This window comes from uncultured Cocleimonas sp., from assembly GCF_947495625.1.
Classification (GTDB): Bacteria; Pseudomonadota; Gammaproteobacteria; order Thiotrichales; family Thiotrichaceae; genus Cocleimonas.
In genome coordinates, this window is the sequence record NZ_CANLZW010000009.1 from 1 (window position 1) to 115,343 (window position 115,343).

Consider the following 115,343-nt stretch of genomic DNA (forward strand, 5'->3'; position numbering starts at 1 on the left):
ATTGAATGTTAGAACACCGAATGAGGTATTCTACAAAGGAACGAATATTGCATTTAATAGTTGAATTCACCCCCCCCCTACTTTGGGGCGTTTTTTTCATAACAAATTAAACCCAGGATTTATGTCTGGGTCTAATTTATCTCAAGATTATTCTTCTTCAGAATAAAAGAAACTACCAATAACAAGAATAACTGCACCGATATTTATTGCGATATCAGCGACGTTAAACGTAGCAAAATGAGAAAAACCATCAGTCCACTTAGAAAGAAAAAACACCTCCCAGTCAGCATAGACATCGATAAAATCGATAACGCGACCATGCAACACACGATCAATCAGGTTATTCCCGACGGCTCCACCCAAAACAAGTGAGAGCCCAATGGCTGTCCATTTCTGATCTTCTTTTAACTTCTTTAGCCAGACCAGAATAACAATACTGACAACGATTGTTAGCCCAACAAAAAACCAGCGCTGCCAGCCACCCTGATCACCAAGAAAGCTAAACGCAGCACCATAATTATAAGCAAGTGTGAAGTTTAAATGAGGTATAACAGGGTAGCTCGCACCACCTAGCTCAAGACTGCTTTCAGCAGTCCATTTCGTTATCTGATCAATAAAAATAACAACAAAGCTAACCCATAACCATTTCAATGAGGTATTGGACAGAATAGAGCTTTCTTCAGTTAAGTCCGCAGCCTTTTTATTAGGCATATGAACGAGCCTCACCGTCACCAGCGACATTTTCTACACAACGTCCACAAAGTTCAGGGTGCTCAGGATCTACACCAACATCTGCCCTGTGATGCCAACAACGAACACACTTTTCAAGCGTCGAAGCATTCACTGAAAGCCATACACCATCAATATTGTCACCTTCGGCAGCAACACTATTTTCAGGCTGTTGTGCAGTCTCTCCAACTTTCGCATCTGAAGTTATCAAGACAAAACGTAACTCGTCTTTTAGTTTACTTAAAGCCACATAGGTATCACCCGATGCATATACCGTGACTTCCGCATTCAAAGAAGAACCAATCGAGCCATCTTTACGTAGCTGCTCTAGTTGCTTACTGACAGCGACGCGTACAGCAAAAACTTTATCCCATTCTTGCTCTGTTAATGCTTCGTTACTTCCTAGTTCAAAGAGTTCTTCGTACCATTGAGTTAACAAAACATAGTCTACTGGCTTCTTACCTTGCATAGCTTCATCTTGATACATCGAATCCCAGATTTCTTCCGAAGTAAAACTAAGGATTGGGTACATCCAGCGAACCAGAGCTTGCAAAATATGATAAGACGCAGTCTGCGCAGAGCGACGTGCCAATGAATTAGCAGGCATGGTGTACTGTCTATCTTTAGTTATATCTAAATAAAGACTTCCCATTTCAACCGAACAGAACTTAAGAATTTCCTGATAGACCAAATGGAATTGCATCTTTTCGTAAGCATCAACAATAATTGCCTGTGACTTATGCGCCTTCGCCATTGCCCAGCGATCCAGCGCCAACATGTCCTCAGGTGCTACAGTGTCTGTCGCAGGATTGAAATCATTGGTATTCGACAAAAGATATCTCGCGGTATTACGTATACGGCGATAAGCATCTGCAGAACGTTTCAGGATTTCATCAGACACCGTAATTTCACGAGAATAATCAGATGATGATACCCAAAGACGCAAAATATCTGCCCCAAGGTTTTTCATCACTTTATCTGGGTAGATAACATTACCTACCGACTTAGACATTTTCTTGCCTTCGGCATCCGTCACAAAGCCATGTGTCAGAACATTTTTATACGGAGGTCTGCCACGCATTGCCACAGACGTTAATAATGACGAATGGAACCAACCACGATGCTGATCCGACCCTTCCAAATACATATCTGCAGGAGAATTTCTTAAACGATCATCTCTGTCGAGCACAGAATAATGAGTTGTTCCAGAATCAAACCAAACATCTAGGGTATCAGTGGTTTTGTCGTAGTCACTGGCGTCACTGCCAATAAGCTCTTCAGATGAAGTTTTATGCCAATACTCAATGCCTTCTTTCTCCATACCTAGAGCCACTTTTTCCATGATCTCAAGTGTATTCGGATGCAGTTCCTGGGTATCTTTATGCACAAACAAAGTAATTGGTACACCCCAGAAACGCTGGCGTGATATACACCAATCTGGACGACCTTCAATCATTTTATAGATTCGGCTTTTACCCCAATCAGGAATCCACTTCACTTTATCGATACCCTTTAAGGCATCTTGACGTAAATTCTGTTTCTCCATGCTGATAAACCACTGTGGCGTTGCACGGAAAATAATAGGGGTTTTATGTCTCCAACAATGTGGGTAACTATGACGAATTTTTTCTTTGTGCAATAAACTGCCGTTCTCTTCAATCTTCTCAAGAACCGTTTTATTTCCACCGTATACAAATTGTCCACCAACTAACTCGGTATCCGCCAGGAAGTGACCGTCATTACCCAATGGATTGATGATTTCAAGGTTATATTTTTTAGCAACCACATAGTCATCCGCACCATGAGCGGCGGCAGTATGTACAGCACCAGTACCACCTTCAGCGGTAACGTGCTCACCCAAAATAACAGGGAGTTTTCTATCGTAAAAAGGATGCTTAAGAATTAAGCCTTCAAGATCAGCACCTTTGCATCGACCCAGAATACCTTTGTTTTCGAGCTCGTAGCGGGCTAAAGCAGCTTCATACAAGGTTTCTTCTAATACAAGATTACCTTTATCTGTAGCAACAAGTACATATTCAAAATCAGCATTCAACGTAACCGCCATACTCGCTGGCAGCGTCCATGGCGTTGTGGTCCAGATTACGACGTTGATATCCGTTGTGCCCGGAGCACCAAACTTTTCTGCGAAAGCGACTTGATCGACAGCCTGATATTTAACATCAATTGAATCAGAGGTTTTATCCTCATATTCAACTTCCGCTTCAGCCAGCGAAGAACCACAATCCAGACACCAGTTAACCGGCTTCTGCCCTTTTTCTAAATGGCCCTTGTCGATGATCATCGCCAATGAGCGAACGATATCGGCTTCCGTCTGGAAATTCATCGTCAGATAAGGCTTGTCCCAGTCACCTAAAACACCCATGCGGACAAAGTCAGCTTTCTGACCTTCTATTTGCTTGGTTGCGTATTCACGGCATAGCTTTCTAAATTCTGTTGCATCGACCTTTTGACCGACTTTGCCAACCTTTTTCTCAACCTGAGCTTCAATCGGAAGTCCATGACAATCCCAGCCCGGCACATAAGGTGCATCAAAACCAGCCAAGGTCTTACTTTTCAAGATCATATCTTTAAGGATTTTATTGACGGCGTGACCAATATGCAGATCACCATTCGCATACGGAGGACCATCATGCAAAATATAGGTAGGTCTTCCCTCAGCGTGTTTACGAAGCTGCGAATATAGATCTGACTCAATCCATCCTTTCAACATCGCAGGTTCACGATTTGCCAGATTACCCTTCATAGGGAAATTCGTTTTCGGTAGATTTAGTGTCTTTTTATAATCGATCGAATTATTTGTGTCGTTTGAATTGTCGCTCACGTTACTTCCTGAGGTTAAGAAACTTTAAAGCACGTAAGAATAGCAATAAATGGGGCGAAAACCGATAGTTTAAATGTTATTTTTCATCTGTTTCGATTATGTGCCAAGGAGACCTGTGACCGCGCGCTGCAGCGGCCTCATCCATTTTTTTTCGATACAAACCCAAGAAGTAATATTGTATTTGATTCGCAAATTTACCACCTATACCGGGAAAAGGTATAAATGGGTTAGTCCGACTATCCCCCCAAAGCGCTAAACGTGTACTTTTTTTACTATTTCCACGGCGATGAATACCAAACACATTTACAATAACCAGAGTATTCTTTTTTACAGTGAATGGCTTTGGTTCGGGCAACACAAGCTCCTTTAAGTCTCCCTCCAAATATCTTGTGGATCCTTTGGCGTGATAGCCATTTTTATCGTTACTGGCCTCCAGACTCATTCTGTATTGCCACTTAATACGCTTCCAGCTTAATTTATGGGACTCAGGAACAAACGTAAAAGGCCCTGTTTTAGGCGTCACATCATCAATAAATAACCAGCATTTCATTGATGGGTGAAAGGTATCATTATGAAACGTTTTTTGCGGGTCTTCGGCTCCAGAGCAATACTGGTTTTTTACTTCTTCCAAGTAATACAGAGGTTTCCTTAAATGGCCAGAAGTAAACTTGGTAAGTTTATTTAGATTGCGGTTATCGATTACGTCCTCTAAAACCTGCCTTCCTTCTAGTACCTCAGGAGATAATACTGCTCTATGAGTCAGTGTATTTCCCTGACGAGCCTCTCTAATTTCTCCATCGAAGGTTCTAGCCGCATTTTCCAGACTTTGAAACTCCTCATCAGTCAAAAAATTTTCTTTTACAATATAGCCTTTTTGAAAATAGGATTTTCTATCTTCAGCAGAAATCATTGGAGACAACAACAGCATTCTGCCACGCATCACAGCATGAGAAACCAGTAAACGAAAGACATGAAGTCCCATCTTATTAAGCACTGGAGAACCTATTATGGGATTACCCTGAAAAGATTTGGCTGTAGTAAAAACTTCGACTACCCAAATTGGTATATTTAATAAACGCTTCATTTTGACCATACATTACAATTACAGATAACTCATGCTGAGTTATCTGTAATCTCAATTTAACTCATTTTATCTGGTCAATATAATGACAGATAATCAGCGACAAAATCTGCATCTTTATCACCACGATCCGACAAGTTAACCAAAATGGTTTTATCTTTTGGCATTTCTTTAGCTATTTTCATCGCATGAGCAACAGCATGCGCACTCTCTAATGCCGGAATAATACCTTCTAGACGAGATAATTTCATGAATGCATCCAGACACTCTTTGTCATCAGCTGCGACATACTCAACACGTTTTATATCTTTTAAATAACAATGCTGCGGACCTACACCCGGATAATCTAGACCTGAAGCTATTGAATAAACCGGTAATGGATTTCCTTCTTTATCCTGTAAATTATAACATTCAAACCCGTGCAGCTGGCCTTTTATTCCTAGCGATAAGGTAGCTGCGTGATCTGGCGTATCCAGACCTTTACCTGCCGGTTCTACGCCTATCATCCTTACTTCATCATCTTCCAGAAATGCAGTAAATAATCCCATCGCATTTGAGCCACCGCCGACACAAGCGATTAATGTATCAGGTAGTTTATTCATTTTTGCCAAGAACTGTTCACGCGCTTCTTGCCCCACAATACTCTGAAAATCCCGAACCATTTTAGGAAAAGGATGCGGACCAACCACAGAACCAATCGCATAAAAGAAATTCACCGGGTCTTTCAGGTATTCTTCAAATGCACTATCAACGGCATCTTTCAAGGTCTTAGTACCGCGAGTAACCGGCACCAGTTTACAGCCCAGGATTTTCATCTTGGTAACGTTCGGATGTTCTTTGGCAATATCGATCTCACCCATGTGAATTTCGCATTCCATTCCCAAGAGCGCACATGCCGTAGCTAGCGCAACGCCGTGCTGACCTGCGCCAGTTTCTGCCAAAACTTTAGTTTTTCCCATGTGTTTAGCGAGTAACGCTTCACCAATACAGTGGTTTATTTTATGTGCACCAGTGTGATTCAAATCTTCCCGCTTCAGATAAATTTGGGCGCCACCCGCAGCTTCAGTCAAACGCTTCGCATGATAAATCGGGCTTGGGCGACCAACCTAATTAATTTGCAGATCATATAATTCGTCTTTAAATGCCTGAGTATTTCTCACTGTTTCGTAGGCATCATTAATTTCATTCATAATATCGACGAGTTCCGGCGGAATTATTTGTCCGCCATATTCACCAAAATAACCTTTGTCATCTGGCATTTCTAAGAATTCTTGTGTCATTTTTATTCCCTCAAATTGCTTGATTCTGATTATTAATGTTAATGCTTGATATCAATTTTAACAGCGGTATTTTAATAATAATTGAATCCTGGTTAGCAGACTTAAATCAGGTTCTATTCAAAATCTAAAGTCATTTTTTTGAATAACACATTATTTTTGTATAAGAAAACATTAGAATTTTGATTACCATTCAATGTTTCAAAGTAAATTCAAAAACTAGATTGCCGCCTCTTCTATAATACTTAGTTGTTCGGCAATTGCTTCTTCATCGTCCATGATTTGTGGTTCACTCAGCAGCCAGACTGAGAAAGTAGAACCCTCACCCACCTCAGATTCTGCGGTTATATTTCCGCCATATCGGCGCACTAATCCATAGCTTATAGACAATCCTAAACCTGTACCCTCTCCCTGTTGCTTGGTACTGAAGAATGGATTAAAAATCTGTTCAAGATGTTCTTTATCAATCCCTTTGCCATTATCGGAAACACTGATAACAACACCTTTGTCTTTCCAGTTTCGTGATTTCAGGTTGATTTCTGCATCATTCCTATCTAAAGCGTGAATGGCATTTACCAGCAGATTGACTAGCACTTGTTGTAGCTCTTGTGGATTAATTTCTACGACTTCTGTCGCCCTTAAATCCATTTTGAATTCAATTGATTTACCCTGACTGAGATGATTGACTAGTTTCAAGGTATCTTTTATCAATGAATTAACCTCAACCATATTAATATAGCCGGAATACTCCTCTGGATGAGCGTACTGCAATAAACGATTGATAATGTCTTTAATGCGGTAAATTTGATCAATAACCAGATCAATTTCTTTTTGTACCGGTGCTGCATTATCACCTAACTCGGCAACCATAATATCCAGATTACCCAACATCACCGCGGTGGGATTATTAATTTCGTGTGCTACCCCAGCGGTTAATTCACCCAATGCTGCGAGCTTTTCTGCGACCACCAACTGCTGGCGAGTTTTACGCAATAACTGAATGCTATTTTCCAGGTCTTGATTCTTTTGCTTTAATTCGGCGGTACGACTTTCTACCTTGTCTTCAAGTGAATCTGCCCATTCTTGAATTTCCTGATTGCGTAATTGTAATTGATCGAGCATATCGTCAAATTCACGGGAGAGAGTCCCCAACTCGTCCTTGGAAGCAATTAATCCAACTCGAGTAGCGCCTCCTTCCTGAGTTGCATGAACTACAGCACTCATTTTCTCGATGGGTTTGAATATTCGCCGTGCTCCACGAATGGCTGCCCAAGCAGAAACTAACATCAAGGTGAGGAACATTAAAACCAAGGCAAGTAAGGCATTCCAGAGTTCATCACGAAAAGGTTTTTCGAGGAAACCTGCGTACAGCATGCCAACTCTATTTCCATCGACATCAATAATGGGTTCGTAAGAAGATACATACCAATCATTTACTACGAATGCGCGATCAATCCATGTGGAGCCGTTGTCTAAAACTTTGGTTCTCACTTCATTAGATACGCGAGTGCCTAGCGCACGCTCACCTTTTTTTAACGGGACATTGGTTGAGATGCGCACGTCATCTATGAATACCGTAACCGTCCCTATACTTCCCTCAGGGAGGCTGTCAGGACCGTAAGCAAGATCACGAATAGCATCGACAAATTCGAAATTCCCATTCAATAGGACTCCTCCATCTAATAATGCAACTACTTCACCTCGCGAGTCCTTTACAGGGTACAGCGCACGAATCACCATTGCCCGACCCTCATGGGTCCGATTGCTTGGTCTTGCCCTTGGCGTTTGAAGGATGGGAAGCTGGACGCGCTTATGAAGTTCTGCGTCCTCAACTAAAAGTTCTTCTGGTGAATATATCTCCACCCCCACACTTTCATGACCTTTTAAGGCGTTTAATAATGTAGAAGAATTTCTTCTGCTGGCTAGAATATTGTGCTGATCATTTTCTGTGGAAATGACTTTGAGGAAGGAGAACTTCAGCTTATTTTTTAGATTATTCACCTGTTCTATAACTGATGAATTATTCCCAGATTCCAAAGCAGTCCGAAATTGGTGAGATTCTGCCAGGCTAGTTAAATGATTTAAATAATCGTCTTGAATACGATTGAATGCATCATGAGAAACGGCAAGGTCAGTATTGACCTTGAGAAATAATTGTTCATATGTGAAATTTTTACCCCAATAAATCGCTAAACCTAATGCGACAGGCATTATCAGCAATATGGGAAACAAAACCAGCAGCAATAATTTATAACGTACCTTATGCCTTACAGCCCTTCGCATATTACCAATAAAACTCATTAAGGAATCTCTGATTAAGTTAGTTATACTTAGGCTTGATTAGAATTTTTTAATCACATTTCATTCCAGGTCTTTACTTTGCGTTCCAGTGTTTTTCTTGAAACACCAAGTATTCTGGCCGCAGCAGACTTATTACCATCTTCGCTTTCTAGCACTTTAAGAATATGATTCTTCTCTACATCTTCCAACAACGAACTATCTGTTACCTGACTTGCTGATGATGCCTCGCTCACTTGACCAGTTATACACTGACCGGGAGTCTGATTTAGCAGAAGGCAACGCTCGATGACATTTCTAAGCTCACGGATATTCCCAGGCCAATGATAATCGCGCATCTGGAATAAATCCTCACCCGAAATTGCCTGAGCTTCTACCCCCAAATCAGATGATAAAGTTTGGAAAAAGTGCTGAACCAAGGCAGGCAAATCATCCATTCTTTCTCGTAGTGGAGGCATTCTGACATTAACCACATTTAATCGATAAAATAGATCTTGTCGAAAATTACCTTTCTCTACCTCTTCTTCCAAATCACGATTACTTGCAGCGATAATACGGACATAAACAGGAATTTGACGATTAGAACCCACAGGGCGAATCACTCTTTCTTCCAAGACTCTTAATAGATGGACCTGCATCGACATTGGCATTTCACCAATTTCATCTAAGAATAAAGTGCCATTATTAGCGTAAGTAAATAATCCTTCACGGGTTTTTTGTGCCCCGGTAAATGCTCCTTTAGTGTGGCCGAAAAATTCGCTTTCCATTAACTCTTCTGTAATCGCTCCACAGTTTACAGGGACAAAACTACCCTTGCGCCCACTCCAGCGATGCAAAGCTCTAGCAGCAAGCTCTTTACCCGTGCCTGATTCACCACTAACTAAAACGGTGGTTGGCATGGGGGCAATTCTTTTAATCACCTCGCACACGCTTTTCATGGTATCGCACTCACCAATCATACCGCTATCGTAGAGTTGATCGACTTGACGTTGGAGCACAATGTTCTCTCGCTTAATTTGTTGATGCGCCATACAACCTTCGATTGAAGCCATCATTTGATCCATCCGAAACGGCTTTAAGATAAAGTCACTGGCACCCACCCGTAATGCCGCAATCGCAGTTTCCAAACTTGCGTGTGCGGTGATAAAGATGACCGAAGTAGTACTGCCTTGTTCACGAATTTCAGTCACCCAATCAACACCCGATTTTCCCGGCAGGCGAATGTCTGAAATAATCAAATCGAAATTACAACGTTGCCTTAATGCTTCTGCCTCTTCAACATCTTCTGCCACCTCTACTAAGCCAAAAACCTTTTCCAGGCCTTTTTGTAAAAAGTTACGAATGCCTAGCTCATCATCCAATATCAATACTGAATTTCGCTTAAAACTTATCGGCTTATCGTTATTATCTTTTAGCTGATCTTCTCGATCGTTAATTACTTCTAATGTAGAACTCATTATTTCCTCAGATTTATACGCCCAAATATTCCACTTATAAAATCAATATGGGACATTTTTTACCGATTTTAATATACCTCTTGGAATATATACGGTGTATTTATCAGTATTCTTCGAAATCCATACTGTAAAAGTCTTTACATATCCTATATTTAGCCTATTTAGTGATTATTTTCAGCACATCTTCAAAATTTGGCATTGAATTTGCAAAATGGCTAAAAGGATGTGAGGAATTTTAACATCCAATTCCCTTTCAATTAACCAGGTAAATTTAATAATGTTTTTTACGAAACTAATGAAAACACTCACTCGATTTTTATTGTTATCAGCGGTAATTTTTTCAGCATTAACTTTCTCATCTGCCGCCTACTCTAAGACAGAGGGAGACTCAAAGCTTATTCGTTTAGCCACAACGACGAGTACTGAAAATTCCGGACTACTTCGTTATTTACTTCCTGAATTTGAAAAAGATACGGGCTACAAAGTTCATGTAATCTCTGTAGGAACAGGTAAAGCATTAAGAATGGGACGAGATGGCGATGTTGATATCCTTTTAGTACATGCATTAAATGCGGAGCAAAAATTTGTTAAAGAGGGTTACGGCGTAAAACGTTATCCAGTGATGTATAACGACTTCGTTATTATTGGCCCTGCAAAAGACCAGAAATTATATAAAGACGCAAAGAACGTAGGCGATGTACTTAACAATGTTGCCAGTAAAAAAATGCGCTTTGTTTCTCGCGGAGATGATTCTGGAACGAACAAAAAAGAATTATCCCTATGGAAAGGAAGTAAATACCAACCAAACTCTAAAACTGATACCTGGTATGTAGAAGCAGGTCAAGGCATGGGAAAAGTATTGCAAATGGCTGATGAAATGGGCGCATATACAATGACTGACCGCGGAACCTGGCTGGCATACAAAGATAAGCTTGCTTCAAAAATTGTATTTGAAGGCGACGAGACTTTATTTAACCCTTACGGCATTATTGCAATTAACCCTGAAAAATACCCTGATGTAAATATCGCGGGCGACGATGCTCTGATAAAATGGATCACTTCAGAGAAAGGACAAAAGCTTATTGGTGATTTTAAAGTAGCCGACGAGGTTCTGTTTGTACCAAATGCAGATACCATGGCAAAAAATGAAACCGTTAAAAAATAAAATCACATGCAATCACTAGCAAGTACCACAGTTGATGCTGTAAAACTCTTGCTATCTGGAGATGCCGATATTTGGAATATTATCGGCATCTCCTTTCAAATATCCACCATAGCGATACTTATATCAATGGTGCCAGCAATTCTGATCGGATTTATACTGGCTTACTATAATTTTCCTGGTCGGCGACTTTTAGTCTCAATATTCAACACTATGCTGGCAGTGCCTGCGGTTGTCGTAGGACTCACTCTATATATACTTTTATCACGCCAAGGCCCGTTAGGAGAGTGGCGATTACTCTTTACTCAAACTGCCATGGTTTTAGGCCAGATTGCTTTATGCTTTCCAATTTTAGTTGCGATGAGCCATAGTGCATTTCAATCGATTGAAAAACGCGCATGGGATACGGCAAAAACACTCGCCGCAAATCCCTTCAAAGCATTTTTTATTGTAATGCGAGAAGTACGCTTCGCTTTATTTGGGGCTTTACTGGCGGGCTATGGCAGAATTATTGCTGAGGTAGGAGCTTCAATGATGCTTGGTGGAAACATACTGCACTATACCCGTAATATACCCACGGCCATTGCACTTGAAACCAGTAAAGGTGAATTTGCACAAGGCATCGCTTTAGGCATTATCTTAATCTCACTCGCTTTTATCTTAACGATCGGTTTGCACTATATGCAAGGCAAAGGAAGTGTCGTCCGTGACTAAAACCTCAATAAACAAGAATGCCAATGAATAAAATTTCTCGACCTGTTCGTCTTGAATATACGAATATCGTAAAAAAATACGGTAAAGGTAAAAAAGCAAAAGCCATTCTAAACGACATAAATTTAAAGTTAGAAGGTGGCGAGTGCACGCTGATTACCGGTAAAAATGGCTGTGGAAAATCCACTCTATTGCGTATTATGGGCGGCTTACTAAAACCTGATTCCGGCATGATTAACACCGGCCTACACACACTAAACTGGAATAAGTACCGTAAAGCTGTTGGTAATGATGTGATGTATCTTTATCAAGAGCCCTATATGTTTGATGGTACCGTAAGAGAAAATCTAGGCTATGCCTTAGATAATAAACAAAATACGCAGATCATTGATAAAGCACTAAAGTGGGCTGAACTAGAACACCGTAGCGACACCCAGGCCAAGTGCTTATCCGGCGGAGAAAGACAACGGGTAGCATTGGCGCAAGCATGGATTAAACAACCCGCAGTTTTACTACTCGACGAACCAACAGCCAATATGGATACAGAACACAGACTTAGAACAGAATCATTTCTTTCGACCTTTATTGATTCTGGCACTGCACTTTATATTGCAAGCCATGACCCAAACCACTTCCATCGAATAATGAATCACCGATTAGTGATAAAGGATGGCTACATCTCTGACTTTAACGAATCGGATTTAAATGAATCAGAACATACAGGATCAAACAATGATCAAGATGTTGGTGTTTTAACAGGCGAATCTCTACTACAATCAAACAAGAACGTAACTTTATTCCCTCAAAATAAGACCCTAAACTTCTCATCACAAGATAATAAACAATGACGATAGACAAAAACCAGATCACCGCTGTTATTCTGGCCGGTGGCAAAGGAAGCCGCTTAGGAGGACAAGATAAAGGATTAGTAAACTATCTAGATAAACAGCTAATCCAACATGTCCTAGACAAAATAGAACCACAAGTTGGACATATCATCATCAATGCAAATCGCAATCAAGATGACTATGCGAAATTCAATTACCCTGTTATCTCCGATGAGCTCAGTGATTTCCAAGGTCCTTTAGCTGGCTTTTTAACGGGAATGAAAACAAGCAAGACTGATTACATACTCACTCTCCCCTGCGATGGCCCAGATTTACCTGACGATTTAGTTTCGAGATTAGTTAAGGAACTTGAGGACAAAAAAGCAAATAATAATATTGTGGTCGCCCATGATGGAAAGAGATTACAGCCCGTTCATGCATTAATACCTACTTCTTTAATTGAGAGCCTTGAAGACTTTCTTACCAATGGAGACCGTAAAATAGACTTGTGGTATTCACAACACCCAATGGCAACCGCGGACTTCTCGGATAAACCTGATGTATTTTTCAATATAAATACTGAAGAGCAGCGTAATCAACACCAAGGTAATTCATAAAATGGTCGAGTTTCATTTACCTATGCTTGGCTTTGCTGCCTTTAGCGGAACCGGAAAGACCACTTTGCTCAGCAAACTAATACCATTACTAAGAGAAAAAGGTCATCGCATTGGCGTAATTAAACACACGCATCACAATATAGACATTGATAAACCAGGCAAAGATAGCTATGTACTTCGCAAGTCTGGTGCTGATCAAATGATATTAGCATCAAGATATCGCACCGCTTTGATTATCGAAAAAGCAGACTCTACCAGAGAACCTGAATTACAAGATGTGCTAGACAATCTGCAAACCGACTCTTTGGACTTGGTATTGGTAGAAGGCTTCAAATTAGCCAAAATCAATAAAATAGAATTACATAGAAAAGCATTGGGCAAACCTTATCTATACCCAGATGACCCCAATATTATTGCTATTGCCGTGGAAGACAAAGGATCCAAAGACTATCTTATTGATAGTTTAGATTTGAATGACCCGCAACAAATAGCAGACTATATTGAAGCAAAGCTTCTCAGTTAGTACTATCTAGTTAATACTTTTAGTTAACACCGTATAGTTAAAACTACCTAGTGAGCCACACTATATCCCGTTAAAACCAGACCCAAAAGATATGAAAAATAATAGACCAGCCAGTTGTTTAGATCCCTTTGAAGCTGATGCCATTAGTGTTGATGAAGCACGACAAATTATTGCAGATAACATTACCCCTATTAGTGTGAGTGAAACAGTAGCGGTAAGAGAAAGTTTAAAGCGCTACTTAGCTACAGACATCATCTCCCCTATCAACGTCCCGCCCCATACTAATTCAGCTATGGATGGTTACGCATTGGCTGGAAATGATTTACCGACAAATAAACCAGTAGATTATAAAGTTTCTGGCGCTTCATTTGCGGGTGTACCGAGCACTCAAACTTATCAACCTGGAACCGTAGTGCGCATTATGACAGGTGGTGTAATGCCCGCTGGAACTGATACCGTTATTCCCCAGGAATTAGTCGAAAAACTAGATGATCAGACAATTCGATTAGAAGCTGAACACACAGCAGGACAAAATGTACGTCATCCCGGTGAAGACCTTGCGCTGGGTAAAAAAATATTTGATAAAGGCCGAAAACTTAGCGCAGCTGATATTGGTATTTTGGCATCATTAGGTTTTGGTGAAATAGAAGTATTAGTCCGACCTAAAATCGCTTTTTTCTCAACTGGCGATGAATTACGCTCAATTGGTGACGAACTAAAAGAAGGTGAAATCTACGATAGTAATCGTTATACCTTATTTGCGATGTTAAAAAACATTGATGCCGAAATCATCGATTTAGGTGTGATCCCTGATACTGAAGAAGACATTCAAGACGCATTTAAAAGAGCTTCGGAAGAATCCGATATCTTTATTAGTACTGGCGGTGTATCAGTCGGTGAAGCCGATTATATTAAACCAACACTAAAACTACTGGGTGAAACGCATTTCTGGAAACTGGCAATGAAACCCGGTCGCCCATTAACTTATGGCACAGTTAAACATGGTAAAGGACAAGCTAAGTTTTTCGGTCTCCCTGGTAACCCAGTTGCCGTAATGGTGACCTTCTTACAATTTGTTCAGCCGGCGATTAATTATCTAGCTAGTGGAAAACAGGTAAAGCCAATCTTCTTAAAAGCTACCTCTGAAGAAAATATCAAGAAACGCCCTGGTCGTACGGAATATATTCGTGGAGTTTTTGAACAAACTCCTGACGGCGGATTTATCGTTAAACGTACCGGCAAGCAAGGTTCAGGAATTTTAATGTCAATGAGTCTGGCTAATTGCTTTATACACTTTGATGCTGATTCTAGTGGAGTAAATCAGGGTGATAACGTTGAAATATTACCGTTTGAAGGCGTGGTTTAAATAAGATGATTTAAATAGCGCTATTTAGCATATCTAATCAGAACTATTTAACACCCCCCTACTTTGGGGCACTTTTTTATCTTAAGCCCATTAACTTTCACTGGAATAATCGTGCTTATTAAAAGCTAAACCAGCGAGTATTTACCTTCTGGAATATCGATGCGTGCAGCAATTGCAGCCGTGGCAATAACAGTAACGGTTTCCTGAACGTGATCTTCGATATTTAAACCACCCTTAATAGTATTAACCTTGACGCTTCCAAAAGGTATTTGCGCCGCAACCTCATCCGTATTAACCAAATCCGGCTTTTGCGTGCCAATTGTGACTTCTACCTGCATCTCATCTCGGTCAAAATCCATCGACCGAAACAATGTAATAGAACTATGATGAAGCGCATCTTGTACCGCTCTTATAGCCGCTTTGGTGTAATCCTCACCATATAAGTCATTACCTGTACCCATCTCTAAAATAATACGCTGAAGGCTCATGCCACATCCTCCGCAAAATCTAAATACACAACGACTCCAGCATTGGCGATTACCGTTGTTTTAGTTTTACAATCACTCAGAATATCCAAACCGCCTTCAACAACTTCAACCGAAGCTTGACCGTAAGGTAAAACCGCTTTCACTACATCTTTATCAACCTCATCTGGCTTGGCCACGCCAATAGAAACTTCAATAATCATTTTCTCACGATCAAAACCAAACGCAGGAGCAATCGTCAAAGAGTTATGCCATAACGCATCCTTTAGAGCGCGCACCGCGGCTTTTGTGTAATCCTGCCCTTGCAGATCAGTACCCATACCCATCTCTACAACCATTCGCTTTTTCGCCATGCCAACTCCTAAACAACATAATACCTAATTAAGGTTTCTGTGATTGATTAACTGATTAATAGATTGATAGTAGTACACCCCCCTACTTTAAAGGCATTTTTTTAAAACAAAGATTGGGACAGGCATTTATTTTAGGCAAAAAAAAGCCCGCTAATACATAGCGGGCTTTTTAGAATATGGTGGGGCGTGAGCGATTCGAACGCTCGACCAATTGATTAAAAGTCAACTGCTCTACCAAAAACAGCATTGTTTCTAATAATACAGAATTTAAACGCAGAGTTTTTAACCGTCTATCTTCTTTTCTCTTCCATGCTTTTTTTAGACAAAAAAAAGCCCCGACCGTCACTTATCTATTTGGTAGTAGAAAACGGTCGAGGCTAGGAGTGTCACAGAGGAGTACCCGCAACATTCCTTTAATCCCTGATAGAAATATTTTAATTCAGGAGTTAACAACATGGAAGCTAAAACGGAAGATAAGCGTAATAACATTGTAATCACAATTTGCTCAACGAAAGGTGGAGTCGGAAAAACTACGCTAACGGCCAATATAGGCGGTCTACTTGCCGACTTAAATTATAAAGTTCTACTCATCGATGGTGACACCCAAGGAAGCCTGTCATCTCATTTCAATATTGTTGAAAAAGCAGATGGAGGACTTACTAATCTAGTCAGAAATGACGGTGATCCACTTGATGCAATTTCAAAAACTGATATAGCAAATCTTGATATCGCTATATCAAATGATCCAGATAAGGAATTAGAGACCTGGATCGCTGCTCGTCCCGCAGGTAGAACAACACTAAAGAACTACACCTTACAAAGTCTCAGACCCCATTATGATTTCATCTTGATGGATTCTATTGGTACGGACTCACCCTTACAACACACTACAGTTCTTGCAGCAGATTTACTCATCTCCCCTATCCCACCAGATGTTCTCTCAGCGAGAGAGTTTAAGCGTGGCACTTTAGGCATGATCGAGATGATAGAAGCATTAGCGCCGATCGGACAGCTTTATGGTTTGGTGTATCGAATGGAAAACACTAAAGACTCGAAAATTTTTGCCAATGAATTAACCTCTGAAACCTTTGCAGAGTCTAAATCAAGAATTCGTATTATTGATACCGTAATTCCAGACTTGGTCGTTTATAAAAATGCTGCCACACAAAAACAACCGGTTCATCGACTAGATAAACGTGCCACTCGTGACATGTGTACGCTAATCAGCGAAATCCTTCCGCATCTAGCCTCTCAATGTGACACATTCATGGAGGGTAAATAATATGACTAAGTCTAAAACAGATATCAGCAAAGAGCTGGAAGGTGAAAACAAACGCACCAAGAACCTGTTGCAAACATATAAAACAGGCTCACTACTCACCTTAAATATCGATCAAGTCGATTTCTACGATAAAAATCCTCGTATTACTAAAAATGCAAAATATGATGAGGTTTATGTATCAATTAAAGCCAAAGGCTTAGAGGGATCATTATCAGTTTCTCAACGACCAGATAACGACGATCCACAGAAATTTCTACTCTTCAGAGGTGGTAATACTCGTCTTGCCGTACTCAAAGCACTCTATGAAGAAACCAAAGATAAAAAGTACTTTGAAGTTAATGCTTTATTCCATGAGTGGATATCCGAATCAGATACACTCATTGGCCATCTCACAGAGAATGATTCTCGTGGTGATTATGTATTCATAGATCGTGCTTTAGGTGTTCGTGAAAGTAAGCTTGAGTTAGAAAAAGAAACAGGCGATAAAATATCTGATAAAGGCCTTATTAATCGCTTAGAACAGCAAGGATATAAAATTAGTACGCGTGATTTACGACGTATGAACTATGCCGTGGATATCATGTATCCACACTGCCCCAAACTACTTGCTTCTGGAATCGGCCCTAGACAACTAGATGCGATCAAAAAACTCAATGTCAAAGCAGCAGAACTCTGCTTAGAAATTGACCCTGATAAAAAACCTGAGTTTTTTACTCAGCAATTTAGTGGTGCTTTGGCTAAGTTGGAAGAGGATTATGTCCATCACAATGAGGCAAACCCATACAACTATCAAATACTCTATGATGCCGTATTAAAAATACTCTCTAACGAGGAACGCATTGCCGCCAATCGACTAGAATTTTTCTTAGATAATCGTATCAATGCAAAAGCCGATCAGCAGCAAGCCTTTGATCCTGATTTTGTAGAAGAAGATGATCAATCGATTTGGGCTGATAATACAAAACAAAGTTCTCAACAGGGTACTGAAAAACAACAAAGCACTGATACTGTAGATGATGCAAATGAGGTTAGTGAAGATAATTTAGTTAGCGCTACTAACGATCAAATTCTCCCGCCTAGTGATGTCAGCAAAGAGAATGATGTGACTGATTTCTCACATTCTATTGATAATATTTCTCCAACTTTATCCAACAATGTATCAGCTATCGAGAAAGCAGCTTCACTTCATCCTGTGAACTTAGACTATTCAGTCTCACTAACTTCTGATAATCACCTCAAACCAATCCCCTGGGACCGCGAAAAAGACTTTGATCCTGGCTTTACCTATCTAGATAATTTACCCATCTCTTGCGGAGACAGAAGAGAACTCGCGCCATTACCCGACGATATCTCTTCACTCAGACACATCATGTCTCAAAAAGCGATTCTTTTTCAACAATACCTCTATATTCCTGGTGACATCATTCCAATGGATGATGGTATTGGCTATACCTTAAAAGATATTCCTCCGCTTGAAGAGTGGATAGGTATATCGGACGAATTTCTGAATGATAGTCCTCGTAACAAAAACCCACTTGTAGGTTTCATGGATAAGCCTCTTCATGGCTGGTGGATCTTGCTAGGTTTTTCTAACCTAATGGTATTAGCGCATATTAATATCGATTTTGCTAAGTCAGTTATCCCTGCTGGTAGCTTATATGACTATATTTCAGAGCATCATAAAATCACTCAACATGAAAAGTTGGTGTATGAACATAAGGTCCAATTGGGTAAAACCCATGATTTGATCAACCTCTTCTTGACTCGTGCTGAGCCTAAAGAGCTACAACTGTTTATAGAACTTCAACTGATTAATAACAAAATCTTCAAGGTAATGAAAGGTGATATCTGGGGGTTAAATGTATGAACAGCAAACCAGGAATCGAACTAATCAACAATACGGTAATGGGTGTATTGCAATATAGTGTTGCTAATGGCGACACGCGAACTTTACGTTCGCTGGGAGTTAGTGAGCAAACCATAGAACACCTACTCAAGAGTAATATTTCTTTTTTAGGTAGAGGTATTGCTCCCATTGTTCAACTGGATAATAAATCCGCACAATTACATCTTCGTGCCAGCAACAATCAATACCGTGAGCAGTTATTAATCAAACAATTGATTCAACGCGATGCGCCCTACTCTGTACTTAAAACAAATTACGGTATGGACCGTAAAGAGTACAGCAAGTTACGCATAGAACTGAACATGATAAAACCTATCATCGGTCGGCCAGCTGATCCAGATCCTAGTGAATTACCCAATACGCTGATTCAAGCATTAGAGGAGTATATTTTAAACTCTGACAATCCTCCGTTGGTTGAGAGTCCTGATTTATTACTCCTTCATTCATTTATTCATAAATTAGGCATACGCGTCATTCTAGGGCTAGAAAGCGTGATAAGAAAAGAGCTAATTTAGGGGGACATCATGACTATCGATACTAAAAGGCCATATTCAATATTACGGGATAGATTTGAAAATCAATCTCGTGATGTTGGTGAGAAATTATTAAATGAACAACATAAGGGGCCACGAAACTTATTAGCAACAACGCATATAGGTAATGAGCATATATCAATACCAGGTTTCTTAATTGCGGATCCCATTTTAGAACCTGTCGATAAAGCAGTTTACAACGCTATTCGCTTAGTGACACCCAAACAGATATCAGGAGAACAAGCAGCTTATCCAAACTATAAGGATATCTGCCGTGTAGCAAACATCTCATCAGATGCCACAGTCTCTCGTGCACTAATTATTTTGCGCATGATGCGATGGGTATCTCAACGTACATTAAGTGCATCTAGTGGCGTTATGGGAAATGTGTACATGACTCATGACCACCCACTAGACTTTGAAATGTTCATTGAGATAAACAGCAATTACGATGAGCTACTGAGATCATCTTTACATCATAACCATGCTCGTGTTCGTGCCGTTGCTGAGGTTGTCATTGAAAGTTATGAAAATGACCTTGTGAAAACTGATGCGCCTTTACATACCTTAGAACAAGTGACTGTGTCATCTGATTATCTTCAGGGCGAGAAAGACTGTGACTATTTCTCAATATCATCAAAGAGCATAGATAACTTAAACAGCTCTTCAAAATTTAAAGAGCCCTACATAGCAAGCTCTTTAAATATTAAAGAGCCCAAAATCAGTACCCCTTTAAATATTAAAGAGCACTCCACTTTAAATATTAAAGAGCCAGCAAAATCACCCTCTTTAAATATTAAAGAGGGTGATTTACTAGGCACTTTAAATATTGAAGAGCCTAGTAGTAGTGGTAGTAGGAATATAATAACTACAACAACAAGAGCGGGAAATCTGCACTTATCAAAACAACCAGATATTAAACTCATGAATGAGATATCTGAAATGTTTAGCAACATGAAAACAGATCAACATCGACAGATTGGTCGGTTAGTCATGCGCTGTGAGTTAGAAGAAGATCGATACTTAGCGGTCTATGAATTATCTAATCGTCTCAAATATGGGGAAAAACCCATACATAATCCGATTGGCTATCTGGGGAAACTTATTGGAATGCTCAACGCAGGTGAGTATCCATTTTCATCCTACGCTCAAAAGAATTTCAACAATACTCAAACTGAAAAACCACAGCAAAAAACAAAAACGGTTGAGCAAGAACTCAGTGAGATTCGTTTTGAGTTAAACAATGTGATTAACGAGATCAGAGCGCTTGAGAGGATGCAAAACCAAACGCCAAACGAGTTGTTTGAAAAACAGTTAACTCAATTCAAACAACAGGCAAAAGAGTTATCAGAGAAGAAAACGTTGCTTGAAGAGGAAAAGCAAACACAGCGTTTTAGAAATTAATGTTAGGGGGGGGCACAGTGCCCCCCTAAATAAGAAAAATCTAATATAGATGGTGAGTAATATGAGTGATGAGAGCACTAAGCAAACGCCAAAGAAAAATAAAATTCCTACTGTGGATCTGGGGTTTGGAGAAACTGAAATGTTTGTTCCAAAGAATCAACCTCCACGAGTCAATTTGGCTGCAAAAAGAATGGCAGAGAGAGCCAATGAAAATGATGAGGATATCATCTCAGATGCGCCGTTAGATGGTAGTGATATTTTTGAGACGCCTGGGGCATTGCGTGGCACAAGCCAATTAGTTTTGGAGACACGCAAAGCACAATTGGTTTTTGAAGGTAGGAAACCCGATAAGCAAAAAAACAAACCATTCATTATCGGCCTTAACAGTTTTGCTGGACAGCTACGAGTTATTTACGATGCCTCTGGAGACGGGGACCCGTATGCAGATTATTGGTTGATTCAAGTGGAACGTGCTCTGGCAGAAAAATCAGAGATGTTTGATGCAAGCATTGATGAGTACACAAAGTTATTGGGTCAGTACGAAAATATCAACCATGAGGTGGCGCATTCGATTAAGCCCATCACTAAAAGCTTAAGATTCTCGATTGCATACTCATACCAAGGCGCAACGATGCTGATGAAGTTGGACCAATTGATCAGGACCATACTCACTGCAAATCATGTCGGCTTATTGGATTCTGATAAGGCCAACAGACATATTCGTAGAGCAGCCAGAATTTCACGAGGCGCACTTGAATCAGTTGTAGGTTATCGCTTTTGTGATATCAACCGAGACGATGTGGCAGCAAACAATCCTAAAGCTCAAAGAGCACAGGAGCTTATGGGAGGGTGTCCAAGTGCAATACTAGAGGATCAAATTGCGCCAAAGTTCGTCTCATCGAAAGCAATGTATTTGAAAAGTGAGCGCTTAAAAAAGAGTGCTGAGGTGCTTGGATAAAATATGGAGGTCTTTCTTAAAATTTACTTGCAGGCCTTTCCATTGGTGGTGCAGAAATCAACCAAAGGGAAAACCCTTTAAGGGTAAGGGGGGGAATGAAGTGATTCGGCAAATGGATAAATTCGAAATGAGCTTGAAGAAAAATTGGTTAGTGAAAATGAGTCAGTTGAATATGCAGAGTGTTGGCTTTGCGGTGAAGCAGATTTTGTATGTCGATCAACGTGCAGTTGCCATATTAATGATATGACGAGGTTAAAACTGGTGAGTTATATGTCAAGTGTTCAGTTCGTTAATAAGTAGTAGTTTATAAGAATATTAATTTAATCAAGGAGTAAATAATGAGTAATGGTACATCTCAAATCGTGATTATCACTGGCAACATTGGTCAAGATCATGAATTAAAATATATGACGAATCAAAATGCAGTTCTTAATTTTTCATTAGCTACAAGTGAGTCATGGAAAGATTCTGCATCGGGTGAACTCAAGAGTGAAACTGAGTGGCATCGATGCGTAGTGTTTGATAGAAAGGCAGAAAATACAGCTCAATACACCCGTAAAGGTTCAAAGGTACAAGTAACTGGAAAATTAAAAACGCGCAAGTGGACCGACAACAAGGACGTAGTTCGATACATTACGGAAGTGATGGTCCGCGATATTCAATTTTTGGATAGGAAGCCTTCGGACAAGACGGCTAATGAGAAAACTAAAGAATCAAGCAGCTCTGATTTGGATGTTCCACCCAATACAAATTATCAAGTACCTGAGTTTGATGACGATTTACCATTCAATTAAGCTGATGAGAAAACATGTTAAATTAGTATGAATTGTCTTGTTGAAACATCATCGAGAAAATGGAGATCTCACATTGGGTTTCCATTTTCTACATCCGAACAAACTACGGTTCATTTAGTTCAATTATGCCAACAAAGAGATCATTTGAAAAAAGTAGCTTCTGCTTTGATAGAACAATGGAATGAGCAATTTCCTAGATCTACGGTTCCTGTTTATTTAACCAGGGTATCCGATAAGTCATACAGTACACTTCGATGGAGACTCAGTGCAACACATTCAAAAAAAGCATCTCAAATAAGCTTCAGTGAGGAACTGTTAGATTATTTTCATATAGCGAAAGATCGTAAAATAGTCTGTCTTTTTGAAAGTCGCCGTCAAGATTTAGATCTACAACTATCCTTGGTTTTGTACGAAATATTACGTCTCGAATCTTATCTGAAAAACATCACTGTACTTTCTGACATTAAAAAATGTACTGCTTAAAATATCACTAATTTATTAGTTTATATTATTAAAAGACAGTATTTTGGTGTACAAGACATCAGACCATAAAAGGTTAAAATTACCATATGCTATTAACTAATAAAGACATTGGAAATCTCATACTAAATAGAAGGCCAGGTTTTGCGGTACAGATCGGTAATGAAATTTTGATCACGTATTTGGGGCAAGATGAGAACGATGCTGCGAGACTACGAATTAGTGCGCCAAGAGGTCTGAATATCTCACGTGTTCGCTATGAGGATGGGGAATTAATTAAACAATAAAAGAATGAATATGAATAATAAGACTAAGAAAGATTCTATTAATTTGAATGAATTAATCAGTTTCAATTTCTACTCTGGCTGGCGAGAGATAGAGCAGTTATTTAGAGAAATTGTTGGAAGCGATATGTCTCTGCAACAATCGTTTATTTTATCATTTTTACATGATTCCTATCGAACCATGAAGGAAGTCTCTGAGCATCTTAATTTAGATCCATCTGCAGTTTCTACAATTGTTGACCGGATGTTTAAAAAGGGATTAATCCACAGAGTTAGAGACCCACGTGATAGACGCGTGATGTTAGTTAGTCTCACTGATGAAGGCATTTTACTTAAATTAAAACTGGATGAAAAAGTGAAGGTATTTTCTAATGTTTTGGATGAAGGAATATCTTCTGAAGATAAGCTAGTTCTTCGTAGAATCATCTCACAGATTCAGGCTAATAGAATTAGAAATTCAGTGAGTGAAGTTGAGTGAAAATATAAATGCAGTTATACCTATGTGAAAAGCCATCCCAAGGGCGTGACATTGCCCGAAATATGAATGCAAATACACGTGGTGATGGTTGTTTAAAAAAAGGTAATGAATTAGTCGTTACATGGGCTATTGGTCATTTAGTAGAGATGGCAAACCCAGATATTTACGACCCAGAATTGAAAAAATGGTCATTTAATACATTACCTATCCATCCAGATCATTGGAAGAATGTTGTCAAAACAAAGACCAAAAAACAATACAACATCATTCTCAAACTTATCAAACAAGCAGATCATGTAGTGATCGCTACCGATGCGGATCGTGAAGGTGAAGTCATTGCACGAGAATTACTTGATGCTGCTAAGTTTTCAGGCAAGATATCTCGTTTGTGGCTATCTGCACTTGATGACACATCCATTCAAAGAGCATTGAATCAAATAAGACCTGGTAGCGATACGGCAGATCTTTATGCAGCTGGATTGGCAAGATCACGGTGTGATTGGCTGGTGGGTATGAACCTGACCAGACTCTATACCTTGAAAGCCAAAAATGCGGGTTATGATGGGGTGTTATCTGTAGGGCGGGTACAGACACCGACCCTGCGAATGGTGGTTGATAGAGACTTGATTATCGAGAATTTTGTGGCCACAGATTTTTGGGATGTTTTTGCGATTCTCAGTTACTCCGACCATAACAATTCAAGTCAAAGCTTCAAGGCAAAGTGGCTACCCGGTGAATCTGTCAGTGATACAGAAGGCCGTTGTATCCAGCAACAATCGGCCATCAACCTGCACCAACAAATCAAGGGTGCAGCTGGCAATGTGATTTCTTTTCAAAAACAGCGCAGAAAACAGAACTCACCGCTGCCTTTTTCTTTATCAACACTTACACAATTTTGTGATCAGTCATTTAATTTAGGTGCCAAACAGGTACTGGATATTGCCCAAAACCTGTATGAAACACACAAGGTAACTACCTACCCTCGTTCTGATTGTCAGTACCTACCAGAGTCACAGATTGATGATATTGACACTATCTTCAAGCATCTGAGACAACAAAGCGAACTGAAAAAGTGGGTTGATAGTGCTGATCCGAAACGGCGTTCCAAAGTATGGAATGACAAAAAAATCACCGCCCACCATGCAATTATTCCAACAACGGTTACCGCCGACTTATCCAGAATGTCCGGGATTGAACGCAAAGTCTATAACGCGATTTGCCGTTACTATCTGGCACAGTTTTATTCCATCCATGAATATGATCAAACGACCATTCTCCTGGATATCACAGGTGAGACATTCAAGGCTACGGGTAGAGTAACCGTTGTTGATGGTTTTAAATCCCTGCTTGCCAAGCCCTCTGAAGAGAAAAAAGCCGGTGTAGATCATGCTGATACCGCAAATTTAAAAACCGAGAGTTCAGAACAATCGTTACCACATGTCGCCAAAGGCGACCTCATCCCGGTCATAGATACTGAAATACAGCAAAAGAAAACCAAACCACCCGCTCGTTACACAGAAGGTACGCTCTCAAAAGCGATGGAAAATGTAGCGCGAGAAGTAACCGATCCAAAGCTTAAAAAGATTTTAAAAGAAACCACCGGAATCGGTACAGTCGCGACACGGCCCAACATCTTTGAAGTGCTTCTAAAACGTGCATTACTAATCAAGCAAGGTAAATATCTGCACTCATCTGAAGCCGGACGTAGCTTGATTAGTGCGTTACCAGAAGCCGTAAAGTCTCCAGGGACAACTGCAATGTGGGAACAGTCCCTTGAATCCATTGCAACAGGTAAAGTCTCCATGGATGATTTTATTGCCTCTCAGAAAAACTTCCTGCAACGTCTAGTAAAGTTTGAAATTGACAATACGAGTAGCATGAACATCAAGGCAACTGCCAAACACCTTTGCCCGACATGTAACCAGGCGCTTCGACGAATCAAAGGGAAGAAAGGCTTTTTTTGGGCGTGTAGTGAGAATGACTGTAAATACACAACACCTGATAATCGTGGCAAGCCAGGGAAAAAACGCAAGGTTGTAGCATCGAATATTCCGTGCCCGGAATGTGGTAAACCACTGAGGCAAATAACGGGTAAGAAAGGTAAATTTTGGGGTTGTTCTGGTTACAGTGATGGTTGTAAATTTTCAGCGGAGGATAAGACTGGTAAACCTGTTTTATAAGTCTCCCAAACTCTCTAGAGCTTTACCTAGGTAAGCAAGCATATTTGATTTATAACCTTGTTTCGCAAAATCATAAAAACAAGAAGCATCTAATTTTATTAGGTCATCACTATCAAGTCGTAAATCATTCTCTAAATAATTCATCATGGCACTTGAGGATTGAATGCGTAACTTGCGTGTAGAGACCAGTAGATCAGCCAACGCTTTTTCAGGTGTAGCCATCATAAATGCTATTTTATCTTGCTGGATGCTATCTATTCCAACTGAGTAGTAGGAAGCTGGAATAGCCTGATAGTGAAAACTACCACGAGCCGTTTCTGATTGGCGAGAGCGTCCAATACACATGGAAGTAACGACTGATACTTGCTCTGTTAACAGACCATAATAACTCAAAGCCCAATGCCTTGAGACATAGCTAGGACCATGCAAGTGATTGGCAATCAACTCCAGTGAGGGCTGTTGAGAGTCCGCAATAAGATACAAACCACGCTTTAAAGGCACAAGTTGATGTTTGGCGATGAGTTCACTAATCTTATCATTGGGTCGTGCATAACTACCCAAAACCGATACAAGGGTTGCATGGTTAATGACAGGGTTAGCTAATGACTCCAAATGATTCATATCACAAAATTTAGCATATTTTGTTAAGTTAAACGTAAAAATACCGATTAACTAAACAATATTTACTTATGTTGACAAAATATACTTTCCTGTTCCGTAAGTGTTCTTATGGTAATAAATGATTTCAAGTTTAGAAGACAGTGATGATCTATACGCAATGAAATCCTGACATTAATTGATTATTTAAACAAAAAAACTCTAAATTTAAGCATCGCACTAGTGGATCTTGGTGCAGCGTTTTTTAAAACGTGATCACATCATTAATTCTTCATAACCACTTAATGGAATGGGAGTAACACCGCAAAATTTTCAACGATAATACTCGTATTATTTATCAATATATCTCGTATTATGATACGATTTATCTCGTATTATTAAACAGACATAATCATGTATAGTCGCTTTAGCAAAAACCTTCTAAAAGAATTACTCAATGAGTTTCGTATCCTGTATCTAACCGGCCCAAGGCAAGCAGGTAAAACAACACTCGCACAACAAATAGCTAAAGATTTAGAAATGCGTTATATCTCCCTTGATGAACAGACAGCTTTAGCCTCTGCTCAGTCTGACCCACATGGCTTTATTGATAGCTTCGCTGGACAGCCTATAGTTCTTGATGAATTTCAATATGCTCCTGAGCTTATATCTGCTATTAAACTAATATCAGATCAACTAAAACCCAGTGAACGAGGTCGATTTTTTCTTACAGGATCTGCTGATATTTTCAGTTCAGCTAAAACTCAAGAAGCTTTGCCAGGCCATATGGCTAGAGTGGAGCTATACCCTCTTTCTATCACAGAAATCATGGGCGGAAAATTTAATTTAATTGATTTTTTACTGGCTGAGAAATTATCAGTACCAGAAAACTTGCCCTCACTAAATCGTGAACAACTCGCACAAACATTAATTGATGGTGGTTATCCCGAACTACAGAATAAAAGCCCTCGTGCCAGACAAATCTGGCTACAGTCTTATCTTCAAGGTCGTCTATTTAAAGACTTTGAAAGTGTTTATCAAGCCAAAGGAGATTATCATACCAAGCTAGAAAGTCTCATACCCTATCTAGCGGATTTAAGTGGCAATCTATTAAAGTATGCAAGTATCGCCAATGATCTTTCTCAAAACGACAAAGTCGTTAAATCGTATATCGAAGCGTTAGAATGGATGTTTATCATTAAGCGTATACATCCCTTTGTTAAGAACAGCGCTAAACGACAAACAATAGGAATGCCAAAGCTGCAAATGGTCGATACAGGGCTGGCTTGTTATTTACTAGGCATAAAGAAACCACAACAACTATTAGATTCATCATTTTATGGTGGCTTATTGGAAAGCTTTGTTGTTATGGAATGCTACAAGCATATGGCATGGTCACAAGAAAGTATGAAGCTCTATCATTACCGAGATAAACAAAAGAATGAGGTAGATATTATTCTAGAACAATCTGATGGTTCTTTAATTGGTATAGAAGTTAAAGCATCAAGTACGGTTCGTGAAAGTGACTTTAAAGGAATCAGTAAATTTGCAGAGCTTGTGGGTGAGCAACTCAAACTTGGAATTATATTGTATGCAGGCTCAAGGTTTTTGCCTTTTAGTAACAAAGGCAAAATATACTATGCCGTTCCGCTAGCGTTATTGTGGTCATAAATGATCTCATACTTAGGAGGCGTGAAAATCAATACCCAATGAAATCTATTCATTAATTGATTATTTAAACAAAAAACTCTATATTTAAGTCATCGCACTCTGCGGATCTTCGTGCAGCGTTTATTAAAACGTGATCCACATCATTCAACTCGTAATACGTTTTTCATAGTCCAGAATACTGGCTCTTCTGTTTGTCTTTTCAAGATTTATCTGGGAAGTAAATTAGGCATATTCGACTACACAATTCCAATATTTTTTTGAAAGTGATCACTCACTCGCATTATTTTTAGTGTTATTGCGTGATTATTTTTAAGTTTTACCGTGCTGTTGCGTACTCAACAGAAACTAAAAACCATCATTCCTCGCTCAAATATGATGGTATCAGATATTTTATCTGATAGAGCATTTTACAAACGTCGGCTATTCAATAGCCATTTCTGATCAAGGAGATAAAACATATCTCCTTCAGGAGTCGTGTTTGCCTCCTTTGTTTTTTGAACATTCTAGGAGATTAAATCATGACAACTCAAACAAGCGAAAACACATACTTTGACCTACACACCTCTGGCATCGGTTACTTAAATCGTGCACGAGTAGTAAAGCCAAGTTCTGGCAAGAGGTTTAAACCCTTCACTGCCGTATCTATTAGCGCTTTATTTGGTAGCTCAGAGGATATTCAATATTCAAGATACGATGTTACCTGTGTAACTGACGATACCGCTACTCTCATCCAGCAGTATCGAGATGAAATCAATAACGAATCGAGCAAAGTAATTTGTCAATTCGTGATCTCTGATAGTTATGCAGAGCCATTTAAAACGAAAGAGGATGAACTTAGATCGGTTAATAAAGGTCGTCTGTTATCAATTCGTTTTATTAAAATAGATGGAGCAATTGTTTATCAGGAAGAGAAAAAGATAGTTGAAAACGTAGCTGAATCAAACAGTAAGAAACTACCCGTTCAGATAATTGAATCTGATCAATCTGTAGACTCAATCGTTAAAACTATTGCAGCAGCTCAACCTAGTATAAACAATACTCAAAGTACTTCCGTAGGAACGTCTGACGCTGCAACATGAAAAGCAGCAAAGCGTAACCGCCTTATTAAGAAGGTCGTTTCAAAATCATTTACGGTTGTTGGAACACTATTATCTTATTAATTAACGAGTCTACTAGTGTCTACCTCCATCGGTAGACACTATGTGGCTTTTCTCATTAAGAAATAAGAATTCCCTATTGGTGTCACTAACTTAATTTTGATAACCTATATCCTAGATTTCACAGTGTTTGCTCGTCACTTATAGCGAGCTACTAAAGAGCTGCTTCCGCGCTATCCAATCAGCAGACAGGTGTTTCACTTCCATGTACACCCGATAGCACACTGTATTGACCGATCCCTGATAGAATCACCACAATACAGAACAATACAAACTGAGAATGTGAAAACCTTAGTTTATTCTCTACGTTGTAAGTCCAGGTAAGCATGCTTACCTGGCAGCATTAAAACTCTTAGTAAATATATCAAAAGTGCTTTATGAGGCATTTTTGAGATATCTATATGGATATCTAACAAGCAGCAGTGACTCGTAACTGCCATTAAATGCGAGGCCCTTTGTACGTAAATTCGTGCCTTAGAAAATGAATCACCTTCCCTGTAAATACGATTCGAGAATGATGCCAACGTTGTTTGACGAGAACTGATGGCATGTTTTAGCAGGAAACCCCCTACTCCATCTGCAAAATGCACTATCTCTTTTTCAGGTAATTCTCAATGTCGCGTTCGTATATCGAGCGCATACCATCTTATAAACGACCACTCGTGATGAGTGGTCGTTTAAACAAGACTGACTGAAATAAATGTGTAAGTGCTGATTTAGCTTTTACGCAAGATTTTACAAATAATGTATGGCAATTTCCCTTCTGTCTATTTGGGAAATTACATTATGCAAATCACACCATCTTGGTTGATTTTGTTACTACTGGTAACGACTTCAATTTCAGCAAAAACACCCTCTTTACCCCATCAAAATGAAAGCGTCTTATCAGTCTCTCGATATGTAGATGTCCTGCCTGGGCCCACCAATGCGCAAAAGAACCCAATGAACTTGGTGCTGCCTCATATCAGTTTTAAAAATGATATTAAGTCCGTAGGGCAAGCCATTAATTACCTGTTGAGTGACACAGGCTACAAATTAACGCGTTATCACCCAGATAAACGTGTTCATAGTTTGTTTCGTTTACGATTGCCAAAGATCCACAGAAACATGGGGCCACTGACACTAGCACAAGCCTTAACAGTACTCGCAGGTGAGCCTTGGAGCTTATCCGTTGATCCAATCAATCGATTAGTGAGTTTTCAGTTACCCGGTCATTTTAAAGATGCACGTCATAAGGTTGAAACTAAGCAAGTAAAGGCGAATAAGACGACCAATATTTCAAAGCAACAAATTAGTATTACTCAGAAACAATATCAACGTGCTCTTGAGTCTAAAAGACGTGCTCTTCAAGATAGAAAAAACAAAGCAAGGCTTGTTAAAGCGAATTCAAAGAAACACAGAGCGCTAAAAAATAATAGTACTCATTCTAACTATCAAATCAATTGGTCTGATCTTCCTAAAGAATTGAGATAGGACGATTGATTATGACCAATACAAAAACCTGCATAGTCTCTTTCATATCAATTTCCCTTGTCACCATAGCAATGGTTGGATGCGGCTCTGTCATTGATTTAAAGAAAGTCAGTTCACAATTAACACCCACCCAACAAGTCACAAAGACTAAGGTCGTTAAAGTGACGAAGAAAAAAGCAGTACCTAGAAAAATTAACAGTGACTGCAATTACATTATACGGGATCTATCTGTTCAGAATGCCAAAGACGTATGGTGTATCCCAAGGGCATTGCAATGAGACAGGAATCACTCTGTCGATCGTTAACGTCGGGGCAATTACTGTTGTGTGTGTTTTGCTTTTTACTCTCGGTGAATGCTTATAGTGATAGTGAGACCTATACCGTTGAACGTGAGTCTTTAAATAAAGAATTGCTAATGACTCAGTTTAACAAGAAAGGTGTCAATGCCTGGGGCCTTAACTTTAAAGAACTTCAAGAATATCAACGCGTGATTCAAGGAAACCGTAAATTCTGGTCTCCTAATCTACATCCTCTGGCAGCTTTAGGAATGCGTGAGGGGGTAACAGCTTCAGAAAGAGATGCGCTTGCAGAGAAGCTTGTTCATATAGAACGAAAACGTGTAGATCGTGAAATTGCTTTTGAGGAAGCTTTCCAAGCGGCAAATAGAAGGCTCTATTCACATGTGCCGCTATTTAAAGCAGACCCTCCATATTCGAATAACAGTGAGGGTACACCTTCATTAGATTCGATGTATTTGAATTATTACGTTCGTCTACCCTGTCCTGAATGTAAGAAGCCGATTCAACAATGGCTAAAGCAAGATAAGCAGATTGATCTTTATATCGCTTCTACATCTGATAAAGCCATTCGATCATTTGCTAAAGAGATGGGGATTTCTCCACTCTTAGTACCTTCCAAAGTACGTCTCAATAAAACGTCAGCAGAGGCACTAAGAAAAGCTGGGATTACGCAATTACCTCAAGTAGATGTGAGGAGATAAGCGTGTATTTTCATCAACATACTTCTATATCAAAAAGCCTGACACTCTCTATCTTTGTCATATTGTTCTGCTTCAGCAGCACAACTTATGGCAAGAGTAAGGATGCTTGGGTGTTTGATTCAATAATCCTAAAAAAAGCAGTGAAGTACGGTGTAGACCCAGCGCTTGTACATGCCGTTATTAAAGCTGAATCCAACTACAACCATTTGGCTGTATCTCATGCTAAAGCGGAAGGACTGATGCAATTAATTCCTGCGACTGCTGCGCGTTTTAATGTCAAAAATAGTTTTGATCCTGAACAGAATATCACCGGCGGAACTAAATACCTTCGTTGGCTGTTCAAACGTTTTAACGGTGATATACGTCTCACATTAGCCGGTTATAACGCGGGAGAAGGAGCGGTTGATAAATACAAAGGGATTCCTCCATATCAAGAAACTCAAAAGTATGTAAAGAAAGTGATGCGATTTTATCGGCAATATAAAGGCTTACCCTCCTTACAAAATCGTGAATTAAGACCCAGTAAGAAAAACACTCGTCAACTTGCGGTTAACAAAAAGAACTCGATCAAAAGTGCTAGACAACCTCTAAAAGCTATAAATATATTGGTGCTACATCGAAGCGATAAACCAAAAAACAAAGCAGTGTTAGCACCCAAATTCTTACGTACTAATGAGAATGTTAGCACCAGCGGTCCGGTGTATCGTGTGACGTCATTAACACTCATTACTAAAGAACGTCCATTAACAGGTTACTCAAGAATAACCGCATCTAGGACAGTTCAATGAGTACTAAATACTTAGTTGAGAATTTGCTGCGACCGCCTGTTGAGATGAACTCAGCAGTCGTGGCTATTCTTTTTTCTGTCATTTTATTTGTTGCGCCTGGTGTAATTATGCTTACACCTTCAGTGACCTATTTTGCCTCGTTCTTATTGTTTGTTTTAGCGATTGTCCGATACCGGCAAGCCCGGAGGATAAAGAAGTATCAACGTGGTTTAAAAAAGCTACCGTATTACGAAATGTCTTCAAAGCAGGTTCCTGTCTCTACAAAGAAATTATTCTTAGGTAAAGGTTTTCGATGGCGATCAAAGCATACGCAACGGCTCAAAGATATTCATAGGAACAACCCTGATAAGTACCTTGAACCATCAATGAGCTATCGCTTTGCTCGATGGTTAGAGGATACCTTTGAAACAAACCCTGTGATTAAACCTATCACTAAATTAACCAGTTCTAAATCTCGAATGAATCCTTTGAAACCGCTACCTGATGTAGGTGGCTCGCCTGAGATCCACGCAGTGGGTATGTGGGAAGGTGAAAAGGATATCTACTCAAAGCTTGGGGAACGTGTTGGCCATACTCTAGTCTTAGGTACTACACGCGTTGGAAAAACACGTTTAGCTGAATTGTTAATCACACAAGACATTAAACGCGGTGATGTGACGATAGTTTTTGATCCCAAAGGTGATGCCGCTTTGATGCGACGCGTTTACGGTGAAGCGATAAGCGCAGGACGTAAATGCTATATCTTTCATTTGGGCTACCCAGATATCTCTGCACGTTATAACCCTGTGGGTGAGTTTTCGCGCATCACTGAGGTTGCCGGTCGTATTGCCGATCAGCTTCCTTCTGAGGGAAATTCAGCTGCATTTAAAATGTTTGGCTGGCGCTTTGTGAATATCATAGCTCAAGCCCTAGTACGTTTAGGTGAACGTCCAGATTACCATAAGATTTCACGTCATATTCTCTCCATCGATAACTTGTTTATACGTTATGCCAAGCATGTTTTTAATGAGAGAAAAATTAAGGATTGGGCAACTGCCACTCAGGTGATTCAGGACAACCTGGATGAGAAGACACTACCGTTTGCGTTAAAAGGTCGTGACTTTGAAGGGATTGCCATTATGAAATACCTGGAAACCTCAGAAGTTTATGATTCTGTTCTCGATGGTTTGATGGGCGCATTTCGTTATGACAAAACCTATTTTGACAAAATAGTTTCTTCGTTAGCACCGCTATTGGAACAACTCACATCAGGTCGAACTGCAGAGCTCTTAGCACCTGAGTATTCTGATGTGAACGATAATCGTCCAATTTTTGACTGGAAATCCGTGATTCAACAAAAAGCAGTTGTCTATGTTGGTTTGGATTGCCTGTCTGATTCAGTCGTAGGTGGGGCAATCGGTGCATCTATGTTCGCTGATTTAACATCAGTCGCCGGTCATTTATATAAAAACGGTCTAGATCATGGCCTTGCTGATGGTCTTAAAGCCACTGAAATGCCCAAAATATCCTTACATGCTGATGAGTTTAATGAGCTTGTAGGCGACCAATTTATTCCCATGCTCAACAAAGCTGGTGGCGCAGGATTCCAGGTCACCGCTTATACACAAACGATCTCTGACATTGTCGCAGGTATCGGCGATGTCGCTAAAGCAGGACAGATCGAAGGTAATTTTAATACAACCATTATGATGCGGGTGCTTAACAAAGAGACCGCACAGTTCTTTACGGACAAATTACCTGAGGTTGAAATTAACTCTCTGACTGCAATCACCAGTGCTTCTGATTCATCAGATACCTCAAGCGATACACAATTTGACTCCAGAAACGAAGACAGAATTACAGAAAAAGACGTCAAGTTAGTGAGTGAAGACGTAATGATGGCTCTACCAAAAGGTCAAGCGTTTGCCATGTTAGAAGGCGGGCAATTATACAAACTCAGATTGCCGATGCCAAACGAGGCACAAGATAGAAAAGATAAGATTCTGCCTGATAATTTAGCCGCTATTGCGGATGATATGGAACGCGGTTATCTGCCGATCACCTCTGAAGATTGGTATTCATCTAATGATTTTGGTTGGTTCAACGCTGGGGAATTAAACCGTGGCTGAAGACAGAGATTTACCCAAAAAGAAAACAAACATAATAGGAAATATTATTCGGTTCTTTTTCTATCTCCTAGTGTGGACAGTGATTGCCCTATTCATCAATATTTTGATTGAAATATTGGGTATTCTTTTTGCTTGGTGGGAGCTTCCTGGTTCAGCACATTCTCTGCAGATGTTAAGAGTAGAGCTTGGTTGGCTCAATCGTGATTTTCATGGGGTCCTGGGCTCACCCACGGATAATGCGGTGCGCTTTTCATCGTATATGTACAACCTCTTCTTCGTCTGGTTTGGCTACGATATTGCACAGTCTATTGTCGATTCCAGTGCCAATACAGGCTATGTCGGATACATCAAAGCATCGCTAAATATCACCCAGTTGTTCTTTGTGCGGGTCTTTGTATTGACTTTCTCACTACCTATCTTCCTGCTCTTTGCAGCGATGGCATTAGTCGATGGTTTGATGAAACGTGAGCTAAGGCGCTTTGGTGGTGATAGAGAATCAGGCTGGATTTGGCATCGGGCTTTTCAATCGATTAAACCCCTATCCATTGCACCCTTTGTTCTTTATTTAGCCTCTCCCTGGTCTATTCATCCAACGATAGTGATTCTTCCTTTTGTGTTGATGATCTCCTACGCAATCTGGTTATCCACCTTGAAATTTAAAAAGTACGCATAAGGATTCTACTGACTATGACTCTATATAAACACATGAGCTTCACATCCCCATTGATAGTAACGATTACGTTCATCTTTTTATCGGTGATGGCTGTCACTGAGGCACGTCCAACACTTGTCGTGGAAGAACAATCGACATTACAACGCATCCTCTATGAGATGAATGCTTCGAATGAGCTATTGCAAGAAGCTCAACGCAATGCGGACAATCAAGACCGTTTTCGTTTTTCATATCATTGCCTGGTGATGGATATCAACCTCGTTAAGAAAGGTCTCTATACAGCTATCAATGGAACGCAGAACCATGCCTTTCAAAATCAGGAATTGTGTATTGAGTATGGGTTTTCAGGACAGTTCGGAAATGAGAACGCCCTGCTGCAACAATATATCCATGAACTACAGAGCATCCTGCCTATCGCCCAGGAAGCGTCTAGGTACGCCAATAAGCAAAACAGAGCCAGGTTCAACTACCAGATCCTAATCAGTGATATTAAAACCATCATTAGTGGCATCGAGCGCGCCTTAATTGGCTCAGGTGATCAGATTCGCCAATTTCCAGTACTGCGAGGTAAGTACGCTCAATGAAGTATTCACTTCTCAAATCTGTCTCCTTCATTTTACTGCTAATGCTTCAGTCGGTCGTGTTTGCTGCGGATGAAGATAAATGGGATGAATATATCGGCCAGGCAGCTGCTGCAACCAGTGTGGACCGTGATTTTATTAAGGCAATTATCAAACAGGAGTCTGCCTTTCGTGATGATATCGGTAATGGCACAACACTCTCAAGTGCAGGTGCCATTGGTGCCATGCAAGTCATGCCAGCTACCGGCGCTGATTTAGGTTATAGCGTCGAAGATCTCAAAGATCCTAAGACAAATATTATGGCAGGGGCTGAGTACCTGAAATGGTTATCGGGTCTCTCCTACATCGATGGCGATCCATTATTAATGGCTGCTGCCTACAACGCAGGTCCTGGTGCAGTTCAACAATATGGTGGAGTTCCCCCCTACTCTGAAACCGTTCCCTATGTGCAGAAAGTTGCCCAGAACTACGCCGGTTATTCAGGAAATACCATCAACACAGATAGCGTACCTGCGCCAACCATAGAAGGGGGTAGTCCTGGCATATCCATTGATTTAGCTTACCCAACTGTGTTGGCTGATATATCAGATGCTATCGATGTTTTTGAAGCTTATACCAATACCAGCGTATCAATGATGCAGAAGTTTTTTAAAGGACTGCTCGTGTTCTTGATGATGCTCCTTGCTGGTGTACAAATTTTGTTTTTTTGGAAAGAAGGTGTGAGCCAGGATGATGAGGAAGTATTTGCTGGCACATTCATTTTTTCCATGAGGGCACTGCTCCTCATGTCATTTTTATTCATTTTTATCACTGCCCTTTAAGGAGGGAAAAACTATGTATCTTGCTCAAACTATTAAATCTCCATCTTTTGTAAAACAAGGATTATTTGCCCTGCTTCTTCTGAGTATTGTCATGTTATTTCCAAACATTGCCTCAGCTGCCGATGAAACCGGTGCAGAGGTCACTACTGCCATTCTGGAAAATATTGTTAAGTACGCTAAATGGATCGCTTTTGTCATCATCGGAATTGCATTCATGATGGTGGGCTGGTTCTGCCTTAGAGCTTACGGTTCGTGGGCTGATGATGACAATAAGCAAGGCACTATGCCACGACTAGTCCTGACTATCTTTCTTGGTATTTTGGTATTAGCTGTCGTTACCATTTTTGTGACTAAAGGCGTTACGTACTTAGAAACAAATATCGTAACCACTTCGATCAGCCCAGCTTATGAAACGACTATTGCCTAACAATGGCTGATTTCGTTCCCAATAGGATCGACCGTGACCCCGTGATAATGAAGGGGGTCACAAATCCTGAATTTAAAATGATTACCGTCATCGCATCCGTAATAAGTATTGGTGCTTTCATTTTATTTTTATTTGTCATTAGTGCCGTGTTTTCAATGCTTGCCAGTGCCTTTGTCCTGGTGATTAGTTTATTCGCGGGGGTGTACATGCTTGCTGCCTATAAGCGCAATAAACCACGTAATTACGTTACCCACATGAAGCATGTATACATCGAGCGTTATTTCAAAGTTCCAGCACCTTTTATTCATAAAACCACACATTTTAAATCCACTCGAAAAAGAAGATTGACGAGGAAAAGACATGGCTTATCAAAAAAATAGAGATAACTTACTGGCGGTTATACGAACCCTTTCTGTCGCGCTGATTTTGATGACACTATTTTCAGGATATCTACTCGTTTCAGCAAAGAATCAACTGAAGCGCTCATTTGTCGATATCCCCTCCTATACCCTGGGCGGTAAAGCCGAATCAGTGGCTTTAAATACCATGCACAAAACCACCGTGTATAGCTTTGCACAGCTCGTATTTCAGCGTCTCAACCACTGGTCTTACGATGGTGAAAAAGAATACGAGAAAAATATCCGTGCGAATGAACACATGCTGACACCTGAATACATGGCGTTTTTAAGACGTGATGTAGAAAGACGTAAGGGCAACAAAGTCAGTTCAGAACTTAAGCATCGGAGCCGATCCATTCGTCCCATTGCTTCGGGCTGGGATGAAGACCGGGTGAAAGTCGTATCAACCAAAGATGGAAAACCCTCTGCCTGGGTGGTGCTACTGGATGTTGAGTTAACAGAAATGATTAAGGGAGAGACCATTAAACACCTCTACTTACGTTACCCCCTTCGAGTCGCACTGTACGATATTGATCGCGATAGAAACCCCTGGCTATTGGCACTCGATGGATATCAGGATGAACCCACAAAGATATCCAAAGAATTAGATAAAAAAGAAATGGTTAAAACTGAGGACTCACTGTTATGAAAATGTTTACCCGGCTAATAGTCATAGTAACGCTCGTGTTTACACAATCTGGAACACAAACAGCGTTTGCACAAAGCGCAAAACGGATGATTTATAGGGGTGATGCTTTGAAAATCACGCTAGGTGTGGGTAATGAGCGCCGTTTAACGTTTCCCGATATCAAGCTGGTGTGGGCCGATGTTAAAGATAAGTTAAAGCCAGACCTGGACGTGCAAATCGTTGGTAAGAATGTCTATTTCAAAGCCAAGAAACCGTTTAAATCGACCCGCATTATTGTTGGTGAAGATGGTGGCAATAAAGTGTACTTACTGGATGTTATGGCCACTAAAAAAAAGGTGGGCAATCAACGCCTCGTGATAGTCGTGGGTGAGGACCGCTTTGCGGTGGCCGATAAAGATAAAAAAGTCATAGCAGAGTCTGTAATTGCGCCTTTAAAACGAAGGTCATCACCAGGGGCCGGGTTTAAAACCTTACTGCAATATGCTGCACGTGAAGTCTATGCACCTGAAAGACTTCGCGTTAAGACCGTGGGTATGCACCGTGAGTTTATTAATAAACGTCGCACCTATCATTTGTATAGAGGTAATGAAATCAATACACAGCCTGTCGTTGCCTGGCGCTCAGGTGGACTCCATGTCTCAGCGATTAAAGTGCAAAACCGAACCAATAAGTACTTGGCTTTAGACCCCAGGTTACTCAGAGGTAAATGGAAAGCTTCCTTATTTTATCATACGCAGCTTGCTCCAAACGGAAGTCCGGATGACACAAGTACCCTCTTTCTTATTTCAGAGGATGCCTATGTAGATGCGATTCGATCAAACCCAATGATAAAAATAGGGGGGAGATAAATAATGGCTTCTTCCAAATCAAGCAAGATGCTTCCCATTATTACACTACTGATTGTGGCAGTAGTCGGAGCGGGTCTCTATGTGAATTTCTTTCTCTTTGATAAAGATGGTACACGCAGAGCCAACCTTGGCTTTAACTCAAGCAGAATGAAGAGTGTACAGGTCGATGCAGATCTTCCTGTCGATACTTTGAACACCCTGGCTGAAAAGTCAGCGACTTTTGAGAGTCAAGTGAAAGGTGTGAGAGAAGCAACGTCAAAGTCCTCACAAGAGATTCTTGAAATGAGAAAGATGATGAAGCAAATGGTTGAGAGTAATAGTTTGTTACAGCAGAAGTTAGATCAACAGAACCGTGAAATGACTGCCGTAAAATCAGCGGTATCAAGCAATAACAATAAAACACTGGATTTTGAAGCGATCAAAGAGAATCTGGTCGAAGCGGTCACAGGAAACATTGCAGCGATGTTACCCAATGAAGCACAAACCGAGTACCCCATTTCAACGGGGGGACTTACCAATGAACCTACGGTCGTGCCAGAAACCACTTCACGTGTTAGAGCCTATGGCGCACCGATAGATAAAAATGGGCAAGTCCCTAAAAACTATCTGGATCAACTCGATCAATCATCAAACGATGATCATAGTAAAGACGCTGTCTCAGCAGTCGATCAGCAACCTGAAGTGGTCGTAGACCCTCGTTACACTATTCCTGCAGATGCGGTATTAAACGATTCGATAACGATAACTGCCTTGATAGGGCGAATTCCTAAAAGTGGCAACATAGGCGACCCTGCACCTTTTAAAGTGGCTATTGGTCGGGAAAACCTGGCAGCGAATGGATTCTCTATTTCTGGTCTGGATGGAATGATCATGTCAGGGGTGGTCTACGGTGATTCAGTTAGAAGTTGTGTCATCACCAAAATCAGACGCGCTACGTATATTTTTGAAGATGGGAGAATCCTCACCCTGCCCCGCTCAAAAACAGCAAGATCAGGAAGTGCTAAGACATCCAGCATAAGCGCTGGTAATACCATCGGTTATTTAACAGATCCATACGGTGACCCTTGTATCAAAGGTCGTCTCTACTCCAATGGTAATGCCCAACTGAGAAAATCAATCCTGGCGAACATGGCCGCAGGTGCCGCTAATGCCTATGCACAAACACAAGTCACCACGCTCACTGATGCCAGTAATATCGCCTCCGCAGTGACAGGTAATGATACAAAGTTTGTAACAGGATCTGCTATCGCGGAAGGGGCACAAAGTGTCGCTGATATTTTAAAAAACCAAGAGTTTGATAGTTGGGACCAGGTGGTTGTGCCAGTGGGTACGCCTGTGACCATTAACATCGATCAACAACTTGAAATTGATAATGCCACCTATTTAAGGAAACTGGTTTATGGACAAGAAAATAACGTTAACGGCCTTACTGATTAGCAGCATTGCTATCAGCGGATGTAGCTCATCGAGTCAGATGAATACTGCTAACTCAGCGTCAAAAAAGCCTCGTGCAACTGTCGCAGACATTATGAAACGTCAAGGCTCAGAGACTGATATTAAGTCATACAGGCGTTCTGTATCAGAGTCAGCGCATCAGCCTGTCCCTGTATCAATGTTCAATAGGGTGAGAGGACAGTCAAGACATGTCCCATTAATGCACTACACACGTTCAGAGGCTAAGGAACTCAAGGGGATTTTTCCGCGCCTTCCTAATCCTGATTTGTGCATGTATGTATACCCACACCTATCGTTAGAAGAGGCAACAATACCGGGTTATAGCAGTTGCTTTTCCCTTTATGACAAAAACCATTATGCCTTGCCAGGTGAAATGCCAGCAACTCTGCAAGCGAACTACTAAGAGATTACCTTTATGAGCGTTAAACCACCCACTGAAGGACTGACACCAAACACCTCTGACGGAGTGGTCAAATATGGCAATGTACGCCGTAAGAAACTAAAAGATACCTGGTGGAATAAGATAAGGCGAGGAACCTATTATCCGTTGTCCGGTGATGTGCCACTAGAGGAAAAAGACCGAAAAAAGCCGATTACTAAAACAGGAACCATTGCTGAAGAGTCATTTTTAGATCATGTACCCTTTTCTCATTACGATACGATCAATAAACAGATTGTTTCAGATGATGAACCAGGACGTGAAAAACGTGCGGTATTTCTGGATATCCTACCTGCCGATGTGGAAGGCATGAATGAGGAAAATATCGAAGAAATAGCGGATAAAATCGCGATTGCCTTTAGCGCGATTACCGGTGAAACCATTCCCTGGATTGTTCAGATTTATATTAATGATGAACCAGTTAGAGCACTCACCCATGAAATTAAATCCTATGCTGAAAGCTATGACAAAGACAAACTTGAGGGTGAATTACCCCCCAAAGAATATAGAGAAATGTGGGGTAATGTCTTAGACGAACACTTAAACAATATATCGTCACGCTCAGGTGTCTTTGAAGAATCTCGCACCGGTTTATCCTGGCGAGCTCGATTTCGTCGAGTCAAAATGGTTCTGTACAAAAACAGCCGTGATGTAGATCCATTACACCTCAATGATCAGGTTTTGCGCGTCTCTGAAGCACTCAGGGAAGCAGGTATTCAGACAAAACGTATGGACGGTGAATCGGTCTACAAGTGGTTGATGCCTTGGTACTCAGGTGAACAGGAAGATGCCTATGAACACATGGAAAGAATGCCGTATCCGCGTGAAGAGGAAAACAATGGCGAACTTCCCGCTGCCTTTGATTTGGGCGAGATGTGTATTCGTAACAGTCCAATTAGCTGTGATCATGAGAATAAATGTTGGCGCTTAGGTAAGCGTTTTAATCGTTTTATTACGTTAGAGCCTTATCAATATAAACCCAAGCCTGGGCATTGGGTACTTCAAAGTAAGAATGGGACAACACCTTTTGACCGGATGCCTGACGGATCCATTTTAATGTACACACTGATCATTCATGCTCAAGATAAAGTAGAAGGCAAAGTGACTGGGACAAAATCACGTGCAATCGGTGATGGTATGGATGCTGAGCTTACTCGCCAAGAATGTGATGCCACCTTGCTCGCAATGGCCAAAGGTGATCGCTTGATTACCTCAGTCGCTGGAATCTACATTGACGCACAATCACTAGAGGAGCTAGAGACAAGAACTACAACCTGTATGGCTGCAGTGAAAGGTGCAGGGTTCGATGTCATTGAACCTGTGGGTGAGAATGGTGATGTACTGATTCTCGATACCTTTACGCGCGGATTGCCCATGAATTTTGATGTGGAACTGGACGATAAAGAGTTTGGACGTGCCAGAAAAATATTTGATGATCATTCTGCACGACTCATACCCTTCTTAACCCGTGGTCGGGGTACCAATCATCATGGTATCAACTTTAATGCGACCGGTGGAGAACCGATATCTTTTGATCCTTTGAATAACCTGGACCGTGCAAAAAATGCACATTTATTCATGATTGGTTCAACAGGATCAGGTAAAACCGCAACGACGATTAATATGTTGCTACAGCTGCTCTATGTCCACAACCCTAGACTCTACCTTATTACAGCACTTCCCACCTTCGGACTATTTGGTGATTTCCTTGATTTTCATGGCTATAAGGTCAATCGAATTCAAGTGACTAAACACAGCCAACCTTCTTTACCTCCTTTCGCCGATATTCCATTAATTGAAACAGGTAGTGATGGAGATCCGAATAACACGGTTATCAATGATTCGGGTGATCGTAATATTCTTGGTGAGGCTGAAATTGTAGCAAAGCTAATGCTCACAGGTGGTAGAGAAAAAGAACTTGATAAATACGATTCACATGCTGAAGCACTAGTCTCAGAAGCCATCCAATTCGCTGCTAAAACAGTTGTAGAAGATGGTCGCAGAGAAGCACTGACAGAAGATGTGGTTAAGGCGTTAAAAGCATTATCTGCCGATGAGGAAAGATTCCCAGAACGCAACGAACGTCAAATGTTGGCTAAGTTTGCAACGATCATGCAACGCTTCACCAATGGCTTCAAAGGACAATTATTTAATCGTCCAAGAGATGAAGTTAAAAATGCCGATATCACGATCTTAGAATTAGGTGAATTGGCGAAAGATGGCAATGAAATTGACCTAGCCATTGCTATGACAGGTCAACTACAGACGATTAATCATATCGTGGAAAATGATCGGGAAAATCTACGAAATACGATTACGGTTATTGATGAAGCGCATACCCTGGTTAAAAACCCACTGATTGCTCCCTATTTGAAAAAAATCACCGCCATGTGGCGAACTTATGCGGGTTGGTTGTGGATTATCACCCAATCACTGGAGCAGATGCCTGATACCACCAAAGAGATCTTGGCTCAACCAGAATGGTGGTTTGCTTTGAATATGGAAATAGATGAGCTTGAGCGTATCAAGAAGTTTAAGGACCTTAACGAACATCAAGGCAACTTATTAACCGGGACGAAGAAAGAATACCAAAAGTTCACGGAAGGCGGTGTGATCTCATCGAACGTGAATACAATCTTTAGAGCTGTTCCTCCGGCGATTGTATTAGCACTGACAGGTACTGAGAATGCTGAGATTGCGAAACGACATCGCTTGATGAAGAAGCTCAATATTAATGAGGCTGAGGCAGCCTTTAAAGTGGCCGAAGAGATTCTCCATAAAAGAGAACGCTTTGGTAAACAGATCAATGGTTAAAAAAGTTATTAAAAACAACACGGATAAAGTCATCAATATTTGGTGTGCTACTTGCGGTGACACAACCATTAATTGCCCCGAAATACGCTGGAAAATTAAAGATGAAGCACGAGGCATCGGGATCTGTTGTCACTGCGCTGAAGTGTTAGATGAAGAGTATTTGGTATTACCCAATAAGAATGAGGATGGTTATGCAGCATTTGATTAAATTAAGCCGATTAACGACAAAAACTTGTGCGTCTATCACGTTATTACTACTGCTCTCACAGGCTGTTTTCGCCAGTGAAATTAAAATTTTCCTGAATAAGGAACATGCTGATCAGGTCACAGGAATTGCTGAAGCCAAAGCATATGGTTTCACCGTCAATTATATCTATGTAGACCGTATTGATGAAGTCCAGGATCAGATCTCACAGCGAGTAACTGAAAAGTATCAACCAGCAATCGATGCGGTTGTTGCCAATATAGGCCTGGAGGCGTTAATGGCAATGGGTGATATCGAGCGTACCGAATTCTTTATGCAAGAGTTTGCGAAGATGAAGGTTAAGCCGGTTACACCATCGACTATCTTACCCAGCGAATTAGATGACGTGAAATACGCTATCAGTGATGTTAATCAAGCTGAAGAACAGGGCATTACGCCTGAGATGTTGCCAGCAGTGATTCTCAACGGTCAACTTTACCAACAGCAATACGACCTCTTGACGCTGATCAAGGAGAATCAAAAATGAGGAAAAACAATAAACTGCTTGCCTTCATTATCTATATTGCACTGATCAATCCCTTTGTGAATGTCAATGTACAAGCCGAAACGTTTAGCGGCATTGATGTCATTGCCGATGCACACACCTTTGAGTGTCTTGACTATGAAATCATTATGCCAATATGTATTTATCTGCTGATTATAGTTACACCATTTGGTGTTTATTTTAAGTGGTATTTCCGCGATAGGATTAATCACAATTTGCCTGATCTTGTTGTGACCTCTTTTAAAACACCTGGGCAAACGCCTTTCACCGATATTCGCAGCACCGAAAGCAAAGCGGCCATGGAGATTTTCAACTCAAGTTCAATGCGTTCAGCATTCGATGACCATGCATTAGGTGGAGGTGAGGTTTTAAATGGTCACGTAGGAAGGCAATCTTCAAACACAGTAAAGAACAATCGGATGTTCGAAGCCAATGTGATCGGCTCACCCGCGCCTAAAGTAATTAGAAAAACCATGAAATATGGTGTTCCAGCAATTTTAGGCAAACAGTTTATCTGTAAGTCTAATGTAAAACGCTATAAGCCCTATTTTATGTCTGAAGCAGACGCAATAGCCTGGCGTAGAGGCGAACTAAACCCCCATGCCTCGATCTATATCACAGGTGCACGAGAAATTGGAAGTCTCAGCGTCAGTAATCCAACCGGTAATACCTGGGGCAAAGTACACCCAAGAATAGGATTTGTTCTTCAAACAGAACCTGCCAAAGCTGCAGCTGTTATTGCACAACGCTCAATCGATATCGTTACACAGAAAAACCAGGTTCCTCATGTGTATCAGTCCTATGGGACAAGTGAAGGTGAAGTTAATTATATCCCGACAGAAGTGGATGAGAGTAACTGTGAAAATGGAGGCTTTGGGGAGTATTCACAGGATCCTAACTGCGTGGCTGAGTACAATAATGATACGAGTGAATACTCAGACTCTTATGACACACTCGAAGAGGCGTGTCCTACAACCTGTTATGGCGCTTCAGCCTCTGCAACTCAGATGCCAGCCGGTGATGAAAAAAGAAAAGCCTGGCAAATGCTAGTACCTGAACCCTCCGATCAATGCGAAGCGTTTGGCACCGATGATAAAGACTGGCCAAAAAATAAAAACAATGAAGAAGGCGAGTATGGCTGGAACTACTGGCGAGAGTATGAATGCTGCAAACCTGCTCCTGGTATTTTATTAAACCCCTAATATTAAGAATCAATAAATATGAAAAACACCATGAAACGTATTTTAGTGGGCTTTATTTTAGCCTGCGCATCCCAAACGGCAATCGCTGAGAATATACCAAACTTACCATTGCCTAGTGATGAAGTGTTCTTTTACGAGATTGGGGCAGGTACTAATTTTAGGGTCATCGGAGGAAAGGATGTGCCTAAAGAACTTCAGATGATTCGTGATTTTGGTTTATTGATGGGTGATGGAGAATTTGATCCACTTGAAACCATTAAAGCGACACTAAAAGGTTTACTGCAGAGCTATGTGAATGCTTGGACTAAAAAAGTAAAAGGTATGATGAATATTAGCCAGTACACATCATCTTTAATACAACTTCCTGGTTACACACAATGTATCGCCAACCCTACTTCGTGTCAGATAACCGAAAACTATACGGTCCGATCTGAAGAACGTGAACGCTACCAGCGTGAATTCTTAAATAAGCTGGAAGGTGAATTAGGCAATGTCAGGGGCCAATTGGACGGTTGGCTTCAAGCGGGTAAGGCGAACCATTTGATTAAAGTGATGAATGAGGCAAAAGCATCGGGTGAACAAGATATCGAAAAAGTCACGGGTAAAATCCGAGATTACACCGGCAAAGAGGGGCTTAAATGGATCGGAGGAGAAATGGCCGGTGGAGATGGCCAGCCCCCTATTCGTCCCATTGCCGATGCCGCGAAAGCGGGATTTAATATGTTACTTGGACGTGATGCCACGAATGGTTCAAAAGCTACTGGTGATGATCCGCTGCTTGATTATTGGGATACCCCTGAAGAACTTGGAAAATGGTTAACAGAAGTAGTCGGGGAATATCGTCCGGACCTTAATAATACACACAGTCAGTCCACTATATCAGGCGATAAAATAGGCTCCGATGATGGTGATCTAGGCAGAGGTGGAGAAGATGTTTCAGTAACCAGTGCCTATATGTCCAGTGATATGTCTACTCCATCGATGGGACTCTCACCCAAGGTACGCAAAGAAGCAACTCTCATTCGTGAGTCGATTCAGGCAATGGTGGATTCATCAACAGAACCTACCACCGAAGAGTTGACCCAAATTATGGGTAAGTCCAGCTCGATAGTGCTGACTCCACAACTTATCAATATCTTGAAGAATTCGCCGTTAGAAACCGTTTTGATTAAACAACTCAGTGATGATGCAGCACTCGCGAATACGATAAAGGTAGCGATTGAAGCAAGACGGGCTCTGTTAGCTGGAAGAAATGAAAATCATATAGCCTCTTATGAGATGGCTAAAAATGACATCGATGACCGGGCTAAAATGCTGACACAGTATATTGATGACTTATTGTACGAGCGTAGAATTTCTAGTGAACTTTTAACAGGAAGGATAAGCAGTGTTTACCAACATGCTGAAAGCTTAAAGCGTCATTATGGTAATGCCACCTTTAAAACACCGACAGATACGCTCTCAGAAGGTGGTAAGTCAAGTTCAGGTGGGAGCGAGTAATGGACGTTGGTAGCTCGTTTCGGGTATATGGTGATTATTTTGGTTGGTATGTATTCGATCAGCTTTATGCCTTCCTGATCGTCACAGGCTTGTGGACCATCCCCTTTTTGTTTTATTTTTATCAAGCTTTTTTTGGTAATCGAGGGGGTGGTGAAGGCTACGCCTTTAAACCGTTTGCCTCATTAAAAACATTCGAAATGTTGTTATATCCTGGCATTGTTATCTTTTTCTTGTTCATGTATCCCCTGGTACCGGCAAGCAATGCCTCGTTTGTTTATAACGATGGTGTCAATGAGCAAACTAATGGATCAACTGGAACCACATATGATCAACTGGCAGCAACTATGCCCAGTGAAATGGTCAAAATTCCTGCAGGTTGGTATGCGATTATATGGCTAACCAGTGGGGTGAATCAGCTGGTGAAAGTCATTCTACCCACCGGAGCTGATATTCGAGGCCTAATGTATCAGCAGCAGCAAATGTCTATCGATGACGCTGAAGTAAGAAAAGAGTTTTCAGCCTTTGAAAGTCACTGCCTGATACCCGCCCATATTCGTTACAACATCATCAAACAGAAATATCCAACTTCACAAATGAATGCTCAATTTGTGGCATTACAAGCATCAACCTCCGAAGAGGATGCTTATAAAGTGGCACCGACCTACCCTGGCAATCTGTTTTATATGGATTATTTATATAATAATAATGTGTGCTCTGCTGCTGATGTCAGTGGTTTAGACAGCCTATGTATTCCTAAGACAGGAGGCATATTAAGCCCGCAAAATGCGGGATATGGCCAAACAAGCTGTGCAATATGGTGGGACAGCAGTCTTAAGGATAAAGTAGCGAATGATTTTGCGGGTAATAACCTGTCTATCGCAGGTGGAACCTGGGCTACGGTATTTTCCACCGACAATATGGTTAATCGTTTGATCTTTGGGAAACTGGGTCAATCAAATGCCAACGTATCAGAAAGCGGCCTGGGTGACAGCAATGGGGGTGATTGGGGCTGGGGCTGGTTCAAAGAGAAGGTTGCTGCGGTCGCAGTCGCTATAGGTGGTTTTTTTATGCAGTTTCCAACAACGGTGATTAAGTTTATGTTGCCGATCATCTTAGCTGCATCGATCATGATTTTAATCATAGTTATGCCTATTTTTATTGTGTTTGCACTTTACCGTCCTGAAAAACTGATGACCCTGGTTGTGTTATTTTTTGGTATCAGCTTTATCCCGGCGATATGGTACATCGCTTCCTGGATTGATATTGTGGTACTCAAAGTAATATGGGGTGACCGCACATTTATCGAAGGCGTGTTTTCTTTAGGCCACGGCGTTTGGAATATATTTTCACTGGTGATCTATTTCTACTTTACGAAATGGTGGTTACAGTATTTAAGTACAATTGGTGGAAAGGCAGCGTTAGGAGTAAGTGGAATGATGAACGATGGAGCATCGTCAAGTAATAATGCTATGAAAGAAGGCGCTGATAAAGGCAAACAAGCTGCACAAAAAGGAAAATGACTAGCGACTTAATAAAAGACATTAGTCATTGTGTAAATTCATCGGATTTGTGAGAGCACTAGAAGAGGTAGAAGTTAAATCATTATAATCTTCTTCGTCTATTTCAAATAGCCCTTCACTCTCATTAGCGCTATTAGAACTTCCCAAAAGCTTTAGGAAGAAAAACAACGCACCAAAGGCCAATGTAATAAGAGCCCCCAGGAATTTGAAGAAATCTTTAGAGGTCGCGTTCTCTGTAATGTGTTCTGGATTATTCATTAGATGCCTCCTTAGATAGCAGTGAATATGATTTATAATGCGTCTTTTATACAAGACATTATAACATCAAACAAGTTCCTTAAGCGGAGACTATAACAGATGACTCAACTGACCTTTACTTATGATGAGCTGCTACAAGCGTTAACCGCATATGAACTGAAGCCATTGAATTGTACTCGCACAGGAAAAAACTGATTTAGATGACCGTATTGGGGATAAAGAATTTTATGAAAACGAAGCATACGGCTTCCTTCAGGGATGATCAAAAGCAGTCGAGTCTTCCTGGTTTACTGCAAGTTCCTATGAGCCTGGTGAATGGATCCTTAAACTCTAACACCACTATTGATACTTTAGAGGTAACTCCCCTACCCTCAATACCTGCAGAGCTATCGTATGAGATTAGTTACTTTTCTAAAAATAAAGAATCTTATACTCAATTTATCAAGACTCATTCATTAGCCATCGCCGAGAATATCGCCAGTGAGAACTGTGATGTATTAGCTGGTGAATTGTCCACCGTTCGCTGTCTAAATATACCTAAGCGGTCTTTGCCACCGATTCAAAAAAAGCTAAGCTTTAAATAGTGGCTGCTGTTTGCCAGCATCGATGATTACCAGGCTTAGTTCTTCTCAACAAGTATTACTGCAGTGGATTGCTTTACTGGTAATGACACTCGATCATTACATTTTGATCTTCCATGATAGTAGCCACTGGATTCATTACTTAAGCCGCTTCGTGTATCCTGTTTTTGCGTATCTAGTGGTTTATAACTACATATTTAGAACGAGTAATAAATCAAGGTACCTGGGGCGGCTCCTGTTATGGGCGTGTATCTCGCAATCCATCTATAGTTGGGCCCTTGATTTGGATATCTATAAGCTCAATATCCTTTTTACCTTGTTTTTTGGACTCGCTTTTATACATTGCCATAACTATTTAAAGCATCAGTTATCCACACATCATGAACTTGCTTTGACTGGTTACTTCGGTTTGTTCCTGGTCTTTTTAGTTCTAGGAATTATTGCCAGCTATTACTGGTTCGGATTGGCCTTACTTGCAACCTTTGCACTTTATTTTCGGTATCCCTCATCAAGCAGTTTAGTGTCTGTAGCCATCAATATTGTGTTGTTGAATGTGGTTACTGGGAACCTGGTTCAGGGCTTTTATGGTTTGTCGTTTTTCTTGATTGTTATTGCGTCAGAGAAGGTTACTGAAGGCGTAATAATAAGTAAACTTTCTGGTTGGTTTTTTTATGCTTACTACCCCGCCCATCTTGCAGTTTTAGGAGTATTTAGTTATGTACTTTAAATATATCTTTGTCTTACTGTACTGCTGGATTCTCAAAAGAAACTAAAGTCTCTTCGCAATCTGTATCAGAGTCGCAAATCAACGTTTTTGGTTTTGTATATATAAATTTGATGCCTAATAGAGGTTTAGTCTTCAATTCGGGAATTAAGTCTCCAGTTACCATCTATGGAGATTCACTTCATTGACCTATTAGGCGAAATATTATGGTGGAGTTAATGAGGTACGAATAACACATTGTAAAGCTTGCTCTTATTTTTAACCAAAACGCGCAATCAATCCTTCTAGCGATGAATTTGATAAAATCTCATTATGCGGAATCAACAGGTATTTCCACTGTTTTCCGCCTATTTGTCTAGCATGTTCATTTGCGTAACTACACCAACGTTCCGCAGCCCGCTTTTTCGCTTGGACAATTTCATCATTCACCTCATCACTACGTTTAGGCTCAATAAGCAAACAAATATTTTTTGTTTCTACAACAAAATCAGGTTCGTACTTCTCTCCACTCTGGTATTCAATTTTAAATTTTCCAGATGCAGGTTTCATCCATTTAAGGACGCTATCATCATTCTCCAAAATTTGGGCCATTGCCAATTCACCTTCAACAGAGTCAAATTTCTGGAAAGGATAACAACAACGCTGAAAGCCAGTAAATAACATTTTTTTAACTGAATTTTTGTTTTTAACTGGGGCACGAAAATCACGCGGTTCTTCATCAGCTGCTATGGTATATACATTAGGTTCCAATACTTCAAAGCCTTTAATCAACTTTCCCTGATAATCCGTAGGACTTGACCATAGATTTTGTTGCATTTGCGCCCAGATAAAATCACGCAATTGGCACTGATAGTAGATCAAAACATTTTCAATTTTATCCCTATCCTCCCATTTACTTTGTAAGTGTGAAACCAACTGTCCAGCCAATTTATATAACAGTTCAGCATGTGAGTCATAGTCAATCTCATTTAAATCCATCAAATTTCGTACAATATAATCTTCCAATCGAGTTTCCTGAGCTTGCTCATCACCAAAATGAATAAAATCACGCTCCTGGTCACCCTCCAGATGTTGCAACAAAATTTTCTGTGATACAGGTTGATAGTTAATCTGCTCAAGACTCTGTAAATCGAAGTCAGAAAATCCATAATTGACCTCACGCGTGGGCAGGATAACAATCTGCGGGATATCAATAGTCAGCTTGATAATATTTTCACTCACCGTTTTTACTACTTCTGCTATAGCTTGCTGGCTATTATCATCAGACCCAATCCCCGGCAGATCATTTTGAGTCGGCAAAATACGGTGCTTAACTTTTCGTGCAATATCCTCTTGAACTTGAGGAGTATTTAACTCCTTACTGGAAGACAACTTACGAGTTTCTTCCCGGATAACCTGAAATGTGATTTCAGCAATTTTTCGTTCTTGTTTGGTTTTGATGGCGGATTCTGCTTGATAGTCTCCCGGCTCATCCTGTATATCTTGTCCATCCTGTGTCGCCTTTTTACCTGTCGTCACCATATCCAGTACTGAAGGCGTTTCTATTAGCTTTGGTTTTTTATTGGGCACATCCGAATCATCTCCACCAATATAAATCGTTTTACGAATAATCGACTCTTCATCTTTAGCACGATCAAGAATTTCCTGAAAACGATCATGGGCAATAATCGTCAAACGGTCTATTGCATCCACTCCAGTTCGATTCCCAAAAGGAAGACGCAAGCCTCGTCCTATGGTCTGTTCTGTTAAAATTTCAGAGGTTGAAGCACGTAACGGTACGATGGTATACAAATTCGTAACATCCCAACCTTCCTTTAGCTTGTTAACATGGATAACAATTTCAGTATCTTCATCATGCTCCACTGCCAACAAACGCGCCATTGCTTCATCAGATTCTTCACCAGTTTGTTTCGAATGGACTTCAATTACTTTATCTTTGTATCTCCCTCCAAAAAAATCATCTGACTGAATTAAAGTTTTTAGATTACCCGCATGGATAGTGTCCTGGGCTACAACAAGCATAAAAGGCTTTACCGCTTTTCCTCCTGTACTATGAGCATGGGTTTGTAATTCAACTGTCACGTATTCATGATGATGAATGCCATCCTCAAGCTTGATGGCTTCTAACTGTTCTGATGAATATTGTTTAGGGTTAAAGTCTTTGCGAGTTGCTACTGCAGGGATTTTTACATAACCGTCCTGCAACGCCATGGATAGGGGATAATGATAAATAATATTACTGAATTCACGCGGCTTTGTTCCTACCGTTTTGGGTGTAGCCGTTAACTCAATACCTAAAATTGGTTTTAGCTCATTAATCGCTTTTGCGCCTGCACTGGCATAATAACGATGTGCTTCATCCATTAGAACAACCAAATCTGGCAGCTCTGCAAGATGATTAAAGTAAGAATCACCAATATATTCCTGCAAGCGGCGCATTTTAGCTACACCAGATTTTTTCGCCCCTTTCTTGTTTTCACGCGCATTAATTTTGGAAATATTAAAGATATTAATATGTGCCTCTGTTTCAGAACCAAATAAATCGCCTGACCGACTCATGGGTACAGACATTTCGAGCCTCACACCTCGTCCATCAGCATAATCCTCTCCCGTAATAATGGTTGGAGGAGTCTGAGCAAATTCAGCGATACCCTTGAAGACATACTTGGTATTACCAAGGGTAAAGTCCTGCTTTAATTTTTCGTAAATAGTTAAATTAGGTGCAAGTATAAAGAAATTACGACTACGTCCAGTCAGAAACAACCAGGAAATCATCGCTCCCATTAGCCGAGTTTTACCCACCCCTGTTGCTATCGCAAAACATAATGATGGGAATTCACGTTCGAATGCTTTAACTGTTGGGTATTGCGATTGAATGATTTCTAGCCAATGCTGTAAATCTGGTTCTTTACTTAAACCCAACTGCGACAAAACATCTGATAAAACTTGTAAAGATTCTCGTTGCGGTTTTCGTAGAGATAACTGGTTACTAATAAAATTGACCGTACGTTGATCATCCATATTTTGCCCCTAATACTTGCATTTTAATCAACATCAATTTCGACTTTGCTTTCTTCTTCCTCATCATCAGGCAATACATTGATATGGAAGCTGTAATCATCGTGATCCCACTCGCATTTGTGTAATATGGCTTGAGGAATCTTCTTCAAAGAAAGATTATCAAATTCATTGGTTTTTGCGATAAAGCCCTTACAGCAAATTAACAGGCTGCCTTCAGAACCCACTTCGCTACTGATCAGTTTAAGCTGCTCATTGCTTAGCGTGCCGGTAGTAATGTAGATATAATTGTTTTCAGTAGAATGTCCGTGTTGCCAGAAAATATCCTGACTGGGCTCATATATATAACCCATATGTTTGCACATTGCTTCTGACAGCATTTCAGCATTGTACTCAGGGTTGATCACCCAATTATTCCAAGCATCTTTTTTAAGCAAGGAATCAGCCATGCGGTAATAGTGGAGACCGCCTCCGCCTTGCCAATCTACAACTTTGCTGATGCCGTCTTGGTCAGTACCGTCAATAACTCTTTTTAGCCTTGGTAAAATATGAGTTTCACATTGATCCCCTAGTTCTACTGTAATCCAACGTCTTTTCATTTTATGAGCAACAGCAGCAGTAGTTCCTGAGCCTCCAAATGAATCTAATATTATATCGCCTTCATCTGAAGTCATATCAATTAGCCTTCTTAAAAGTGCTTCTGGTTTTTTCCCAGATGGAAAACTAACCCCTCCCTCTTTAGGTAAGTTATTTGTCGGTATATCATTCCAAATTGTTGTTATTGGTAGAATAGCCCCTTTACTACCATCAATTTCACCAACACTCTTGCTTAGAAAATAAATCTGACGTCCCTTAAGCAGATAAAGGTCTTCATGATTATCCCGTGGAACATGGATTGGATAATCTAAGGTTTTTGACTTTAAAATTAATTTATTCAGATATGGAGATGGCTTCTGAAGAGTTTTAGTCTCAAAAACTAAGTGGGCATTATCAATAGCAAACTCATTCGCCCTTTGTTCAACCAACAGCGGCGCAAAATCACCAAAGTCTTTTTTTATTTTTATCCACTTTGCTTGAATTGACCCTTCTTTATAGCCTAAAGTCTCTAAAATATAGTCATTAATACTACGAAAGAGCCACTCTTTGCACGAATCTTCAGGGTTTGTAATAAATCTAGAAAAATGTTGTAAATCAACTTTATTTTTTAACGTATACTGCTGCTTGTAATTGAAAAGTTTTTTTTCTTTGGCATAAAAGAGGAGATATTGAGTTACATCTACTGGACCTGTATTTACTGTTTTGAAGCTAGATCCAGTTGCAGCTTGAACAACGATGGTTGTTACATAGTTTTGACGTCCGAAAACCTCATCCATAATAATCTTGCAATAAGCCATTTCTGAGTCATCAAGGTTCACAACAATCGCGCCATCATTACTCAATAAGACCTTAATTGCTTCAAGTCTTTGTGACATTAAACTAAGCCAAATCGAATGCTCTAGTCCATCATCATAATGCTGAAATGCCCCTCCAGTATTAAATGGAGGATCTATATAAATACATTTCACCTTTCCCGCATATTTGTGTTCAAGCGCTTTCAAAGCCAGCAAATTATCACCGTGAATTAAAATATTATCATTCAAGGGTTTAGGCTGCTCACTGCCTTGATCCTCAAATAGTTCCTGAGTAATCTCTGTTTTTGATGGCTCTGCAGAATACGAGAGGCTTTTATCTTCCACTAAAATACGCGGCTCCAGCCTTGGGCGTTTTTCTTTACCAATCCATGTCAATTCGAGTTTTTGTTTTTTCTTGCTCATGTAGCCCTTTAACCCTTATTTTTCTTCAAACTGTTCAACCAAGCCATTCATGTCGCGACTTGCGGCATAGATTGTCAGTTTTAATTCCGCTTGTACTTCATCCGCCTGTTCATATAAGGGTCGTCGTGTAGATAGCTGTTCACTTGCACGCATAATTTTTGGCACACCTTCTCCCCGTCGTTCAATAATATTTTGTCTTTGACTGACTGGATCAGCTTGATAATAACGGCTTAACAGATTTACCAATGTTTCATTACGGGTGATGCTATTGCTATCGATGGTATCTACCGTCAAACTGTTGGGTAGTCCACCCGGCGTCATGATTTCCAATCGATCACTGAATAGGTGTAAACGAATTTTTGAACCATAAACAGCATAATCTCTGTGGGCAACAGCATTCACAATAGCCTCATAGATCGCACCTAAATCATACTGTGGTATATCGATTCTACCCGGTCGCTTTACAGCTTCCACTCGCATATTGCGTTTTACGAACTGGATAGCACAATGAATTTGTTGGTCAATGGATTCACGGCACTCCTGAGCATCTTGCTGGAACTCTGCATTACGTTCTGTTCCACTATACGCCACACACTGGATCCATGCTGATTGTAAATAATCACTGGGTTGAGTCGTTAGTAACAAAACTCCAGAAACAGTCAAATATTCCTGTTTTTCGTCATCTTCACCTACTAAATAGAGCTTTTTGAGTTGGGACTTTTCAGTTAATTCATTGTCTCTTACAAAACGTTCTTTGAGATCAACATCAATAGCTTCTAATGGTGCACTGGGTACAACTTGCTCATCAAAACGAATAAGACGTGCCATGCTACGTTGTTGGAAAAGTCGCGCAAGTAAATCAGGTTGCATTTTGCGTTTACTTGAACCAACTCGCTGGAAATAACCATTAGGGCTTTCGTGGATAAACAGGCTTTTTGGAACCCGTACCCAGATAACAGCTTTTTGTTCGCCACTACGATCAGGTATTTCTAATAAACGTGTTTCAATTAGTGGTGGAGGTGAAATTTTATCATTTACAAGACTGGTTAGCCAAAGTCCGACCGTATCAAGTTGTTCACGCTCGATACCTTCTACTTCAAGTTTTTTGTCTTCTACCCCCAGTACGATTATACCTCCTGAAGTATTGGCAAAAGCGGCTATCTCATTGGCAATGCTATCTCTGTGAGGGGATTTCACCTTATTATTAACACACGTTACAGCTTTAAATTCATAAGCGGAATCTTCACCTAACCTTATCTGATACACAAGTTCACGCACTAGTTCAGTTGTATCAATCATGCTTCCTCCTTGAGTGTCCAACGTACACAAAATAGTTGTTCACTATAGGTTTTCATTTCTAAAGCTGCGGCTACTTCTTCTAATAGTTCATCTTCTTTAGCTTCTATTTTTTTCTTTTCTTCGTGGTAGTTCAGCATTGTTCTATCTCTTTTGCGCTCTAGTTTTTTTAGAATGCGTTTGGCATCCATTTTTTCTTTAAGACTAGGCAACATTCTTGCACTTCGACGACCGTCTGCAATTTCTTTATCAAGTTGTTTTATACGAATATCAAGCGCCACGCGACGATCCTCACTCCAGTTTTCCAGCTTTTCAGTTTCTTCTTCATAGTATTTTTCATTGTCACGTTCTGCATTAGCAAAGTGTTTTGTTTGCTGAGTCTCTATACCTTTGTGCAAAATATTTTGTCGTTGCAAATTACCAAACACATTAGCTTTGGCTTTTCCGGGTACGAGTAGTAAGCGTCGGGCTGTTTTTGCTTCGAGCATTGTACCCGACTCGTTGCAGGCAGAGACTAGAAGGTATTCTTGTTTTTGCTTGGTGGTTTCAATTGTATATTTTTCTACACATAATTCACCACTTTGGCCAATATAGTTCCGTACATCGGCTCTTTGGCTTTCTAGTAGAGAATAGTTCAAGTCTAATTGTACGGTTGTGGATGTGTTATGTGCTTTTGCCTGTGCAAGAATTTTTTTTCCCAAGCCTTCGTGTGGACGAAAGAATTGTGCATCATTAGCCTCGGCTTGAGGCCAGTTCAGGTCATACCAGGTATCCTGATAAAGAAATCTATCTTTAATGAAACGTGCATCAGGCAGCTCAGCTTTTGCAAGTCGCATCATCATGTGCTGGTATTCACCTATTTTCTGCGCCGTGGTTTCACGTTGCATATTTAGACGTTTAACGACATCGGCATCAAAATATTCGAGTATGGAACGAGAAGTTTCCTTAACACTGCTTTCTAACTCAAGTTTCAGTTCTTTCTGTAAGGCGTTGAACTCATTTTCAATATCTTCATCACTACGGCATTTCTGATATATATCATTGATACGTCGTTCAATATCAACTCCTGACTCAATAGAGCCAAGTATTTCATCCGACGCACCAAATACGCCCTCAAATAACTGAAATTTCTCACTCAGAAGTTCAAATACTCGTTCATCTGCACGGTTACCCTTGTTTATAAAGTTAACCACCACGACATCGTGTTTTTGCCCATAGCGATGTACTCGTCCAATACGTTGCTCGACTCGTTGTGGGTTCCAAGGCAAATCGTAGTTAATCAGTAGAGAACAAAATTGTAGGTTTATACCTTCCGCCCCCGCTTCCGTGCTAATCATTATGGTTGCATCTTCACGGAATTTATCTACCAAAGCAGCCTTCATGTCTGCTGATTTGGAACCGGAAATGCGAACAGAACCTTTATGTTTTTGCATCCACTCAGTGTAGATAAGTCTTGATTCAGCATCATTATTACTGCCATTGAGTAATACAACTTTATCCTGAAAGCCATTCTTACTCAGTAAGTCAAACAACCATGACTGAGTTCGTATAGATTCTGTAAAAATAACGGCTTTACGAACACCTCCTAACCGTTGCGTCATTTCAAAGGCTCGTGATAATACACGTTGCAAAGCTTCTGCTTTAGCATTTAGAGAAATACCCTGAGCTAAGGTTTTGAAATGAACTAATTGATCAATTTCTTCCTTTAAGGCTAAGGGGTCAATATTATCGACAACATCAATATTATCGTTATCCGCCATATCATGCATGGCCTCAAAGTCAGCTTGCAAGCCATCCATTAGAGGCATTTTATCTTGCAAGCGTTGAATCATGGTTTCCAACGTTCCTTGAATTGCATAAGATGATGAAGCAAGTATTTTACGAATGACCAAGGTAACCAGATGTCTGGCTTCTGCTTTGATTGCTAGTAAATCGTTGCGTCGAAGGTAGTCAGAAATTTGATCATATAGTTCCAGCTCTTGTATGGATGGCCGAAAATCTTCCGTCATTGAATAACGGCGAGTAAAGTTAAAACTGCCCGTTTCTTGTACCTGCTTGCGCAAAGTACGATTGACAATACTACTCAGGCGTTTACGTAATAGGTTTAGCTCAGAGGGTTCAACATTTGGACGAGCATATCGGGCTTTGAAAGAGGCAAGATCACCAAAAAAATAAGGGTCAATAACCGATACTAGACCATAGAGTTCTAACAAACTATTTTGCAATGGTGTTGCTGTCATTAATATTTTAGGACGGTTTAACAACGCAGAATCCAGTGCCTTTGCAGTTTTTGCACCCTCTTTTTTATAAATATTACGTAGCTTGTGCGCTTCGTCAAAAACAACCATATCCCAAGGAAGTCTTGCCAACAGTGTATCTCTCCGAGCAGCAAATTCATAAGATACAATGGTTATCGCCGCATCTTGCCAGCTTTGAATATCAAAAGGATTTTCTACTCCTGATTTAATTGCTTGATTAAAGTTTTTTGCTTCAAGAATAACTGAAGGCAGCTCAAATTTATCCTGCAGTTCCTGACTCCATTGCTTACGAAGTGTCGCAGGCACAATTAGCAACAATCTACGTCGTTGCTCTGCCCATTTCTGAGCAAGAACTAAACTTGCTTCTATGGTTTTACCTAAGCCGACTTCATCAGCCAAAATAACGCCTTTTGACATGGGTGAACGCAAGGCAAACAAAGCCGCTTGTATCTGGTGTGGATTCATATCCACTTTAGCGCTTGCAATGGTTTTGGTTAGGGATTCCTCGTAATTCCCATCAAGGGATAACCAATGGGCAAAGTAGCTACTTTGTTGGGGCGAAAACATTATCTATCGCCTTGAGCAGTTTCTTTTGTCAACGGATTATAATTTTGCGAATCATCAATTTTATCCAGAAAATCACCCACCGCCTGTCTCACTAACCATGCAACAGAAAGGCTATTTTTCTCGGCTAAATCTTGTAGTTGTTCGTGTTGTTCTTCAGGTAGAGAAGCGGTAACTCTGACAGATTTCATTGCTTAATCCCTTAAGTGCATCACATTGCATCAGTATACAGCACAAATAAGCTCAACTAAACAACAACACTTCATTATTCACCATTGCCTTAAGGCATAATCAATAAACGCAGGACACTTTTCCCCAATACTGGCGCATTATTCAAGTTACGAACGTCAAAGATTCGTAGTTATGCTCAGCGATACGAAATGGAATACAACGCTACCGTGAAATATTTATTAGATGAGAACAACCATTTTTATCTATATTATTGTATTGGATGTTCTCTGTATCTAAAATCCAATCTTTAGCTTTGTTCCAAGCTTTTAAACTACTTCGTTCTCTTGCAATTTCAAGTCCATCAGGAAGTTCAACCATAAACCTTTGATACCCACCTTTGTACACCTTTTGACATAAACGTCCAACTAAACTGCTTAACTTTCTCCAACTAGCCCCTTTAATTTCAAACTAAAGCACTTAATTTCATGTCCAAGAAAATACTAGATATTTTTTATATCCTAAAAGTAAAAAACATTGTAGAAATTTAGAGTTAGCCTATAAAAAATCAACAGAAAAATAGGCCATTTGTATTGGACTTTGTTATAAAAATCTTATGGGGTAATTGCTTGGTGGACGGATAATATCAGTAGTTTTAATTGTATTGGCAACCTGTCTCGTACCACCACTAGATGTAATTATTTCTAATTCTTTTTCTTGAAATAACTTAAAAATAACTTCTTGGTACATTCCCCAATGTGCAGGTGTAAAGTTACAAGTTGTAGCAAAAAAGGTTTCAAGAGTCAGGCCATGATCATTTTGATAAATAATTTCAGGTATTTGTTCTGTCATCACTCTCGTGCTTTCTTTTATATTATTGTTATCAAATAAATGTCCCTTAAATTGTTCTTTTGACTCATGAACAAGACAGTTGAACATATCTAAACCAGGTCCTAGAAAATTTATGAAGTTATCATGTTCAGCCCAGTGGATTTGTGTCATGACATCACTAGCACGATAATGTTTTGAGAAATGAAGCAATAAATAGTTACCATAACCACTACCAGATCGTATAAAGAATGGTCGATAAAATGGTACTGATGCTTCTTGCACTAGATTTTGAACCCAAGCTGATTGAATGAATAAATTTGATTCAACTTTGCCAAGACTTTTAATTTGCTCGATTGTTTTTCCTTTAAAAGGATCTGGCAAATTGTATCTGCTAAGGGTGTTTCTAGACTGATCATCTTTATCTGTCATATATTTAGAAAAAGATTCAACGTTAATTGTGCAAACTATCTCAGAATTCTTTAGTTCTCTTAAAATTTTATTTATTGTCACTATAGAGACGTCTTTATATGCATATTGATCTAATATAAATAAAGATCTGTGTGCTCTACCCTTCTTCTGTATAAATTCAATAATTTCATCAACTCTTTCATCAAACGAAGACTGGTACACTTTTGTTTTATCGTCATCAAACCCTTTATCTTTTAACACTTTGTTCAAGCAGTTTATTGCTTCTGACTTTTTATCTATATAGAAATAATCAGCGTCTACTACAAAAGGTTTTATCCTATTCAAATTAATTGTTTTTTCAGCTTTTTCAACTGCTTCTCTAGCTATAATTGGGGAACCAAAAGCTATTTCACCCGTATCCGGGGTTTTATAAATTCCTCCACCACAAAACCCATCAACTATAGTAAGTCTCAACACATCTTGTCTAGGGGTTGTATTGAGGGTATCCACATACCTTTCAGTGTATTTTTGAATAATTCTTAATTTAGCATCTGTGTGTGGCTCAAGTATATCTGGATCGTTATAATCCCATTTATATTCCTTATTACTTGCCATGAAAAATGTTTCCTAGTCGTGTATTTCACCATTATATTGTGATGGATTAGGCATGTCATCCCAAGTCATACCATTAAACTTACGACCGTTTGCTTTTTTACTTCTTGCTACGCCATCAGCACCGTAGCGACCCCATTGCTTAAAAAAGAATCTGACATCATATGATTGACAATCATCTTTAATAGACTCGACCCATTCACCTTTCATAGGACGCGCATTTGCTCCTGATTCACCTCCAACTATTACCCAATTTATTCCAGATAAATTTAAAGGTGAAACATTTTCTAATAACGGCTCAATAGATAAAAAACGTATATGAGCTTTTACTTGTCGTAATAGATCTATTCTAGGTTTACCTTCCTTTTCATTCTCAACAGTCACCCCTAACCATGCATTTTTGGGAATTATCCTATTTTCAAAAAAAGAAACCATACGTTCTGGTCTTTTAGTTAATATTTGATATGTATGTTGCGGAGTTCTAGATATCACTTCGATAATCATTTCAATGTAGTCATCTGGAACACCTTCATGAAATAAATCACTCATAGAGTTTACAAAGTAAATTGTTGGAGAGCGTCTATTTAATGGTTCACTCAGTCTTTCAGGCATAAGAGATAATTCAAAGCCATTCTCATATCCATTTGTACCCATTGCCTTTAAACGATGTGCCATACTTTCTGCATAACAATACTTGCACCCTGCAGAAATTTTTGTACAGCCAGTTACAGGATTCCAGGTACGTTCTGTCCATTCTATTTTACTTGTTCCACTCATATAAGCCCCTCTATCAGTTGATTGAAATAAATAATTTAAAGTCTGTTATTCACAACAATTATTTTTATTTGTTTAATATATTACACTCCGAACAAAGTTGTCCCACATTTCTTTACTATCTAATTCTTTTCCTTTATATATTCCTATTGATTATTTAAGACTAGATAGTATTTTATAGACAGTTGATCTTCCAATATTAAGTTCTTTTGAAATTTGCGAAGCCCCTATTCCTCTAGCTTTATATTCTTTAACCTTATCTCGATCAATTGTACGTTTTCTACCAAATTTTACACCCTTAGATTTAGCTTCTATACGTCCTTCATTTGTTCTTTCTAAAATACGCTCTCTTTCTGCTTGAGCAACAGCTGACAATATTGTGACAACCATTTTTCCCATAGAACCCTCAGTGGAGATTCCATCACTTAAAAACTTTATTGCAACCCCCATATTATCAAACTCTTTTATGAGTTTAATCATATCTGCTGTATCTCTTCCAAGTCGATCCAGTTTGGTAACAATTACAACATCACCCTCTTCTACTTTTACTTTAAGTAAATCTAAGCCTTTTCTATCTAATTTACTTCCTGTCGATTTATCACTAAATATTCGAGATGCTTTTATACCTTCTTCTTTAAGACGTTTAATTTGAATATCTAGTGATTGTTGACTCGTTGATACACGAGCGTATCCAAACTGGCGCATAAAAGTGTCTATTAAGTCGATTAGTAGATTTACAGTCTACTAAGTAAGAAAAAAGGATTTAATAGACAGGTTAGCGCCCTATTTCTACAGTGTCTATTAATTTATAAGTTAATAGACACTACTGTTGTGATTTTATTTCAAGTTACCATTTGATCTTTTATTAGCACCCCCAGAGTTAACACTAATTCTTTCTACTTAAAATACTGGAGGTATTTGACTAGTAAGTCACGTCCTCAATATTAGCTTCTTTTAAGTGTCCTATTAATATAGGTTCCCCGCTTGGTTCTCTAATATTGGTTTTATCTTTACGCTCAACGCTAATAGCAAGTATCCCAACATCTTTCATATTCTGCCATTCGTTCTGGCTAATTTTAATTTCAGTTCTACCTGTACTAAAGACTGTACCCATTTTCATTGGCATTCCACCCCGTTTAGGGTGACACCAGAGTACTAGTTCCATATCATATGAAACCAGAACAGGTTTGATGAGTTCAATGGATAGCTTCATGTCAGATTTTTTGATTTTGGTAATGGCTATTAGCTCATTTGAATCAGACTCAAGCACAGCATTATAAGCGCTTACCGTTGGTGTTCTGCTCATTGGATTAAACAGTAAAACTGTGGTGACAATCAATGTCATTGTAGCCAGACCTAAGCCTCGTTTAAAATAGCCTGTATTCCACCACGGAAGTTTTTTATTAATTGCCTGAGTTTTGGGGGAAGATTTTATATGTGTTTCAATATTATTCCACACTTCAATGGAAGGGTGTTCTTCTGGTAATAGCTCAACCAGGTATGCAAATATATTCTCGTAAGCCTCTACAACAGCACGCAAATAGAAGTGTGTTTCCATTAAGATTTCAAATCGTCTTCTGGATCGACCATGCAGTGATCCAAGGGCGTACTCTATGGCGAGTTGTTCGAATAACTCAGGGTTTTGATATCGTTTTAAATTAGACATGTTCTTATATCCTCCTGTTTAAAACTCGTTATGTCTTGGTTAATAAGTCCCCTTTTGTTATAAGTTAAAATTCATTGTCTTATGCTTTCATACGTTATGGTTTTGTTTTAGATGCGGTTAAATATTTATAAAATATAAAAGGATGATATAAGTCATAAAACCACGCGTTTTCAGATTATAGGGACCTAAAGAAAGCTGTTCCTCAGTATTAAATCTTGGTTGTATCTTTTTACTACAACAGATTTAAAGGATGAATCTATGATTGATTTTGAAAGAAATTATAATATTCACATTGTATTTATTTTATCGTTATTTTGAATTAGAAATAGCAGGAAGATAAAAAGATGGCTAAAAGGTGGGGAGGTATTTTTTATCTGAACCAAAGCCTTTCACGAAGCTCTAAGCTTTCATATGACTTTGTTGCATCTGAAGCTTACAAATCTGTCGTATATCCTTACGACCTTGACAGTTTCTTTTATTTGAAGGTATGCTTGATTTATGTTTCTTCGTATTTTAATCCTGATTTTTGCATTTAATGCCTTTATACCATCTGCGGTTGCGATGGGAATGACGGGTAATTGTATGCAAATGGAAGATGCTAATACTGAGATGGTGATGTCACATACTGATTCTAAATCAAAGATGAGCATGAACTGCGAAATGTCTGATATGGATAAAAGTTGCAGTGACATACTCTGCGCTAGTGGTTGCTTAGCAAGCACTACATCCTATCTATTTTCTGATGTGAGCTCGATCTACCATTCAACCGATATTGAGCAGCCAAAATCTGATTTGGCTTATTTCTATAAAATATATCTGGTAATTAACACCCCCCCACCCCTCGTTTAATTTTTCTTATAAATCGCTGATCTAAAGCGATTGCGCACACTTGCGTTTAAAATTTAGAAAAATAATAAATTTAAGCTTCAGCTTCTTTGATGCTGGCTTTATACAAAACCAAAACGAGACACTACTAATGAAAAAATTAATTATATCTGGCGTTGCAATGAGCGCCGTAATCTCTACTGTATCTTTGTCATATGTGTTTGCGGAAGGCAAACATGCAGGTGGGCATGGTCAAGATGCTGGAAGTGGGCAAGGTGGGGCGCATTGGGCGTCACCGAAAAAAGCTGCAGCAAGAGTGAATCCTATCAAAAGTGATCAAGCTTCACTTGATCGTGGTAAACAAGTGTTTATGACAAATTGTACTTCATGTCATGGCGCAACCGCTAAAGGCGATGGTCCTGTTGGCGCAAACCTAAATCCTAAACCTACAGACTTAACCATTATGGCGGGAAATCATCCTGATGGGGATTTTGAGTGGAAAATCGCAAATGGTAGAGGTGCTATGCCAGCTTGGAAATCTTCCCTTAATCAGACTCAAAGATGGGATGTGGTGAACTACATTCAAACCCTCGAAAACCCAAACGGCAAAGGAAATATGGCTGGTATGGATCATTCCAAAATGAATAAAGCAAGTATGGCCGATATGGATCACTCGAACATGAGTGAAGCAGACATGAAGGCAATGATGGGGCAAAGTTCCTCATTACATTCTAACGAGGATGATCATCACAAAACCAACAAAACAGATGGTCATAACGACAAAAAAAACAGTCACTCTGATTAATTTAATAGGGATAAATAATGAAAAACGAAAATAAAAATATCCTCGACTTAAATCGTAGACGCTTTGTACAAGGGCTAAGCTCTGGTGGAGTACTCGCTAGTCTAGGTTTGATGTCAAGTAGCGTGCTTGCATCCAAGCAAGTGATGCAAGAAGTTCCAGTACTCGATGGGCCTGTCTTCGATATGACAATTGAAGAGGTGATGGTTAACTTTACAGGTCAAACCAGAGTTGCAACAGCCATTAATGGCTCAATCCCCGCGCCCACTTTACGAATGCGTGAAGGTGATGATATTACGATTAGGGTTACCAATAAAATGGCTGTCAGCTCTTCTATCCATTGGCATGGCTTGATCTTGCCATATACGATGGATGGCGTCCCGGGCCTTAGTTTTGATGGTATAGCGCCTGGCGAAACTTATATTTATAAGTTTAAGGCAATACAAAACGGTACTTACTGGTATCACAGTCACTCTGGCTTTCAAGAACAAACAGGTATGTATGGTTCGATCGTTATCGAACCAAGAAATAATGATGTAGTAAGTTTTGATCGCGACTATGTAGTGTTGCTATCAGATTGGACTGACGAAAAACCTGATGCTGTTTATGCCAAGCTTAAGAAAATGAGCCACTACTACAATACGCGCGAAAGAACTTTGTCTGATTTCACTAAAGAAGTGAAACAAATGGGTTTAAGTAAGGCGAAGAAAAGTAGAGATATGTGGAATCAGATGCGCATGAGTGACCGCGACTTATCTGATGTCACAGGCATGACTTATACCTTTTTGACCAATGGAAAAACACCCAATGAAGGTTGGATGGGTAGCTTCAAACCCGGTGAACGCGTGCGCCTACGTTTTATTAATGGCTCTGCAATGACCTTCTTTGATATACGCATTCCTGGTGTAAAAATGGAAGTCATCGCCTCTGACGGACAATATGTTAAGCCCGTAAAAGGTATAGATGAATTCCGTATAGGTGTAGCAGAAACCTATGATGTCATAGTCCAACCTACTCAAGGATCTCATGCCATATTTGCGCAAACAATCGATCGTTCTGGCTATGCTTTTGGCACCTTAACGAGTAATGGGCAAAAAGCCAAAGCACCTGCTATGGATGTCGGGCCAATTTTAACTCATACCGATATGGGCATGGATATGGGCGGCATGGATATGAGTGATCCCGCTATGGCAGGAATGGATCATAGTGCTATGGATATGGGTAGTATGGCGGCTGCCAAACCACGTGTAGATGTTAAACGTGGCGTACAGACCGACATGATGGCTTCTGGGCCGAAAGTACGATTGGATGACCCCGGCGTTGGTCTTCGTAACAACGGACGGCGAGTGTTAACTTACGCTGATCTTCGTAACTATTATCCAACTCAAGATAAACGCGGACCAAACCGGGAAATTGAATTACATATGACAGGAAATATGAGTCGTTATATGTGGTCTATCAACGGAGTTGCATATAAGGATGCAAAACCAATAGGTTTGAAGTTTGGTGAACGCGTGAGATTTACTTTGATTAACGACACGATGATGAATCATCCAGTACATCTTCACGGAATGTGGAGTGAGCTTGAAAGTGGTGACGATAATTATCTACCAAAAAAGCACACAATCGTTAATCAACCAGGCGCCAAAGTGAGTTATTTGGTAACAGCTGACGCCAGGGGACAGTGGGCTTATCACTGCCACATGCTATATCACATGAAAAGTATGTTCCGCCGCGTAGTCGTTTCATAAAGGGAATAAACATGAATACAAAAACAAACATTAAAGTCAGTAGCCTAATTTTAGGTGTATTGGGATCACCAGTTGCGTTAGCGGCAATGGATTGTTCAGACCCAATGCATGCGCAAATGGCAGCGTGTAAATCTAAAGCTATGGATCACTCTAAGATGGTTATGCCTGCGAAGAAAATGGACCACTCTAAAATGGATCATTCTAAGATGGCTATGCCTGCAAAGAAGATGGACCACTCCAAAATGGATCATTCTAAGATGGCTATGCCTGCAAAGAAGATGAACCACTCTAAAATGGATCATTCGAAGATGGCTATGCCTGCTGGAGAAATGGATCACTCTAAGATGGCGATGCCTGGCATGAAGATGGACCACAGCAAAATGAACAAACCATCAATACCAGTTAGTGATGGCTCTGCGGCTACGGATATTCCTTATCTATTTAAGAAGCCTAAGATGGAAGACGATCCTATTCTCACTAAATTTAACCTAGAATTGTTAGAAGTTCACGATGCTGATGATAGTAACCCAGTCACTTGGGAAGCAGAAGCATGGGTTGGCAAAGATATAAATAAATTCTGGTTTAAAACAGAGGGTGAGCGCGTTAATGGTGAAACTGAGGAGTTTGAATTACAAGCCCTATATAGCCGAGCTGTAGATCCATACTGGGATTTCCAAGTAGGTTTGCGCAAAGATTTCAAACCTGAAAGTCGTAATTGGGCAGTCGCAGGTTTCAAAGGACTAGCACCTTATTATTTTGAAACAGATGCCGCTTTATTTATTGGAGAGAATGGTAGGTCGGCTTTCCGATTACAAAGTGAATACGAAATGATGCTGACGCAAAAACTAGTATTAGCACCTGAGTTAGAGTTGAACCTATACGGTAAAGATGACCCAGAACTTGGAATTGGCTCAGGCTTATCAGATGGTAGCTTAGGCTTACGTCTCCGTTATGAATTTACCCGTCAATTCGCGCCTTATGTTGGCGTTGAGTATTCGAGTAAATTTGGTAAGACTGCTGATATTGCTAGAGATGAAGGTGAGGATGTTTCAGATACACAGTTAGTTCTCGGTATCAAAGCTTGGTTCTAATCTTAATTTTAGACTGGCTTAACATTTTGGAGCCAGTCTATTTAAAAAAGGAAAAACAGTTATGAAAAAACTATTTAAACATAAAGTATTGAGTGAAACTTTGACCATTAGCCTACTTTCAATAGTTGCAGTTATTGTTTTATTTAATCCAAGTCAAATTAATGCAAATACTGCATTACCAATGCTAACGGTTTATAAAAGTCCCACTTGTGGTTGTTGCAGTAAATGGGTCAAGCATCTCGAAAGTAATGGCTTTGTCGTAGAAGCCAAAAACCTTAATAACCTTGATTCTATAAAGAGAGAATACGGAATTGAACCGCAATTCCAATCCTGCCATACCGCAAAAATTGGCAATTATGTCGTTGAAGGTCACGTACCCGCTGAAGATATCAAAAAAATGTTAGCTGAAAAGCCTGATATCCATGGTTTAGCTGTTCCCGGAATGCCAATGGGATCACCCGGTATGGAAGGTCCTCGAAAAGATAACTACAACGTACTGGCAATAAAAAAAGGCGCTAACCCTACTGTTTATAACAGTCACTAGTGAAAGTCCATGATCATTAGATTAGTTAGTAAATACTTAAACTTTTAAAGGCATAACCATGAGTAAGTCAATTACAAAAATAACACGAAGAAATTTTGTTAAGGCCGCCGCGACAGCAGGTTTACTAATACCCTTTAGCCCATCACTAATGGCTAAATCCATTGTCAATAAAGGCAATGCCTTTGTAGTGCCTCCAATGGATACAGGCACTCGTGAAGGCAATCAGGTGACATTTAATCTATCGATTAATGCTGGGCAAACCATGTTCTTTAATGGAGTCAATACGCCTACATTGGGAATCAATCAAAACTACCTGGGTCCGGTACTTCGAGCTAAACGAGGTGATACAGTAAAAATAAATGTAACCAATAAAATAAATGAAGTTACGACCTTGCACTGGCATGGCATGACTTTGCCAGCGAACATGGATGGCGGCCCGCACCAGTTCATCAAACTGGGGCAAACATGGAGTCCACAATTTAAGATTCGTCAAGAAGCCAGCACACTTTGGTATCACTCTCATGCACTGCATAAAACTGGCCCACAGGTTTATCATGGCCTTGCGGGACTATTTATTGTTGACGATGAAAGTAGTGATCTGCTCGGCTTGCCAAGTGAGTATGGTGTTGATGACATACCATGTACCATTCAGGATCGTCGTTTTAATCGCGATGGCTCATTGAGTTATTTGACTGCTATGCCAGATCGTATGATGGGTATGCAGGGATCAACAATTTTAGTCAACGGTGTTGTTACACCTACACTTAAGGCAAAGAGTACTCTTTTAAGGCTGAGGTTACATAATGGCTCTAATGCCAGAACGTATCGACTGGCTTTTAGTGATGCAAGACTATTTCATATAATCGCCAGTGATTGTGGATTTTTACCTAGGCCCTTTCAAACCAATGAAGTCAGGCTAGCTGCTGCAGAGAGGGTAGAAATCCTAGTGGATGTTTCTGATAAAAAACAAATTATGTTAAAAAGCCTGGCAACGTCAGGTGGCGGCATGATGCCAATGATGCGCATGATGAATAGCAGTCCGGAAATGAATATCATGCTGATTGATGCCAGTCAGGCGAAACAATCACCCCGAAAAATACCCATAGAATTACGTAACAATACTTTAGCTTTAAACCCCAAATCAGCAGTTACGAGACGAAAGTTTGATCTACAAATGGGAATGATGGGGGGTGGCATGGGGATGATGGGTAACATGGCTGGGGCTGGCAACAGCGGCACAAGCATGTTTCAGATTAATAGTAAATCGATGGATATCAAGCGTATAGATTTTCAGACAAAACGCAATACTACTGAGATTTGGGAAATTGGAAATAGCTCCCCAATGGCCCATCCATTTCATGTTCACAATGTGCAATTTCGTATTTTAGATAGGAATGGAAAAAGACCACATCCAAGTGAATCAGGGTTAAAGGATGTCGTCCTCGTTCAAAGCAATGAGAAAGTTAGAATAATCATGAAATTCCCTGAATATTCTGATTCCCAAACACCTTATATGTATCACTGTCATATTTTAGAGCACGAAGACCAAGGCATGATGGGACAGTTTGTTGTTGTGTAACTAAAGCTATGCCTTAGGTAAAAACATCGTTTTTCAGGAGCACCATCAATTCTTAGAGAAAAGGGGTACTTATTGAGGAATATGTTCCACACAATCAGTTACTTAAGAGATTTTATTTATAAATAAATAGCCACTAAAAGGAAAAAACAATGTTAAACAAATTTCTAGTAATCACAGCGGTGTCTTTGATGTCTCTAATAATAGTTTCCTGCGACAGAGATAGCGCTTCAGAAGCTAAAAAAGTCACGAAAAAAAAAGAAACGGAAATTGTCCAGAACAACAGCAAACGCTGGTATACATCATCACAGTCAATGCGTGGTAGACAAGTTTTCAAGGATAACTGTGCAACTTGCCACGGAGACAAAGGCCAGGGCCTGGCTGAGGATTGGCGTAAACCATTAGCAAATGACACTTATCCTGCACCACCCCTAAACGGAACTGCGCATACATGGCATCACTCCAAGGAAGCTTTATTACGGACGATCAATAACGGAGGGATTCCTCTAGGAGGGACTATGCCTCAATTTAAAGATAGTCTAACAGATAAGCAAAAAGAAGAGGTTCTTGCCTATGTTATGAGTTTGTGGCCTAACAATATTTATATGGCTTGGAAAGAACGTAACCCAAGTTAAGTTTGAAAATAATTAATAATTTTTGGTCTTCCTATGTGTTAGCTAAGTTTGAGGTTTTATTATTAATTTAACGCAAAACGAAACGCGTCAAATAATTAAATTAAACTAAACAAGGATACAAACATGAAACACTTAAATAAAACTATTTTCACAGCAGCATTACTTACTTCATTCTTTTTAGGCCAGCCTGTCCTAGCTGGTGACCAAGCTGAACACGATAAGTATTCAAATCACTCAGCAACATCGTTTGGCTCTAATACGACTACTCAGAAAATGAAGCATAAGCATGAAGCACAAGCTGGACTTTATGATAACACTGGTATCAGAAAATCTAACATGAAAGTGAATTATATGAAGCATGGACATGAAGAAGCTTATTCTGAAGAGCTTTTTCCTAGTGGAAGAAGATAAAAAGTTTATTAAGTAACTATAAAAGAGCTCCTCTCGAAAAGGGGCTCTTTCATGTTTTTTTTAATCAGCATTAATCTTATAGAAAAAAAGGACTATTAATCTATGCGTATCTTGTTGGTTGAAGATGATGAAGCTATAGGTCAAGCAGTTAAAGACACTCTTAATAAGACTTCTTCAGCTGTTGATTGGGTACAAGATGGTGAGCTAGCACTTGCATCATTAATGGCTGAAGACTATTCATTAGTACTACTGGATTTAGGCTTACCAAAGAAAAGTGGTCTAGAAGTTCTTGAATCATTACGCAGCAGTAACAAGAGCATACCTGTAATTGTAATAACAGCCAGGGATTCCATTGAGGACAGGATAATAGGGTTAGACAATGGTGCTGATGATTATTTAGTTAAGCCATTTTCTATTGCTGAATTACATGCTCGAATTCGAGCGGTAGTGCGTCGCAACAACGGGATTGCAAACCCTATCATTAGTAATTCTTTCCTTGAACTCAACCCATCAACTTGCGAAGTGAGCCGTGACAATCAAATACATGCTCTCTCTGCTAGAGAGTTTGCTTTACTCCATACATTAATGTTGCGCCCAGGCACTATTTTTAGACGAGCCAACCTTGAACAAGCTGTTTACGGCTGGAATGAAGAAGTATCTAGCGATGCTATAGGATACATTATTCATGCATTGCGAGCTAAAATAGGTAAAGACGCCATTAAAAATATCCGAGGCATAGGATGGATGGTTATTAAATGATTAAACAGAATTCATTACAACATGAATTGAATCATTGGATCATATTGACTGCGGTTACATTTATTTTTCTCGGAGGAATTATTTCAGGAGGATTAGCGTTTTATCATTTAAGAGAATTACAAGACCAAACACTAATTCAAATCGCCACATTGATAAGCCAAGGAAAACTTAATGATTCCTCTACACTTCATCATGATGTTAATAAAGACACTATTATCCTTAATGAATTAGGTAAGAAGCAACATATTCCCATTATCCCATTAGATATAACAGATGGGCTCCATTCGCTAGAACTTGATAATGAAAACTGGAGAGTATTAGTAGTCACACAACCCATATCGCATCGCCGCTTTTCTATTTCGCAACAGACTCAACTGCGAGACAACATTGCAATTAATACTATTCTAAGTGTGTTTTTACCGATAGCTTTATTAGCAAGTTTAATGTTGTTTATTATTAATCGAATTCTCAGACGGCAATTTCGTTCGCTAGGTAAGTTGACTAAATTAATGGATCGACAAGATGGCGTAAATCTTGAAAAACTCTCAGAGAATAATATACCAATAGAAATTTCACCATTCGTGCATTCAATTAATACTTTATTAGAAAGAATTGAAGGGACAATTAATAAGCAGCAGCGTTTTATAGCAGATGCAGCCCACGAATTACGTACACCCCTTACAGCTTTATCTTTGCAGGTAGAAACGCTATCTCAAGCAAATGAAACTAACCTGGGACAAGAAAGTCTAAAACAGTTACAAAAAAGCTTGGAACGTCTTCGTAGATTAGTAACCCAGCTGCTTGATCTTGCTCGTTTACAAAATGAAGGTGAGTACGTTGTACAGAAAGTATCATTTAACCAAATTGTTGAGGATGCTATGGCAGACCTTTACCTTATGGCAGAAGCATCTGACATAGATCTTGGCATGGTACGATATGATGAGAACATAAGTGTAAATGATCAGCAAGGGCGTTTAAGTCAATTGGTGTATAACGCTATTGATAATGCAATTCACTATTCTTCACCTGGAGGCAAGGTGGATATCAGCCTTTATCTAGAAAAAAACAAAGCGGTTTTTTTAGTTGAAGATAATGGTATTGGGATACCAGAAGTAGAGTTGGAACAAGTCATGCAGGCTTTTTATCGGGTGAATGAAAGTAATAAGCCAGGTAACGGACTAGGTCTGTCCATTAGCCATGAAATATCAAAGCTGTTAGGCGGTGAAATTCATTTAGAAAACCGTACAAGCGGGGGCTTACGCTTTCGTTATATGCAATTAGCTAAACCACAAAGTGATATAGCTGTAATAAGTTAACATAAAAAGGCACCCCCCACCTTTTAAGCACTTTTTTATGATTTAGGGATTTTACTTTATTAATCCCATATATTTTCAGAATTCTTTTAAATCTATCTAAGAACTGATTCTATGATGTGTTAAACAACCGTTGACCTGTGTGTAACACATAGGTACTAAACTTAACTTACATTAATAGTTAATAGACAACGATTAAAAAGATAGTAATTAATTAACCGCAATTTTATTTACAGAGGAAACAACCATGTATAGCTTTTCAACAAATTTAAAAGGAAACATGAGCACCGTAGAGCAACAAGTTATCGATGCACTCAAAGTAGAAGGCTTCGGTGTACTTACAGAAATCGATGTACAAGCTACGTTAAAAGAGAAGCTTGATATTGACCAACGCCCATACAAAATTTTAGGAGCATGTAATCCTTCTCTCGCACATCAGGCTTTAGAAGCAGAACCCGATATTGGTTTATTGCTTCCTTGCAATGTAGTTGTGCGCGAAGAGGAAGATGCATCGATTACCGTAGCTTTCATGGACCCAGAAGCAGTTTTAACTCTGGTCAATCGGGATGATATAAGACAATTAGCCAAGGAAGTTAAAAGTAGACTTGAACATGTAAAACAGGAGTTAGAGATAACAAATAATTAGTCCTTGACCTGTGTGTTAAACACAGATTTAAGATTTATCATATTCCGAGATGCAATTAAAAGAGGTGAGATAATATTATGTATGGTGGACAACATTGGTTCGGAGGTGGATTTATGTGGATATTCTGGATAGCGCTAATTGTCGCCATTTTCTGGGGCGCAAAAGTAATGTCATCTAATGGAAAAAACACATCCAACAATCAGAAAACTGCACTCGATATTGTTAAGGATCGTTATGCAAAAGGTGAAATTGATAAAGAAGAGTTCGAACAAAAAAGAAAAGATTTGAGTGTTTAAGCTAGATTAGAATTTTTAAGATGAGATTAAACCTAACAACTTGTTGGAGTAGCTAAATTTTAAAACAGAGGGAGAAATCATGATGACAGTAGCAGTATTAGCAAAGCTAAGCGGAGTAACTCCAGATGCTGTTCGTTATTACACTCGTATGGGCTTGCTTTCACCAACCCGTAATCCAGAAAATGGATATCGACAGTACAAATCCAGTGAAGTAAGTTGGTTGCGATTTATTCGTCAGGCAAAAGCACTAGGTTTTTCCCTGCATGAAATACAAGAAATTATGCATGATAGGGATGAAGGTAAGTCTCCTTGCCCAAGAGTTAGAGAGTTATTACAACACCGAATAGTAGAAAATAGACATCACTTGGAAGAGCTTCTTGAGTTACAGGATCGTATGGAAGCAGCACTCGAACAGTGGTCTGACATGCCTGATTCTAAATCAGAGGGTCTTTCTGTTTGTCACCTTATCGAGTCTTTTGTTTCGCCCGATACAGAAACAGAAAAGAAGCATCAGAAACTATCATAGTGACTTAATTTACGGGAGATTCGTATGCAATCACAAAACTCTGAAAATCTAAAAGATCCAGTTTGTGGAATGGATGTCACTGAGAACAGTAAACATCATCATCAGCATGCACATAAAGATTACTTTTTTTGCAGTGAACACTGTTTAATCAAATTCAAGGGCGACCCAGAGCATTATCTCCAAGAGAGATCACCTGAGCCTGTAAAAGATAACGATAATTCAAGTATTTATACTTGTCCGATGCATCCCGAAATTCGTCAAAAAGGTATGGGAAGTTGCCCCAAATGTGGCATGGGTCTGGAGCCTGAAACGATTTCTCTGGCGGCTACCAAAACACAATATACCTGTCCCATGCATCCTGAAATCATTCAGGACCATCCTGGCTCATGTCCAAAATGTGGGATGGCTTTAGAGCCAATGACAATTACTGTAGAAGAAAAGAATGAAGAACTCGAAGATATGACTCGTCGTTTTCGCTACAGCATGGTTCCAGCTTTTATCGTATTTGTACTGGCAATGGTTGCAGATATGGCTCCACAGTGGTTACCTCAAAGTTTACCGATGAAATTGGTGCAATGGCTAGAATTTATTTTAGCTACACCTATAGTTTTATGGGCTGGATGGCCGTTCTTTGTTCGCGCATGGCAGTCAGTTAAAACATGGAATCTAAATATGTTTACACTGATAGGTATGGGCGTTTCTGTCGCCTGGGGTTACAGTGTTATTGCATTATTATTTCCAGGTATTTTTCCACTAACGATGCAGCATGCAGATGGAACGGTCCCTGTCTATTTTGAGGCAGCTGCGGTAATTACCGTGTTAGTACTGATGGGTCAAGTGCTAGAACTCAGAGCGCGTAGTAGTACCAATGCGGCTATCAAAGCCTTATTGGAACTAGCTCCTAAAACGGTGCGTCGTATCAATAGTGATGGACAAGAAGAAGACGTTCCGCTGGAAAATGTACAGACAGGAGATATTCTACGAGTACGACCCGGAGAAAAAATCCCGGTCGATGGGAGTGTCACCGAAGGTGAAAGTAATGTTGATGAATCAATGATCACTGGCGAGCCAATTCCTGTTGCTAAACAAATAGGTGATAGCGTAATTGGTGCAACGGTCAACGGCACAGGCAGTATTTTAGTCATAGCAGAAAAGGTTGGTGCAGATACATTGCTTTCACAAATTGTCAAAATGGTTTCAGAAGCACAACGCTCACGTGCTCCTATTCAAAAACTTGCTGACACTGTTGCTGGTTACTTTGTACCAGCTGTAGTTGGGGCGGCGATAATCACTTTTATTGTCTGGTGGCTATTTGGCCCAACACCTGCATTGGCTTATGCCGTTATTAATGCCGTTGCAGTACTGATTATTGCCTGCCCCTGTGCCTTAGGCCTGGCAACGCCAATGTCGATCATGGTAGGTACCGGTAAAGGTGCATCAGCTGGCGTACTAATCAAAAATGCTGAATCCCTGGAAATTCTGGAGAAAGTCGATACTTTGGTGGTGGATAAAACAGGGACTCTGACAGAGGGCAAACCGCGTTTATCTGGCATCTACCCACAAGGAAACCATGATGAAGCAGAGCTATTAGGAGCTATTGCTAGTCTGGAGCAGGCTAGTGAGCACCCATTGGCTGAAGCCATAGTAGCAGCAGCAAAAGACAAAGGTTTGCCTTTTACCAAAGTAAGTGATTTTGAGTCGCTAACCGGGCGTGGCGTTAAAGGAATGATTAATAAACAGCTAGTCGCTATCGGTAATCAAAAATTGTGTGAGGAGCTTGATGTTGATACAGGCAAACTTCCCGAACAAGCCAACCAATTGCGTAAAGATGGCGAAACGGTAATGTATATTATTATTGATAAAGAAGCCGCTGGTTTGATTAGTGTCGCAGACCAAATCAAAGAAACCACCGCTGATGCAATTGATGCGCTGCATAAAGAAGGCCTTACTATTGTGATGCTAACTGGTGATAACCAAAAGACGGCAGAGGCAGTTGCAAGAAAATTAGGTATCGATCGGGTAGAAGCTGATGTATTGCCAGAGAAAAAAGCACAGGTGGTGAAACAATTACAGGAGAATGGGCATATCGTTGCAATGGCAGGAGATGGCATCAATGATGCACCAGCGCTCGCTCAAGCTCATGTTGGTATTGCGATGGGAACAGGAACAGATGTTGCCATGGAAAGTGCCGGTGTGACTCTGGTTAAAGGCGACCTTCAAGGCATAGTTCGTGCCAGACATCTAAGCCGTGCAGTGATGAAAAACATCCGACAAAACCTGTTCTTTGCTTTTATTTACAACTCACTCGGTGTACCAATCGCCGCTGGAATACTCTACCCCTTGTTTGGCTTATTGTTATCGCCGATGATTGCCGCTGCCGCAATGAGTTTTAGTTCGGTATCAGTGATAGGGAATGCGCTTAGACTAAAAAGTACCAAGTTATAAAAACGCATGCTGCGCCGACTCAAATACTCAATTACTATGTGTCTTTGTCATGACATTGAGTCATTTTGTGTGCTCCCAGAAGATTATCTTAACGGTATTAAGAAATGTAATAACTTCTGCTCTAATTAGTCGGTATTTAGAACCAGTTATAGGTAAAGTCTTTAAGATATGTTTTCTTTAATGCCATTGATGATGCCATTTATCATCAATGGTCACGATATATTCAAACGAAAATGGAAAAAGAGCAAAAAAAGATAAAGGCAAATGGCTAAAGGGATTTAATAATGGAATGGTTCTGTAATGGCAAGGGACTTGCCAAAAAGGGCTTTTTATAAAAAGGTTTTGACGAGAGAGAAAAAGGGAAACCAAAAAAACAACACATCAAACTGCAGCTACAATAACATTCAAACAATACCTTGGTGCAAAACGTTTATCAAATCGACTCTTGACCCAATAGATAAATCAGCTACAATAAAATCTGAAATTGATGCTTAGCATCGACTCTAAGAGACCCACGAACCACATCACGTCTCAAAGTATTTATTAAATACTGGTTCATTTTCTACCCCGCAGGGAATTCCTCCCTGATGGTGGTTTTTCCTGTTTTTCAACTTACAGGAGAACTACATGGATAAATCCAACTACACAATTGCTAAATAGCCCTCGGAGTTATCATAGGACTACTAGCTGTTTATTTTTTAGTGCTTAGCTACTTAATAGCTACTGGCAATTAAATTGTAATTTCAACTTACTTCTACCCCATAGGGAACAGTTTCCCTGTGGGATACGTGTTCCCTATCAATTCTAAATAGGTGACACAATGGAACTTTTCACACGTACGCAATTTGCAATACTTCTTCAAAACGGTCAAAAGTATAACGATGACCCAGGTTTCAACCCTAAACCCGTTGTAAAACTCTTTAATCCTGTTGGTGCAGCCACTTGGCTCATTGCCTCCGTCGATCCAGATTATCCAGATCTAGCATTTGGATTGTGTGATCTTGGAATGCAATGCCCAGAACTTGGAAGTGTCAGCATTGAAGAATTAAGCAATTACAAAGGCCCACTAAGTATAGGTATCGAAAGAGACTTACACTGGGAGGCCAATAAAACACTAAGTGAATACGCTGATGAAGCAAGACAACATCAACAAATAGTCGCTTAAGTTTTCATAAACGCACGATACCTCGCAGGGAATACAATGCCCTGTAAAGGACAGTGTATCCCCTGCTCTATTAACAATTAAGGAGATACACATGCATACCTCAACAAACCCAATATTCAAGGGCATTTTAGCCATTCGGGAAATTAACGGCCGTAACGGCCCTTTTAAAGTTGGAACTCTCAACCTTTCTATCGGTGAATTTGCTGTTAAAGATTCACTACTGGATCAGTTTGATCCGGGGACTTATGAAGGTGAGTTTCAGCTTGAACGCATTTTCCAAGGCCACTACATCGCTGGCGGTCGTAGCGTAACCGAGATTCGGATAAAACTTGCTGACATGTTATTAGTTGATATTGTTGCAGTCACACCTGATCCAGTAGAAGCTGAACCCGATCCGATTGATACCGAGAAAGCTGAACCAGTAACAGGCAAATCAACGCCTGATACAGAGACAGAAACTCATATCGACAATGATGATGACAATACTCTATTTGGATTGCTTATGCCGTTAGGTGCAAGCGTCAAACTTGATCCGTCTGTGGATCGTAAAGTGCTTCGAGCACAAACGATTCGGTTGAAGGAAATAGGTTATGCGTTTGATGCGAAAAGCCAGACCTGGAAGAAAGCATCCATTCATTAACACCAAACTAAAAGGATCATCCCCATACCTTTCCTTTGAGTTTTTAAAGTCGATCTACAACAAGGTCTCACGAGACGAGACTCACTTCACACAATATTTTCAACCCACCAGGGAACCAGCTTCCCTGACGGGTTGATGGTTTTCCCTTGTAATTTAACTGAGGAAAATCACTATGCAACACCCTACTCCCTTCGTTCTACACGAAGACACTGGCTGTTATCAGGCCACACGTGAACTTTTACCTGCTGAAATTCTTGATATGGCTTCGTTCATCGCCATGCAAACTTTCATACCAGGCTCCGCCATTAGCAATGTCGCTGATTCTATCTCAACCATCTGGCACTGGATTGGAAACCGCAAAAATGAGGTTTTCATCGCCCTGTTTCTTGACAACAAGCACCGCGTTATCCGCGTTGAAGAGTTGTTTTACGGAACCATTGATGGCGCTTCAGTTCATCCCCGTGTGGTTGTTCAAAAAGCACTTGAATACAATGCAGCTGCGGTTATTTTTGGACACAACCACCCTTCTGGTGTCACCGACGCCAGTCAGTCAGACATGAACATTACAAATAAGCTCAAACAAGCCTTAATCCTGGTTGATATACGTGTATTGGATCATGTCGTTGTTGGACCTGATGAGAATTCACATACGTCTTTTGCAGAAAAGGGCCTGATTTAAACGATATCATTAACTTTTAACCCACTGGGGATTCGCCTCCCCTTATGGGTTGGAGTTTCTCCATTAATTACACTCAGGAGAAATATCCATGAACTCTCAATAAAATATCCCTTACCTTGTCTGGGATACCCATGAAATTCTAACCACTCATACTAAACACCTTGTTGAAATAGGTGAAACCGAGCATGATGATGAAGGGTTTACACCCGCTTGTGCTAAATTTTTTTAATTATATAGAAGGCTATTTTGATTCGTACGGTCACAATTGATGATGCAGCAGAAATTTGCGATATTTATATATGGGTTACAGGCAGAAGATGCTATAGCGACTATAAATATTACTCATTTATCAATTTACGAATGACTTTCACTGCACGACCAACTTCAACAGCGTGCGGCAGATACTCTCTAATTTTTCCCTTTTTATCTAATACGAATATATACGCAGTGTGGTCGACTAAGTAACTTGCTTCTGTAGTTCCTTCGGCTTTTCGGTATTTAACGTCGTAGCGTTTGGCGATTTCATCTATTGTTTCTTTGGTACCAGTGATACCAACAATTTGTGGGTGAAAGAATTTGGTGTAATCAGCTAATTTTTGTAGTGTATCTCGTTCTGGGTCTACACTTACCAATATTCCTTGAACACTCTTCAGTTCTTCTATATCTAGTTTTTTAAATGCAGCACCTACTCGAGACAAAGATGTTGGGCAGACATCAGGACAGAATGTATAACCAAAATAAATTAAAGTCACTTTTCCTGCAAAGTCACTTAAACTCACATCGCCATTTATACTTTGTAAGGTAAAGTCCCCACCGGGCGGATCTATGTACTCTCCTGACTTTTTTTGAGGTGGCTTGAAGAAACTATTTCCTATCACTAAACCTAGCACTAGTGCCATGATAGAAAGGAAAATAAGGGCTTTTGACATAATTAAATTGATCTATCTCTCGGTTATTCTGTTAGGTTACATTCTTAATGTGTAGCTATAAATCAGAAGACATACATTGAGTGTGCAACTAGTGCACTTCAATTTTCTTAACTTCCGTTTTTACGGTTTTACTCGAGCCATCTTTAAAGGTGAGTTTCATATCAACCATATCACCTTGTGCTAAGTCTTTCTTCAGCCCGATTAGCATTATATGGAAACCACCAGGTTGTAATGCAGCAGAACTTTTTGCATTCACAGATATTTTTTCAACTTGACCCATCTGCATCATGCCATCAACCATTTTATGTTGATGTATCTCCGCATGTTCGCTCGCAGCTGATTCTACAGATACTAACTCTTGCATGGTTGCCGATGTATTGTCCATGGTCATAAACATGGCTGTGACTTTTTGTCCGGGAGGCATGGCTCTTATGTACGGGTCAATAATCGTTATCGAATCTGCGGCGTTTGTATTTGGAGTGCTTTCCTGTTTTTTATTATCACAGGCAGTAACAAACACTGAGAATAGGAGAAATAGTGTACATTGATAAATTCTAGTCATAAGTTGTTAGCGTAATTCATAAAATAGTGCGTAGTATATAGTTGGAATATACAATTTCCATCTATTACTCTATTGAAGCTGTTTATATTTTTTCCCAGGTGATAAGAAAGCATTTCATTAAGTAGTACGTAATTACTCAAGGTATTGTTGCCTCTCGAAATTTTACAATTGCAATCATTATGACGATAATTATCAGAACAACTAGCGGATGCTAAACAAACAGTCTTAACTTGATGGTGATTAGCGACTGATCAGTACGAATAAGTGAATAAGAGTATCAATAAAAACAACAGTACTCATATACAAACACCGATCTAGTTATGCTTGCATTAAACTACATTCTGTAACGTGTTATAAATAAGATATTTTTAGTTGCATTTATAGAGGTTAGTCAGTAACTTGTGCAAATATGTATCGATTCATAGTTTATTTATTGCTTTTTTTTATAGCGTTCACACATACCACTGTGGCTACGGACATTCACACCTCAAATATATTGGGGCAAGAATCAGCTTATATTAAAAAAGAACCTCCCAAGTTTTTATCAGGAAGCGTCAATCTTGAAGGGCATGATAATTTAAATGAGCATTGCCCACATAGCTCTTCTCATACCACTGGAATTTTCTCCTCAATATTATTAACTTCAGTTGACGCACAGCGCGTGTTTATCTCTTTAGCTAAAACTAGTGTTTATACTGTTTCCCAATCTCCACTTTTAAGACCACCTAAAGCCTAAACTTTTCTCCCCTATTCCGTAGGGACCCTATCGAGACATTGCTTTGCTAGCAATGAAAGTATATGCGCTCGCTCGCAGAAAATATCGTTATTCTTTTTAGGTGAAAAATGTATCTATCTATACCCAGGAATTGTAATTTAGAAAGTAATAAAGTTTATAAAAAAATTATCCAAATCATATTAATAACCTTTACAACAACTAGCTTGAGTTCTTGTTCTATTGCACCAGGAGTCCCGGGACTAAAAACAAGCTTTTCGAGAGATTCAAAACCGCAAAAGGAGGGTGTTGATTATAAGTTGGTAATAATCAATGCTGATACTATAAATAAGCAAAGACCTTTTGATTATGCTGCCTATGTGAGAGCTAAAAAACAACGAGTACCCTTATTTATATCTCAAACGGAGTCGAACGGTAGCAAAGATTCGGTTATTTACAGTGCAAATGATCAAGAAAAAAACCAGAATTCTAGGCCAGCAGGTAAAGCGATGTCAGGCTTTGAAGGAATTACATCAGATGATAATAAGGAAAACTACCAATACTATATTGGTAAGGGCGATGTATTGAGTATAAGCGTGTGGGAGCAGCCTGAATTAACAGATACAAGTTCAAACAATGGTGGCCATATAGTGGGCAATGACGGCAGTATTAGTTTTCCGTATGTTGGTAAGATAAATACTCTTGGTAAGAGTACTAGTTCGATTCGTGATGAGTTGGCAAGTAAACTGAAGTCATACATTACCAATCCAAGAGTCATTGTGAGTATTGCACAATATCGTAGTCAAAAAATATATACGTCTGGCGCGCTTGCAAAACCCTCTACTTTGATTATTAAAGATACGCCAACAACAGTTCGTGATGCGATATCAAATAGTGGGGGCTTACTACTAAACAAATATACTGGCTATGCTACTCTTGCGCGTAACAACAAAAACGTCTCTATCGACCTAAACCGTATGATAAAACTTAACGATGACCGTCAAAATTTTATCCTTGAGAATGGAGATCGATTACATGTTGTGGAAAGAACTGAGTTAGATGAGTTCAATCGTATATTGAATCTAGAAGTGCGCAAACAAGATACTCTGAGTACAGTTCGTTTACGAAACGATATAATTAAAGAGCGATCAATTTTACGCTTGAGAAAAGAATTAGAAAGAGAGCTCAGATCGGAACAAGCAAAAGTATTTGTAATGGGTGAAGTTCTAAAGCCTGGTTCAGTAAAATACCAAGTTGAAGACGGAATGACCTTGGCTGAGGCTATTAACGACGCTGGTAGTTTTAAAGAGGATAGTGTTAACCCAAAAGGTATTTTTGTAGTCCGAAAAGAAAATAATAACGATAAGATCCCTACTGTTTATCAATTGCCAATATCTTCAGTTCAATCGGTTCTGTTTGCCGAACAATTTGATGTAAGGCCAAGGGATATCGTTTATGTTACCGCTACCCCTTCTATTCGCTGGAATAGAGTTCTTGCTCAGTTGCTTCCTTCCCTAGCAATTCTTAATACATTCAGGAACTTTAATTAAAGAATTTGTGAATATGCGTAAATATGACTTTGAGAAACAGATGCAAGCTACTTCTTATTACAATAAGTTTTCTAGAGTGTACGATATTCTCTCTCCAAAGTTTTATTATCATAAAGCTAGGTCAGAAGCGATTAGAGAGTTGAGACTAATCAAAGAAAAGTCTGTTTTAAACGTCCCAGTTGGGACGGGTCAGAATTTTGAATATTTTCAGCGATACCTGAAAAATAGTGGATTAATCGTAGGTGTTGATATTTCATCGGGCATGTTAAATAAGGCTCAAGTAAAAATAGATCGGAACCAATGGACCAATATCAAGTTATTGAATCAGGATGTAATTAATTTAGAAAACACTTTAAAAAATGAGCTTTTTAAGGAGAATAACCTCGAAGGCTTTGATGCAGTATTTTGTGATCTTGGTTTGTCGGGTTTTCCTCACTGGAAAAAAATCATTGATGTATTACTTTCGATGTTATCGGAAAATGGACGTATTGCCATTATGGATTGGTATATTGAAAAACCATCATTGAGAGGTACTTTAGTAAAGTGGATTGGAAAAGGTGAGGTAAATAGACCTATTTGGCAATATTTAAAAGTTAATGTTAACGATTTCAAAGTTGATTCCTCATTTAATTATGGAGGAGTTTTTGTCGCATCAGGGACTAAAAAGTAAGGAGTTTTTTATGTTTAATTGTTACTCAAAAAAAATTGCACCTTATGTTAAAACTGAATTAGAGCTTGCAGCCAATGCTAGTAAAGCAGGGAATATTGAACTTGAATTTCAATATTTAGAAAATGCTCATGTATTAGGCCAAGCATCTACTTATTGGCATATAAAAGTACATGTCTTAATGATGTTCTGGGCAGTTCGTAATTTAAAGTTAAAAGAAATTATTGGTCAAGTATTTCGCATAGTAGGAGCTTCAACTAAAACTGTGTTTGGGTTAGTACCACAAGGCAATACAGGTGGTACGAATGTAAACCCATTCAAGTCAATGCCAATTAAACCTGAACATCAACTTATAATTAAAAAAGCAAAATCAAATGTATAACAGTAGTAAGGCTACTCAAAGCACATGTGGGCTGATTAAGACTAATAAACTAAAGGTACAAATTCGTGAATAAAATTATCAACAATAGTGCTGTGGCACAATCATATGTTTGGCTTTATGCTGCTTGGATTGTTGCTCTATCAGCTACACTTGCAGCTCTTTTTATAGGAGAAATACTTGGGCAAACTCCCTGTGTTTTATGCTGGTATCAACGTATCGCCATGTTTCCCTTGGCTTGGATTCTTGGCGTAGCATGCCTTACTAGTGATTCTCGCATAGGACGTTATGCGCTACCACTGACCTTCGTTGGAGGTGCTATAGCACTATGGCATAGTTTGCTCTATGCCGGAATCGTAAAAGAAGCGATAAGCCCGTGTCAACAAAACGGCCCTTCATGCACAGATAGCGCGATGCTAACGGTTGCTGGGTTACCCATTCCCTATTTATCATTCATAAGTTTTTTGGCAATTGCCCTACTACTTATAATATTTCACTTCCATAATAAACATTCAAAGGTATAAACATGAATCGATCCAAACTTGTTCTCGGCACAGTCTTGTGTGCCCTTCTCATATTTTTAATTGGCTGGTGGTTTACAATCGACAAATCTTCCCCTTCATCTGTCGTTAATGAGTTATCTCAAGATACTACATTGATAAGACCATACTCACCCGTGCTCGGACCAAAAAATGCGCCTGTAACCATTGTAGAGTTTTTTGACCCTGCATGTGAAGCGTGTAGAGCGATGCACCCGGTGCTAGTTGATATTCGCAAACGATATCCAAATGAAGTACGTATTGTAATGCGTTATGCAGCATTTCATGATGGCTCAGATATCGCTGTTAAGATCCTGGAAACCGCTCAACTTCAAAATATATTCGAACCAGTCCTTGAAGCACTCTTAAAGTCGCAACCTCGATGGGCTGATCACTCTGGTGCCAAACTGGATATCGCATGGGCAGCGGCTGAAGATGCAGGTCTTGACATTGAAAAGGCTCGTGAGCAAATGAAAAGCCCTGAAATCAATTTTGTACTAACCCAAGATGCAGCCGATATCAAGACTATTGGGGTTCGTCAAACACCTACATTTTTTGTTAATGAAAAGCCATTACTTGAATTTGGCGCACAGCAACTTATGGATATGGTTAGCAAAGAAGTCGAGTCAACACGTTAAAGGCAGGAAACTAATGGGCCTCACAAATATTTTCAGAGGTCCGCGTTAAAAGTTGTGTTAATAGTATAAATGTAATTACATATTTAAAGTTGCTTTAGTAATTGATCTTGCACTTTCATGAATAATAAATGGAGTCATAAGAATGCCATCTTGGACTAAATACCTGTGGATTATTATATTAAGCTTAGTTACACCAGAAACAGTACTGGCCCACTCCGGCGAGGGTATCACTGGTGGTTTGACGAGTGGGTTCATGCATCCCCTGGCGGGACTCGATCACGTCGCAGCTATGGTTGCGGTAGGCATTTTGGGCGCATTTCTGGGTCGCCCGGCCATTTGGGTACTACCTGTTGTTTTTCCCTTAGTCATGGCATTCGGGGGAGTACTGGGTCTTTTGGGTATCCCAATACCTTATATCGAGGTCGGCATCGCAGCCTCTTCCCTCGTGTTGGGTTCAATGATTTTATTTGAACTCAAACCACCGCTTTGGATTACAGCCGTTATTGTCGCCGCTTTTGCTATTTTTCATGGCCATGCGCATGGTACTGAACTACCGAAAGCAGCCAGTGCACTAGCATATAGTGTCGGGTTTGTCGTCTCGACAGGTTTGTTACATTTATCGGGTATTGGTTTCGGTGAACTTATTCGCTGGCCAACAGGCAAGATCATCGCACGAGCAGCAGGTGGAATTATCGCCCTGGTGGGTATTGGCTTTTTGACGGGCTGGATATGATAAACCTCCCGATACGAAACCTGCTCATTATACTTATCGGCTTTTTGTTACCCATGAATGCATGGGCAATCGGTAGTCCAAGCACTAGCTTTTTCATGAAAGGCTTTTATCACCCAATGATGGTACCGGCTCACTTGATCGTACTGTTCGCATTGGGTTTATTATCAGGGCAGCAGGGTAGGAAAACAATTCGGTTCGTGTTGCCTGCATTTATAATAGTGCTACTAGCGTCACTTATTATGACGCGCTACCAATCTCCCCCCTGGAATGCTGAGTGGGTGTTATTACCACTAGCCGGTATTACTGGCATCCTGATTGTTTTTAAATGGGATATGGTAATTATTCTCTCATTGATGATTGCCTGTCTAGCGGCTGTAGTGATTGGTATGGATTCAGCAGTACCCAGAATACCAGGACTACAATCTGCAAAAATTTATGCTCATTTAGCAGGTAGTAGCGTCTTTTCCAGCCTGCTGCTCCTCGTCATTAGCCTGATAGCCCTAACATTACGCAATGTATTAGATGGTGTCATTTTGCGCATTCTGGGAGCTTGGTCGACCGCCGGTGCTGTACTTGTCATCACCTTACTATTTGTTACCAACTTAAACCCTTAAGAATATTGAGAGACCTTCATGAAAATAACGTCATTGTTAAGTCTATTTTTTACATCAGTTACGATCAGTCTAATGGTCGTTCAAACTTCATTTGCCGGGGGATACCACTATCAACTAGATCTCACCGCAAAACTTGTCAATAACCCCCAAAAAGAATTAAGCGCAATTCAAATGAGTTGGATTTACGATAAAGAGCTGTCTGCTATTCTGATGGATGGTGAAGATTTATCTGAAGCCAAACGCGAGGAAACACTGAAAAAGCGAGCTACTGATATTCTAATTGGCCTTACTGATATGAAGTATTTCACTAGCTTACTGTTGGACGACCAACCATTAGAGTTTGCTAAAGTCGAAAATTACAAATTGCTGCTAAATGACGAATCTCGCTTAAAGATGAATCTCACCATACCGTTGAAAAAGAGCCAGCAATTAAAAGGGCGCACTTTAGAAATTATCGTGACCGATGATAGCGGTGTAGGTTTGGCCACATTTGTCGATACAAACCACCTACAGCTGGGCGAAGTATTTAAAACAGAATGTAAGGCACCGTCCTTAGTTCAGAATCAATTGGCTGAAATAGATGGCCATGCTCAAACGACGGAAACCATGACAGTCGATTGTCGCTAGTAATCCTAAGGGCTTCCAAAATCAGTAAATCAGCTAAAGATCCATGCCACTTGGGCAGCGTAAGGTATTAGTAGAGTCACAATGAACACTTTAAAAAAACGTTACTATTTATACTCCTTGATCGCTGGTGCAAGCATGGTCCTCTCGTTTGCACCTTTTAACTTTTTCCCAGTTTCCTATATCACACTTGCCGTTCTTTTTTACCTTCTCATTCTCAGTAACGATCGGGCACAGACCGTAAAGCTGAGCTGGGCCTTTGGTATTGGGCTATTTGGTGCTGGCATCTCTTGGGTTTTCCAAAGCATGTACGCGTTTGCCCAAGCCCCCTTTCTGCTTGCTGCCTTGTTCACCTTTTTATTTGTGCTTGCTTTGGCGTTACAAATTGCACTATTCGGACTGATTACCTCATATTTTAAAAAGTGTTCACCAGTTACTAAGCTTCTTTTCGTATATCCGGCAGCATGGGTGCTTATAGAGTGGGCTAGGGGCTGGTTGTTTACCGGATTCCCTTGGTTGTATGTTGGTCACTCTCAAATTGATACTTGGTTCGCACACATTGCCCCAGTCGGTGGAAGCTTAATGGTCAGTTGGGTGGTAGCGATTATTTCGGGTGCACTAGTTGTTATTTTTACACCCCGTAACAATGGCTCAGTATTACGACTTAACCGTACGGCAGGCACCTGTGTCATCACGTTTTTAGTAGGTACTGCATGGTATTTATCTGCGAAGGATTGGATTGTGCCCGAGGGTGAAACACTCAAGGTAAGTTTATTACAGGGAAATATTGCTCAGGAGAAAAAGTGGCTACCTGAGAACAGAGTTCCATCGGTAGAACGATATATGGAGATGACAAGGGAAAATTGGGATAGTGATTTGATTGTTTGGCCCGAAACCGCTATTCCAGGTCGCTTTGCTGATTTTAAAGATTTTGTACTAAAGCCGATGCAACAAGAAGCGCTTGATAATAATACGAATCTTTTGATCGGCGGCTTTCGTGAAACAACTGATGGTCAGGTAGAAAATAGTACCTTGGTATTGGGCAAGAATGCGGATGCGACAAGTTTCTATTCTAAACGCCACTTGGTACCTCTTGGTGAATATATTCCATTTTTAGAATATTTACGTTGGTTGGATAGATGGATTAATATTCCATTCAATAATTTATCCAAAGGAGAAGAAAGCGGGCTATTAAACATTGGAAAGCATCAGGCTCAAATAAGCATTTGCTATGAAGATGTTTTTGGTGAGGAGATTATTAAGGATCTACCAGAGGCGGATTACTTAGTTAATATGACTAATGATGGGTGGTTTAGTCATTCCTTACAGCCTTACCAACATATGCAAATTGCTCGGTTTCGTGCATTAGAATCTGGTCGTTACTTGTTGCGGGCAACGAATACAGGTGTGTCAGGGATTATTGACCATAAGGGCAAAATTTTACATACCATGCCTGCCTATGAGCAAGGCGTTGTGAAAGGCACTATTACGATACTTTCAGGTACAACGCCCTACGTTAAGTACGGCAATTACTTGGTTGTGCTGCCATCTTTTTTGTTGCTCATGTTGATATTTCTATTTATGAGAAGAAATTATTAGATAAAGATCCCGCTCAAACATAACGAGTGTTTATCTGCATTGGCACACCTTAAATTATTCACCATAAAAGTCGATACTTCATAAATAGGCATATATTTGCCACATAAGAATTTCCATGAACATAATACCCTTCTCCGTCTCAATAATTGCTTTCAGCGGTGGATTGGTGGTTGCGCAACAATATTTCGGCTAGCAAGAGTGTATGGATCAACCGCTGAGCAAATAACAGATGTCATTCGCAGTGCCTTTTAATCACACATGGCTTTCTAGTATTTGGAGTTAATTTTTATATTTGAAATTCAATAGACGCAAAGCATTTCCCACTACCAGTAAAGTTGAGCCTTCATGAATAACAACTGCAATTCCGATACCAGCCCACCCCAAAATAGTTGCTGGCACCAGTATGGCAACAACGCCAAGACTAAACCACAGATTCTGTTTTATGATGCCCTTGGCTTTGCGGCTAAGCTCAATTGCAAATGGCAAGTTATCAAGCTTATCTGCCATCAACGCAATATCAGCAGTTTCCAAAGCAACGTCTGAGCCTGCTGCGCCCATTGCGATACCTACGGTGCTTTTCGCCATCGCAGGAGCATCATTTACTCCATCACCTACCATAGCGACTTTACCTTCTTCTGCTTTAAGTTTGTCTATGGCTGCGACTTTATCTTCTGGTAACAATCCACCCATTGGATCTGTAATGCCAATGCTTTTTGCAACCGCATTGGCGACTTGCTGATTATCACCCGTTAGCATAATCATGCGACGAATACCGATAGCTCTTAGGGCTGTAAGCGTAGCTTTTGATTCCTTACGGGCAACGTCCATCACGGAGATAATTCCTAGAAAGCGATCATTTTGATGCACAATCATTGCGGTATGGCCCTCTTTTTCAAGGCTCTCCATTTGCTGAAGAATTTCATCAGGAATACCTTGTTTTTTTGTTATATCCAACTCGTTAAAGAGACGGCGATTACCAATATGTACTGTTGTCCCTTGATAATCAGCCTTAATACCTCGTGCCATTAGTGCTTGCAAATTTTGTGCATTTGCAATCTTATATTTTTCTCCTAATAACTTTTGCCCACCTTTAACGATAGCGCCTGCTAAAGGGTGATCACTTAAACTTTCGACAGCAATTGCAACACTGAGTAAATCATTTTTGTTAGTGTCACCATAAGGAATGGCATTCGTTAGTTTAGGTTTACCTTCAGTAAGCGTACCCGTTTTATCGAATGCAACGGCACTAAGTGAACCCAAATCTTCTAGCGGTCGCCCGCCTTTGATAAGCACTCCTTGCTTTGCTGCTCTTGCTACACCAGCCAGCACGGCGCTAGGAGTCGAAATTGCCAAAGCACAGGGAGATGCCGCAACCAACACTGCCATTGCTCGATAAAAACTATCCTTGAAAGGTTCATCAATCACCAAAAAAGCAAGTAATAATAAACCGACAAGAATCAAAACAGCTGGCACGAAATAACGTTCAAATTTATCGGTTAATAGCTGAGTCGGTGATTTTTGAGTTTCAGCTTCTTTGACTAGATCGACTAGACGTGAAAGTGTACTGTCCTTGGCTTCTTTAAGCACCTTGACTTCCAGTACAGAGCTACCATTAATGGTTCCAGCAAAAGCTCTGTTTTCTGAGGGTAAATTATCAAGTTTAAAATCAGTTTGAGGATTATCCACAGGCACTTTATCAACTGGTACACTCTCGCCTGTAATTGGTGCTTGATTAACCGCACTACTGCCTGAAACAATCACTCCATCTGCGGCTATTTTGGTGTTTGGCTTGATTATTATAATATCTCCAACTCTTAGCTCCCCGATGGGTATTTCTGTATGCTTGGAGTCTCTTTTAATAAGTGCCGTTGGTGGCGCCAAATCAGATAACGCTGCAATGGATTTCCTCGCTTTATTCATTGCATAGGCTTCTAGTGCATGCCCTAAACTAAACAGGAATAATAATAATGCTCCCTCTTCCCATTTACCTAGCGCAGCAGCACCTGCGGCAGCAACCAACATCAAAAAATCTATTTCGAAATTACCTTTTCGAATTGTCTCAATTGCTTCTAGTAAGGTGAAGTAACCACCCAGAATAAACGCACCAATAAATAGAGAAGTTGGCAGCCATGCAGGCATGCCAGTGAAGAAAGATAAAATAAGACCTGTTAACCAAAAAACACCACTTCCAATGGCAAAATAGAGCTCGGTATTTTCACCTAAAATACCACCATGCTCATGATTATGGGCATCATCTTTACCATGTTGATCATGATTATGTCCGTCATCCGCTTCATGAGCCTCATTAAAGGTTAGGCCCATTTCATTTATCGCTTGGTAAACTTGTTGTTTATTTATTTGTTCTGTATCCCATTCAAGACGAATAATTCCCGTAGCTGCAGTAATCGCTTCTAATATACCGGGGATTTGCTGCAGTGATTGTTCAATAGTCCGGGCGTGTCGTTGATGACGAATACCTTTTACTTCCAGTAAAAGATGCTGAAATCTATTAGTTAGCTCTGCACCGCTAAGCTCAGCAATGTTCTTTACTTGTTCTAGTGAAATGATTTCAGGAGCATAATGTATACATAATTCAGAAGGATCGCCCTCTTTGACATGAACTTTTTCGATGCCACTTTTATCTTGTAACAGTTTATTAAGACGATCTACACACTGGTCTTTTTCATTCTCTATCTCTGGTAAAAGAACGGGAATTTCTATTAGTAGTTTACTCATGTTTTAAAATCCACACGGGGAGTTATAAATATTAGCTTTAGAATGTAATGACCTTATGTAAATCCTAATAAGAGATGGACACTTTTACTTAGTATTACACTTTTTCTCATTATTAAAAATTTGACTATCATTTTTTTATTTATGTTGTTATTCATGCTCAACATGCGCAAGCACAAATGTCTTTTTTCGTACTTATGCTAGCTTTTAAGTTCACATTTACTGATTTCTTCAGCTTGGCGTTCAGCTAGTGCTTGAGTTAAAATTTGATATGCCGACGATAAGAATAAACCTGCCATAACTCCCGCCACAATAAGATCAGGCCACACAGTTGCGGTTCCCCATACGCCTAGTGCGGCCAACATAACGGCAACATTACCAATCGCGTCATTTCTAGAGCACAGCCATACTGAGCGCACATTTGCATCACCGTCTTTGTACTTCACCAGAATTAACACGCTAGCCAGATTGGCAACCAAAGCTAAAAAGCCGATTACACCCATAATTTCGGCAGTCGGTACTTCTGCATAAAACACGCGGTAGAGAGTTGATCCAAATACCCACAGTCCCACCAACAATAGACTGATGCCTTTAAACAGAGCTGCATTAGTCCGCGCTTGAATAGACGCACCAATTACTGCCAGTGAGATACCATAAGTTAATGCATCACCCAAAAAGTCTAATGCATCAGCTTGCAATGCTTGCGACTGCGCTAAACGACCAGCACCCATTTCTACAAAAAACATGATTGCGTTAATCGCAATAACAATCCAGAGCCGACGTTTATAATCGTCAGATACTCCATCAAACTTGGCATCGTGCCCACAACATCCAGACATAATTTAACCTCTTTTACTTGTGTGAGACGTTAGTATAATATCTACAGTCACTAGAGCTTCAAGGAGTATTTTATGTTTTCTATCGGTTCTCTCTCTCAAAAAACTGGCGTAAAAGTAACGACTATTCGGTATTACGAACAAATTGGCTTGATTGATCCAGCGATCAGAACCGAAGGTAATCAAAGGCGTTACAGCGAATCCGAATTAGAGCGACTGGGTTTTATCCGACATGCAAGAGAACTAGGATTTTCGATCGAAGCAATTGGTAAATTGATTGAGCTTAATCAACTTCCAGATAAGGTATGCGCTGAAGCAAATACAATTGCCTATAAACAACTGGTCGAGACTCAAGCCAAAATTGCTAGCTTAAAACGACTTGAGACAGAGTTATTAAGAATTACTAAACACTGTAAAGGTGATGGCCAAATAAGTGATTGCTATGTATTGAGTTCGCTTGGAGATCATGGGAAGTGTATATCCAATCATGGTGCTGATGAATCTAATTGATACAAAATCTTAACAAATAAATGGATAAACTCAGATAAAAAAGACACCCCCCACCTTTTTGGTTGTTTTTTATCATTAGCCAAGTAATAAGGATGAGATAAAAAGAGATCTATATGACTGTCACTCAACTCGACTTGGGGGTCAATGCGTAGAATTTTTGAGAACTTAAAAAAATCTACTTGTAACAATTCAATACAGAATGATCACTTAAATATTCATCTGAGGCTTAGAATATCTTGATCTTTCTTCAAAGTATCATTTAAATATTCAAAGGTCTTTGGCTCAACCTTCAACGCAGCTATAACAAACTCTTTGTCGTTCTTTAAAGAATCATCTGCATATTGAAAAGCATGCTCATTAGTTACCATTCCGATTAAAATTAGCTCTCTATCTTTTTTAAAGCTGTCACCTACATATTTTAATGCATGCCCATTTACTCTCACGACATCCAAAATAAAAGCTCTATCTTTTTTTAAAGACTCATCTGCAAATTCTAAGGCATATACAGAACCTGATGTTGCTGTTAAAACAATTTCTTTATCATTTTTCAAAGTCTCATCTGCAAACTTAATTGAAATTGGTTCATTTTTAACACTTTCTAATAATATTTCTCTGTCTTTCTTTAATGACTTGTCTATATATTTGTAGCCATTACCTCCATTATTAATTATGGAAGCTAAAACAAAATCTCTATCTTTTTTAAAATTATCATTAACAAAATTAAAATAATATCCGTTATCTTTCACTGCTTCTAAAGCAATTTCTTTATCATTCCTAAAAATATCACTTACAAACTCAAATACACTACTTTTACTTCTGACAGCAGCCAAAACAAAGTCTCTATCGTTTTTTAAAGAATTATCTAAAGACATAAAGCTTTTAGGCTCTTCATTTACTGACGCTAATGCATCATCACGATTATTTGCAATTGCAAGAGATGTTGATGTAACCAGTAACAATATTAGAAATATTTTTTTGAACATTGAGAATCCTTTTGTTTCATAAATCATTATAGGTAAATATTGTTTGATTTTAGATACAAACTTTATTAAAAATAATTAATGTTAAAATTGAAACTTGATGGTGATAAATATAATTCATAGACGTATGTAAATTTTTAATCATTTTTCATATCAAGAACCTATTCATTTGTTTGTTCTGAATAACAAACAAATACCCATTGACTTGATGTGGTCAAGGTATCTAGTACAAACCAGTTAAGCCTTTTTAGGCTTTTCTCAAAATCATTAGCCAGAGATTCTCGTTGATTTAAATTTGCACCCTCATACGATCAATAATTACAGTCATTGAATTCACTCTGTATTTTATTCAAAGCGCTGTTTTACTACACGCGAAAAGAAATAGACTTAAGAATAATACCGCGGGGTCAACATTGTTCAGTCATGGACAGTTGGCATCAGACTCTATCTAAAACTTGAAACACGAGCTGGCTGAGTAACCTTTCGTTGAACAGCCGGCGTACTGGCAGCTAATAAAATCGCAGCCTGATTTAATTGCTCAACAGTCATCGAATTATTTCTCTGCGGCGTATACTTGTTTGAAACCATATACCTGTTTTGTGGAGTATTTCCAATGTGGGCTGGCGTATAACGGTAATGACCAGTAATTGGAAATCTAAATAAGATGTCCTCTATTTGAGGACCATGAGCGATATTGTGCACAATCATATATCTATTAGGATCAGCCTTAGTACGTCTATTAACAACTACACCAATGTGGGGTAAATCGACCCCAACCATCCAAGTTACTATATCGCCCGGTTTATAGTCGCGTGAGTTGCGGGTGATCGGCAAAGCCGCCCCATTACGCTGGAAGAAATTTCGTAAATTATAAACACGGCGATGATCTATATTAGTATCAGGTTTAGATAATCCCCATTTTGCTGGGTTTGGATAAGTATTGAATGCCCTGCTAATATCCTGATGAACCAGTGATTGTAAATCGATTCCTAACTTACGATACGATCGAATAACAACGTCTGTACAAACTCCTATATTTGGAGGTACATCTCCCCATGGATATCCTATTTTTATATATTTACCATCGTATCGAACATTGTGGCGTAATCGTCCTAAAGCAGCGTTAGAGAGCTTTCCAGCAAAAGAATTATTATTAATCCCTGGTTGTAAATAACGTGGTTTTTGAACACGATTTTGAATACGTTTAGCTGGAGTACGCTTTTCAAACACAACAGGAACGACCTTAATTTCCTCTTTGGTTGCAGTTTTAACCGTTGAGGATTTTGGTGTTTGCAAAGAAGCATTGCTTTGACTTTTTGTTCCACTACAGCCCGTGATACTTGCTGATACAAATAGAACAGATACCAATATTGAAAATTTATTTAACATCGAAGTGTCCCCTACTTCTCATTATAGTTATGCGTCCAATTTTAAGCATTAAACGCTGAGCGTACGCTTAACCAATACGTACATTTTTTATTAATTAGAACCTCTTAGCTAGTTAATTTATTATATCTGCGGATGTGTTTAGCAAAATCACCTCTATTTAATAAGTAATTCTCATTTATTTCAAATACATATTTATTAATACCATCGAGTTCTTTGACCAAAATTGTATTTGTTCTATATAGCATTTTTCTTTATTACAAATAGTATTAATTCATTTGGGGTTAGACTCTAAATCGTCTACTTTTTTGGTTACTCTAAGACCACTCAAATCACATTTTTAATGTTTGATGGCTAGGAAAATCTTGCAATACGAATTAAATGTATTTGTCCTTGTTACAATTACGTTTGGGGGAAAGCCTGAACTGAAATTATTATGTAGCGACTCTAAGTTCATATATAAGGAAACATAATGTTTTCATTTCTAAAAAAAACACCACCGATCAAAGAAAGAATAAATGGAATATATGCGCTATCGGCTAATAAATTATTAGCTCCTTATCAACACCTGATAACACAAATAGAGCAGAACACTGGGGTCCCTCAAGAGCATTGGAAGCTAAATTATTTAGATTTCATATTTAACTTTTCATCTAAGGTCCAACTGCTTCCAGCAAGTGAATCCCATCACCATTCTTCTTATGGAGGTTTACTTGAGCATTCATTAGAGACTGGTCTAAACGCACTTAAGTTGAGAAGAGCCAAAATGCTCCCCGTTGGAGCAAATGCAGAAGTTATTGAAAAAGAGAAAGAGCTTTGGAACTATGCAATATTTACTGCTGCTTTACTACATGACGTTGGTAAACCCTTGTCTGATCAAATCATCACAATTGTAAATGAGTCTTCTCCAAGAAAGTTTAATCCCGTGACAGAAATTCTCTCAGATGGTGACGTATACAAGTTAACTTTTAGACGAGGAAGAAAATATAGATCGCATGAAAGCTTACCCCTTTTGTTAGCCAGTAATCTGATTCCAGAAATAGGACTTAATTGGATTACTAGTAACCCCGATATTTTAGATGAATGGGTACTTTGCCTAACCGGTCGGAAGGCAGAAGCTGAATCGATTGGCGAAATTATTACTAAGGCAGATCAGATATCAACTGCACAAAACTTAACGGGTAACACAAATATTTCAACCCCCGCAGCAAAGACAATACCACTTTACAAGCGTTTAGTAACTGCCCTTAAGTACCTTCTCGAATATGATGAGTTACCGCTTAATAGAAAAGGTGCTGCAGGCTGGGTTTTTGAGGATAAGTTATGGTTAGTTAGTAAAAGAGTTATAGACGCTATTAGAATTCACATGCGTGAAGAAGGACAAACAGGAATACCTTCCGATAATGCTCGTATTATGGATGAATTAACCCAACACAATATTATTCAACCAACAGATCATGATCTAGCTATTTGGAAAATGGATGTGTCTGTTGGAAGTTGGAAGAATCAATTTACCTTACTGTGTTTCCCACTGATACATCTTTGGGCTGATCAATCAGCATGGCCGGTATCATCTGAAAAAGTTACTGTTAAACAAATTACAAAACCTACTACAGAACCAAATGAACAATCAGCGGAAACACGAGCTAAACCTAATTTGTCGACGAAACATATGCCTATAGATTCTTATGATTTTGATGATGGTACAGATTTGGAATTACCTCTTCCACCAGGTATAGAGCTGCCAGAGCATGTTCAAGAACTTAAAGCAGAGCCTATCCCTACCATTGATGAAACCCCTTCAACTGAGATAGAAACGGTTCAGTCCATACCTGGCAATCAAGACAATGAAGATGTGAGTAGCCAGGGAAGATTAAGAGGTAGTGATTTTGTAGATTGGTTAAGTAATGGAATTGCTGATGGTTCTATCACTATTAACCAACAACAGGCTATGACTCACACTATTGGTGACAATAAAGACTTAATTCTAGTGAGTCCAAAGATTTTTAGAGTCTATGCCACAAAACGTAATACTGATTACAAAGAGGTTCAGCGTAATTTTCAGTTGTTAGGTCTTCACACTCAAAACGCTGAAAAAAATATATGGCCGTTTAAAACTCTCACAAAAAGAAATAATAAAAGCTCTGGGCGGTTGAATGGAATGTTGATAGAAAATGCCGAAGTTAAACTAAATATTAGACTTCCATCAAAAAACTCACATATTGATTATATAAAGTAATATGTCTGTTGCACTAGATGTTTATAAAACACATATATTCATTTATTTTCATATATAAAAATAATCTATTAAGTTACGGTTTAGTTATACTACAATAATATTGTTCTATCAGGATTCACTTAATTTCAAGGACTAGATATGAACACGATAGAAGCTAGTAACATAGATGTAACCTCAGTACTAACATTTCAGTATATTATTTATAAATACAAATTGGACCGAACTCCTAATGATGAGTCCATGTTAAATTATATAAAAATAAGTGATATTTTTGTAAAAGATACAGGAATTAAAAACCTTCATTTAATCAACAAAGAAATATTAAATAAATGGAAAGAATGCTTGCTGACGAGAGTTTCTCATACGTCATGCAATACATATTTTAGGCATATTAAAGCTCTAGTTAAGTTTGCTTACGATGAAGGATATATTCAAAGTAATCCATTTATTAAATTTCGAAATGTTGCTGTCTACAAAACAAAGTTCAAATGCATTTCTTCATCGGATGTTAATAAACTTATAATTTTTTTAAACGCTTCTGATAACACCTTGCCCCCCACTAGGTTTTGGATTCTCACAATTAAAATGTTTTACTATACTGGCATCCGACTAAGGCAATTCATAGGATTAACCTGGGCAGATATAAATCTTGAAAAAGGGATTATTTCTCTAAAAGCTGAATACAGTAAGACTAAACGAGAGTGGGACGTCCCTATTCATCCAAACTTAATAGATGAATTGAAAGAATTTAAAAATCAAACAATTTGCGCGTGCAAAAAAGATGACATAGAAAAACATCAAGCTTTCAATGTGACTTTGTTTAACCAAAATTATTCTGGTAAAAACATGTCTCGTGAACAGGTATCAGGCTTTTTTCGAAATCTATCTAAAAAATCTGGCATTCAGGTAAGCACCAAAAGGTTCAGACATAGATTAGCCACAGATCTAGCTAATAACAATGAAAACATGAAAGTAGTACAAAAACTGTTAGGGCATGCAAATATTTCAACTACCGCCGGATATATACATGTAAATATAAATGATTTACAGCGCGTATTAAAATCTACAACTACCATTTAGAGTTAGCTGTTTGGCTTTTGTCAGATTATAGTGTAGATTTGATTAGGGATTATTGTTTTACAATAGCACGGAAGATGCTTATTAGAATTGAAAAGCTTAACTTAAGCCTTATATATTAGGCTTGGCAGAAACCAAGCCTAATGAAATAATGGTGGGGCGTGAGCGATTCGAACGCTCGACCAATTGATTAAAAGTCAACTGCTCTACCGACTGAGCTAACGCCCCATATCTAGCGTGTCCTTACTTTAAAGCGTTAAATAGTTTATCGCTCCACTGCAAGAAGGCGGCTAGTATACACTACCGAATTCCGCTTTCAAGCGCTTTTTGAAAGAAGTTTAATTTTTTTTAAAACTATACTTTATCGAGCTTGCGAAAACTATTCGGCAGCAGTTTCATATCTGCTAATCCAGCCACTAAAGCCTTGCCAAAGCTGGCTTCTTCTTCATAAACCATTTTGTAAAATTGAATCTTCATCGTTAATGCGCTACCGAAGACTATTGCAAAAAAAGTTAAAAAAGAACCCATTGCCATTGTAGAAGCACCTGTTACTGCCTGCCCTATAGTACAACCCATTGCTAGAACGCCACCGATACCCATTAACAATCCACCTATAATATGTACGGCAAAGTCCTTCCAACCTGCAAACCACTCGATTCTGAATTTACCTGTCAAAATAGAATAAAGGAAAGCGCCTGCAACAACACCAAAACCAGCAATTAAAGCAAACGTAAATAAAGAAGAAGAAAAACCAGTTTCAACCCATCGCAGAAAATGACCCGCTGGTTGAGAGAATGTAAATGATTGTGCGCCGAGAGCAAAAGGCTTTTCATCCATCATGTCCGCTTCTTCAAGCAATGCCTGACCTAACTCACCTGTTGTCACCCACCAAGCTGCAACAACGACTAAGGCTACTATAAAACCTCCTAGCATATTATCTAGGCTTCCTCTGAAGTCAGTCGATAGAAAAGCCCAGAGAACAAGAAGCCCTCCTATTACAGCCGCAACTATTGTTGTTGTGCTCTCAACCTCCAATCCAGTGAAATGCGCAATAACCGTTCCTAGACCTTGGTTTTCGATATTACTTAAAGACAAGTCTATAAAAGCCGGTTCCATCCACGAAAGAAATGCAGTGTAACTAAAATTAGTGAATATCATTAAATAGGCAGTAATACCCATTGCCAGAAATACAAAGATGGATTTTATGTTTCCCCCACCTAATCTAACCAGGGTTTTATTTCCGCAGCCAGAGCCCAAAGTCATTCCAATACCAAAAATTAATCCGCCTAAAATATGTCTAGGCCAAGCAAAGTTCGCAGTGAGATAAGGTGGGTTAGCTGTGTCATTACTGGATATTAAAGATAAATCAGAGAGCCCAGAGACAGATAAGCCCATCACACCGAGTATGGCTAAGCCTATAGCAAACACCCAGGCACGCATGCGACCAGTATCTCCAATATTAACCATATCAGATACCGCACCCATGGTACAAAAATTGGTTTTAGTGGCAAAGAACCCCAAAACAACCGCCAAACCGAACGCCCACAATAAAAATACCGTAAGAATATCCATACTATCTCCTCCCTGATAAATAAATATTAAGTAATTATATCAAGCTAATAATTCTGTCTTCTATACCGAGGAGTGGATAATTGAAGTGATAAAAGGTCGATAAACTGTCATGACCTGTCAGTTTTAGCGTCTTACCGTCATAAAGTGACACACAAAACTGACAAATGACGGTTATATTGATTTATCTAACCCCCCCAATAAAACCCATTTAAATAATATATTCAATGACTTGCGATGTTTTTTATTTTTTTGGCACGGCAAATGCAATACTACCAGCGAACATATTGTTCAACCTGTTAAGTTCTTGTTAATGCCATATTGCATAAAATAGCAACGGTAAGATAAGACTAACAGTAACAATTAAACTTACTTACATTAATTAATGTATTAATCATAAAAATAAATTTGGAGATTCAAAAATGAAAAAGCAACTACAAAAAGGTTTTACTCTTATCGAATTAATGATCGTTGTAGCGATTATCGGTATCCTAGCTTCTATCGCTCTTCCTGCTTATCAGGACTATACAATCCGCGCAAAAGTATCTGAAGGTTCAATTGCAGCAAGCTCATTGAAAGTTGGCGTTGCTGAAATATTTGCGGATCAAGGCGAAACAGGTATTACAAATTATGCCGCTGAAATATTAGCTGCAGTTACAGCTGGTGAAATTATTACACCAAAAATTACTGATGTAGTAGTTTCTGATGCAGCGGGAACAATGGGACAAATTACGGTTACTATGGGTGGTATAGAGCAATTAAACGGTGTGGATGATTTAGCATATACTCCTACTATTGCGGGACTTGCTATAGGTAATGCTAATGCAACTGGTAGCATCGTTTGGACTTGTAACACTGCTGCAACTACAATTATTGATAAGTATCTTCCAGCTTCTTGTCGTTAATATGGAATAAATCATTAACTTTGATTTAGAAAAGCCCCTCAAATGAGGGGCTTTTTTTATTCAGCGAGAATTAATCTAATCTTGATAGAATACTCAATATGAATTATAAAAATAAAATTGGCATTAGCCATGTTTAGAAATAAAATCAAAGCATCTTTAATCCATCTTGGACTAAGTATTCTATTAGTAGGATTAGTAATTGGTAGTATTTTATTCTTCTTTTTTCCACAACTTTTTATTGGTATTTCAGATTTCAAAGAAATCTCAACAATTCTTATCACAGTTGATCTTATCCTTGGACCCCTACTGACATTTGTTGTATTTCAACCAAATAAAAAATCTCTAATATTTGATTTATCAGTAATCGCGACAATACAGATTGCTGCTCTTGTGTATGGCGGTTATTCTTTATTTCAAGTTCATCCTGTTTATATCACCTTCAATGTCGATCGGTTTACTGTGGTCAGTGCTAAAGATGCGGAACCTGAAAAAGCAAAGTTTGATGAATTCAATGTATCTAAACTAACTTCAGGTAAACTCGCGTTTGCAAAAATGCCCGATGATATTGAAAAACAGAATGAGGTTACATTGACTGCAGCGATGGGCGGAGGCGATCTTGATCAACGCGTTGAATATTATGAGCCTTATAATAATCACGTTGACCAAGTTTTATCAAAGGCTCTTGATCCTGAGATAATTTTTGCAGCAGCAGACTCAGATAAGAAAATACTAAGCTTTCTGGAAAAGCATAAAGATGATGTGGATAACTATGTTTTTCTACCTCTTAATAGTGCTAAAAAAGAAGCTATTATTGTCTTGGATAAAATATCAGCACAACCTGTAGCCACTATTGATACTGACCCTTGGGAGCTATCAAAGAAGTAGTTATTCAATATATATAAAGACTTGAACTTATGCTCTGCCTAAAATACCCCTTTATCTTTTAAGTTTGTAATATACATTCATTCACGATTAAGCTAGATTTCTTGAAAGCCAAAGGAATCAAGTTCAATGAAGATAAAAATAGCACTGCGCAACCTCTATATAAGCCAGGCTATAATTTTTGTATTCCTGATTTTCGCCTATTTTTCATGGTTCCCTCATTCATTTACTCAACTGGGTGGTTTTTATAAAACAGCTTGGATGTTAATTTTTGTCGATCTCGTTTTAGGTCCATTACTTGTTTTTCTGGTTTATAAAGAGAACAAAAAATACTTAAAGTTCGATATTAATGTATTACTTTCAATACAGCTTATTGCTTTTATATTTGGAGCGTATTCCCTGTTTTTAAAACATCCTGCTTATGCAGTTTTTAGTATAGATCGATTTGTTTTGACAAATGTTAGTAATATTTATCCTCGGCCATCTTGGTCTGAGCAATTAAATAGTTATTTCTTTTCCTCACCCAATTTTGTTGTAGCTAATTTACCCAAAGAAATTAAAGAGCATAATGATTTAATGCTCGATGTTGTTTTTAAAGGTCAACCAGATATTGACAGTCGTCCGAAATATTTCACTCCGTTAAATCAGCACGCTAAAACCGTAATGGAAAAAGGTATCAATATTTATCATTTAATTAGCAACAACCAGGCTGAACAAAAACTAAGAATGTTTTCAAAAAAACACAACGGTAATATAGATGATTACGCTTACTTCCCAATGAGTGGCAATAACAAAAAAGATGTAATTTGGGCATTTGATAGAAAGACTGCGAAACCGGTTGGTATTATTGATATAAACCCATGGAAGCTTAAAGTAGCTTTGAACTTAGAAAAAAAATAATCAACTGAGATTTGCATTATTAATAGCTTGACCGAATATTACGAGCTTAATGCTTTTGAAAAATGGGGGTACGGTAAAAGCAAAGAATTGGAGTTCTTTTTGCGAGCTTCTGATTTGTTGTTTGTATTCAAAATACAATAATGAATGCAGGAACATTTAACAAAAAGAAAACGGCTCAACTCATACCTTGCGACTCTCAAATTGCCGTAAATTTCAACATCGTCTTGAAGAGCTTACACTTGGATAAAACAGTTGTGATATAACATCAGTTATTTATCACAAACAAATAGTAGTAAATAAAAACACTAAGAAATTTATTAGGATATTTCCTAATAATTAAGTTCATATTTGTCCTCAAAATACCATTCTAAATAACTCCACTTATCACCCCAGTCGCCTAGAACTATTCTCTTAACTACTTTACCTTGTATTTGAAATTCATGCTCAGCAGGCCGATGCGTATGCCCATGTATTAATAATGTCACCCCCCTACTTATAAGGGCTTTTTCTACAGCTTGCTGATTTACATCTAGTATCTTGTAATCTTTCTGTTTGGTTTTTTCACTGGTTTTACTTCGTATTTCACTGGCTTTTTTATCTCGTTTTTCTGGACTCATTGAGAGATAGATTTTCTGTACTATCCATAAACGAAACAGTTTACGCATGAGCTGATAACCTTTGTCATCAGTACACAATGTATCGCCATGCATTATTAAGGCTGGAGTTCCGTAGAGGTCTATGACGGTTTCATCTGGTAGAAGCTTTCCGCCGATTCGATCCATGAATTTCTGGCCTATCAGGAAGTCTCGATTACCTTGTATAAAGTATATTTTAGTGCCGGAATCAGAGAGTGATCGGAGTTGCTCTATAATCGGCAGATATGGCTTTCCTATGCGTAAGTCGATGATGTCATCGCCTATCCAGAATTCAAACAGATCACCCAGGATATATAAAGCCTCAGCATCACCTCTTATTTTGCCGATGAATTCGTGGAATAATTTATATAGATGAGGTCGAGAAGGATCTAGGTGTAAATCCGATAAGAAATAGGTTTTATTCATTGCGAATAAAAGCAATCACTCCTTGAGCAAAAAAATGCCCAAGGAATGATTAATAGATATTTATTCTACAGTAGCTTTGATAATTGTTACTGCTTCTAATGGTACATCGCCGTGATGACCATGGTTACCGGTTTTTACTGATGCGATTGCATCAATTACATCTTCACCTTCTACGAGCTTACCAAATACTGCGTATCCCCAACCTGCTGGTGATTCGCTTGTGTGGTTAAGGAAATCATTGTCTTTAAGGTTGATAAAGAACTGTGATGTTGCAGAATGCGGATCGTTAGTACGTGCCATTGCGATTGTTCCGCGATCATTCTTAAGGCCGTTATTAGCTTCGTTTTGAATCGGTGTTTTATTACCTTTTTCGCTCATATCAGGATTCATTCCGCCACCCTGAACCATGAAGTTAGGTATTACACGGTGGAAGATTAATCCATCGTAAAAACCATCATTTACATAGTTAACAAAGTTCTCACTTGATTTAGGTGCTTTTTCAGCATCAAGCTCAAGTACCATAGTACCTTTGCTTGTTTCTAATTTAATTTTTGGGTTCGAGGACATTTTCTCTCCAGATTTTTTAGTTTCAACAGTAGGGGTAGTTTTTGAAGATTGCTCTTTAGTTTGCGTATTCGTTTTTTGTTCTGCTGTTTTTTCTGCAACGGTCTCTGCAGCATTACAGCCAGATATTAAAAAGAAGAACGAAAACAATAAAGTAAGTAATTGATTAGGTCTGATAATATTGGTCATTTTTTATACGCCTTTAAGCAATTTCAAAAGCCGAATAATAGCGGAATTAATGTACTTCTGCTACCATTGCCCGCGTTTATTACCCTCCCTAACAGACCCTATAAGAATTCAAAAAATGTTAAAAATTTATAATAGCCTAAGCAATCAAAAAGAAGTTTTTACCCCTATTACAGAAAACAAAATCAAAATGTATGTATGTGGTATGACGGTTTATGATTACTGCCACTTAGGCCACGCGCGCGTTATGGTGGCGTTTGATGTCGTATATCGTTACCTATTAGCAAAAGGTTACGATGTTACTTATGTTCGTAATATTACCGACATTGATGACAAAATCATTCAACGTGCCAATGAAAATGGCGAAGATTTCAAACAATTAACCGAACGATTCATCGATGCGATGCATGAAGATGAAAAAGCATTAGGAATACACCCCCCCACTTTCGAGCCAAAAGCTACGGATAACATCGAAGCGATAATCAATATGATTACAACGCTTATTGATAAGGGCTTCGCCTACCAAGGTAGCGCTAAGGAAGATGACGGCACGGATGTCTATTACTCAGTTTCAAAGTTTGAAGGGTACGGAAAATTATCTGGTAGAAATCCTGACGATTTAAGAGCTGGTGAACGCATTGCAGTTAATACAGATAAACAAGATCCTTTAGACTTTGTGTTGTGGAAGTGCGCTAAGCCTGGTGAGCCTTACTGGGATTCTCCCTGGGGAAAAGGTCGCCCAGGGTGGCATATTGAATGTTCAGCGATGTCTACTCAAATACTCGGTAATCATTTTGACATTCACGGTGGTGGACACGATTTACAGTTCCCACACCATGAGAATGAAATCGCACAATCTGAAGCCTGTACGGGTGAACATTTTGCAAACTACTGGATGCACAACGGTTTTATACGCATTGATGAAGAGAAGATGTCTAAATCTTTAAATAACTTTTTCACTATCCGTGATGTGTTAAAAGATTATAAAGCCGAAGTGATTCGTTACTTTATGTTAACAAGCCAATACCGTAGCCCACTTAACTACAGCACTGATCAGCTAGACGCTGCACATGCGGCATTAGATAGATTTTACACTGCCCTGCGCGGTCTTGATCTCTCTGCTGATGACAATGCTGATCAAGCTAAGTCTAGTTATGAAGAACGCTATGAAGAAGCGATGGATGATGATTTCAACACGCCAGAAGCACTTGCCGTTTTATTTGAATTAGCCCGAGAAGTGAATCGTGCCAGACAAGCTGAAGATAAAAAAGAAGATAAGTCCGAATCACTCAGACTCGCGAAAATTCTCTTCAAACTCACATCACAGTTAGGACTGCTTACTGGTGATATTGAAGATTGGTTTAAAGGCGATGCCGGCTCTGATGGTATTAGCAATGAAGAAATTGAAACCCTCATTCAACAACGTTTAGATGCTAAGGCAAATAAAGACTGGGCGTTAGCAGATAAAATTCGTGATGAATTAGTCGCGCAGAATATTTCACTTGAAGATAAAGGTCCAAATACAATCTGGAGACGTGATTAAGCTGAAAACGGTTTATCATGCGCTCTACAATATTGATCTAATACAAACCAAGTAGTAAGCAGATTAAAAAAGCCCATATAAGTAGGGGGGTGTATTTATACAAATACACCCCCCTACTTTTAACTACTTTTTTATAAATAAGTTATTCAACCTAAACAATTCATTGCTTAGATTGCCTTTAACTTGAGTCAGAACAAGGCGGAAAATGTGAGCTTACAAATGTAAGTGATCATTTTCCAACGCCGTAATGGCTCAAGTTAGAGGTGAGCTAAGTTATTAATCAGCTTGATTGCGTAAAAAAGCTGGTATATCCAGGTAGTTAGACTCTGTAGCCGTTGTTGACTTAGGTGTAGTTTCGTAATGAGGCTGTGAATGCCCACCGTTAGCTACCATACGTGGTTGCTCAAGCTCAACAGGGCGTAATCTGTTGTTACTTTGTCTTTCTTGAGTAGGAACTGCCTGTAGCTCTGCACCTTGCTTATCAAGACCTGTCGCTACTAATGTTACGCGAATCTCTTCACTCATATCAGGATCAATTACCGTACCAACAACTACTGTTGCATCATCATGAGCAAATTTACGAACTGCGGCACCAACTTCTTCAAACTCGTGGATTCCCATATCAAGACCAGCTGTGATATTTACCAAGATACCTTTAGCACCATTTAGATTGATATCATCAAGTAATGGACTTGAAATCGCAGCTTCAGCCGCTTTAGTCGCTCTATCATCACCACGTGCAACGCCTGTACCCATCATTGACATGCCCATTTCGCTCATGACTGTTCTTACGTCAGCGAAATCCACATTGATCAAACCAGGACGAGTAATCAAGTCAGCAATTCCTTGTACTGCGCCTAATAGAACATCGTTTGCTGCTTTGAAAGCGTCCAGTAATGTTGTATTTTTACCCAATGAAGTCAATAACTTAGCATTTGGAATTGTGATAATTGAATCCACATATTTACCAAGCTCGGCAATTCCTTCTTCAGCCGCTTTCATACGCTTTGGACCTTCAAACGGGAATGGTTTAGTAACTACTGCTACTGTTAATACACCCATTTCTCTAGCCATTTCAGCTACTACTGGTGCAGCTCCTGTACCTGTTCCGCCACCCATTCCAGCAGTGATGAATAACATATCAGTCCCTGAAACCAACTCCTTGATACGCTCACGATCTTCGAGTGCTGCTTCGCGTCCAATTTCTGGATTTGCGCCTGCACCTAGACCTTTAGTCAATGCATTACCTAATTGAATAAGATTTTTAACAGGTGATCCGTCAAGTGCCTGTGCATCTGTATTTGCACAGATGAACTCTACCCCTTCAACGCCTGCATCAACCATGTTTTGAACCGCATTTCCGCCGCCACCGCCAACTCCGATGACCTTGATATTCGCATTTGTTGCTTCTGTATCCATTAATTCAAACATTAGCCCTAACTCCTTTTATTACTTAATTTCGATGTGATTAAAATTAAAAATGCTTCCTTCTAAAACATTTTTTACTACGTTACTTCTTTGTACTTTTTAAACTTCTAACTTTTGTATCTGCTGCATTTTTTACAAATTACTACCAAACCAATTCTTCATTTTGTCCCATAGATTTTCTTGTGAAACATGAGAAAAACCTTTGCCACCAGAAAATTCATTCTGAGCAGCTCCGTATAACAACAATCCAACACCTGTTGAGTGAATTGGGTTTTCTACTTCTCCCTTTAAACCACCAATATTCATTGGCGCTCCTATGCGTACTGGCATATGGAAAATTTCTTCCGCTAATTCTACTGCACCGCGAATCTTTGAAGACCCACCGGTTAAAACGATTCCTGCGCCAATGCGCTCTTCGAATCCACTGCGCCTGATTTCAGCATGGATCATTGAGAATAATTCTTCATAACGTGGCTCTATTACTGATGCCAATGTTTGTGGAGAAAGACCTCGAGATTCACGCTCCCCAATACCTGGCACTTCGATGACTTCATCACTTGTAACTAACTGACGCAAAGCATAACCGTGCTCAATCTTAAGTTTTTCAGCGAACTGAGAAGTCGTTCGAACAGCAACTGCGATGTCGTTAGTGACTTGATCACCAGCAACTGGAATAACTGCTGTATGCTGAATTGCACCATCGAGGAAGATCGCTATATCGCTTGTTCCACCACCGATGTCTACCATGCAAACACCAAGCTCTTTCTCGTCGTTTTCTAAAACTGCATAACTTGATGCTACTTGCTCTAGAATAACGTCATCAACATCTAGACCACAGCGATCTACACATTTAATGATGTTCTGTGCAGCACTTTGTGCACCTGTAATTAAATGAACACGTGCTTCTAAACGAACTCCAGACATCCCCACTGGCTCACGAATACCTTCTTGTTGATCGATCACATAATCTTGGGGTAATACATGCAAGATGCGCTGATCTGCTGGTATTGCTACAGCTCTTGCAGCATCCATCACACGTTCAAGATCACCTTCGGTCACTTCTTTATCTTTAATAGCGACAATACCGTGAGAATTAAGACTCTGGATATGGCTACCTGCGATACCTGCGTAAGCAGAGTTAATATTTACGCCAGCCATCAATTCAGCTTCTTCAACTGCACGCTGAATCGCTTCGATGGTTGAATCAATATTAACTACAACACCTTTCTTCATTCCACGGGAAGGATGTTTTCCTATGCCGACTATCTCTACGCCGCCCTCTTCGTTGACTTCGCCAATAAGTGCAACAATTTTTGAAGTTCCTATATCTAGAGCAACAACCATATTGCCTTCATTACTCACAGACATTGTTATTTCTTTTAATGGTTTCCCCATAACAATTCTCCTAACCCTTCTTTATAAATAAGAAATTCAGTCTTCCTTCGAAAAAACTAAACGTTCTTTTAACCTTTAAAAATGCTGCTTGGTGTCAGCCCCTTTTTCCATTTAACTGCAAGGCCATTGGTATAGCGCAGATCGACAACACTGATCTTTTCTACCACGTCCTTTAAACTTTCCTGATACGCAACCATAAATCTTCTAAGACGTTTTTCCTGATGTTCACGCCCTACTTTTAAAGTCATACCGTTTTCTAATTTTATTTTCCACGAACCACGTGCATCTTCTTTGAACTCAACCAGCTTTACTGGAAAGCCTTTCATCATCTTTCTAATCTTTAAAAAGCCTGTTGCCATATTTCTGCCCTTATTTTCCGGACTATAAAGCAACGGTAAGTCATTCGACTTATCAGCTAAAACAGCTTTAATGATTTCACCATTTTCAGCCAACATGGCTTTATCACCCCAGTAAGCAACGGGTTGTTGTTCGTAAATTCTTACTGTTAACTTATCTGGCCACACATGTGTCATTGAAGCTGAATGTACCCAAGGGTTACTTTCGATTTTCTTTTCCAGACCATCTACATCGAGTAGATACAAATTCGTTTTAGCGTAAGATTCAATAATTGGCTGTAACTGTGTTTTATTCAGTACAGATAAATCACCTGTTACCTCTACCGATTTAATCGTTAGATTCTCCGGGTTTTGAATCCAGAAATAACTACCTGTGATCGCTGCAATAGGCGCCAGTAAAAGCGCTGTCCACATCACTGGTCTCCAGGATATGGAAAAGCTTCTTTTCATAGAATCGCTTTTAGATACACGCACTGTAGCCTGTGGTCTTTTTGCTCTTCTATTATTCGATCTCTTCTTATTTACAGTTTTCATTTCGTTTCTACTTGTTTTGTGTCTTATCTGATAACTTTAATATTTCCAGTGTTAAATCTGAAAAACTCAAACCATGTTGTTTAGCTGCCATCGGTACTAAAGAATGATCGGTCATTCCGGGACAGGTATTCACTTCAATTAACCAGAACGTACCAACATTGTCCTTCATCACATCAACGCGCCCCCAGCCTTTACCACCCACAATCTCAAATGCAGTTTTAGATAGTATTTTCAATGCTTCTTCAGCATCATCATCTAAACCACTTGGGCAGTTATATTGGGTATCATCAGATTCGTATTTAGCATCAAAGTCATAGAACTCTTCGTCAGTCACTACGTTGATCGATGGTAAAACTTCATCCCCTAAAATAGCGACTGTGTATTCTTTACCTGTTACCCATTGTTCAGCAAATACCACGTCATCAAATTCTGCTGCTTTTTCATAAGCGGCTTTTAAATCTTTAGCATCATGCACTTTACTCATGCCAATGCTGGAGCCTTCTTGTGCGGGCTTCACGATGACAGGTAATCCTAACTTTTCTACTACCTCATCAAAGTCTGATTCACTATTTAAAATCTCAAACGCTGGGGTCGGTAATCCTGAGCCTGTCCAGATGCGTTTCGTCATCAATTTATCCATACTGATAGCCGATGCCATTACGCCACAACCGGTATAGGGGATTTGTAGAATCTCTAGAGCACCCTGAATAACCCCATCTTCACCACCACGTCCATGAAGAATATTAAATACGCGATCAAATTTTCCTTCTCTAACCACATCGATAACATTTCTATCAACATCGATTTTGTGTGCATCAATGCCCTTTTCTAATAAACCATCCAATACCGCTTGACCACTTTTAAGAGACACACTGCGCTCTGCTGCCCAGCCTCCCATTAAAACGCCTACTTTCCCGAAGCGTTTTTTCATATTCTCATCAATGGCAGTTACTTCTGACATTAGATCAACGTTCCTTTTGATAACTGAGCAGGTAAACCAGCGGAAATAGTACCCACACTTCCTGCACCTAAGGTTAGTAATACATCGCCATCCTGAAGCTGATTTTGAAGAACTTCGACAATGTCTTCTTGATCAGCAACAAATAAAGGATCGACATTTCCTCTGTTTCTGATTGAACGTGCTAATGAACGACCATCAGCACCTGCAATAGGCTCTTCACTAGCGGCATAGACATCCATCAATACCAATACATCTGGTTCTGATAATACTTGTGAGAAATCTTCAAAAAGATCACGCGTACGTGTGTATCTATGAGGCTGGAATAAAACCACCATGCGTCTATCTGGCCATGCACTTCGCACCGCTTTCATAGTTGCTTCCATCTCTGTTGGATGGTGACCATAATCATCGACTAACATCACAGTACCTTGATGCGTTTTGATCTCTCCATAACACTGGAATCGACGACCTACACCCTGGAATTTATCCAATCCACTTAATATTGCCTCATCACTCACTTCTAACTCGGTAGCAATCGCAATCGCTGCTAAAGCGTTTTGAATATTGTGTTCACCCGGCATATTTAAGGTGACATCTAACGTCGGCTTATCTCTACGTTCAACGGTAAAGAAACTTTGTGTACCTGCATATCGCACATTTCTAGCACGAATATCGGCATCGTAATGAATACCGTAGCTAACTATAGTTCTGGTTATTTCAGGCAGAATATCGCAAACGTTATCATCATCGACACACAACACAGCCAGACCGTAGAAAGGCAAATGATGGAGAAACTCGACAAAGGTATCTTTTAGCTTTTCGAAATCATTGTCGTAAGTAGAAAGGTGATCAGCATCAATATTCGTAACAACTGAAATCAATGGCTGAAGTAATAAAAATGAAGCATCACTTTCATCGGCTTCTGCTACCAGGTATTCACCTGAACCAAGACGAGAATTACTGGCTGTGCTATTCAATCTTCCACCGATTACAAACGTAGGATCTAGTCCACCTTCTGCCAACAAACTGGTTACCAAACTCGTTGTAGTCGTTTTCCCATGCGTACCCGCGACTGCAATACCATTACTAAAACGCATGATTTCCGCGAGCATTTCAGCACGAGGTACTACTGGAATATTCATGTTTTTAGCAGCAATAACTTCAGGATTATCATCACTTACCGCTGAAGAGGTAACGACAACATTAGCGCCTTCGATATTACTCGCGGCATGACCTTTAAATATTTTCGCACCCAGTGACGCAAGACGATCAGTCATCGCATTCTGAGATAAATCAGAACCCGTTACTGCATATCCAATATTAGTCAGTACCTCAGCGATACCTCCCATTCCGGAGCCACCAATACCAACAAAATGCACTTGTTTAATTCGACGACGAGCTAAATCGTTAGGCTGCTTCATAATTTACACCTTTACCTGATTTAACTTTTTTAATACTAGTTTCATTTAACGTTCTATCACCATTTTCTATAGAGTTTTCTGGACCAATTGTTTCTACAAATGTTTCCCATCCATCATCTTCGACATGTTTTCTTTTGTCAGAGATGATTGTTTGTCTATTATCTTTAGTATCTTCGTTTTGATCATCGTGATTCGAATCCGATTTATCAAAATCGTATCCCGCATATTCTGCACAAATAGCAGCGACTCCTTTTGTTGCTTCTGGCTTTGCCAGTTTTCTGGCTTTAATACTCATTTCGATCAGTTTATTTCTATCGCCACAAAGCTCAGTAAGCAAAATTGACAAAGACTCTTTAGTCAGATCGTTTTGCGAGATTAAAATTCCCGCTCCTGACTCACTTAAATATTTTGCATTCGCCGTTTGATGATCATCAACTGCATACAAATAAGGGACCATAATTGAAGCGACACCAGCTGCAGCTAATTCAGCTACGGTCAACGCACCTGATCTACATATTACTAAATCAGCCCATTCGTAAGCTTCAGCCATATCTTCAATAAATGGAGTAACTTCGGCAGTCACGCCCATCTTTTCATAGAGACTTTTTGTAGCCTGATCTTTATTCTTACCAGCCTGATGTCTGACTACAGGTCTTTTATCGATTGGTAATTCATCCAGCGCCATTGGTACGACTTCGTTAAGTACTTGTGCACCTAGACTTCCACCAAAGATGAGAACATTAATATGTCCCCAACGATCACCCATACGTTCAGAGGGTGCTGCTATTGATGCAATATCTAATCGGACTGGGTTCCCGATACCAACCGAATTACTTTTTGCAAATGTTCCCGGAAAACCTTCTAATATCTTCTTACTCACTCTACTTAGCAATTTATTGGTCAAACCAGGAATAGCGTTTTGCTCATGAATAATCACAGGCTTACCAAGTAATGCTGCCACCAGACCACCAGGCCCTGCAACAAAACCACCCATTCCTAATACAGCTGAAGGTTTAACCTTAAGCATGATATTTAAAGATTGAAATAGTGCTTTCATCAACTGAAACGGCGCAGCTAAAAGAGCAGTTACTCCTTTACCCCTTAAACCATTAACTGACAAATACACCATGTCAATACCTGCTTCTGGTATGACTCTCGCTTCTAAACCTTTATGCGTACCCATCCAGATCACAGGAATATTCTGTTCCTGCAAAGCTCTTGCTACAGCTAATCCAGGGTATACATGACCACCAGTTCCACCTGCAGTAATTAAAATTGGACCTTTGGGTTTATTACTCATTTTGTTGATAGTTTTATCTTGCATAACTCGCCTTTGCTCTTGCCTTGTCACGAGTTCTTTTATTACGAGCCGTTTGTTCAATCATTTTACTTTTAGCTTTTTGCGCTTCTTTATCACTAAGCCCAAACAACGCAATTTGCGTATCTCGATGCACACGCATCAACAATGCAATTGCCATGAGCGTAACCAGCAGACTACTTCCACCATAACTAATAAGTGGCAAGGTAAGTCCTTTAGGAGGTAATAACGCTAGATTGACGCCAATATGGAATAACACTTGGAATCCCATCCAGAAGCCGATCCCATAAGCCAAATAGGCGGCAAAGTTTAGCTTTGCTCTGTCAGCTCTAAAGCCGATAACGAATGCGCGTTGTACAAACCAAGCGTATAAAAATAATACGAATACAATTCCAATGAATCCCATTTCTTCAGCGAGTACGGCGAAAATGAAATCATTATGTGCTTCTGGAAGATAAAACAATTTTTGTACACTTCCACCCAATCCAGCACCAAACCAGCCACCATCACCGACGGCCATTAAGGCATGCACTGTCTGGTATGCTTTTCCTGATGCATGTGACCAAGGATCTAAGAATGCAGTAACACGAGCGCCACGATATCCCATCATCACCAAAGGGATCATAATCGCGATGGCTCCAACAAAAAGCAACGCTAAACGTGTGAGCTTCAAACCACCAAGATACAACAGCGCGATTCCTGTCGCTGTTAATACAACTACCGAACCAAAGTCAGGTTCAAGCATTAACAAACCGTCAGTAACACCTAAGACGACTAAAGGAATAATCAAAGGCTTATAAGAATTTGAGTGCGCTAACTCTTTACCATGTCGTACTAAATAACCTGACATATACATAATGATAATCAGCTTCGCCATTTCAGAAACCTGCAATGAAACAGGTCCTAAATTGATCCAACGGTGACTACCATTAACTTCTTTTCCTATCACTGGCAATAAAACAGCCACTAATAATATTAGAACGATTGGTAATAGCTTTGCACCCATGTGTTGCCATACCGATGTTTTAATACGATACACA

The 115,343-nt window shown here is 39.5% G+C and carries 109 protein-coding genes, 1 tRNA gene and 1 pseudogene (1 of these 111 running past the window's edge); 74 read left to right on the plus strand and 37 right to left on the minus strand.

Annotated elements, in window-relative coordinates:
• Nucleotides 1–147: 147 nt before the first annotated feature.
• From lspA to Q1A31_RS06595, 6 genes and pseudogenes are all read right to left on the minus strand, one after another.
• A complete protein-coding gene (gene lspA / locus Q1A31_RS06570) occupies nucleotides 148–711 on the minus strand; it encodes a signal peptidase II (RefSeq protein WP_299874088.1) in 564 nt (187 codons plus the stop codon).
• A complete protein-coding gene (ileS, locus tag Q1A31_RS06575; RefSeq protein WP_299874404.1) occupies nucleotides 704–3,493 on the minus strand; it encodes an isoleucine--tRNA ligase in 2,790 nt (929 codons plus the stop codon). The genes lspA and ileS overlap by 8 nt, the downstream gene beginning before the upstream one ends.
• A 154-nt stretch (nucleotides 3,494–3,647) precedes the next feature.
• Nucleotides 3,648–4,655, minus strand: coding sequence for a phytanoyl-CoA dioxygenase family protein (locus Q1A31_RS06580; RefSeq protein ID WP_299874091.1), 1,008 nt, complete (start codon nucleotides 4,653–4,655; stop codon nucleotides 3,648–3,650).
• A gap of 74 nt (nucleotides 4,656–4,729) precedes the next feature.
• A pseudogene (gene trpB / locus Q1A31_RS06585) lies at nucleotides 4,730–5,911 on the minus strand (tryptophan synthase subunit beta).
• Between the two features lie 237 nt (nucleotides 5,912–6,148).
• On the minus strand, nucleotides 6,149–8,230 hold the full coding sequence (locus tag Q1A31_RS06590; RefSeq protein ID WP_299874095.1) for a cache domain-containing protein: 2,082 nt from the start codon (nucleotides 8,228–8,230) through the stop codon (nucleotides 6,149–6,151).
• A 53-nt stretch (nucleotides 8,231–8,283) separates the two neighbouring features.
• The gene (locus Q1A31_RS06595) at nucleotides 8,284–9,684 is read right to left on the minus strand and encodes a sigma-54 dependent transcriptional regulator (protein ID WP_299874098.1); all 1,401 of its coding nucleotides are present in this window, start codon (nucleotides 9,682–9,684) and stop codon (nucleotides 8,284–8,286) included.
• A gap of 277 nt (nucleotides 9,685–9,961) precedes the next feature.
• Between Q1A31_RS06595 and Q1A31_RS06600 the strand changes: the two genes are divergently transcribed.
• From Q1A31_RS06600 to glp, 6 genes are all read left to right on the plus strand, one after another.
• The gene (locus Q1A31_RS06600; protein ID WP_299874101.1) at nucleotides 9,962–10,849 is read left to right on the plus strand and encodes a substrate-binding domain-containing protein; all 888 of its coding nucleotides are present in this window, start codon (nucleotides 9,962–9,964) and stop codon (nucleotides 10,847–10,849) included.
• A 6-nt stretch (nucleotides 10,850–10,855) separates the two neighbouring features.
• Nucleotides 10,856–11,560: an ABC transporter permease gene (locus Q1A31_RS06605; protein ID WP_299874104.1), complete on the plus strand. Its 705-nt coding sequence runs from the start codon at nucleotides 10,856–10,858 to the stop codon at nucleotides 11,558–11,560.
• A 23-nt stretch (nucleotides 11,561–11,583) separates the two neighbouring features.
• Nucleotides 11,584–12,405: an ATP-binding cassette domain-containing protein gene (locus tag Q1A31_RS06610; protein ID WP_299874107.1), complete on the plus strand. Its 822-nt coding sequence runs from the start codon at nucleotides 11,584–11,586 to the stop codon at nucleotides 12,403–12,405.
• Nucleotides 12,402–13,001, plus strand: a complete 600-nt coding sequence (mobA, locus tag Q1A31_RS06615; RefSeq protein WP_299874110.1) for a molybdenum cofactor guanylyltransferase MobA — start codon at nucleotides 12,402–12,404, stop codon at nucleotides 12,999–13,001. The genes Q1A31_RS06610 and mobA overlap by 4 nt, the downstream gene beginning before the upstream one ends.
• Nucleotide 13,002: 1 nt before the next feature.
• Entirely contained in the window at nucleotides 13,003–13,524 is a 522-nt protein-coding gene (mobB, locus tag Q1A31_RS06620) for a molybdopterin-guanine dinucleotide biosynthesis protein B (protein WP_299874113.1), read from the plus strand.
• A 91-nt stretch (nucleotides 13,525–13,615) separates the two neighbouring features.
• Nucleotides 13,616–14,890 carry a gephyrin-like molybdotransferase Glp gene (glp, locus tag Q1A31_RS06625; protein ID WP_299874116.1) on the plus strand — a complete coding sequence of 425 codons (1,275 nt, stop codon included), beginning with the start codon at nucleotides 13,616–13,618 and terminating at the stop codon, nucleotides 14,888–14,890.
• A gap of 125 nt (nucleotides 14,891–15,015) precedes the next feature.
• Here the strand turns inward: glp and Q1A31_RS06630 are convergent, their stop codons facing one another.
• The gene (locus tag Q1A31_RS06630; protein ID WP_299874119.1) at nucleotides 15,016–15,378 is read right to left on the minus strand and encodes a Lin0512 family protein; all 363 of its coding nucleotides are present in this window, start codon (nucleotides 15,376–15,378) and stop codon (nucleotides 15,016–15,018) included.
• The gene (locus tag Q1A31_RS06635; protein WP_299874122.1) at nucleotides 15,375–15,728 is read right to left on the minus strand and encodes a Lin0512 family protein; all 354 of its coding nucleotides are present in this window, start codon (nucleotides 15,726–15,728) and stop codon (nucleotides 15,375–15,377) included. Before Q1A31_RS06635 ends, Q1A31_RS06630 begins: the two co-directional genes overlap by 4 nt.
• A 454-nt stretch (nucleotides 15,729–16,182) precedes the next feature.
• On the opposite strand from Q1A31_RS06635, the gene Q1A31_RS06640 reads away from it, so the two are divergent.
• The 11 genes from Q1A31_RS06640 to Q1A31_RS06690 all read left to right on the plus strand — a co-directional run bounded on the left by Q1A31_RS06640 (nucleotide 16,183) and on the right by Q1A31_RS06690 (nucleotide 26,027).
• Nucleotides 16,183–17,010 carry a ParA family protein gene (locus Q1A31_RS06640; protein ID WP_299874124.1) on the plus strand — a complete coding sequence of 276 codons (828 nt, stop codon included), beginning with the start codon at nucleotides 16,183–16,185 and terminating at the stop codon, nucleotides 17,008–17,010.
• A gap of 1 nt (nucleotide 17,011) precedes the next feature.
• The gene (locus Q1A31_RS06645) at nucleotides 17,012–18,877 is read left to right on the plus strand and encodes a ParB family protein (protein ID WP_299874127.1); all 1,866 of its coding nucleotides are present in this window, start codon (nucleotides 17,012–17,014) and stop codon (nucleotides 18,875–18,877) included.
• On the plus strand, nucleotides 18,874–19,431 hold the full coding sequence (locus Q1A31_RS06650) for an STY4526/YPO1902 family pathogenicity island replication protein (protein ID WP_299874130.1): 558 nt from the start codon (nucleotides 18,874–18,876) through the stop codon (nucleotides 19,429–19,431). Before Q1A31_RS06645 ends, Q1A31_RS06650 begins: the two co-directional genes overlap by 4 nt.
• Before the next feature lie 9 nt (nucleotides 19,432–19,440).
• A complete protein-coding gene (locus Q1A31_RS06655) occupies nucleotides 19,441–20,853 on the plus strand; it encodes a hypothetical protein (protein WP_299874133.1) in 1,413 nt (470 codons plus the stop codon).
• A 61-nt stretch (nucleotides 20,854–20,914) separates the two neighbouring features.
• Nucleotides 20,915–21,811 carry a PFL_4669 family integrating conjugative element protein gene (locus tag Q1A31_RS06660; RefSeq protein ID WP_299874136.1) on the plus strand — a complete coding sequence of 299 codons (897 nt, stop codon included), beginning with the start codon at nucleotides 20,915–20,917 and terminating at the stop codon, nucleotides 21,809–21,811.
• A gap of 112 nt (nucleotides 21,812–21,923) precedes the next feature.
• Nucleotides 21,924–22,058, plus strand: a complete 135-nt coding sequence (locus Q1A31_RS06665) for a hypothetical protein (RefSeq protein ID WP_299874138.1) — start codon at nucleotides 21,924–21,926, stop codon at nucleotides 22,056–22,058.
• Nucleotides 22,059–22,149: 91 nt separating this feature from the next.
• Complete coding sequence (locus tag Q1A31_RS06670; protein WP_299874140.1) at nucleotides 22,150–22,605, plus strand: single-stranded DNA-binding protein; 456 nt, start codon at nucleotides 22,150–22,152, stop codon at nucleotides 22,603–22,605.
• A gap of 144 nt (nucleotides 22,606–22,749) precedes the next feature.
• Nucleotides 22,750–23,088, plus strand: coding sequence for a hypothetical protein (locus tag Q1A31_RS06675; protein WP_299874142.1), 339 nt, complete (start codon nucleotides 22,750–22,752; stop codon nucleotides 23,086–23,088).
• An 86-nt stretch (nucleotides 23,089–23,174) separates the two neighbouring features.
• Nucleotides 23,175–23,372, plus strand: coding sequence for a carbon storage regulator (locus Q1A31_RS06680; protein WP_299874145.1), 198 nt, complete (start codon nucleotides 23,175–23,177; stop codon nucleotides 23,370–23,372).
• Nucleotides 23,373–23,382: 10 nt separating this feature from the next.
• On the plus strand, nucleotides 23,383–23,847 hold the full coding sequence (locus tag Q1A31_RS06685; protein ID WP_299874148.1) for a MarR family winged helix-turn-helix transcriptional regulator: 465 nt from the start codon (nucleotides 23,383–23,385) through the stop codon (nucleotides 23,845–23,847).
• Nucleotides 23,848–23,855: 8 nt separating this feature from the next.
• The gene (locus Q1A31_RS06690) at nucleotides 23,856–26,027 is read left to right on the plus strand and encodes a DNA topoisomerase 3 (RefSeq protein WP_299874151.1); all 2,172 of its coding nucleotides are present in this window, start codon (nucleotides 23,856–23,858) and stop codon (nucleotides 26,025–26,027) included.
• On the opposite strand, the gene Q1A31_RS06695 is transcribed toward Q1A31_RS06690, so the two are convergent.
• Complete coding sequence (locus Q1A31_RS06695; protein ID WP_299874154.1) at nucleotides 26,022–26,648, minus strand: hypothetical protein; 627 nt, start codon at nucleotides 26,646–26,648, stop codon at nucleotides 26,022–26,024. The two genes, Q1A31_RS06690 and Q1A31_RS06695, sit on opposite strands and share 6 nt — an antisense overlap.
• Before the next feature lie 390 nt (nucleotides 26,649–27,038).
• Here Q1A31_RS06695 and Q1A31_RS06700 point away from each other — a divergent pair, with 390 nt between their 5' ends.
• The 21 genes from Q1A31_RS06700 (at nucleotide 27,039) to Q1A31_RS06800 (ending at nucleotide 48,897) form a co-directional block, all read left to right on the plus strand.
• Nucleotides 27,039–28,295 carry an ATP-binding protein gene (locus tag Q1A31_RS06700; protein ID WP_299874156.1) on the plus strand — a complete coding sequence of 419 codons (1,257 nt, stop codon included), beginning with the start codon at nucleotides 27,039–27,041 and terminating at the stop codon, nucleotides 28,293–28,295.
• A 518-nt stretch (nucleotides 28,296–28,813) separates the two neighbouring features.
• Nucleotides 28,814–29,374, plus strand: coding sequence for a DUF3577 domain-containing protein (locus Q1A31_RS06705; protein WP_299874159.1), 561 nt, complete (start codon nucleotides 28,814–28,816; stop codon nucleotides 29,372–29,374).
• Between the two features lie 864 nt (nucleotides 29,375–30,238).
• On the plus strand, nucleotides 30,239–30,925 hold the full coding sequence (locus Q1A31_RS06710) for a hypothetical protein (RefSeq protein WP_299874162.1): 687 nt from the start codon (nucleotides 30,239–30,241) through the stop codon (nucleotides 30,923–30,925).
• 274 nt (nucleotides 30,926–31,199) lie between these two features.
• Nucleotides 31,200–31,925 (plus strand): hypothetical protein, encoded by a 726-nt coding sequence (locus tag Q1A31_RS06715; protein WP_299874165.1) that lies wholly within the window; start codon nucleotides 31,200–31,202, stop codon nucleotides 31,923–31,925.
• A 110-nt stretch (nucleotides 31,926–32,035) separates the two neighbouring features.
• A complete protein-coding gene (locus Q1A31_RS06720) occupies nucleotides 32,036–32,713 on the plus strand; it encodes a lytic transglycosylase domain-containing protein (protein ID WP_299874168.1) in 678 nt (225 codons plus the stop codon).
• Entirely contained in the window at nucleotides 32,710–34,821 is a 2,112-nt protein-coding gene (traD, locus tag Q1A31_RS06725; RefSeq protein ID WP_299874171.1) for a type IV conjugative transfer system coupling protein TraD, read from the plus strand. Before Q1A31_RS06720 ends, traD begins: the two co-directional genes overlap by 4 nt.
• The gene (locus Q1A31_RS06730) at nucleotides 34,814–35,494 is read left to right on the plus strand and encodes a TIGR03747 family integrating conjugative element membrane protein (RefSeq protein ID WP_299874174.1); all 681 of its coding nucleotides are present in this window, start codon (nucleotides 34,814–34,816) and stop codon (nucleotides 35,492–35,494) included. Before traD ends, Q1A31_RS06730 begins: the two co-directional genes overlap by 8 nt.
• A gap of 14 nt (nucleotides 35,495–35,508) precedes the next feature.
• The gene (locus Q1A31_RS06735; protein ID WP_299874177.1) at nucleotides 35,509–36,078 is read left to right on the plus strand and encodes an RAQPRD family integrative conjugative element protein; all 570 of its coding nucleotides are present in this window, start codon (nucleotides 35,509–35,511) and stop codon (nucleotides 36,076–36,078) included.
• 41 nt (nucleotides 36,079–36,119) lie between these two features.
• Nucleotides 36,120–36,896, plus strand: a complete 777-nt coding sequence (locus tag Q1A31_RS06740; protein ID WP_299874179.1) for a lytic transglycosylase domain-containing protein — start codon at nucleotides 36,120–36,122, stop codon at nucleotides 36,894–36,896.
• A gap of 91 nt (nucleotides 36,897–36,987) precedes the next feature.
• Nucleotides 36,988–37,323: a hypothetical protein gene (locus Q1A31_RS06745; protein WP_299874182.1), complete on the plus strand. Its 336-nt coding sequence runs from the start codon at nucleotides 36,988–36,990 to the stop codon at nucleotides 37,321–37,323.
• A 2-nt stretch (nucleotides 37,324–37,325) separates the two neighbouring features.
• A complete protein-coding gene (locus Q1A31_RS06750; protein WP_299874185.1) occupies nucleotides 37,326–37,703 on the plus strand; it encodes a DUF3487 family protein in 378 nt (125 codons plus the stop codon).
• Entirely contained in the window at nucleotides 37,684–38,370 is a 687-nt protein-coding gene (locus Q1A31_RS06755) for a PFL_4703 family integrating conjugative element protein (protein WP_299874188.1), read from the plus strand. The genes Q1A31_RS06750 and Q1A31_RS06755 overlap by 20 nt, the downstream gene beginning before the upstream one ends.
• Nucleotides 38,367–39,218 (plus strand): TIGR03749 family integrating conjugative element protein, encoded by an 852-nt coding sequence (locus Q1A31_RS06760; protein WP_299874191.1) that lies wholly within the window; start codon nucleotides 38,367–38,369, stop codon nucleotides 39,216–39,218. The genes Q1A31_RS06755 and Q1A31_RS06760 overlap by 4 nt, the downstream gene beginning before the upstream one ends.
• 3 nt (nucleotides 39,219–39,221) lie before the next feature.
• Nucleotides 39,222–40,655 (plus strand): TIGR03752 family integrating conjugative element protein, encoded by a 1,434-nt coding sequence (locus tag Q1A31_RS06765; RefSeq protein WP_299874194.1) that lies wholly within the window; start codon nucleotides 39,222–39,224, stop codon nucleotides 40,653–40,655.
• Nucleotides 40,618–41,076, plus strand: a complete 459-nt coding sequence (locus Q1A31_RS06770; RefSeq protein ID WP_299874197.1) for a TIGR03751 family conjugal transfer lipoprotein — start codon at nucleotides 40,618–40,620, stop codon at nucleotides 41,074–41,076. Before Q1A31_RS06765 ends, Q1A31_RS06770 begins: the two co-directional genes overlap by 38 nt.
• Before the next feature lie 12 nt (nucleotides 41,077–41,088).
• The gene (locus tag Q1A31_RS06775) at nucleotides 41,089–43,926 is read left to right on the plus strand and encodes a conjugative transfer ATPase (RefSeq protein WP_299874200.1); all 2,838 of its coding nucleotides are present in this window, start codon (nucleotides 41,089–41,091) and stop codon (nucleotides 43,924–43,926) included.
• On the plus strand, nucleotides 43,919–44,134 hold the full coding sequence (locus Q1A31_RS06780) for a hypothetical protein (protein ID WP_299874202.1): 216 nt from the start codon (nucleotides 43,919–43,921) through the stop codon (nucleotides 44,132–44,134). The genes Q1A31_RS06775 and Q1A31_RS06780 overlap by 8 nt, the downstream gene beginning before the upstream one ends.
• On the plus strand, nucleotides 44,118–44,657 hold the full coding sequence (locus Q1A31_RS06785; RefSeq protein ID WP_299874204.1) for a hypothetical protein: 540 nt from the start codon (nucleotides 44,118–44,120) through the stop codon (nucleotides 44,655–44,657). Before Q1A31_RS06780 ends, Q1A31_RS06785 begins: the two co-directional genes overlap by 17 nt.
• Complete coding sequence (locus tag Q1A31_RS06790; RefSeq protein ID WP_299874206.1) at nucleotides 44,654–45,877, plus strand: TraU family protein; 1,224 nt, start codon at nucleotides 44,654–44,656, stop codon at nucleotides 45,875–45,877. The genes Q1A31_RS06785 and Q1A31_RS06790 overlap by 4 nt, the downstream gene beginning before the upstream one ends.
• Before the next feature lie 18 nt (nucleotides 45,878–45,895).
• The gene (locus Q1A31_RS06795) at nucleotides 45,896–47,377 is read left to right on the plus strand and encodes a hypothetical protein (RefSeq protein WP_299874209.1); all 1,482 of its coding nucleotides are present in this window, start codon (nucleotides 45,896–45,898) and stop codon (nucleotides 47,375–47,377) included.
• Nucleotides 47,377–48,897, plus strand: coding sequence for a conjugal transfer protein TraG N-terminal domain-containing protein (locus Q1A31_RS06800; protein WP_299874211.1), 1,521 nt, complete (start codon nucleotides 47,377–47,379; stop codon nucleotides 48,895–48,897). The genes Q1A31_RS06795 and Q1A31_RS06800 overlap by 1 nt, the downstream gene beginning before the upstream one ends.
• A gap of 21 nt (nucleotides 48,898–48,918) precedes the next feature.
• Here the strand turns inward: Q1A31_RS06800 and Q1A31_RS06805 are convergent, their stop codons facing one another.
• Nucleotides 48,919–49,155 (minus strand): hypothetical protein, encoded by a 237-nt coding sequence (locus tag Q1A31_RS06805; protein WP_299874214.1) that lies wholly within the window; start codon nucleotides 49,153–49,155, stop codon nucleotides 48,919–48,921.
• A gap of 227 nt (nucleotides 49,156–49,382) precedes the next feature.
• Between Q1A31_RS06805 and Q1A31_RS06810 the strand changes: the two genes are divergently transcribed.
• A complete protein-coding gene (locus Q1A31_RS06810) occupies nucleotides 49,383–49,739 on the plus strand; it encodes a hypothetical protein (RefSeq protein ID WP_299874218.1) in 357 nt (118 codons plus the stop codon).
• A 22-nt stretch (nucleotides 49,740–49,761) separates the two neighbouring features.
• Complete coding sequence (locus Q1A31_RS06815; RefSeq protein WP_299874221.1) at nucleotides 49,762–50,463, plus strand: TraX family protein; 702 nt, start codon at nucleotides 49,762–49,764, stop codon at nucleotides 50,461–50,463.
• Nucleotides 50,464–50,718: 255 nt separating this feature from the next.
• Here the strand turns inward: Q1A31_RS06815 and Q1A31_RS06820 are convergent, their stop codons facing one another.
• The 10 genes from Q1A31_RS06820 to Q1A31_RS06865 form a co-directional block, all read right to left on the minus strand.
• On the minus strand, nucleotides 50,719–53,391 hold the full coding sequence (locus Q1A31_RS06820) for a DEAD/DEAH box helicase family protein (protein ID WP_366942984.1): 2,673 nt from the start codon (nucleotides 53,389–53,391) through the stop codon (nucleotides 50,719–50,721).
• 113 nt (nucleotides 53,392–53,504) lie between these two features.
• The gene (locus Q1A31_RS06825) at nucleotides 53,505–55,292 is read right to left on the minus strand and encodes a site-specific DNA-methyltransferase (protein WP_299874226.1); all 1,788 of its coding nucleotides are present in this window, start codon (nucleotides 55,290–55,292) and stop codon (nucleotides 53,505–53,507) included.
• Nucleotides 55,293–55,307: 15 nt separating this feature from the next.
• Nucleotides 55,308–56,591 (minus strand): RNA-binding domain-containing protein, encoded by a 1,284-nt coding sequence (locus tag Q1A31_RS06830; RefSeq protein WP_299874229.1) that lies wholly within the window; start codon nucleotides 56,589–56,591, stop codon nucleotides 55,308–55,310.
• Nucleotides 56,588–59,413: an SNF2-related protein gene (locus tag Q1A31_RS06835; protein ID WP_299874232.1), complete on the minus strand. Its 2,826-nt coding sequence runs from the start codon at nucleotides 59,411–59,413 to the stop codon at nucleotides 56,588–56,590. The genes Q1A31_RS06830 and Q1A31_RS06835 overlap by 4 nt, the downstream gene beginning before the upstream one ends.
• Nucleotides 59,413–59,601 (minus strand): ribbon-helix-helix domain-containing protein, encoded by a 189-nt coding sequence (locus Q1A31_RS06840; RefSeq protein WP_299874235.1) that lies wholly within the window; start codon nucleotides 59,599–59,601, stop codon nucleotides 59,413–59,415. The genes Q1A31_RS06835 and Q1A31_RS06840 overlap by 1 nt, the downstream gene beginning before the upstream one ends.
• A 202-nt stretch (nucleotides 59,602–59,803) precedes the next feature.
• The gene (locus Q1A31_RS06845) at nucleotides 59,804–59,959 is read right to left on the minus strand and encodes a hypothetical protein (RefSeq protein ID WP_299874238.1); all 156 of its coding nucleotides are present in this window, start codon (nucleotides 59,957–59,959) and stop codon (nucleotides 59,804–59,806) included.
• A 222-nt stretch (nucleotides 59,960–60,181) separates the two neighbouring features.
• On the minus strand, nucleotides 60,182–61,432 hold the full coding sequence (locus Q1A31_RS06850) for a three-Cys-motif partner protein TcmP (protein WP_299874241.1): 1,251 nt from the start codon (nucleotides 61,430–61,432) through the stop codon (nucleotides 60,182–60,184).
• 12 nt (nucleotides 61,433–61,444) lie between these two features.
• Nucleotides 61,445–62,206: a DUF5131 family protein gene (locus Q1A31_RS06855; protein WP_299874243.1), complete on the minus strand. Its 762-nt coding sequence runs from the start codon at nucleotides 62,204–62,206 to the stop codon at nucleotides 61,445–61,447.
• Nucleotides 62,207–62,356: 150 nt separating this feature from the next.
• The gene (locus Q1A31_RS06860) at nucleotides 62,357–62,908 is read right to left on the minus strand and encodes a recombinase family protein (RefSeq protein WP_299874245.1); all 552 of its coding nucleotides are present in this window, start codon (nucleotides 62,906–62,908) and stop codon (nucleotides 62,357–62,359) included.
• Nucleotides 62,909–63,125: 217 nt separating this feature from the next.
• Complete coding sequence (locus Q1A31_RS06865; protein ID WP_299874247.1) at nucleotides 63,126–63,869, minus strand: hypothetical protein; 744 nt, start codon at nucleotides 63,867–63,869, stop codon at nucleotides 63,126–63,128.
• 498 nt (nucleotides 63,870–64,367) lie between these two features.
• Here Q1A31_RS06865 and Q1A31_RS06870 point away from each other — a divergent pair, with 498 nt between their 5' ends.
• The 17 genes from Q1A31_RS06870 (at nucleotide 64,368) to Q1A31_RS06950 (ending at nucleotide 79,973) form a co-directional block, all read left to right on the plus strand.
• Entirely contained in the window at nucleotides 64,368–64,718 is a 351-nt protein-coding gene (locus Q1A31_RS06870) for a hypothetical protein (protein WP_299874250.1), read from the plus strand.
• A gap of 127 nt (nucleotides 64,719–64,845) precedes the next feature.
• Nucleotides 64,846–65,499: a c-type cytochrome gene (locus Q1A31_RS06875; protein WP_299874252.1), complete on the plus strand. Its 654-nt coding sequence runs from the start codon at nucleotides 64,846–64,848 to the stop codon at nucleotides 65,497–65,499.
• Nucleotides 65,500–65,516: 17 nt separating this feature from the next.
• The gene (locus Q1A31_RS06880; RefSeq protein WP_299874255.1) at nucleotides 65,517–67,247 is read left to right on the plus strand and encodes a copper resistance system multicopper oxidase; all 1,731 of its coding nucleotides are present in this window, start codon (nucleotides 65,517–65,519) and stop codon (nucleotides 67,245–67,247) included.
• 11 nt (nucleotides 67,248–67,258) lie between these two features.
• Nucleotides 67,259–68,338, plus strand: coding sequence for a copper resistance protein B (locus tag Q1A31_RS06885; protein ID WP_299874257.1), 1,080 nt, complete (start codon nucleotides 67,259–67,261; stop codon nucleotides 68,336–68,338).
• 61 nt (nucleotides 68,339–68,399) lie between these two features.
• A complete protein-coding gene (locus Q1A31_RS06890) occupies nucleotides 68,400–68,882 on the plus strand; it encodes a DUF411 domain-containing protein (RefSeq protein WP_299874259.1) in 483 nt (160 codons plus the stop codon).
• A 58-nt stretch (nucleotides 68,883–68,940) separates the two neighbouring features.
• Nucleotides 68,941–70,461 (plus strand): multicopper oxidase family protein, encoded by a 1,521-nt coding sequence (locus Q1A31_RS06895; protein WP_299874261.1) that lies wholly within the window; start codon nucleotides 68,941–68,943, stop codon nucleotides 70,459–70,461.
• Between the two features lie 149 nt (nucleotides 70,462–70,610).
• On the plus strand, nucleotides 70,611–71,093 hold the full coding sequence (locus tag Q1A31_RS06900) for a cytochrome c (RefSeq protein ID WP_299874263.1): 483 nt from the start codon (nucleotides 70,611–70,613) through the stop codon (nucleotides 71,091–71,093).
• A 123-nt stretch (nucleotides 71,094–71,216) separates the two neighbouring features.
• On the plus strand, nucleotides 71,217–71,504 hold the full coding sequence (locus tag Q1A31_RS06905; RefSeq protein ID WP_299874266.1) for a hypothetical protein: 288 nt from the start codon (nucleotides 71,217–71,219) through the stop codon (nucleotides 71,502–71,504).
• Nucleotides 71,505–71,606: 102 nt separating this feature from the next.
• On the plus strand, nucleotides 71,607–72,263 hold the full coding sequence (locus Q1A31_RS06910; RefSeq protein WP_299874268.1) for a response regulator transcription factor: 657 nt from the start codon (nucleotides 71,607–71,609) through the stop codon (nucleotides 72,261–72,263).
• Nucleotides 72,260–73,579 (plus strand): ATP-binding protein, encoded by a 1,320-nt coding sequence (locus tag Q1A31_RS06915; protein WP_299874271.1) that lies wholly within the window; start codon nucleotides 72,260–72,262, stop codon nucleotides 73,577–73,579. Before Q1A31_RS06910 ends, Q1A31_RS06915 begins: the two co-directional genes overlap by 4 nt.
• A 277-nt stretch (nucleotides 73,580–73,856) precedes the next feature.
• Nucleotides 73,857–74,222 carry a DUF302 domain-containing protein gene (locus Q1A31_RS06920; RefSeq protein ID WP_299874273.1) on the plus strand — a complete coding sequence of 122 codons (366 nt, stop codon included), beginning with the start codon at nucleotides 73,857–73,859 and terminating at the stop codon, nucleotides 74,220–74,222.
• A gap of 77 nt (nucleotides 74,223–74,299) precedes the next feature.
• The gene (locus tag Q1A31_RS06925) at nucleotides 74,300–74,518 is read left to right on the plus strand and encodes an SHOCT domain-containing protein (protein ID WP_299874276.1); all 219 of its coding nucleotides are present in this window, start codon (nucleotides 74,300–74,302) and stop codon (nucleotides 74,516–74,518) included.
• Nucleotides 74,519–74,597: 79 nt separating this feature from the next.
• Nucleotides 74,598–75,044, plus strand: coding sequence for a MerR family transcriptional regulator (locus Q1A31_RS06930; protein ID WP_299874279.1), 447 nt, complete (start codon nucleotides 74,598–74,600; stop codon nucleotides 75,042–75,044).
• A 24-nt stretch (nucleotides 75,045–75,068) separates the two neighbouring features.
• Nucleotides 75,069–77,489: a heavy metal translocating P-type ATPase gene (locus tag Q1A31_RS06935; protein WP_299874281.1), complete on the plus strand. Its 2,421-nt coding sequence runs from the start codon at nucleotides 75,069–75,071 to the stop codon at nucleotides 77,487–77,489.
• Between the two features lie 820 nt (nucleotides 77,490–78,309).
• Nucleotides 78,310–78,654: a DUF2958 domain-containing protein gene (locus Q1A31_RS06940; RefSeq protein ID WP_299874284.1), complete on the plus strand. Its 345-nt coding sequence runs from the start codon at nucleotides 78,310–78,312 to the stop codon at nucleotides 78,652–78,654.
• Nucleotides 78,655–78,745: 91 nt separating this feature from the next.
• Nucleotides 78,746–79,294: a DUF3275 family protein gene (locus Q1A31_RS06945; protein WP_299874287.1), complete on the plus strand. Its 549-nt coding sequence runs from the start codon at nucleotides 78,746–78,748 to the stop codon at nucleotides 79,292–79,294.
• Between the two features lie 172 nt (nucleotides 79,295–79,466).
• Entirely contained in the window at nucleotides 79,467–79,973 is a 507-nt protein-coding gene (locus Q1A31_RS06950) for a JAB domain-containing protein (RefSeq protein ID WP_366942985.1), read from the plus strand.
• A 338-nt stretch (nucleotides 79,974–80,311) separates the two neighbouring features.
• Here Q1A31_RS06950 and Q1A31_RS06955 read toward each other — a convergent pair whose 3' ends face one another.
• Complete coding sequence (locus Q1A31_RS06955) at nucleotides 80,312–80,902, minus strand: SCO family protein (protein WP_299874290.1); 591 nt, start codon at nucleotides 80,900–80,902, stop codon at nucleotides 80,312–80,314.
• Nucleotides 80,903–80,990: 88 nt separating this feature from the next.
• Nucleotides 80,991–81,464, minus strand: a complete 474-nt coding sequence (locus tag Q1A31_RS06960; RefSeq protein WP_299874293.1) for a copper chaperone PCu(A)C — start codon at nucleotides 81,462–81,464, stop codon at nucleotides 80,991–80,993.
• Nucleotides 81,465–81,930: 466 nt separating this feature from the next.
• Here Q1A31_RS06960 and Q1A31_RS06965 point away from each other — a divergent pair, with 466 nt between their 5' ends.
• From Q1A31_RS06965 to lnt, 10 genes are all read left to right on the plus strand, one after another.
• Entirely contained in the window at nucleotides 81,931–82,200 is a 270-nt protein-coding gene (locus Q1A31_RS06965) for a hypothetical protein (RefSeq protein WP_299874295.1), read from the plus strand.
• 203 nt (nucleotides 82,201–82,403) lie between these two features.
• On the plus strand, nucleotides 82,404–83,726 hold the full coding sequence (locus Q1A31_RS06970) for a polysaccharide biosynthesis/export family protein (protein WP_299874298.1): 1,323 nt from the start codon (nucleotides 82,404–82,406) through the stop codon (nucleotides 83,724–83,726).
• Between the two features lie 13 nt (nucleotides 83,727–83,739).
• Nucleotides 83,740–84,396 carry a class I SAM-dependent methyltransferase gene (locus Q1A31_RS06975; RefSeq protein WP_299874300.1) on the plus strand — a complete coding sequence of 219 codons (657 nt, stop codon included), beginning with the start codon at nucleotides 83,740–83,742 and terminating at the stop codon, nucleotides 84,394–84,396.
• Between the two features lie 10 nt (nucleotides 84,397–84,406).
• The gene (locus Q1A31_RS06980; RefSeq protein WP_299874302.1) at nucleotides 84,407–84,775 is read left to right on the plus strand and encodes a DUF3703 domain-containing protein; all 369 of its coding nucleotides are present in this window, start codon (nucleotides 84,407–84,409) and stop codon (nucleotides 84,773–84,775) included.
• Nucleotides 84,776–84,867: 92 nt separating this feature from the next.
• Nucleotides 84,868–85,296, plus strand: a complete 429-nt coding sequence (locus Q1A31_RS06985; protein WP_299874304.1) for a disulfide bond formation protein B — start codon at nucleotides 84,868–84,870, stop codon at nucleotides 85,294–85,296.
• A gap of 2 nt (nucleotides 85,297–85,298) precedes the next feature.
• Nucleotides 85,299–85,949: a thioredoxin domain-containing protein gene (locus Q1A31_RS06990; RefSeq protein ID WP_299874306.1), complete on the plus strand. Its 651-nt coding sequence runs from the start codon at nucleotides 85,299–85,301 to the stop codon at nucleotides 85,947–85,949.
• 142 nt (nucleotides 85,950–86,091) lie between these two features.
• Nucleotides 86,092–86,682, plus strand: a complete 591-nt coding sequence (locus Q1A31_RS06995) for a HupE/UreJ family protein (RefSeq protein ID WP_299874309.1) — start codon at nucleotides 86,092–86,094, stop codon at nucleotides 86,680–86,682.
• Nucleotides 86,679–87,296: a HupE/UreJ family protein gene (locus Q1A31_RS07000; RefSeq protein WP_299874312.1), complete on the plus strand. Its 618-nt coding sequence runs from the start codon at nucleotides 86,679–86,681 to the stop codon at nucleotides 87,294–87,296. Before Q1A31_RS06995 ends, Q1A31_RS07000 begins: the two co-directional genes overlap by 4 nt.
• Nucleotides 87,297–87,368: 72 nt before the next feature.
• Complete coding sequence (locus Q1A31_RS07005) at nucleotides 87,369–87,923, plus strand: DUF1007 family protein (protein ID WP_299874410.1); 555 nt, start codon at nucleotides 87,369–87,371, stop codon at nucleotides 87,921–87,923.
• Between the two features lie 135 nt (nucleotides 87,924–88,058).
• Nucleotides 88,059–89,519 (plus strand): apolipoprotein N-acyltransferase, encoded by a 1,461-nt coding sequence (lnt, locus tag Q1A31_RS07010; RefSeq protein ID WP_299874413.1) that lies wholly within the window; start codon nucleotides 88,059–88,061, stop codon nucleotides 89,517–89,519.
• Between the two features lie 279 nt (nucleotides 89,520–89,798).
• Here lnt and Q1A31_RS07015 read toward each other — a convergent pair whose 3' ends face one another.
• Both Q1A31_RS07015 and Q1A31_RS07020 read right to left on the minus strand, forming a co-directional pair.
• Nucleotides 89,799–92,255 (minus strand): heavy metal translocating P-type ATPase, encoded by a 2,457-nt coding sequence (locus Q1A31_RS07015; RefSeq protein ID WP_299874315.1) that lies wholly within the window; start codon nucleotides 92,253–92,255, stop codon nucleotides 89,799–89,801.
• 197 nt (nucleotides 92,256–92,452) lie between these two features.
• Nucleotides 92,453–93,091, minus strand: coding sequence for a cation transporter (locus Q1A31_RS07020; RefSeq protein WP_299874318.1), 639 nt, complete (start codon nucleotides 93,089–93,091; stop codon nucleotides 92,453–92,455).
• 72 nt (nucleotides 93,092–93,163) lie between these two features.
• Between Q1A31_RS07020 and Q1A31_RS07025 the strand changes: the two genes are divergently transcribed.
• Nucleotides 93,164–93,598 carry a helix-turn-helix domain-containing protein gene (locus Q1A31_RS07025; RefSeq protein ID WP_299874321.1) on the plus strand — a complete coding sequence of 145 codons (435 nt, stop codon included), beginning with the start codon at nucleotides 93,164–93,166 and terminating at the stop codon, nucleotides 93,596–93,598.
• Nucleotides 93,599–93,813: 215 nt separating this feature from the next.
• Here Q1A31_RS07025 and Q1A31_RS07030 read toward each other — a convergent pair whose 3' ends face one another.
• Nucleotides 93,814–94,581, minus strand: a complete 768-nt coding sequence (locus Q1A31_RS07030; RefSeq protein ID WP_299874325.1) for a DUF4116 domain-containing protein — start codon at nucleotides 94,579–94,581, stop codon at nucleotides 93,814–93,816.
• A 441-nt stretch (nucleotides 94,582–95,022) separates the two neighbouring features.
• Nucleotides 95,023–95,967 carry a DUF1287 domain-containing protein gene (locus Q1A31_RS07035; protein WP_299874328.1) on the minus strand — a complete coding sequence of 315 codons (945 nt, stop codon included), beginning with the start codon at nucleotides 95,965–95,967 and terminating at the stop codon, nucleotides 95,023–95,025.
• Nucleotides 95,968–96,436: 469 nt separating this feature from the next.
• Here Q1A31_RS07035 and mobH point away from each other — a divergent pair, with 469 nt between their 5' ends.
• On the plus strand, nucleotides 96,437–98,203 hold the full coding sequence (gene mobH, locus Q1A31_RS07040) for a MobH family relaxase (protein WP_299874331.1): 1,767 nt from the start codon (nucleotides 96,437–96,439) through the stop codon (nucleotides 98,201–98,203).
• 138 nt (nucleotides 98,204–98,341) lie between these two features.
• On the plus strand, nucleotides 98,342–99,283 hold the full coding sequence (locus Q1A31_RS07045; protein ID WP_299874333.1) for a site-specific integrase: 942 nt from the start codon (nucleotides 98,342–98,344) through the stop codon (nucleotides 99,281–99,283).
• A 149-nt stretch (nucleotides 99,284–99,432) separates the two neighbouring features.
• Here Q1A31_RS07045 and Q1A31_RS07050 read toward each other — a convergent pair.
• Nucleotides 99,433–99,508, minus strand: a tRNA-Lys gene (locus Q1A31_RS07050).
• A gap of 126 nt (nucleotides 99,509–99,634) precedes the next feature.
• Nucleotides 99,635–100,852, minus strand: coding sequence for a YeeE/YedE family protein (locus Q1A31_RS07055; RefSeq protein WP_299874335.1), 1,218 nt, complete (start codon nucleotides 100,850–100,852; stop codon nucleotides 99,635–99,637).
• 419 nt (nucleotides 100,853–101,271) lie between these two features.
• Here Q1A31_RS07055 and Q1A31_RS07065 point away from each other — a divergent pair, with 419 nt between their 5' ends.
• The 3 genes from Q1A31_RS07065 to Q1A31_RS07075 all read left to right on the plus strand — a co-directional run bounded on the left by Q1A31_RS07065 (nucleotide 101,272) and on the right by Q1A31_RS07075 (nucleotide 103,536).
• Complete coding sequence (locus Q1A31_RS07065) at nucleotides 101,272–101,754, plus strand: pilin (RefSeq protein WP_366942987.1); 483 nt, start codon at nucleotides 101,272–101,274, stop codon at nucleotides 101,752–101,754.
• 129 nt (nucleotides 101,755–101,883) lie between these two features.
• On the plus strand, nucleotides 101,884–102,639 hold the full coding sequence (tfpZ, locus tag Q1A31_RS07070; protein WP_299874338.1) for a TfpX/TfpZ family type IV pilin accessory protein: 756 nt from the start codon (nucleotides 101,884–101,886) through the stop codon (nucleotides 102,637–102,639).
• A gap of 126 nt (nucleotides 102,640–102,765) precedes the next feature.
• Nucleotides 102,766–103,536: a hypothetical protein gene (locus tag Q1A31_RS07075; RefSeq protein ID WP_299874341.1), complete on the plus strand. Its 771-nt coding sequence runs from the start codon at nucleotides 102,766–102,768 to the stop codon at nucleotides 103,534–103,536.
• 329 nt (nucleotides 103,537–103,865) lie between these two features.
• Here the strand turns inward: Q1A31_RS07075 and Q1A31_RS07080 are convergent, their stop codons facing one another.
• Both Q1A31_RS07080 and Q1A31_RS07085 read right to left on the minus strand, forming a co-directional pair.
• The gene (locus tag Q1A31_RS07080; RefSeq protein ID WP_299874344.1) at nucleotides 103,866–104,597 is read right to left on the minus strand and encodes a UDP-2,3-diacylglucosamine diphosphatase; all 732 of its coding nucleotides are present in this window, start codon (nucleotides 104,595–104,597) and stop codon (nucleotides 103,866–103,868) included.
• Nucleotides 104,598–104,657: 60 nt separating this feature from the next.
• Nucleotides 104,658–105,164, minus strand: coding sequence for a peptidylprolyl isomerase (locus Q1A31_RS07085; RefSeq protein WP_299874419.1), 507 nt, complete (start codon nucleotides 105,162–105,164; stop codon nucleotides 104,658–104,660).
• A 301-nt stretch (nucleotides 105,165–105,465) separates the two neighbouring features.
• On the opposite strand from Q1A31_RS07085, the gene cysS reads away from it, so the two are divergent.
• Nucleotides 105,466–106,890, plus strand: a complete 1,425-nt coding sequence (gene cysS / locus Q1A31_RS07090) for a cysteine--tRNA ligase (protein ID WP_299874347.1) — start codon at nucleotides 105,466–105,468, stop codon at nucleotides 106,888–106,890.
• Between the two features lie 276 nt (nucleotides 106,891–107,166).
• On the opposite strand, the gene ftsZ is transcribed toward cysS, so the two are convergent.
• From ftsZ to ftsW, 7 genes are all read right to left on the minus strand, one after another.
• Nucleotides 107,167–108,321 (minus strand): cell division protein FtsZ, encoded by a 1,155-nt coding sequence (gene ftsZ, locus Q1A31_RS07095; RefSeq protein ID WP_299874349.1) that lies wholly within the window; start codon nucleotides 108,319–108,321, stop codon nucleotides 107,167–107,169.
• A gap of 129 nt (nucleotides 108,322–108,450) precedes the next feature.
• Entirely contained in the window at nucleotides 108,451–109,686 is a 1,236-nt protein-coding gene (gene ftsA / locus Q1A31_RS07100; RefSeq protein WP_299874422.1) for a cell division protein FtsA, read from the minus strand.
• Nucleotides 109,687–109,781: 95 nt separating this feature from the next.
• On the minus strand, nucleotides 109,782–110,603 hold the full coding sequence (locus tag Q1A31_RS07105; RefSeq protein ID WP_299874352.1) for a cell division protein FtsQ/DivIB: 822 nt from the start codon (nucleotides 110,601–110,603) through the stop codon (nucleotides 109,782–109,784).
• A 7-nt stretch (nucleotides 110,604–110,610) separates the two neighbouring features.
• A complete protein-coding gene (locus tag Q1A31_RS07110) occupies nucleotides 110,611–111,564 on the minus strand; it encodes a D-alanine--D-alanine ligase (RefSeq protein WP_299874355.1) in 954 nt (317 codons plus the stop codon).
• Nucleotides 111,564–112,985, minus strand: a complete 1,422-nt coding sequence (gene murC, locus Q1A31_RS07115; protein ID WP_299874358.1) for a UDP-N-acetylmuramate--L-alanine ligase — start codon at nucleotides 112,983–112,985, stop codon at nucleotides 111,564–111,566. Before murC ends, Q1A31_RS07110 begins: the two co-directional genes overlap by 1 nt.
• Nucleotides 112,972–114,309, minus strand: coding sequence for an undecaprenyldiphospho-muramoylpentapeptide beta-N-acetylglucosaminyltransferase (gene murG, locus Q1A31_RS07120; RefSeq protein WP_366942988.1), 1,338 nt, complete (start codon nucleotides 114,307–114,309; stop codon nucleotides 112,972–112,974). Before murG ends, murC begins: the two co-directional genes overlap by 14 nt.
• Nucleotides 114,299–115,343: the 3' portion of a putative lipid II flippase FtsW gene (gene ftsW / locus Q1A31_RS07125; RefSeq protein ID WP_299874361.1), read on the minus strand. The gene runs 227 nt beyond the window's last position; only the last 1,045 of its 1,272 coding nucleotides appear in the window; the start codon falls outside the window, past its right edge; the stop codon is at nucleotides 114,299–114,301. Before ftsW ends, murG begins: the two co-directional genes overlap by 11 nt.

What these genes read in the sequence shown, in the direction of transcription:
- lspA (WP_299874088.1), bottom strand. Translation starts at nt 711, where the DNA reads ATGCCTAATAAAAAGGCTGCGGACTTAACTGAAGAAAGCTCTATTCTG.
- ileS (WP_299874404.1), bottom strand. Translation starts at nt 3,493, where the DNA reads ATGAAGGGTAATCTGGCAAATCGTGAACCTGCGATGTTGAAAGGATGG.
- Q1A31_RS06580 (WP_299874091.1), bottom strand. Translation starts at nt 4,655, where the DNA reads ATGAAGCGTTTATTAAATATACCAATTTGGGTAGTCGAAGTTTTTACT.
- Q1A31_RS06590 (WP_299874095.1), bottom strand. Translation starts at nt 8,230, where the DNA reads ATGAGTTTTATTGGTAATATGCGAAGGGCTGTAAGGCATAAGGTACGT.
- Q1A31_RS06595 (WP_299874098.1), bottom strand. Translation starts at nt 9,684, where the DNA reads ATGAGTTCTACATTAGAAGTAATTAACGATCGAGAAGATCAGCTAAAA.
- Q1A31_RS06600 (WP_299874101.1), top strand. Translation starts at nt 9,962, where the DNA reads ATGTTTTTTACGAAACTAATGAAAACACTCACTCGATTTTTATTGTTA.
- Q1A31_RS06605 (WP_299874104.1), top strand. Translation starts at nt 10,856, where the DNA reads ATGCAATCACTAGCAAGTACCACAGTTGATGCTGTAAAACTCTTGCTA.
- Q1A31_RS06610 (WP_299874107.1), top strand. Translation starts at nt 11,584, where the DNA reads ATGAATAAAATTTCTCGACCTGTTCGTCTTGAATATACGAATATCGTA.
- mobA (WP_299874110.1), top strand. Translation starts at nt 12,402, where the DNA reads ATGACGATAGACAAAAACCAGATCACCGCTGTTATTCTGGCCGGTGGC.
- mobB (WP_299874113.1), top strand. Translation starts at nt 13,003, where the DNA reads ATGGTCGAGTTTCATTTACCTATGCTTGGCTTTGCTGCCTTTAGCGGA.
- glp (WP_299874116.1), top strand. Translation starts at nt 13,616, where the DNA reads ATGAAAAATAATAGACCAGCCAGTTGTTTAGATCCCTTTGAAGCTGAT.
- Q1A31_RS06630 (WP_299874119.1), bottom strand. Translation starts at nt 15,378, where the DNA reads ATGAGCCTTCAGCGTATTATTTTAGAGATGGGTACAGGTAATGACTTA.
- Q1A31_RS06635 (WP_299874122.1), bottom strand. Translation starts at nt 15,728, where the DNA reads ATGGCGAAAAAGCGAATGGTTGTAGAGATGGGTATGGGTACTGATCTG.
- Q1A31_RS06640 (WP_299874124.1), top strand. Translation starts at nt 16,183, where the DNA reads ATGGAAGCTAAAACGGAAGATAAGCGTAATAACATTGTAATCACAATT.
- Q1A31_RS06645 (WP_299874127.1), top strand. Translation starts at nt 17,012, where the DNA reads ATGACTAAGTCTAAAACAGATATCAGCAAAGAGCTGGAAGGTGAAAAC.
- Q1A31_RS06650 (WP_299874130.1), top strand. Translation starts at nt 18,874, where the DNA reads ATGAACAGCAAACCAGGAATCGAACTAATCAACAATACGGTAATGGGT.
- Q1A31_RS06655 (WP_299874133.1), top strand. Translation starts at nt 19,441, where the DNA reads ATGACTATCGATACTAAAAGGCCATATTCAATATTACGGGATAGATTT.
- Q1A31_RS06660 (WP_299874136.1), top strand. Translation starts at nt 20,915, where the DNA reads ATGAGTGATGAGAGCACTAAGCAAACGCCAAAGAAAAATAAAATTCCT.
- Q1A31_RS06665 (WP_299874138.1), top strand. Translation starts at nt 21,924, where the DNA reads ATGGATAAATTCGAAATGAGCTTGAAGAAAAATTGGTTAGTGAAAATG.
- Q1A31_RS06670 (WP_299874140.1), top strand. Translation starts at nt 22,150, where the DNA reads ATGAGTAATGGTACATCTCAAATCGTGATTATCACTGGCAACATTGGT.
- Q1A31_RS06680 (WP_299874145.1), top strand. Translation starts at nt 23,175, where the DNA reads ATGCTATTAACTAATAAAGACATTGGAAATCTCATACTAAATAGAAGG.
- Q1A31_RS06685 (WP_299874148.1), top strand. Translation starts at nt 23,383, where the DNA reads ATGAATAATAAGACTAAGAAAGATTCTATTAATTTGAATGAATTAATC.
- Q1A31_RS06690 (WP_299874151.1), top strand. Translation starts at nt 23,856, where the DNA reads ATGCAGTTATACCTATGTGAAAAGCCATCCCAAGGGCGTGACATTGCC.
- Q1A31_RS06695 (WP_299874154.1), bottom strand. Translation starts at nt 26,648, where the DNA reads ATGAATCATTTGGAGTCATTAGCTAACCCTGTCATTAACCATGCAACC.
- Q1A31_RS06700 (WP_299874156.1), top strand. Translation starts at nt 27,039, where the DNA reads ATGTATAGTCGCTTTAGCAAAAACCTTCTAAAAGAATTACTCAATGAG.
- Q1A31_RS06705 (WP_299874159.1), top strand. Translation starts at nt 28,814, where the DNA reads ATGACAACTCAAACAAGCGAAAACACATACTTTGACCTACACACCTCT.
- Q1A31_RS06710 (WP_299874162.1), top strand. Translation starts at nt 30,239, where the DNA reads ATGCAAATCACACCATCTTGGTTGATTTTGTTACTACTGGTAACGACT.
- Q1A31_RS06715 (WP_299874165.1), top strand. Translation starts at nt 31,200, where the DNA reads ATGAGACAGGAATCACTCTGTCGATCGTTAACGTCGGGGCAATTACTG.
- traD (WP_299874171.1), top strand. Translation starts at nt 32,710, where the DNA reads ATGAGTACTAAATACTTAGTTGAGAATTTGCTGCGACCGCCTGTTGAG.
- Q1A31_RS06735 (WP_299874177.1), top strand. Translation starts at nt 35,509, where the DNA reads ATGACTCTATATAAACACATGAGCTTCACATCCCCATTGATAGTAACG.
- Q1A31_RS06740 (WP_299874179.1), top strand. Translation starts at nt 36,120, where the DNA reads ATGCTTCAGTCGGTCGTGTTTGCTGCGGATGAAGATAAATGGGATGAA.
- Q1A31_RS06745 (WP_299874182.1), top strand. Translation starts at nt 36,988, where the DNA reads ATGTTATTTCCAAACATTGCCTCAGCTGCCGATGAAACCGGTGCAGAG.
- Q1A31_RS06750 (WP_299874185.1), top strand. Translation starts at nt 37,326, where the DNA reads ATGGCTGATTTCGTTCCCAATAGGATCGACCGTGACCCCGTGATAATG.
- Q1A31_RS06755 (WP_299874188.1), top strand. Translation starts at nt 37,684, where the DNA reads ATGGCTTATCAAAAAAATAGAGATAACTTACTGGCGGTTATACGAACC.
- Q1A31_RS06760 (WP_299874191.1), top strand. Translation starts at nt 38,367, where the DNA reads ATGAAAATGTTTACCCGGCTAATAGTCATAGTAACGCTCGTGTTTACA.
- Q1A31_RS06765 (WP_299874194.1), top strand. Translation starts at nt 39,222, where the DNA reads ATGGCTTCTTCCAAATCAAGCAAGATGCTTCCCATTATTACACTACTG.
- Q1A31_RS06770 (WP_299874197.1), top strand. Translation starts at nt 40,618, where the DNA reads ATGGACAAGAAAATAACGTTAACGGCCTTACTGATTAGCAGCATTGCT.
- Q1A31_RS06775 (WP_299874200.1), top strand. Translation starts at nt 41,089, where the DNA reads ATGAGCGTTAAACCACCCACTGAAGGACTGACACCAAACACCTCTGAC.
- Q1A31_RS06780 (WP_299874202.1), top strand. Translation starts at nt 43,919, where the DNA reads ATGGTTAAAAAAGTTATTAAAAACAACACGGATAAAGTCATCAATATT.
- Q1A31_RS06785 (WP_299874204.1), top strand. Translation starts at nt 44,118, where the DNA reads ATGCAGCATTTGATTAAATTAAGCCGATTAACGACAAAAACTTGTGCG.
- Q1A31_RS06790 (WP_299874206.1), top strand. Translation starts at nt 44,654, where the DNA reads ATGAGGAAAAACAATAAACTGCTTGCCTTCATTATCTATATTGCACTG.
- Q1A31_RS06795 (WP_299874209.1), top strand. Translation starts at nt 45,896, where the DNA reads ATGAAAAACACCATGAAACGTATTTTAGTGGGCTTTATTTTAGCCTGC.
- Q1A31_RS06800 (WP_299874211.1), top strand. Translation starts at nt 47,377, where the DNA reads ATGGACGTTGGTAGCTCGTTTCGGGTATATGGTGATTATTTTGGTTGG.
- Q1A31_RS06805 (WP_299874214.1), bottom strand. Translation starts at nt 49,155, where the DNA reads ATGAATAATCCAGAACACATTACAGAGAACGCGACCTCTAAAGATTTC.
- Q1A31_RS06810 (WP_299874218.1), top strand. Translation starts at nt 49,383, where the DNA reads ATGAAAACGAAGCATACGGCTTCCTTCAGGGATGATCAAAAGCAGTCG.
- Q1A31_RS06815 (WP_299874221.1), top strand. Translation starts at nt 49,762, where the DNA reads ATGATTACCAGGCTTAGTTCTTCTCAACAAGTATTACTGCAGTGGATT.
- Q1A31_RS06825 (WP_299874226.1), bottom strand. Translation starts at nt 55,292, where the DNA reads ATGAGCAAGAAAAAACAAAAACTCGAATTGACATGGATTGGTAAAGAA.
- Q1A31_RS06830 (WP_299874229.1), bottom strand. Translation starts at nt 56,591, where the DNA reads ATGATTGATACAACTGAACTAGTGCGTGAACTTGTGTATCAGATAAGG.
- Q1A31_RS06835 (WP_299874232.1), bottom strand. Translation starts at nt 59,413, where the DNA reads ATGTTTTCGCCCCAACAAAGTAGCTACTTTGCCCATTGGTTATCCCTT.
- Q1A31_RS06840 (WP_299874235.1), bottom strand. Translation starts at nt 59,601, where the DNA reads ATGAAATCTGTCAGAGTTACCGCTTCTCTACCTGAAGAACAACACGAA.
- Q1A31_RS06845 (WP_299874238.1), bottom strand. Translation starts at nt 59,959, where the DNA reads ATGGTTGAACTTCCTGATGGACTTGAAATTGCAAGAGAACGAAGTAGT.
- Q1A31_RS06850 (WP_299874241.1), bottom strand. Translation starts at nt 61,432, where the DNA reads ATGGCAAGTAATAAGGAATATAAATGGGATTATAACGATCCAGATATA.
- Q1A31_RS06855 (WP_299874243.1), bottom strand. Translation starts at nt 62,206, where the DNA reads ATGAGTGGAACAAGTAAAATAGAATGGACAGAACGTACCTGGAATCCT.
- Q1A31_RS06860 (WP_299874245.1), bottom strand. Translation starts at nt 62,908, where the DNA reads ATGCGCCAGTTTGGATACGCTCGTGTATCAACGAGTCAACAATCACTA.
- Q1A31_RS06865 (WP_299874247.1), bottom strand. Translation starts at nt 63,869, where the DNA reads ATGTCTAATTTAAAACGATATCAAAACCCTGAGTTATTCGAACAACTC.
- Q1A31_RS06870 (WP_299874250.1), top strand. Translation starts at nt 64,368, where the DNA reads ATGTTTCTTCGTATTTTAATCCTGATTTTTGCATTTAATGCCTTTATA.
- Q1A31_RS06875 (WP_299874252.1), top strand. Translation starts at nt 64,846, where the DNA reads ATGAAAAAATTAATTATATCTGGCGTTGCAATGAGCGCCGTAATCTCT.
- Q1A31_RS06880 (WP_299874255.1), top strand. Translation starts at nt 65,517, where the DNA reads ATGAAAAACGAAAATAAAAATATCCTCGACTTAAATCGTAGACGCTTT.
- Q1A31_RS06885 (WP_299874257.1), top strand. Translation starts at nt 67,259, where the DNA reads ATGAATACAAAAACAAACATTAAAGTCAGTAGCCTAATTTTAGGTGTA.
- Q1A31_RS06890 (WP_299874259.1), top strand. Translation starts at nt 68,400, where the DNA reads ATGAAAAAACTATTTAAACATAAAGTATTGAGTGAAACTTTGACCATT.
- Q1A31_RS06895 (WP_299874261.1), top strand. Translation starts at nt 68,941, where the DNA reads ATGAGTAAGTCAATTACAAAAATAACACGAAGAAATTTTGTTAAGGCC.
- Q1A31_RS06900 (WP_299874263.1), top strand. Translation starts at nt 70,611, where the DNA reads ATGTTAAACAAATTTCTAGTAATCACAGCGGTGTCTTTGATGTCTCTA.
- Q1A31_RS06905 (WP_299874266.1), top strand. Translation starts at nt 71,217, where the DNA reads ATGAAACACTTAAATAAAACTATTTTCACAGCAGCATTACTTACTTCA.
- Q1A31_RS06910 (WP_299874268.1), top strand. Translation starts at nt 71,607, where the DNA reads ATGCGTATCTTGTTGGTTGAAGATGATGAAGCTATAGGTCAAGCAGTT.
- Q1A31_RS06915 (WP_299874271.1), top strand. Translation starts at nt 72,260, where the DNA reads ATGATTAAACAGAATTCATTACAACATGAATTGAATCATTGGATCATA.
- Q1A31_RS06920 (WP_299874273.1), top strand. Translation starts at nt 73,857, where the DNA reads ATGAGCACCGTAGAGCAACAAGTTATCGATGCACTCAAAGTAGAAGGC.
- Q1A31_RS06925 (WP_299874276.1), top strand. Translation starts at nt 74,300, where the DNA reads ATGTATGGTGGACAACATTGGTTCGGAGGTGGATTTATGTGGATATTC.
- Q1A31_RS06930 (WP_299874279.1), top strand. Translation starts at nt 74,598, where the DNA reads ATGATGACAGTAGCAGTATTAGCAAAGCTAAGCGGAGTAACTCCAGAT.
- Q1A31_RS06935 (WP_299874281.1), top strand. Translation starts at nt 75,069, where the DNA reads ATGCAATCACAAAACTCTGAAAATCTAAAAGATCCAGTTTGTGGAATG.
- Q1A31_RS06940 (WP_299874284.1), top strand. Translation starts at nt 78,310, where the DNA reads ATGGAACTTTTCACACGTACGCAATTTGCAATACTTCTTCAAAACGGT.
- Q1A31_RS06945 (WP_299874287.1), top strand. Translation starts at nt 78,746, where the DNA reads ATGCATACCTCAACAAACCCAATATTCAAGGGCATTTTAGCCATTCGG.
- Q1A31_RS06950 (WP_366942985.1), top strand. Translation starts at nt 79,467, where the DNA reads ATGCAACACCCTACTCCCTTCGTTCTACACGAAGACACTGGCTGTTAT.
- Q1A31_RS06955 (WP_299874290.1), bottom strand. Translation starts at nt 80,902, where the DNA reads ATGTCAAAAGCCCTTATTTTCCTTTCTATCATGGCACTAGTGCTAGGT.
- Q1A31_RS06960 (WP_299874293.1), bottom strand. Translation starts at nt 81,464, where the DNA reads ATGACTAGAATTTATCAATGTACACTATTTCTCCTATTCTCAGTGTTT.
- Q1A31_RS06975 (WP_299874300.1), top strand. Translation starts at nt 83,740, where the DNA reads ATGCGTAAATATGACTTTGAGAAACAGATGCAAGCTACTTCTTATTAC.
- Q1A31_RS06980 (WP_299874302.1), top strand. Translation starts at nt 84,407, where the DNA reads ATGTTTAATTGTTACTCAAAAAAAATTGCACCTTATGTTAAAACTGAA.
- Q1A31_RS06990 (WP_299874306.1), top strand. Translation starts at nt 85,299, where the DNA reads ATGAATCGATCCAAACTTGTTCTCGGCACAGTCTTGTGTGCCCTTCTC.
- Q1A31_RS06995 (WP_299874309.1), top strand. Translation starts at nt 86,092, where the DNA reads ATGCCATCTTGGACTAAATACCTGTGGATTATTATATTAAGCTTAGTT.
- Q1A31_RS07000 (WP_299874312.1), top strand. Translation starts at nt 86,679, where the DNA reads ATGATAAACCTCCCGATACGAAACCTGCTCATTATACTTATCGGCTTT.
- Q1A31_RS07005 (WP_299874410.1), top strand. Translation starts at nt 87,369, where the DNA reads ATGGTCGTTCAAACTTCATTTGCCGGGGGATACCACTATCAACTAGAT.
- lnt (WP_299874413.1), top strand. Translation starts at nt 88,059, where the DNA reads ATGGTCCTCTCGTTTGCACCTTTTAACTTTTTCCCAGTTTCCTATATC.
- Q1A31_RS07015 (WP_299874315.1), bottom strand. Translation starts at nt 92,255, where the DNA reads ATGAGTAAACTACTAATAGAAATTCCCGTTCTTTTACCAGAGATAGAG.
- Q1A31_RS07020 (WP_299874318.1), bottom strand. Translation starts at nt 93,091, where the DNA reads ATGTCTGGATGTTGTGGGCACGATGCCAAGTTTGATGGAGTATCTGAC.
- Q1A31_RS07025 (WP_299874321.1), top strand. Translation starts at nt 93,164, where the DNA reads ATGTTTTCTATCGGTTCTCTCTCTCAAAAAACTGGCGTAAAAGTAACG.
- Q1A31_RS07030 (WP_299874325.1), bottom strand. Translation starts at nt 94,581, where the DNA reads ATGTTCAAAAAAATATTTCTAATATTGTTACTGGTTACATCAACATCT.
- Q1A31_RS07035 (WP_299874328.1), bottom strand. Translation starts at nt 95,967, where the DNA reads ATGTTAAATAAATTTTCAATATTGGTATCTGTTCTATTTGTATCAGCA.
- mobH (WP_299874331.1), top strand. Translation starts at nt 96,437, where the DNA reads ATGTTTTCATTTCTAAAAAAAACACCACCGATCAAAGAAAGAATAAAT.
- Q1A31_RS07045 (WP_299874333.1), top strand. Translation starts at nt 98,342, where the DNA reads ATGAACACGATAGAAGCTAGTAACATAGATGTAACCTCAGTACTAACA.
- Q1A31_RS07055 (WP_299874335.1), bottom strand. Translation starts at nt 100,852, where the DNA reads ATGGATATTCTTACGGTATTTTTATTGTGGGCGTTCGGTTTGGCGGTT.
- Q1A31_RS07065 (WP_366942987.1), top strand. Translation starts at nt 101,272, where the DNA reads ATGAAAAAGCAACTACAAAAAGGTTTTACTCTTATCGAATTAATGATC.
- tfpZ (WP_299874338.1), top strand. Translation starts at nt 101,884, where the DNA reads ATGTTTAGAAATAAAATCAAAGCATCTTTAATCCATCTTGGACTAAGT.
- Q1A31_RS07075 (WP_299874341.1), top strand. Translation starts at nt 102,766, where the DNA reads ATGAAGATAAAAATAGCACTGCGCAACCTCTATATAAGCCAGGCTATA.
- Q1A31_RS07080 (WP_299874344.1), bottom strand. Translation starts at nt 104,597, where the DNA reads ATGAATAAAACCTATTTCTTATCGGATTTACACCTAGATCCTTCTCGA.
- Q1A31_RS07085 (WP_299874419.1), bottom strand. Translation starts at nt 105,164, where the DNA reads ATGTCCTCGAACCCAAAAATTAAATTAGAAACAAGCAAAGGTACTATG.
- cysS (WP_299874347.1), top strand. Translation starts at nt 105,466, where the DNA reads ATGTTAAAAATTTATAATAGCCTAAGCAATCAAAAAGAAGTTTTTACC.
- ftsZ (WP_299874349.1), bottom strand. Translation starts at nt 108,321, where the DNA reads ATGTTTGAATTAATGGATACAGAAGCAACAAATGCGAATATCAAGGTC.
- ftsA (WP_299874422.1), bottom strand. Translation starts at nt 109,686, where the DNA reads ATGTCTGTGAGTAATGAAGGCAATATGGTTGTTGCTCTAGATATAGGA.
- Q1A31_RS07105 (WP_299874352.1), bottom strand. Translation starts at nt 110,603, where the DNA reads ATGAAAACTGTAAATAAGAAGAGATCGAATAATAGAAGAGCAAAAAGA.
- Q1A31_RS07110 (WP_299874355.1), bottom strand. Translation starts at nt 111,564, where the DNA reads ATGTCAGAAGTAACTGCCATTGATGAGAATATGAAAAAACGCTTCGGG.
- murC (WP_299874358.1), bottom strand. Translation starts at nt 112,985, where the DNA reads ATGAAGCAGCCTAACGATTTAGCTCGTCGTCGAATTAAACAAGTGCAT.
- murG (WP_366942988.1), bottom strand. Translation starts at nt 114,309, where the DNA reads ATGCAAGATAAAACTATCAACAAAATGAGTAATAAACCCAAAGGTCCA.